At 54.0% G+C, this 112173-nt stretch carries 122 protein-coding genes, 2 tRNA genes and 1 riboswitch (1 of these 125 only partly in view); of the genes, 77 read left to right on the forward strand and 47 right to left on the reverse strand.

Annotation, left to right across the window (positions count from 1 at the left end; translation table 11 throughout):
* The first annotated feature begins 126 nt into the window (after positions 1-126).
* The 31 genes from rpsJ (at position 127) to rplQ (ending at position 15714) form a co-directional block, all read left to right on the forward strand.
* Positions 127-435, forward strand: coding sequence for a 30S ribosomal protein S10 (gene rpsJ, locus WHS46_06820; GenBank protein ID MEJ5348385.1), 309 nt, complete (start codon positions 127-129; stop codon positions 433-435).
* Positions 436-481: 46 nt separating this feature from the next.
* Positions 482-1111 (forward strand): 50S ribosomal protein L3, encoded by a 630-nt coding sequence (gene rplC, locus WHS46_06825; protein MEJ5348386.1) that lies wholly within the window; start codon positions 482-484, stop codon positions 1109-1111.
* 41 nt (positions 1112-1152) lie between these two features.
* Entirely contained in the window at positions 1153-1773 is a 621-nt protein-coding gene (rplD, locus tag WHS46_06830) for a 50S ribosomal protein L4 (protein MEJ5348387.1), read from the forward strand.
* The gene (locus WHS46_06835; protein MEJ5348388.1) at positions 1773-2066 is read left to right on the forward strand and encodes a 50S ribosomal protein L23; all 294 of its coding nucleotides are present in this window, start codon (positions 1773-1775) and stop codon (positions 2064-2066) included. The genes rplD and WHS46_06835 overlap by 1 nt, the downstream gene beginning before the upstream one ends.
* Before the next feature lie 78 nt (positions 2067-2144).
* Positions 2145-2966, forward strand: a complete 822-nt coding sequence (gene rplB / locus WHS46_06840; GenBank protein MEJ5348389.1) for a 50S ribosomal protein L2 — start codon at positions 2145-2147, stop codon at positions 2964-2966.
* Positions 2967-2985: 19 nt separating this feature from the next.
* Positions 2986-3273, forward strand: coding sequence for a 30S ribosomal protein S19 (gene rpsS, locus WHS46_06845; protein MEJ5348390.1), 288 nt, complete (start codon positions 2986-2988; stop codon positions 3271-3273).
* The gene (rplV, locus tag WHS46_06850) at positions 3273-3605 is read left to right on the forward strand and encodes a 50S ribosomal protein L22 (protein ID MEJ5348391.1); all 333 of its coding nucleotides are present in this window, start codon (positions 3273-3275) and stop codon (positions 3603-3605) included. The genes rpsS and rplV overlap by 1 nt, the downstream gene beginning before the upstream one ends.
* Positions 3606-3636: 31 nt before the next feature.
* Positions 3637-4263 carry a 30S ribosomal protein S3 gene (rpsC, locus tag WHS46_06855; protein ID MEJ5348392.1) on the forward strand — a complete coding sequence of 209 codons (627 nt, stop codon included), beginning with the start codon at positions 3637-3639 and terminating at the stop codon, positions 4261-4263.
* A gap of 87 nt (positions 4264-4350) precedes the next feature.
* A complete protein-coding gene (gene rplP / locus WHS46_06860) occupies positions 4351-4767 on the forward strand; it encodes a 50S ribosomal protein L16 (protein MEJ5348393.1) in 417 nt (138 codons plus the stop codon).
* Complete coding sequence (gene rpmC / locus WHS46_06865; protein ID MEJ5348394.1) at positions 4764-4964, forward strand: 50S ribosomal protein L29; 201 nt, start codon at positions 4764-4766, stop codon at positions 4962-4964. Before rplP ends, rpmC begins: the two co-directional genes overlap by 4 nt.
* An 11-nt stretch (positions 4965-4975) precedes the next feature.
* Positions 4976-5239: a 30S ribosomal protein S17 gene (gene rpsQ / locus WHS46_06870; protein ID MEJ5348395.1), complete on the forward strand. Its 264-nt coding sequence runs from the start codon at positions 4976-4978 to the stop codon at positions 5237-5239.
* 68 nt (positions 5240-5307) lie between these two features.
* Entirely contained in the window at positions 5308-5676 is a 369-nt protein-coding gene (gene rplN / locus WHS46_06875) for a 50S ribosomal protein L14 (protein MEJ5348396.1), read from the forward strand.
* A gap of 24 nt (positions 5677-5700) precedes the next feature.
* A complete protein-coding gene (gene rplX / locus WHS46_06880) occupies positions 5701-6033 on the forward strand; it encodes a 50S ribosomal protein L24 (GenBank protein MEJ5348397.1) in 333 nt (110 codons plus the stop codon).
* Between the two features lie 32 nt (positions 6034-6065).
* Entirely contained in the window at positions 6066-6605 is a 540-nt protein-coding gene (rplE, locus tag WHS46_06885; protein ID MEJ5348398.1) for a 50S ribosomal protein L5, read from the forward strand.
* Between the two features lie 27 nt (positions 6606-6632).
* Positions 6633-6818: a type Z 30S ribosomal protein S14 gene (locus tag WHS46_06890; protein ID MEJ5348399.1), complete on the forward strand. Its 186-nt coding sequence runs from the start codon at positions 6633-6635 to the stop codon at positions 6816-6818.
* Positions 6819-6846: 28 nt separating this feature from the next.
* Positions 6847-7245, forward strand: coding sequence for a 30S ribosomal protein S8 (rpsH, locus tag WHS46_06895; protein MEJ5348400.1), 399 nt, complete (start codon positions 6847-6849; stop codon positions 7243-7245).
* Positions 7246-7260: 15 nt separating this feature from the next.
* Positions 7261-7806 (forward strand): 50S ribosomal protein L6, encoded by a 546-nt coding sequence (rplF, locus tag WHS46_06900; protein MEJ5348401.1) that lies wholly within the window; start codon positions 7261-7263, stop codon positions 7804-7806.
* A gap of 14 nt (positions 7807-7820) precedes the next feature.
* Positions 7821-8192: a 50S ribosomal protein L18 gene (gene rplR, locus WHS46_06905; GenBank protein MEJ5348402.1), complete on the forward strand. Its 372-nt coding sequence runs from the start codon at positions 7821-7823 to the stop codon at positions 8190-8192.
* A gap of 28 nt (positions 8193-8220) precedes the next feature.
* Positions 8221-8736, forward strand: a complete 516-nt coding sequence (gene rpsE, locus WHS46_06910) for a 30S ribosomal protein S5 (GenBank protein ID MEJ5348403.1) — start codon at positions 8221-8223, stop codon at positions 8734-8736.
* A 3-nt stretch (positions 8737-8739) separates the two neighbouring features.
* Positions 8740-8922, forward strand: coding sequence for a 50S ribosomal protein L30 (gene rpmD / locus WHS46_06915; protein ID MEJ5348404.1), 183 nt, complete (start codon positions 8740-8742; stop codon positions 8920-8922).
* Between the two features lie 32 nt (positions 8923-8954).
* Positions 8955-9398, forward strand: a complete 444-nt coding sequence (gene rplO / locus WHS46_06920) for a 50S ribosomal protein L15 (protein ID MEJ5348405.1) — start codon at positions 8955-8957, stop codon at positions 9396-9398.
* 13 nt (positions 9399-9411) lie between these two features.
* Positions 9412-10719 carry a preprotein translocase subunit SecY gene (gene secY / locus WHS46_06925; GenBank protein ID MEJ5348406.1) on the forward strand — a complete coding sequence of 436 codons (1308 nt, stop codon included), beginning with the start codon at positions 9412-9414 and terminating at the stop codon, positions 10717-10719.
* Between the two features lie 104 nt (positions 10720-10823).
* A complete protein-coding gene (locus tag WHS46_06930) occupies positions 10824-11465 on the forward strand; it encodes an adenylate kinase (GenBank protein MEJ5348407.1) in 642 nt (213 codons plus the stop codon).
* A gap of 17 nt (positions 11466-11482) precedes the next feature.
* Positions 11483-12226 (forward strand): type I methionyl aminopeptidase, encoded by a 744-nt coding sequence (gene map, locus WHS46_06935; GenBank protein MEJ5348408.1) that lies wholly within the window; start codon positions 11483-11485, stop codon positions 12224-12226.
* Between the two features lie 84 nt (positions 12227-12310).
* Positions 12311-12532, forward strand: a complete 222-nt coding sequence (gene infA / locus WHS46_06940; protein MEJ5348409.1) for a translation initiation factor IF-1 — start codon at positions 12311-12313, stop codon at positions 12530-12532.
* 35 nt (positions 12533-12567) lie between these two features.
* Positions 12568-12681: a 50S ribosomal protein L36 gene (gene rpmJ, locus WHS46_06945; protein ID MEJ5348410.1), complete on the forward strand. Its 114-nt coding sequence runs from the start codon at positions 12568-12570 to the stop codon at positions 12679-12681.
* 15 nt (positions 12682-12696) lie between these two features.
* A complete protein-coding gene (rpsM, locus tag WHS46_06950; protein ID MEJ5348411.1) occupies positions 12697-13068 on the forward strand; it encodes a 30S ribosomal protein S13 in 372 nt (123 codons plus the stop codon).
* Positions 13069-13083: 15 nt separating this feature from the next.
* Complete coding sequence (gene rpsK / locus WHS46_06955; GenBank protein ID MEJ5348412.1) at positions 13084-13476, forward strand: 30S ribosomal protein S11; 393 nt, start codon at positions 13084-13086, stop codon at positions 13474-13476.
* A 56-nt stretch (positions 13477-13532) separates the two neighbouring features.
* Positions 13533-14159, forward strand: a complete 627-nt coding sequence (rpsD, locus tag WHS46_06960; protein ID MEJ5348413.1) for a 30S ribosomal protein S4 — start codon at positions 13533-13535, stop codon at positions 14157-14159.
* 125 nt (positions 14160-14284) lie between these two features.
* Positions 14285-15295: a DNA-directed RNA polymerase subunit alpha gene (locus tag WHS46_06965; protein MEJ5348414.1), complete on the forward strand. Its 1011-nt coding sequence runs from the start codon at positions 14285-14287 to the stop codon at positions 15293-15295.
* 2 nt (positions 15296-15297) lie between these two features.
* Positions 15298-15714 (forward strand): 50S ribosomal protein L17, encoded by a 417-nt coding sequence (gene rplQ / locus WHS46_06970; GenBank protein MEJ5348415.1) that lies wholly within the window; start codon positions 15298-15300, stop codon positions 15712-15714.
* A 179-nt stretch (positions 15715-15893) separates the two neighbouring features.
* Here rplQ and WHS46_06975 read toward each other — a convergent pair whose 3' ends face one another.
* Complete coding sequence (locus tag WHS46_06975) at positions 15894-16103, reverse strand: hypothetical protein (GenBank protein MEJ5348416.1); 210 nt, start codon at positions 16101-16103, stop codon at positions 15894-15896.
* Positions 16104-16213: 110 nt separating this feature from the next.
* Here WHS46_06975 and fusA point away from each other — a divergent pair, with 110 nt between their 5' ends.
* Positions 16214-18256: an elongation factor G gene (gene fusA, locus WHS46_06980; protein ID MEJ5348417.1), complete on the forward strand. Its 2043-nt coding sequence runs from the start codon at positions 16214-16216 to the stop codon at positions 18254-18256.
* A 167-nt stretch (positions 18257-18423) separates the two neighbouring features.
* On the forward strand, positions 18424-18615 hold the full coding sequence (locus WHS46_06985) for a hypothetical protein (protein ID MEJ5348418.1): 192 nt from the start codon (positions 18424-18426) through the stop codon (positions 18613-18615).
* A 205-nt stretch (positions 18616-18820) separates the two neighbouring features.
* Here WHS46_06985 and WHS46_06990 read toward each other — a convergent pair whose 3' ends face one another.
* The 5 genes from WHS46_06990 to WHS46_07010 form a co-directional block, all read right to left on the reverse strand.
* Positions 18821-19969 (reverse strand): acyl-CoA dehydrogenase, encoded by a 1149-nt coding sequence (locus tag WHS46_06990; protein ID MEJ5348419.1) that lies wholly within the window; start codon positions 19967-19969, stop codon positions 18821-18823.
* A 22-nt stretch (positions 19970-19991) separates the two neighbouring features.
* The gene (locus WHS46_06995; protein ID MEJ5348420.1) at positions 19992-20783 is read right to left on the reverse strand and encodes an enoyl-CoA hydratase-related protein; all 792 of its coding nucleotides are present in this window, start codon (positions 20781-20783) and stop codon (positions 19992-19994) included.
* A gap of 24 nt (positions 20784-20807) precedes the next feature.
* On the reverse strand, positions 20808-21986 hold the full coding sequence (locus WHS46_07000; protein ID MEJ5348421.1) for an acetyl-CoA C-acetyltransferase: 1179 nt from the start codon (positions 21984-21986) through the stop codon (positions 20808-20810).
* A 297-nt stretch (positions 21987-22283) separates the two neighbouring features.
* On the reverse strand, positions 22284-23375 hold the full coding sequence (locus WHS46_07005) for a potassium channel protein (GenBank protein ID MEJ5348422.1): 1092 nt from the start codon (positions 23373-23375) through the stop codon (positions 22284-22286).
* A gap of 134 nt (positions 23376-23509) precedes the next feature.
* Positions 23510-23586 (reverse strand) — tRNA-His (locus WHS46_07010).
* Between the two features lie 244 nt (positions 23587-23830).
* Between WHS46_07010 and WHS46_07015 the strand changes: the two genes are divergently transcribed.
* From WHS46_07015 to cbpB, 14 genes are all read left to right on the forward strand, one after another.
* Positions 23831-24337 (forward strand): chemotaxis protein CheW, encoded by a 507-nt coding sequence (locus WHS46_07015; GenBank protein MEJ5348423.1) that lies wholly within the window; start codon positions 23831-23833, stop codon positions 24335-24337.
* A 27-nt stretch (positions 24338-24364) separates the two neighbouring features.
* On the forward strand, positions 24365-24487 hold the full coding sequence (locus WHS46_07020; protein ID MEJ5348424.1) for a hypothetical protein: 123 nt from the start codon (positions 24365-24367) through the stop codon (positions 24485-24487).
* A 17-nt stretch (positions 24488-24504) separates the two neighbouring features.
* Positions 24505-26472, forward strand: a complete 1968-nt coding sequence (locus WHS46_07025; GenBank protein MEJ5348425.1) for a methyl-accepting chemotaxis protein — start codon at positions 24505-24507, stop codon at positions 26470-26472.
* A gap of 294 nt (positions 26473-26766) precedes the next feature.
* Positions 26767-27921 carry an ABC transporter substrate-binding protein gene (locus WHS46_07030; GenBank protein ID MEJ5348426.1) on the forward strand — a complete coding sequence of 385 codons (1155 nt, stop codon included), beginning with the start codon at positions 26767-26769 and terminating at the stop codon, positions 27919-27921.
* Positions 27918-30557, forward strand: coding sequence for an ATP-binding protein (locus WHS46_07035; protein MEJ5348427.1), 2640 nt, complete (start codon positions 27918-27920; stop codon positions 30555-30557). The genes WHS46_07030 and WHS46_07035 overlap by 4 nt, the downstream gene beginning before the upstream one ends.
* Before the next feature lie 744 nt (positions 30558-31301).
* Positions 31302-31622: a hypothetical protein gene (locus tag WHS46_07040; GenBank protein ID MEJ5348428.1), complete on the forward strand. Its 321-nt coding sequence runs from the start codon at positions 31302-31304 to the stop codon at positions 31620-31622.
* Positions 31623-32274: 652 nt separating this feature from the next.
* Positions 32275-32787, forward strand: a complete 513-nt coding sequence (locus WHS46_07045; protein MEJ5348429.1) for a hydrogenase maturation protease — start codon at positions 32275-32277, stop codon at positions 32785-32787.
* 35 nt (positions 32788-32822) lie between these two features.
* On the forward strand, positions 32823-34295 hold the full coding sequence (locus WHS46_07050) for a heterodisulfide reductase-related iron-sulfur binding cluster (GenBank protein ID MEJ5348430.1): 1473 nt from the start codon (positions 32823-32825) through the stop codon (positions 34293-34295).
* The gene (locus tag WHS46_07055; protein MEJ5348431.1) at positions 34292-34471 is read left to right on the forward strand and encodes an FAD-dependent oxidoreductase; all 180 of its coding nucleotides are present in this window, start codon (positions 34292-34294) and stop codon (positions 34469-34471) included. The genes WHS46_07050 and WHS46_07055 overlap by 4 nt, the downstream gene beginning before the upstream one ends.
* Before the next feature lie 18 nt (positions 34472-34489).
* Entirely contained in the window at positions 34490-37369 is a 2880-nt protein-coding gene (locus WHS46_07060) for an FAD-dependent oxidoreductase (protein ID MEJ5348432.1), read from the forward strand.
* A complete protein-coding gene (locus tag WHS46_07065; GenBank protein ID MEJ5348433.1) occupies positions 37369-37782 on the forward strand; it encodes a hydrogenase iron-sulfur subunit in 414 nt (137 codons plus the stop codon). The genes WHS46_07060 and WHS46_07065 overlap by 1 nt, the downstream gene beginning before the upstream one ends.
* A gap of 21 nt (positions 37783-37803) precedes the next feature.
* On the forward strand, positions 37804-38061 hold the full coding sequence (locus tag WHS46_07070; protein MEJ5348434.1) for a hypothetical protein: 258 nt from the start codon (positions 37804-37806) through the stop codon (positions 38059-38061).
* A gap of 282 nt (positions 38062-38343) precedes the next feature.
* A complete protein-coding gene (locus WHS46_07075; protein ID MEJ5348435.1) occupies positions 38344-38787 on the forward strand; it encodes an Hsp20/alpha crystallin family protein in 444 nt (147 codons plus the stop codon).
* Positions 38788-38986: 199 nt separating this feature from the next.
* Positions 38987-39131: riboswitch (cobalamin riboswitch) on the forward strand.
* 259 nt (positions 39132-39390) lie between these two features.
* Complete coding sequence (cbpB, locus tag WHS46_07080; protein MEJ5348436.1) at positions 39391-40782, forward strand: peptide-modifying radical SAM enzyme CbpB; 1392 nt, start codon at positions 39391-39393, stop codon at positions 40780-40782.
* A gap of 70 nt (positions 40783-40852) precedes the next feature.
* Here the strand turns inward: cbpB and gspG are convergent, their stop codons facing one another.
* From gspG to WHS46_07100, 4 genes are all read right to left on the reverse strand, one after another.
* Positions 40853-41308, reverse strand: coding sequence for a type II secretion system major pseudopilin GspG (gspG, locus tag WHS46_07085; GenBank protein ID MEJ5348437.1), 456 nt, complete (start codon positions 41306-41308; stop codon positions 40853-40855).
* A 251-nt stretch (positions 41309-41559) separates the two neighbouring features.
* Positions 41560-42057 (reverse strand): hypothetical protein, encoded by a 498-nt coding sequence (locus WHS46_07090; protein MEJ5348438.1) that lies wholly within the window; start codon positions 42055-42057, stop codon positions 41560-41562.
* 22 nt (positions 42058-42079) lie between these two features.
* Positions 42080-42511, reverse strand: a complete 432-nt coding sequence (locus WHS46_07095) for a DUF4870 domain-containing protein (GenBank protein ID MEJ5348439.1) — start codon at positions 42509-42511, stop codon at positions 42080-42082.
* Positions 42512-43023: 512 nt separating this feature from the next.
* A complete protein-coding gene (locus WHS46_07100; protein ID MEJ5348440.1) occupies positions 43024-43209 on the reverse strand; it encodes a hypothetical protein in 186 nt (61 codons plus the stop codon).
* A 619-nt stretch (positions 43210-43828) separates the two neighbouring features.
* Between WHS46_07100 and WHS46_07105 the strand changes: the two genes are divergently transcribed.
* The 4 genes from WHS46_07105 to WHS46_07120 all read left to right on the forward strand — a co-directional run bounded on the left by WHS46_07105 (position 43829) and on the right by WHS46_07120 (position 48906).
* Positions 43829-45079: a Glu/Leu/Phe/Val dehydrogenase gene (locus WHS46_07105; protein ID MEJ5348441.1), complete on the forward strand. Its 1251-nt coding sequence runs from the start codon at positions 43829-43831 to the stop codon at positions 45077-45079.
* Positions 45080-45105: 26 nt separating this feature from the next.
* Positions 45106-47409 carry a PEP/pyruvate-binding domain-containing protein gene (locus WHS46_07110; protein MEJ5348442.1) on the forward strand — a complete coding sequence of 768 codons (2304 nt, stop codon included), beginning with the start codon at positions 45106-45108 and terminating at the stop codon, positions 47407-47409.
* Between the two features lie 194 nt (positions 47410-47603).
* Entirely contained in the window at positions 47604-48239 is a 636-nt protein-coding gene (locus tag WHS46_07115) for a hypothetical protein (GenBank protein MEJ5348443.1), read from the forward strand.
* Positions 48202-48906: a hypothetical protein gene (locus tag WHS46_07120; GenBank protein ID MEJ5348444.1), complete on the forward strand. Its 705-nt coding sequence runs from the start codon at positions 48202-48204 to the stop codon at positions 48904-48906. The genes WHS46_07115 and WHS46_07120 overlap by 38 nt, the downstream gene beginning before the upstream one ends.
* Positions 48907-48930: 24 nt before the next feature.
* On the opposite strand, the gene WHS46_07125 is transcribed toward WHS46_07120, so the two are convergent.
* From WHS46_07125 to WHS46_07175, 11 genes are all read right to left on the reverse strand, one after another.
* Positions 48931-49791 carry an N-acetylmuramoyl-L-alanine amidase gene (locus WHS46_07125; protein MEJ5348445.1) on the reverse strand — a complete coding sequence of 287 codons (861 nt, stop codon included), beginning with the start codon at positions 49789-49791 and terminating at the stop codon, positions 48931-48933.
* Positions 49788-50264 (reverse strand): N-acetyltransferase, encoded by a 477-nt coding sequence (locus WHS46_07130; GenBank protein MEJ5348446.1) that lies wholly within the window; start codon positions 50262-50264, stop codon positions 49788-49790. The genes WHS46_07125 and WHS46_07130 overlap by 4 nt, the downstream gene beginning before the upstream one ends.
* Positions 50261-51463 (reverse strand): aminotransferase class V-fold PLP-dependent enzyme, encoded by a 1203-nt coding sequence (locus WHS46_07135; GenBank protein MEJ5348447.1) that lies wholly within the window; start codon positions 51461-51463, stop codon positions 50261-50263. The genes WHS46_07130 and WHS46_07135 overlap by 4 nt, the downstream gene beginning before the upstream one ends.
* A complete protein-coding gene (gene fdhD, locus WHS46_07140) occupies positions 51460-52278 on the reverse strand; it encodes a formate dehydrogenase accessory sulfurtransferase FdhD (protein MEJ5348448.1) in 819 nt (272 codons plus the stop codon). The genes WHS46_07135 and fdhD overlap by 4 nt, the downstream gene beginning before the upstream one ends.
* Entirely contained in the window at positions 52275-52742 is a 468-nt protein-coding gene (locus tag WHS46_07145) for an NUDIX hydrolase (GenBank protein MEJ5348449.1), read from the reverse strand. Before WHS46_07145 ends, fdhD begins: the two co-directional genes overlap by 4 nt.
* Positions 52739-54055, reverse strand: coding sequence for a solute carrier family 23 protein (locus WHS46_07150; GenBank protein ID MEJ5348450.1), 1317 nt, complete (start codon positions 54053-54055; stop codon positions 52739-52741). Before WHS46_07150 ends, WHS46_07145 begins: the two co-directional genes overlap by 4 nt.
* A 60-nt stretch (positions 54056-54115) precedes the next feature.
* Positions 54116-55069 carry a ribose-phosphate pyrophosphokinase gene (locus tag WHS46_07155; protein MEJ5348451.1) on the reverse strand — a complete coding sequence of 318 codons (954 nt, stop codon included), beginning with the start codon at positions 55067-55069 and terminating at the stop codon, positions 54116-54118.
* Positions 55070-55199: 130 nt separating this feature from the next.
* A complete protein-coding gene (locus WHS46_07160; protein ID MEJ5348452.1) occupies positions 55200-55946 on the reverse strand; it encodes a C4-type zinc ribbon domain-containing protein in 747 nt (248 codons plus the stop codon).
* Entirely contained in the window at positions 55903-56793 is an 891-nt protein-coding gene (locus tag WHS46_07165; GenBank protein MEJ5348453.1) for a Nif3-like dinuclear metal center hexameric protein, read from the reverse strand. Before WHS46_07165 ends, WHS46_07160 begins: the two co-directional genes overlap by 44 nt.
* A gap of 207 nt (positions 56794-57000) precedes the next feature.
* Positions 57001-57073: transfer RNA gene (locus tag WHS46_07170), tRNA-Ile, on the reverse strand.
* Positions 57074-57230: 157 nt separating this feature from the next.
* Entirely contained in the window at positions 57231-57431 is a 201-nt protein-coding gene (locus tag WHS46_07175) for a cold shock domain-containing protein (protein MEJ5348454.1), read from the reverse strand.
* 327 nt (positions 57432-57758) lie between these two features.
* Here WHS46_07175 and WHS46_07180 point away from each other — a divergent pair, with 327 nt between their 5' ends.
* Positions 57759-57896 (forward strand): NAD(P)-binding protein, encoded by a 138-nt coding sequence (locus tag WHS46_07180; GenBank protein MEJ5348455.1) that lies wholly within the window; start codon positions 57759-57761, stop codon positions 57894-57896.
* Positions 57897-57899: 3 nt separating this feature from the next.
* Positions 57900-59123, forward strand: coding sequence for an FAD-dependent oxidoreductase (locus WHS46_07185; protein MEJ5348456.1), 1224 nt, complete (start codon positions 57900-57902; stop codon positions 59121-59123).
* Positions 59124-59484: 361 nt separating this feature from the next.
* Here WHS46_07185 and rpoD read toward each other — a convergent pair whose 3' ends face one another.
* From rpoD to WHS46_07230, 9 genes are all read right to left on the reverse strand, one after another.
* Positions 59485-61275, reverse strand: coding sequence for an RNA polymerase sigma factor RpoD (gene rpoD, locus WHS46_07190; protein ID MEJ5348457.1), 1791 nt, complete (start codon positions 61273-61275; stop codon positions 59485-59487).
* Positions 61276-61310: 35 nt separating this feature from the next.
* A complete protein-coding gene (dnaG, locus tag WHS46_07195) occupies positions 61311-63095 on the reverse strand; it encodes a DNA primase (protein ID MEJ5348458.1) in 1785 nt (594 codons plus the stop codon).
* Positions 63096-63237: 142 nt separating this feature from the next.
* A complete protein-coding gene (locus tag WHS46_07200; protein ID MEJ5348459.1) occupies positions 63238-63687 on the reverse strand; it encodes a GatB/YqeY domain-containing protein in 450 nt (149 codons plus the stop codon).
* Positions 63688-63805: 118 nt separating this feature from the next.
* A complete protein-coding gene (gene hisA / locus WHS46_07205; protein ID MEJ5348460.1) occupies positions 63806-64546 on the reverse strand; it encodes a 1-(5-phosphoribosyl)-5-[(5-phosphoribosylamino)methylideneamino]imidazole-4-carboxamide isomerase in 741 nt (246 codons plus the stop codon).
* A 13-nt stretch (positions 64547-64559) separates the two neighbouring features.
* The gene (locus WHS46_07210) at positions 64560-65003 is read right to left on the reverse strand and encodes a thioesterase family protein (GenBank protein MEJ5348461.1); all 444 of its coding nucleotides are present in this window, start codon (positions 65001-65003) and stop codon (positions 64560-64562) included.
* 18 nt (positions 65004-65021) lie between these two features.
* Positions 65022-66251, reverse strand: coding sequence for a cofactor-independent phosphoglycerate mutase (locus WHS46_07215; protein MEJ5348462.1), 1230 nt, complete (start codon positions 66249-66251; stop codon positions 65022-65024).
* Positions 66252-66263: 12 nt separating this feature from the next.
* Positions 66264-67592 carry a homoserine dehydrogenase gene (locus WHS46_07220; protein MEJ5348463.1) on the reverse strand — a complete coding sequence of 443 codons (1329 nt, stop codon included), beginning with the start codon at positions 67590-67592 and terminating at the stop codon, positions 66264-66266.
* Between the two features lie 34 nt (positions 67593-67626).
* Positions 67627-68814: an alanine transaminase gene (gene alaC, locus WHS46_07225; GenBank protein MEJ5348464.1), complete on the reverse strand. Its 1188-nt coding sequence runs from the start codon at positions 68812-68814 to the stop codon at positions 67627-67629.
* A 57-nt stretch (positions 68815-68871) separates the two neighbouring features.
* Positions 68872-69897: a glycoside hydrolase family 3 N-terminal domain-containing protein gene (locus WHS46_07230; GenBank protein MEJ5348465.1), complete on the reverse strand. Its 1026-nt coding sequence runs from the start codon at positions 69895-69897 to the stop codon at positions 68872-68874.
* A gap of 244 nt (positions 69898-70141) precedes the next feature.
* Between WHS46_07230 and WHS46_07235 the strand changes: the two genes are divergently transcribed.
* On the forward strand, positions 70142-71191 hold the full coding sequence (locus WHS46_07235; protein MEJ5348466.1) for a sugar phosphate nucleotidyltransferase: 1050 nt from the start codon (positions 70142-70144) through the stop codon (positions 71189-71191).
* An 11-nt stretch (positions 71192-71202) separates the two neighbouring features.
* Positions 71203-72348, forward strand: coding sequence for a phosphotransferase (locus WHS46_07240; GenBank protein MEJ5348467.1), 1146 nt, complete (start codon positions 71203-71205; stop codon positions 72346-72348).
* A 232-nt stretch (positions 72349-72580) separates the two neighbouring features.
* Here the strand turns inward: WHS46_07240 and WHS46_07245 are convergent, their stop codons facing one another.
* On the reverse strand, positions 72581-73297 hold the full coding sequence (locus WHS46_07245) for a hypothetical protein (GenBank protein ID MEJ5348468.1): 717 nt from the start codon (positions 73295-73297) through the stop codon (positions 72581-72583).
* Between the two features lie 209 nt (positions 73298-73506).
* Between WHS46_07245 and WHS46_07250 the strand changes: the two genes are divergently transcribed.
* Positions 73507-74673, forward strand: a complete 1167-nt coding sequence (locus WHS46_07250; protein MEJ5348469.1) for an FAD:protein FMN transferase — start codon at positions 73507-73509, stop codon at positions 74671-74673.
* Between the two features lie 9 nt (positions 74674-74682).
* On the opposite strand, the gene WHS46_07255 is transcribed toward WHS46_07250, so the two are convergent.
* From WHS46_07255 to WHS46_07285, 7 genes are all read right to left on the reverse strand, one after another.
* Complete coding sequence (locus tag WHS46_07255; GenBank protein MEJ5348470.1) at positions 74683-75168, reverse strand: hypothetical protein; 486 nt, start codon at positions 75166-75168, stop codon at positions 74683-74685.
* A gap of 208 nt (positions 75169-75376) precedes the next feature.
* Positions 75377-76480 (reverse strand): 2Fe-2S iron-sulfur cluster binding domain-containing protein, encoded by a 1104-nt coding sequence (locus WHS46_07260; GenBank protein MEJ5348471.1) that lies wholly within the window; start codon positions 76478-76480, stop codon positions 75377-75379.
* A 9-nt stretch (positions 76481-76489) separates the two neighbouring features.
* On the reverse strand, positions 76490-77083 hold the full coding sequence (locus tag WHS46_07265; protein MEJ5348472.1) for an Rnf-Nqr domain containing protein: 594 nt from the start codon (positions 77081-77083) through the stop codon (positions 76490-76492).
* Between the two features lie 19 nt (positions 77084-77102).
* Positions 77103-77717, reverse strand: coding sequence for an NADH:ubiquinone reductase (Na(+)-transporting) subunit D (locus WHS46_07270; protein MEJ5348473.1), 615 nt, complete (start codon positions 77715-77717; stop codon positions 77103-77105).
* A gap of 25 nt (positions 77718-77742) precedes the next feature.
* Positions 77743-78384, reverse strand: a complete 642-nt coding sequence (locus WHS46_07275; GenBank protein MEJ5348474.1) for an FMN-binding protein — start codon at positions 78382-78384, stop codon at positions 77743-77745.
* Positions 78381-79358: an RnfABCDGE type electron transport complex subunit D gene (locus WHS46_07280; GenBank protein MEJ5348475.1), complete on the reverse strand. Its 978-nt coding sequence runs from the start codon at positions 79356-79358 to the stop codon at positions 78381-78383. The genes WHS46_07275 and WHS46_07280 overlap by 4 nt, the downstream gene beginning before the upstream one ends.
* Before the next feature lie 163 nt (positions 79359-79521).
* Positions 79522-80121: a VOC family protein gene (locus WHS46_07285; GenBank protein ID MEJ5348476.1), complete on the reverse strand. Its 600-nt coding sequence runs from the start codon at positions 80119-80121 to the stop codon at positions 79522-79524.
* 187 nt (positions 80122-80308) lie between these two features.
* Between WHS46_07285 and WHS46_07290 the strand changes: the two genes are divergently transcribed.
* Entirely contained in the window at positions 80309-80779 is a 471-nt protein-coding gene (locus WHS46_07290) for a peptidylprolyl isomerase (protein ID MEJ5348477.1), read from the forward strand.
* A gap of 90 nt (positions 80780-80869) precedes the next feature.
* Here the strand turns inward: WHS46_07290 and WHS46_07295 are convergent, their stop codons facing one another.
* The 3 genes from WHS46_07295 to WHS46_07305 form a co-directional block, all read right to left on the reverse strand.
* On the reverse strand, positions 80870-81064 hold the full coding sequence (locus WHS46_07295; protein MEJ5348478.1) for a hypothetical protein: 195 nt from the start codon (positions 81062-81064) through the stop codon (positions 80870-80872).
* A 629-nt stretch (positions 81065-81693) separates the two neighbouring features.
* Positions 81694-82698 (reverse strand): peptidylprolyl isomerase, encoded by a 1005-nt coding sequence (locus WHS46_07300; GenBank protein ID MEJ5348479.1) that lies wholly within the window; start codon positions 82696-82698, stop codon positions 81694-81696.
* A gap of 76 nt (positions 82699-82774) precedes the next feature.
* Positions 82775-82972 (reverse strand): cold shock domain-containing protein, encoded by a 198-nt coding sequence (locus WHS46_07305; protein MEJ5348480.1) that lies wholly within the window; start codon positions 82970-82972, stop codon positions 82775-82777.
* Positions 82973-83501: 529 nt separating this feature from the next.
* On the opposite strand from WHS46_07305, the gene nth reads away from it, so the two are divergent.
* The 4 genes from nth to WHS46_07325 all read left to right on the forward strand — a co-directional run bounded on the left by nth (position 83502) and on the right by WHS46_07325 (position 88857).
* Positions 83502-84158: an endonuclease III gene (nth, locus tag WHS46_07310; protein MEJ5348481.1), complete on the forward strand. Its 657-nt coding sequence runs from the start codon at positions 83502-83504 to the stop codon at positions 84156-84158.
* Positions 84155-84796 carry a 50S ribosomal protein L11 methyltransferase gene (locus WHS46_07315; protein MEJ5348482.1) on the forward strand — a complete coding sequence of 214 codons (642 nt, stop codon included), beginning with the start codon at positions 84155-84157 and terminating at the stop codon, positions 84794-84796. Before nth ends, WHS46_07315 begins: the two co-directional genes overlap by 4 nt.
* A 60-nt stretch (positions 84797-84856) precedes the next feature.
* On the forward strand, positions 84857-86065 hold the full coding sequence (gene ilvA / locus WHS46_07320; protein MEJ5348483.1) for a threonine ammonia-lyase: 1209 nt from the start codon (positions 84857-84859) through the stop codon (positions 86063-86065).
* Between the two features lie 395 nt (positions 86066-86460).
* The gene (locus tag WHS46_07325) at positions 86461-88857 is read left to right on the forward strand and encodes a hypothetical protein (GenBank protein ID MEJ5348484.1); all 2397 of its coding nucleotides are present in this window, start codon (positions 86461-86463) and stop codon (positions 88855-88857) included.
* On the opposite strand, the gene amrS is transcribed toward WHS46_07325, so the two are convergent.
* From amrS to WHS46_07340, 3 genes are all read right to left on the reverse strand, one after another.
* A complete protein-coding gene (gene amrS, locus WHS46_07330) occupies positions 88829-89998 on the reverse strand; it encodes an AmmeMemoRadiSam system radical SAM enzyme (GenBank protein MEJ5348485.1) in 1170 nt (389 codons plus the stop codon). The two genes, WHS46_07325 and amrS, sit on opposite strands and share 29 nt — an antisense overlap.
* Before the next feature lie 305 nt (positions 89999-90303).
* On the reverse strand, positions 90304-91854 hold the full coding sequence (gene amrB / locus WHS46_07335) for an AmmeMemoRadiSam system protein B (protein MEJ5348486.1): 1551 nt from the start codon (positions 91852-91854) through the stop codon (positions 90304-90306).
* Positions 91827-92447, reverse strand: coding sequence for a cytidylate kinase-like family protein (locus WHS46_07340; protein ID MEJ5348487.1), 621 nt, complete (start codon positions 92445-92447; stop codon positions 91827-91829). Before WHS46_07340 ends, amrB (WHS46_07335) begins: the two co-directional genes overlap by 28 nt.
* Positions 92448-92686: 239 nt before the next feature.
* Between WHS46_07340 and ffh the strand changes: the two genes are divergently transcribed.
* The 14 genes from ffh (at position 92687) to WHS46_07410 (ending at position 107249) form a co-directional block, all read left to right on the forward strand.
* Positions 92687-94036: a signal recognition particle protein gene (gene ffh, locus WHS46_07345; protein ID MEJ5348488.1), complete on the forward strand. Its 1350-nt coding sequence runs from the start codon at positions 92687-92689 to the stop codon at positions 94034-94036.
* A gap of 91 nt (positions 94037-94127) precedes the next feature.
* On the forward strand, positions 94128-94388 hold the full coding sequence (gene rpsP, locus WHS46_07350) for a 30S ribosomal protein S16 (GenBank protein MEJ5348489.1): 261 nt from the start codon (positions 94128-94130) through the stop codon (positions 94386-94388).
* Positions 94389-94432: 44 nt separating this feature from the next.
* Positions 94433-94666, forward strand: a complete 234-nt coding sequence (locus WHS46_07355) for a KH domain-containing protein (GenBank protein MEJ5348490.1) — start codon at positions 94433-94435, stop codon at positions 94664-94666.
* Between the two features lie 3 nt (positions 94667-94669).
* Positions 94670-95191: a ribosome maturation factor RimM gene (rimM, locus tag WHS46_07360; GenBank protein ID MEJ5348491.1), complete on the forward strand. Its 522-nt coding sequence runs from the start codon at positions 94670-94672 to the stop codon at positions 95189-95191.
* On the forward strand, positions 95188-95922 hold the full coding sequence (trmD, locus tag WHS46_07365) for a tRNA (guanosine(37)-N1)-methyltransferase TrmD (GenBank protein ID MEJ5348492.1): 735 nt from the start codon (positions 95188-95190) through the stop codon (positions 95920-95922). The genes rimM and trmD overlap by 4 nt, the downstream gene beginning before the upstream one ends.
* Positions 95919-96518, forward strand: a complete 600-nt coding sequence (locus WHS46_07370) for an RNA methyltransferase (GenBank protein MEJ5348493.1) — start codon at positions 95919-95921, stop codon at positions 96516-96518. Before trmD ends, WHS46_07370 begins: the two co-directional genes overlap by 4 nt.
* Before the next feature lie 129 nt (positions 96519-96647).
* Positions 96648-96995 carry a 50S ribosomal protein L19 gene (gene rplS / locus WHS46_07375; protein MEJ5348494.1) on the forward strand — a complete coding sequence of 116 codons (348 nt, stop codon included), beginning with the start codon at positions 96648-96650 and terminating at the stop codon, positions 96993-96995.
* Positions 96996-97158: 163 nt separating this feature from the next.
* Complete coding sequence (locus WHS46_07380) at positions 97159-97830, forward strand: ribonuclease HII (GenBank protein MEJ5348495.1); 672 nt, start codon at positions 97159-97161, stop codon at positions 97828-97830.
* Complete coding sequence (locus WHS46_07385; protein ID MEJ5348496.1) at positions 97799-98173, forward strand: YraN family protein; 375 nt, start codon at positions 97799-97801, stop codon at positions 98171-98173. Before WHS46_07380 ends, WHS46_07385 begins: the two co-directional genes overlap by 32 nt.
* Positions 98174-98178: 5 nt before the next feature.
* Positions 98179-99069 (forward strand): 16S rRNA (cytidine(1402)-2'-O)-methyltransferase, encoded by an 891-nt coding sequence (gene rsmI / locus WHS46_07390; protein ID MEJ5348497.1) that lies wholly within the window; start codon positions 98179-98181, stop codon positions 99067-99069.
* A 20-nt stretch (positions 99070-99089) separates the two neighbouring features.
* Positions 99090-101636 carry a DUF3536 domain-containing protein gene (locus tag WHS46_07395; protein MEJ5348498.1) on the forward strand — a complete coding sequence of 849 codons (2547 nt, stop codon included), beginning with the start codon at positions 99090-99092 and terminating at the stop codon, positions 101634-101636.
* A 364-nt stretch (positions 101637-102000) separates the two neighbouring features.
* Positions 102001-103140: an ABC transporter substrate-binding protein gene (locus tag WHS46_07400; protein ID MEJ5348499.1), complete on the forward strand. Its 1140-nt coding sequence runs from the start codon at positions 102001-102003 to the stop codon at positions 103138-103140.
* Positions 103137-106295, forward strand: a complete 3159-nt coding sequence (locus WHS46_07405; protein ID MEJ5348500.1) for a response regulator — start codon at positions 103137-103139, stop codon at positions 106293-106295. The genes WHS46_07400 and WHS46_07405 overlap by 4 nt, the downstream gene beginning before the upstream one ends.
* An 18-nt stretch (positions 106296-106313) precedes the next feature.
* Entirely contained in the window at positions 106314-107249 is a 936-nt protein-coding gene (locus WHS46_07410; GenBank protein MEJ5348501.1) for a diguanylate cyclase, read from the forward strand.
* A gap of 665 nt (positions 107250-107914) precedes the next feature.
* Here the strand turns inward: WHS46_07410 and WHS46_07415 are convergent.
* Both WHS46_07415 and WHS46_07420 read right to left on the reverse strand, forming a co-directional pair.
* Complete coding sequence (locus WHS46_07415; protein ID MEJ5348502.1) at positions 107915-108418, reverse strand: hypothetical protein; 504 nt, start codon at positions 108416-108418, stop codon at positions 107915-107917.
* A gap of 65 nt (positions 108419-108483) precedes the next feature.
* Positions 108484-109284 carry an RNA methyltransferase gene (locus tag WHS46_07420; GenBank protein ID MEJ5348503.1) on the reverse strand — a complete coding sequence of 267 codons (801 nt, stop codon included), beginning with the start codon at positions 109282-109284 and terminating at the stop codon, positions 108484-108486.
* 128 nt (positions 109285-109412) lie between these two features.
* Between WHS46_07420 and amrB (WHS46_07425) the strand changes: the two genes are divergently transcribed.
* Both amrB (WHS46_07425) and WHS46_07430 read left to right on the forward strand, forming a co-directional pair.
* The gene (gene amrB / locus WHS46_07425; protein MEJ5348504.1) at positions 109413-110834 is read left to right on the forward strand and encodes an AmmeMemoRadiSam system protein B; all 1422 of its coding nucleotides are present in this window, start codon (positions 109413-109415) and stop codon (positions 110832-110834) included.
* A gap of 149 nt (positions 110835-110983) precedes the next feature.
* The gene (locus WHS46_07430; GenBank protein MEJ5348505.1) at positions 110984-111520 is read left to right on the forward strand and encodes a hypothetical protein; all 537 of its coding nucleotides are present in this window, start codon (positions 110984-110986) and stop codon (positions 111518-111520) included.
* Here the strand turns inward: WHS46_07430 and WHS46_07435 are convergent.
* Positions 111517-112173, reverse strand: partial view of an MFS transporter gene (locus WHS46_07435; protein MEJ5348506.1) — the 3' portion only. It continues 633 nt past the right edge of the window; only the last 657 of its 1290 coding nucleotides appear in the window; its start codon lies off the right edge, out of view; its stop codon occupies positions 111517-111519. The genes WHS46_07430 and WHS46_07435 overlap by 4 nt on opposite strands.

Consider the following 112173-nt stretch of genomic DNA (forward strand, 5'->3'; position numbering starts at 1 on the left):
GAAGGTGGGCGCACCGTCGGAGCCGGCGTGGTCACCGACATCATCGAGTAAAGCCGACGTGACAAAAGCCATGGGGTCCCTGACCGGGAATGATCGGCAGGGACCCAAATTATGGGAACAGACGCCATGATGAATCAAAGAATACGCATCCGCTTGAAAGCCTACGACCATAAACTTCTTGACCAAGCGGCCGCAGAAATCGTCAATACGGCAAAGAAGACCGGAGCCCATGTGGCGGGTCCTATTCCGTTGCCGACGAAAATCCACCGTTACACGGTTCTGCGTTCCGTGCATATTGACAAGAAGTCTCGGGAGCAGTTTGAGATCCGGGTCCACAAGCGTTTGGTGGATATTTTGGAGCCGACTCAGCAGACGGTGGATTCGCTCATGAAGCTGGATCTGTCCGCTGGGGTTGATGTGGAAATCAAACTGTAAGGCCGCTTTGAGCGGAGAAGCCTAGCCCAAGAGAGCTGAGAAAATGGTGAAGGCATTACTAGGACGCAAGCTCGGGATGACGCAGGTTTTTGCCGAAGACGGCAGTGTGGTGCCCGTCACGGTGGTGCAGGCAGGCCCCTGTGTCGTCACGCAGGTCAAAGTTCCCGCACGGGATGGGTACAGCGCCGTGCAGATCGGCTTTGGGGAAAAGAAGGAAAAGAAGGTCACGCGCCCTCTGAAGGGTCACCTGGACAAGGTGGGCAAAGGGTACTTTGAGGTATTGAAAGAGGTGCGTGTGGAAAATCCCGAGGAATTTGAGCCGGGTCAGGTGTTGGAATCGGGCCTTTTTGCCATCGGAGACCGTGTCGATGTCACTGGAGTGAGTAAAGGCAAAGGCTTTGCCGGTACGGTCAAGCGATGGGGCTTCAGTCGAGGGCCTGTGACGCACGGATGCAAAAATATTCGAGAACCGGGGTCCACCGGATGCGCGACCTTCCCGGGGCGTGTCATCAAAGGCAAAAAGATGGCGGGCCAAAAGGGCCATAAGCGGGCAACGGTTTTGAACCTGAAGATTGTCGACGTGCGACCCGAAGAGAACCTTATCCTGATCAAGGGAGCTGTGCCTGGAGCCAGGAACGCTTTCCTGATGATCCGCAAGACCAATCGGGTCCGATAACGCTCGTGCCCCGCTGGGTGAAGGACGAGAGGAAACACATCATGCCAACGGTGGAAATTTTCGACATGAATCGGCAGGTCGTGGGCCAGATGGAGCTTCGCGACGACATCTTTGACGTTCCGGCCAACAAGCATGTGGTCCACGAGGTGGTGTTGTATCAGCTGGCGAAGCGTCGCCGAGGGACGGCCAAGACCAAGGGTCGAAGTGAGGTTTCGGGAGGCGGCAAAAAGCCTTGGCGTCAGAAGGGAACAGGTCGCGCTCGAGCCGGAACCATTCGATCTCCCTTATGGCGGGGTGGTGGCACCGTGCATGGGCCGCAACCGCGAACCTACGACATGAAGGTGCCTAAGAAGGTGCGTCGGTTGGCGCTGAAGATGGTGCTCAGCCAAAAGCTGCGGGATCAGGCCCTGGTGGTCGTGGATCAGCTGCAACTTCCGGAAATCAAAACCAAGCTTTTTCATGCCTGGATGCAGCGCTTTGAACTGCAAAAACCTTTGGTGGTCATTTCCGGCAAGGACGAAATTTTGGAAAAGTCGGCGCGCAACATTCCCAACGTCAAGGTGCTGCGTTGCGAAGGCCTGAACGTTTTTGACATGCTCAAGCATGGAAACCTGGTGCTCACCAAAGAGACGGTTTCCAAAATAGAGGAGTCCTTGGGGTGATGCGGGACAAAACCTATTCCATACTTAAGCGCCCTTTGATTACGGAAAAAAGCACCTCGGACAAGGAGGAGCACAATAAGCTGCACTTCGAAGTGGATCGTCGTGCCAACAAGATCGAGATCAAAGAGGCGGTGGAAAAGATCTTCAAGGTGGACGTCCTGGAGGTGCGCACCTTGACGGTGAAGGGCTACAACAAGCGTGTGGGGCGCCATGTGGTGCGCACCGGCGATTGGAAAAAGGCCGTTGTGACCATCAAGCCCGGCCAGAGGGTCGAGTTTTTTGAAGGGGTCTAAGTAGGGGAGAGGCGCATCGAGAAGGCCGGAGCTTGAAAATTCGGCCTGAATCGATGGAGCTTTCAACGAGGTTAAGCTATGGGGATCAGGAAAGTTAAACCGCGCAGCGCCGGAACCCGTTTCGTGACCTATTCCACGTTTGAGGAAATCACGAAAAAGGAGCCGGAAAGAAGCCTTGTGGAACCGCTCAAAAAAAAGGGCGGCCGAAACAATCATGGTCGAGTGACGGCGCGGCATCGTGGTGGAGGCCACAAAAGGCTGTATCGCATCATTGATTTTAAACGGGACAAGGAAAACGTGCCCGCCAAGGTTGCGGCCATTGAGTACGACCCGAACCGCTCGGCCCGGATTGCGCTTTTGCACTATGTGGACGGGGAGAAGCGTTACATTTTGGCGCCCTTGGGTTTGCAGGTGGGCGATACGGTGGTCACGGGCTCCGATGCGGATGTCAAGCCGGGAAACTGCTTGCCCTTAGAAAACATTCCCCTTGGCACCGTGGTACACAATGTGGAGATGATTACCGGAAAGGGCGGTCAATTGGTGCGTTCAGCCGGTGCCGGTGCGCAGCTCATGGCGAAGGAAGGCCGCTACGCCACCCTCAGGCTGCCTTCGGGCGAAATGCGCATGGTGCTGGCGAGATGCAAGGCCACCATCGGCCAGGTGGGCAACATTGATCATGAAAATATCAGCCTGGGCAAAGCAGGTCGCAGCCGTTGGCTGGGACGCCGACCTCATGTGCGGGGTGTGGCTATGAACCCGGTGGATCATCCCATGGGCGGTGGGGAAGGTCGCAGTTCCGGAGGTCGGCATCCGTGCACGCCATGGGGTAAGCCCACCAAGGGATACCGAACCCGTAAGGCCAAAAACAGCGATCGGCTCATTGTGCGACGCCGCAAATAGATGACGTAAGGAGGGTAAGGTGCCTCGCTCTTTAAGAAAGGGACCCTTTGTGGACGATCACCTGCTGAAGAAGGTGCTGACGGCCAAAGAGACAGGAGATCGCAAGGTGATCAAGACCTGGTCTCGCCGATCCACCATTCTTCCCGATTTCGTGGGGCTGACCATCGCCGTGCACAACGGCAAAAAGTTCATTCCCGTCTTTGTCACGGAAAACATGGTGGGCCATAAGCTGGGTGAGTTTTCGCCCACACGAACCTTCTACGGTCATGCCGGGGATAAGAAGTCCAAGGTCAAGGGGAAAAAGTGATGGAAGTGAGGGCGGTTTCCAAATACGTGCGCATTTCGCCGCGCAAGGCGCGCCTGGTGGCCGATCTTGTCCGCAGCAAGAACGTGGGGCAGGCTTTGACCATTCTGAAGTACACCCCTAAGAAAGGGGCGCGGCTGCTGAGCAAGACCCTGAGGTCGGCCATGGCCAACGCGGAAAACACCAAATCCATGGACATGGACGGGCTCTATATCAAAGAAATTTATGTGAACGAAGGGCCCCGGCTGAAGCGCTGGAGGCCTCGAGCCATGGGCCGGGCCACACGCATTCTGAAGCGCACCAGCCACATCACGGTGGTTCTCGGGGAAAAGTAATCGGTACGTTACAGGATCTCGGAGGTGGAGATTGGGACAGAAGGTCAATCCAAAAGGTTTTCGTCTCGGCGTTATCCGAACGTGGGATTCCAAGTGGTTTGCCGCCAAGGGATACGCCAAGCTGGCCTATGAAGACCGAAAGATTCGCGATTTCATCAAAAAGCGATTGTACCACGCCGGCATTGCCAAGATCGAGATCGAGAGGGCTGCCAATAAGGCCAAGATTCGTATCTTCACGGCGCGTCCTGGAATCGTCATCGGCAAAAAGGGCGTCGAAATCGAGGCCTTGCGCAAAGAGTTGGAAAACAAATTCAACCGCGAAATCCTTATCGATATTCAGGAAGTGCGGCGGCCCGAACTGGACGCCGTCCTCGTGGCGGAAAACATCGCTTTGCAGCTGGAACGCCGTGTGGCCTTTCGTCGAGCCATGAAGCGCGCGGTGACGTCGGCGCTCAAGTTCGGGGCCAAGGGGATTCGTGTCGCCTGCGCCGGACGCCTTGGGGGTGCGGAAATGGCACGCCGGGAATGGTATCGCGAAGGTCGAGTCCCTCTCCACACGCTACGAGCCGACATCGATTATGCCGTGGCCGTGGCCAAGACCACCTACGGAGTGATCGGAGTCAAGGTGTGGATCTTTAAAGGGGAAGTTCTCCCGTAGGATCGATGTCTTGTCTTGACGGATTTAGCCGAGAGGCGACAGGTCAAGAGACGAAAGGCCTACGGGTGAGATTCAAGGAGAGGATCCATGTTAGCGCCCAAAAGAGTCAAGTATCGAAAGCAGCAAAAAGGCCGCATGAAGGGGATCGCCTCCCGAGGAAACCAATTGAATTTTGGGGACTTCGGGCTTAAGGCTCTGGAACCCGGCCGGATCACATCCCGGCAGATCGAAGCGGCTCGTGTGGCCATCACGCGTTATGTCAAACGCGGTGGGAAGATCTGGATTCGCATCTTTCCGGACAAGCCGGTGACCAAAAAGCCGGCGGAAACCCGCATGGGCAAAGGCAAGGGAGCCCCCGAAGGGTGGGTTGCCGTGGTGAAGCCGGGACGAATCCTTTATGAACTCAAAGGCGTCACGGAAGAGATCGCCAAGGAAGCGTGTCGGCTGGCAGGTCACAAACTTCCCGTGGCGACTCGGTTTGTGTCAAGGCAGGATGTGTTATGAAAGCAGCGACCTTGCGGGACATGAGTGTCGAAGAATTGAGGCGGAAACTGGTGGAGTTGCGGGAATCCCTGTTTAATTTGAAGTTTCAGCATGCGACGGGGCAACTGGAAAATACGGCGCAACTGAAACGGCACAAGCGCGACATCGCCAGAGTGTTGACCATATTGCACGAAAAGCAGCGCGTCGGCGAAGCGTAAGGGGCATGCTCATGGAAGAACGCACAACCAACAAGAAAACCCGCATCGGCACCGTGGTCAGTGACCGTATGGACAAGACGGTCGTCGTCCGTGTGGAGCGGCTGGTCAAGCACCCCAAGTACGGCAAGTATGTGCGACGCCGTAACAAGTTCAAAGCCCACGACGAAGAAAACCAGTGCCGTCTGGGGGATCGTGTGTTGATTCAAGAAAGCCGACCTCTAAGCAAGACGAAACATTGGGTGGTCGTAAAGATTGTGGAGCGAGCCGCTCTCTAGGAGGCTCTCGAGCACGGCATGAGCCGGGTTTTGAAGATGCCCAGTGAAGGCGGCCAAGGGAGGCCATCATGATTCAGGCGGAAACACAGTTGAACGCCGCGGACAATTCAGGTGCCAAGCGGCTGTACTGTATCAAGGTCCTGGGCGGGACTCGAAAACGCTACGCCACGGTGGGCGATATCATCGTGGTTTCAGTCAAGGAAGCCATCCCCAACTCCAAAGTGAAGAAAGGGGATGTCATGCGGGCCGTGGTGGTCAGAACCAAGAAGGAAGTGCGTCGCCCGGACGGCTCCTACATCAAGTTCGATGACAATTCAGCCGTCTTGATCAACGCCGCCAAGGAACCCATCGGCACGCGTATTTTCGGGCCGGTGGCCCGTGAGCTGCGCGCCAAGCAGTTCATGAAGATTGTCTCGCTGGCTCCGGAAGTCCTTTAGCGGAAAGGGTGGGGAAGGTCGCCAATGGCTGTCAGTAAAAAATACCATATCAAGAAAAATGACACGGTGATGGTGATTGCCGGCAAGGAAAAGGGCAAGTCGGGCAAGGTTCTTCGTATTTTGACCAAGAAAGATCGAGCCGTCGTGGAAAAGCTCAATATGGTCAAAAGGCACATGCGCCCTGGAGCCCACAGTCGGCAAGGCGGAATTGTGGAAAAGGAAGCTCCCATTCACATTTCCAATCTGATGGTGATCTGCAGCAAGTGCACGGATCCGACCCGTGTGGGCTATAAGATCCTCGATGACGGCCGCAAGGCACGCTTCTGCAAGAAGTGCGGAGAACTCATCGACGGGTGACGTCCACGACCACGGGCGGAGTGGAGGCGTTCATGGCACGTTTGCGCGACTTGTATGTTCAAGCAGTGGCCCCGCAGCTGGCCGAAAGGTTTCAGTACAAAAGCCCGATGCAGATTCCGAGATTGAGCAAGATCGTGCTCAATATGGGCTTGGGAGAAGCCATTCAAAACGTGAAAATTTTGGAGACGGCCTCGGAAGAACTGGCTCAGATCAGCGGTCAAAAGCCGGTGATCACGCGGGCGCGTCAAAGCATCGCGGCCTTTAAGCTGCGCAAGGGGATGCCCATCGGGTGCATGGTGACCCTGCGAGGGAATCGCATGTACGAGTTTTTTGATAAACTCGTCAACATCGCGCTGCCGCGTGTCCGCGACTTTCGCGGAGTCTCTCCCAAATCCTTTGACGGACGCGGCAATTACACCCTTGGGGTGCGGGAACACATTATCTTTCCGGAAATCGACTACGACAAGATCGACAAAATTAAGGGACTCAACATCACCATCGTCACGACGGCCGAAACCGACGACGAAGCCCGGGAACTGTTGGCCCTGTTGGGAATGCCGTTTCGAAAGTAGGGGAAAAGGGTAGAGAAGGAGGCAGCCTTGGCCAAGAAATCCATGATTGCAAAAGCCCAAAGAAAGCCGAAATTCAAGGTGAGAGCCTACAATAGGTGCCCGCTGTGCGGACGGCCTCGCGCTTTCCTTCGCAAATTCGGCATGTGCCGTATTTGCTTTCGGAATATGGCCCTCAACGGCGAACTTCCCGGCGTGGTGAAATCCAGTTGGTAGGAGCCGGAACAAGAAGGAGTGACCTTGTATGGTGATGACGGATCCCATTGCCGACTTTTTGAATCGTATCAAGAACGCCCACAAGGCGCGTTTTGACAAGGTGGATGTGCCCGCCTCCCGTATGAAGCTGGAGCTGGCGCGCATCCTTAAAGAAGAAGGCTACATCAAGCATTACAAGCTGATCAAGGACGATAAGCAAGGTGTTCTGCGAATCCATCTTAAATATGGGCCGGACCGAGAAGCGGCCATTCGAGACATGCGTCGAATCAGTAAACCGAGTCGACGGATTTATGTAGGGGTTAAAGAGATTCCGAGAGTCCTTAACGGCTTGGGGATTGCGATCCTGTCCACGTCCCGAGGCATTCTGACCGACAAGAAGGCCAGGCAAGAGGGTGTGGGTGGCGAACTTATCTGCAGCGTGTGGTAACAAAGGAGTCATAAGATGTCTCGTATCGGCAAAAACCCCATCGCTATACCTAAAGGGGTCGAAGTCACCCTTCAGGGTGATGCCGTCATCGTGAAGGGCCCGAAAGGGCAGTTGGAAAGGCGTGTCCCATCGGAAGTCTCGGTGACCGTGGAAGACGGCCAGATATTGGTGCGCCGCAAAGACGATGAGCGACGATCCAGGTCGATGCATGGGCTTATGAGGGTTTTGCTGCACAATATGGTCACAGGAGTCAGCCAAGGCTTCACGAAGGTTTTGGAAATTCAGGGGGTGGGTTACCGGTGCGATCTGACCAATAATGTGTTGAACTTCAGCCTGGGCCATTCGCATCCGGTGAGTTTTCCGTTACCTCAAGGGGTGAGCGCCTCGGTGGAAAAGCAGACGGTGATTCGCCTGGAAGCCGTCGACAAGGAACTTCTGGGGCAAACCGCTGCCAATATCAAGGCCTTGCGCCCCGTGGAACCGTACAAGGGCAAAGGTATTCGCTACGCCGCTCAGTGGGTCAGGCGAAAGGCCGGAAAGACTGGCGGCAAGAAGAAATAGGAGAAGGACGAGTTATGGGCTCCAAAACGAATCCCAGCGTTGCGGCGCGCCTCAAGCGCAAGCGGCGCATTCGCACCAAGGTGCAGGGCACGCCCGAGCGACCTCGACTGACGGTCTACAAGAGCCTCAAACATATCTACGCTCAGATTATCGACGACACCACCGGCCGAACCCTGGTGGCGGCTTCGACCTTATCCCCCGAATTTAAGGCCTTGGGAGAGGTGGAAGGCAAGGTGGGTGCTGCGGAAAAAGTCGGCCAGCTTGTGGCGAAGAAGGCCTTGGAGAAGGGTGTGACCAAGGTGGTGTTCGACCGCAACGGGTTCATCTACCATGGCCGCATTCGGGCCGTGGCGGACGGAGCGCGGGCGGCGGGGCTGGAATTTTGACCTTTATCGGCGTGCAAGGAGGCGTATCTTGGCACCTCTCGAGACTCAAGACGTACAGTACATCGATAAAATCGTCCACATTAGCCGAGTGGCCAAAGTGGTCAAGGGTGGACGTCGTTTCTCTTTCAGCGCCATTGTCGTCGTTGGGGACGGCAATGGGCGAGTAGGCTTTGCCCTAGGCAAGGCCAACGAAGTGCCGGAAGCTATTCGAAAGGGGTTGGAAGGGGCGAAAAGAGACATGTTTGAGGTGCCCTTGCTGGAAGGGACTTTGCCTCATGAGGTTTTAGGCAAATTCGGAGCCTCCTCCGTGGTGCTCAAGCCGGCTTCGCCCGGAACAGGGGTCATCGCCGGTGGAGCTGTGCGGGCCATTATGGAAGCAGCCGGGGTGACGGACGTGCTCACCAAGGTCTTGGGATCTCGCAATCCTCATAACGTGGTGCGGGCGACCATTGCAGGACTGAAGGCCCTGCGAAGCCCGGAGCGTATCGCCAAAAGTCGAGGGCTGGATGTGATGGAGGTCAAGGCTCAAGGAGCCGGGAGGTGATCCATGGCGGGAATGATTCGCATCAAACTGGTGCGCAGTCCCATCGGAAGGCCTGAAAAGCACCGCAAAATCTTGAAGGCTCTGGGACTGACACGACTGCAAAAGGAAGTGACGCTGCCCGCGATCCCTCCGGTCGTGGGTGCTGTCAAGAAGGTCAACCACTTGGTTCAGGTCAGCGAAGCCTAATCTGGACCCAAGAGAAAATACGGGTGAATGCCATGCGATTGGATGATTTGCAACCTGCAGCGGGTTCTCGCAAGGACAAGAAACGCATCGGCCGAGGTTCAGGCTCCGGCTTGGGAAAGACCGCGGGAAAAGGCCATAAGGGCCAGAAGGCTCGTGCCGGAGGCGGTGTGGTACCTTGGTTTGAAGGCGGCCAGATGCCCCTGCAACGCCGGGTTCCCAAAAGAGGCTTTCACAACAAGTTTCGAAAAGTTTACACGGTGGTAAATGTGGGGGACCTGGATAGGTTTGAACAGGGCGCTACGGTAGGGCCCGAGGAACTAGCCCTAGCCGGGCTGGCTAAGAAAAAGGCCGACGGGATCAAGTTGCTTGCAGACGGGGAACTGACAAAGGCCCTGTCGATTCGCGTTCACAAGGCCAGCGCCGCAGCGGTGGCCAAGGTGGAGGCCGTCGGCGGTCGTGTGGAAATTCTAAGCTGAGAGGGTCAAGCGGGTGCTCACAGGCTTTCAAAATATCGGCAAAATCCCCGAACTGAAACGGCGCATTGGTATTACGCTTCTCTTTTTGGCCGTCTACCGTATCGGCGTGCATGTGCCGACACCGGGTATCAATCGAGAAGCTCTGGCCGCTTTTTTCGCAGCCGCCCAAGGCACGTTGCTTGGGCTTTTTAATATGTTTTCGGGCGGTGCTATGCAGCAATTGTCCGTCTTCTCCCTGGGGATCATGCCCTACATCAGCTCGTCGATCATTTTGCAGCTCCTGACCGTGGTCATCCCTCATCTGGAAAGACTCAGCAAGGAAGGTGAGGCCGGCCGAAAGAAGATTACCCAGTACACACGTTACGGGACGGTGGTTCTCAGTATCATTCAAGGCTTTGGGATCGCTTTTGGTCTTGAGGGCATGACCGGGCCTGGGGGAGAGCCTGTGGTGCTGGCTCCAGGATGGGGTTTTCGACTGATCACGGTGATTACCCTCACGGCAGGAACAGCTTTCATCATGTGGTTGGGAGAACAGATCACCGAGCGAGGGATCGGAAACGGTATCTCGTTGATCATTTTCGCAGGCATCGTGGCCGGTATGCCCGGAGCCATCGGAAACACGATGCGACTCATGCAGACGGGGGAAATGAGTGCTTTCAAGGCGCTCGTTCTTTTGATCATAATGGTGGCCGTGGTCGCCTTTATCGTCCATGTGGAAAGGGGGCAGCGGCGCATTCCGGTCCAGTACGCCAAGAGGGTTGTCGGGCGGCGAATGTACGGCGGACAGACAACCCATTTGCCGCTTAAAATAAACACTTCGGGCGTGATCCCGCCTATTTTTGCTTCCTCCATCATTATGTTTCCGGCCACGGTGGCGAACTTCATTCAGGTGCCTTGGATGCAAAAAATCGCCCAAATGCTCATGCCTGGGCACTGGCTGTATACGGTGCTTTATGTCGGTTTCATCATCTTTTTCTGCTACTTTTACACGGCCATCGTCTTCAATCCCATTGACGTGGCCGACAACATGAAAAAGTACGGAGGATTCATCCCTGGCATTCGTCCAGGACGTTCCACGGCGGAATACATCGACCGCGTCCTGAGTCGTATTACGCTGGGAGGAGCCGTCTACGTCTCCATCGTGTGTGTGCTTCCCACCATCTTTACCCAAAACTTCAATGTGCCGTTCTATTTCGGAGGCACGGCGCTGCTCATTGTGGTGGGCGTCGCCATGGATACCGTAGGGCAGATCGAAGCGCACATGCTCACGCGTCATTACGAGGGGTTTTTGAAATCGGGGCGCATTCGAGGTCGCCGATAAAGAGGAAGAACCGGGGGTTTCCTGGGCCGCGACCGCACGTCGCAGGGTCAGCGTGTGATGGATTGTGATAGGGATGAGAAGGCCGAAGGACAGGGAGGGAGACGATGAACATCATTTTGTTGGGACCGCCGGGTGCTGGAAAGGGAACACAAGCCAAGCGCATGATCGAACGGTACGGGATTCCTCAGATTTCTACGGGGGACATGCTCAGGGCCGCCTTAAAGGCCGGAACACCGCTGGGCCTTGAGGCCAAGAAGTACATGGATCAGGGGGCTCTGGTGCCCGATGCTGTGGTGGTCGGCCTGGTTAAGGAACGCATTCAACAAGAAGATTGCAAGAAAGGTTACATGCTTGACGGGTTTCCTCGAAACGTCAGCCAAGCCGAAACCCTCGATGGCATGCTCAAAGAGTTGGGCCAAAAGATCGATCATGTGGTGTGCATCGATGTTCCAGACCAGGAACTCATTCAGCGCCTTACGGGACGACGCACCTGTCGGGAATGCGGCGCCGGTTTTCACGTGATGTTCGATCCACCGAAAAAGGAAGGCATCTGCGACAAATGCGGCGGGCAGCTCTACCAGCGGGATGACGACAATGAAGCCACGGTCACGTCCCGGCTCAAGGTTTATGCGGATCAGACCAAGCCGCTTATCGAGTACTACGAAAAGCAAGGGAAACTGAGAAAGATTCACGGCTTGGGATCTATCGACGAAATCTTTGAGCGCATCAAGGCGGTTTTGGGTTAGAGGGCGCTTTGATCATTTTGAAGACTCGGGAAGAGGTTGAAAAAATAAGGAAATCCTGTCTCATTGTGGCGGAAGTATTGGCACGGCTTCAGGAAGTTGTGGCTCCTGGAGTGAGTACGTGGGATCTCAATGCCATCAGTGAGGAGGAGGCGGAAAAGCGGGGAGCCGTGCCGGCCTTTAAGGGCTATCACGGCTTCCCTTATGCGCTGTGCACTTCGATCAATGAAGAGGTGGTGCACGGCATTCCGAGCAAGAAACGAATCTTGCGCGAAGGCGACATTGTCAGCTTGGACTTCGGGGTGGTGGTGGACGGCTATTACGGAGATGCAGCCGTGACGCTTCCGGTTGGAAAGATTTCCGAGGAAGCGGATAGACTGTGTCGGGTAACGCGAGAAGCCCTCGATCAGGCTATTGGGCAAGCCGTGGTGGGGAACCGGCTTTCCGATATCTCCCACGCCGTGCAAAGCTACGTGGAAAAATTCGGCTACTCGGTGGTTCGAGAATTTGTCGGGCATGGGATCGGTCGAAACCTTCATGAGAGCCCGCAGATTCCGAATTTCGGGCCTCCAGGTCGCGGCGTTAAGCTGAAGCCCGGAATGGTTTTTGCCATTGAGCCCATGATCAACCAGGGGGCTCCGGACATACGCATACTGGAAGATCGTTGGACGGCCGTCACGGCGGACGGGAAACTGTCGGCACACTTTGAACACACGGTGGCTGTGACGGAAAACGGTCCGGATATCTTGTCCCTGGCCAAGTAAATCTTCTTTACACAGGAAAGTCGTGCTTCTATAATGCAATGCTTTCGCTAAGAATGAATCGAGACTTGAACAGAGGAAGGCTCCATGGTGAAGGAAGAAGCGATTGAGGTGGAAGGCACGGTCATCGAGCCTTTGCCCAACGCCATGTTTCGAGTCGAGTTAGAAAACGGCCATCGTGTCCTGGCGCATATCTCGGGAAAAATGCGCATGCATTTTATTCGCATTCTTCCGGGAGACAAGGTGACGGTGGAGCTATCCCCATACGACCTGACCCGGGGGCGTATCGTTTACAGAGCCAAAAGCTGACGGGTTCAGGGACGGATGGTGAAAGGGAGTGAGTCATGAAGGTGCGGGCGTCGGTGAAAGTTATCTGCCGCAAATGCAAGATCATTCGTCGGCACGGCCAGGTGCGCGTCATCTGCGAGAATCCGAAGCACAAACAGCGTCAAGGCTAAGTGGAGGAAACGGCATTGGCACGGATTGCAGGCATTGACCTACCGAAGAACAAGCGCATGGAAATCGCCCTGACGTACATTTATGGGATCGGACGGTCGACGGCCCTCAAGATCCTGGAAGAGGCGAAGGTGGATCCCGGAACCAAGTCGGACGATCTAACGGAGGAGCAAATCACTTCCATCCGTCGTGTCATCGACACCCATTACAAGGTGGAAGGGGATCTGCGCGGCGAAGTGTCCATGAACATCAAGCGCCTTATGGACTTGGGCTGCTATCGAGGGCTTAGGCACCGCCGAGGTCTTCCTGTCAGGGGACAGCGCACCCACACCAATGCTCGAACGCGCAAGGGTCCTCGTCGATCGGTGATCGGAAAACGCAAGAAATAGGAAAGTGGAGGCACAATGGCACGGGGTAGAGGTGGTCCGCGAAAGAAAAAAGAGCGGAAAAACATTCAGAACGGCATTGCGCACATCCGTTCCACATTCAATAACACCATCGTGACCATCACGGACATGAGCGGGAACACCATCTCATGGGCCAGCGGCGGCAATCAGGGGTTTAAGGGATCGCGTAAAAGCACCCCCTTTGCCGCTCAGACGGCGGCTCAGGCGGCTGCGAAGGCCGCCATGGAACACGGGCTGCAAAACGTGGAGGTTTACGTCAAGGGGCCGGGCTCAGGTCGTGAGGCCGCGTTGCGGGCTTTGCAGGCCGCTGGATTGAATGTGACGGTGATTCGGGACGTGACACCCATTCCCCACAATGGATGTCGGCCGCCCAAGAGGCGCCGCGTTTAAGGAGCATCTTGAGAAAGGGCCCTTTGGGCCTTCGGGAATTCAAGGAGGAATCGGTCTTGGCGCGATATACAGGTCCGCAATGCCGGCTGTGTCGGCGGGAAAACATGAAATTGTACCTCAAGGGGGATCGTTGCTATTCGGACAAGTGCGCCTTTGAGCGTCGCAGTTACGCTCCTGGTCAGCATGGGCAGCGCCGCGGCAAATTGTCCGACTACGGTGTGCAGCTTCGAGAGAAACAAAAGATCAAGAGAATGTACGGCCTTCAGGAAAAGCAGTTCAAGGCCTATTTCAAGGAAGCCGACCGCCAGAAAGGCGTCACGGGCACCAACTTCTTGATCTTGTTGGAGCGACGGCTGGACAACACAGTGTTTCGTCTAGGGTTTGCCAACTCGAGGTCTCAGGCCAGGCAGCTGGTTCGTCACAACCACTTTCTCGTCAACGGCCACAAGGTGAATATTCCATCCTACTTGTTGCGGCCCGGCGATGTGATCACGGTACGGGAAAAAAGCCGACAGTTGGAAGTGATCAACGAAGCTCTGGATGCGCTGCCTCGACGCGGGCTGGTCCCGTGGCTGGAACTGGACAAGGAAGCGTACCGAGGAACTTTCCGAAGCCTTCCGACACGTGAAGAAATGCCGCTGCCGGTGCAAGAACACTTGGTGGTGGAATTCTATTCGAAGTAATGCGGAGAAACATTTTGAATGTAGGGCAGAGGGTCTGCCGATGGGGCAGGGTCCTCTGTCCGTTTTCTGAGGCCGTGTCTTGAAGCCCCGAAGACTCATGGGCGGCCGAAGGTATGAGGGCGGGTATGGAGAAGAACTGGCGCGAATTGATTCGACCAAAACCCCTGGCGGTGGAACACGGGGAAGACCCGAAGCGATACGCGAAAATCACGTGCGAACCGCTGGAGCGAGGTTTCGGGACGACTCTTGGAAATGCGCTGCGGCGGGTGCTGCTGTCGTCCTTGAGAGGGGCCGCCATCACGTCCGTGAAAATCGACGGAGTTTTGCACGAGTTTTCGTCGGCACCAGGCGTGGTGGAAGATGTCACCGACATTGTCTTGAATCTCAAGGAAGTGCGCCTGCGTTTCAATGGGGATGCTCCCAAGGTGCTGGTTTTGGAAAAGGTCGGAGAAGGTCCCGTGACGGCGGGCGATATTCGCCCTGACTCGTCCGTGACCATTCTCAATCCGGACCAGCGCATCTGCACCCTGGCTCGCGACGGCAAGGTGCGCATGGAACTCACGGTGGAAGAAGGCAAGGGGTACGTCCCGGCCGAATGGAATTCCGAGAAGGTGGAAACCATTGGGACCATTCCTATTGACGCCATTTTTACACCGGTGCGTAAGGTCAGCTACAACGTGACTCAAGCGCGTGTGGGACAACGCACCGATTACGACAAGCTGACCATGGAAATCTGGACGGACGGCAGTGTGACCCCCGAGGATGCCTTGGCTTTGGCTGCCAAAATCTTAAAGGACCAGCTGAGCGTCTTCGTGAACTTTGAAGATTACGAGGCTCCGGTGGCTGCTGAGGAACAGGCTCAAGAGCCTACCTTCAATGAGAACCTCTTTCGCAGTGTGGATGAATTGGAACTTTCGGTGCGCAGCGCCAACTGTTTGAAAAACGCCGATATACGTTATATCGGCGAACTGGTTCAAAAGACGGAAGCTGAAATGCTCAGGACCAAGAATTTCGGCCGCAAATCTCTGAATGAAATCAAGGAGATTCTCGCGGAAATGGGTCTGTCCTTGGGCATGAAGTTGGAGAACTTTCCGAGCCGGGAAGAGATCGAACAGAGAAGAAAGGAAGAGGAATAGCCATGCGCCACAGGAAATCAGGTCGGAAGCTCAACCGAACTTCCAGCCACCGGTCGGCCATGTTTCGCAATATGGTGACGTCTCTGCTGGAACATGAACGCATTGTGACGACCATTCCCAAGGCCAAGGAAATTCGCCGTTGGGCGGATGCCATGATCACGCTGGGTAAGCGGGGCGATCTGCATGCCAGACGTCAGGCTTTGGCCGTCATTCGTAGCAAGGGCGTGGTGCATAAGCTGTTTGCCGAATTGGGACCGCGTTACCAGGCGCGCCAAGGCGGGTACACTCGCATTGTCAAAATGGGTTTTCGCAAAGGCGATGGGGCCCCCATGTGCCTCATTGAGCTGACGGGAGCGGAAATCAAGCCGCAGCCCAAAAAGAAGGCTCGAGCGCAAGAGCAGAGCGCGGCTGAGGGTTAAAAACTTTTTCCTTGCCAACGGCGTTTTCAAAGGGACGTGCTGAAGCGCGTTCTATCAGCGTTGTCGGACGGTGCTACCAACGTGCACGACAATGTTTTCCATCCTGCCGTCGCTTGGAAGACTTTCGGCGATGGGACGCTAAAGAGACAGCCCGGCGCCCAAGGCGACGGGCTGTTTTTTTATGATGGGCGCGGTTGATGCTGGTAAAAGAAGCAATAGGCGCAGGTGAAGCCTGTCCAGAGGGCTTTAGCGGCCTTGTCCAAGCAGACGTCGTAGTGAGGGCAATCAAAGTAGCGAACCCCTCGCCCTTCTCGGCAGACTACCGGATGAGGTATCCCCTGCGCGGCAAGGGTATCTTTGGATTGATGAATACCTTTGGTTCGCGGCATACAAGACCTCCTGTGCCTATCAGAATCAAATGCATCATATGACTAATCACGAGCGGGCGGAAAGCAAGAGGGGACTACCTTTCCGTGGGCTGCCGCAATGAGGTGATGCGATGAAGGCGGTGTCACAGCGTCTGAAGAAGATTCGAAACATTGGCATCATAGCTCATATAGACGCCGGAAAGACCACGGTGAGTGAGCGGATTCTTTACTACACCGGGCGATCTCACAAGATCGGAGAAGTCCACGAAGGCACCGCCGTCATGGATTGGATGGAGCAGGAGCAGGAACGGGGTATCACCATCACATCGGCTGTGACCACCTGTGAGTGGAGTGGGCACCAAATACAATTGATCGATACGCCAGGTCACGTGGACTTCACCATTGAAGTGGAAAGATCTCTGCGTGTTCTGGATGGAGCGGTGGCTGTTTTCTGCGCCGTGGGCGGCGTGGAGCCTCAGTCGGAGACGGTTTGGAGGCAGGCGGACAAATACAGAGTTCCCAAGATCGCCTTTGTGAACAAGATGGACCGTATCGGGGCCGACTTCCATCAGGTTCTTGACCAGATGCGGGAAAAGCTTCATGCCAATCCCATTCCCATTCAGATTCCCGTGGGCCGAGAATCGGATTTTCGCGGTGTGGTGGATCTCATTCACATGCGCCAGATTGTCTGGAAAGACGAAACCCTAGGGGCGGAATACACCTACGTGCCTCTGGACACGGCATTGATGAAAGAGGCGGCGGAAGCACGGGACGAGCTTCTGGCGAAGGTGGCCGAAGGGGATGAGGCCCTGATGGAGAAATACCTGGAGGGGCAGGAGATCGAACCGGAGGAAATTCAGAGTGTCTTAAGACGGCTGACCCTGAATTTGGATGCGGTGCCTGTCTTGTGCGGGGCGGCTTTGCGCAACAAAGGCATTCAGCCGCTTTTGGATGCTGTGGTTCATTATCTTCCGTGTCCTTTGGATGTGCCGCCCGTTCAGGGAATCAATCCCATCACACAGGAAACCGTGCAACGTTTAGCCGACGATAATGAACCTCTGGCAGCCTTGGTTTTCAAAATATTCATGGACCAAGGACGCAAGCTCACCTACACACGCATCTATTCCGGAAAACTGCGCGCCGGCGACACTGTGTATAACGCCAGACAAAAAAGTCGGGAAAAATTGTCTCGCATCTTTCGAATGCATGCCAACAAAAGGGAACGGCTGGAAGAAGCGGCTGCCGGAAGCATTGTGGCTTTGATGGGACTGAAGTCGGCGGGGACCGGGGATACTCTATGCGATGAAAAACACCCCATTTTGCTGGAGCCTATCGATATCTACGAGCCGGTTATGGCCGTGGCCGTGGAACCCAAGACACGAGCGGATCAGGAAAAGCTTCCCGATGCCTTGGCCAAACTGGCTGATGAGGATCCTACCTTTCGTTATAAAGAAGATCCGGACACAGGCCAGTTGGTCATTCGAGGCATGGGGGAGCTGCACTTGGAAATCCTCATCAGTCGGTTGCAGCGGGACTACGCGGTGGATGTCAATGCCGGAAAACCTCAGGTGGTGTATCGTGAAACCATTCAAAAGCCGGCCTTGGGTCGAGGAGTGTTTGAAAGGGAAATCGGAGGGACCAAACACTTTGCCGTCGTGGAACTGAATGTGGAACCCAGGGAGCGAGGTAAAGGGAACCGTGTGGAGCATCGAGTCCGGGATGCTTCCATTCCCGAAATATGGTGGCCGGCCGTGGAAGCCGGGATCATGGACGCTTTGACCAGCGGGGAAATCATGGGATACCCTGTGGTGGATGTAGGGGTCACGGTCATCGGGGGTGAACATCGAGAGGGAATGTCTACGGAATTAGCTTACCGCGTGGCCGCCGGCATGGCCTTTCGAGATGCCTTTACGAAAGGGGAACCGCTTTTGCTTGAACCATACATGCGCGTGGAAGTGCTCACTCCCGACGAGTTCCTCGGGGATGTGATCGGAGACCTCAATCTGCGCAAGGCTCGCATTGAAGGCATTACGGCCAAGAAAGGGATTCAGGTGGTGGAAGCCACGGTGGCTTTGTCCAGAATGTTCGGGTATTCTACGGCCTTGCGATCAGCCAGTCAGGGGCGCGCCACTTTTACCATGCAGTTTGAACGGTATGATGCGCTAAGTTCTTAAAAAACCGTTGCCTTTAGGGATATCCCGTGATAAAAACGGCTGTTCATAAGCAAGACGGCAGGCTCACGACATGATCCACCCCCACGACGTGCCGGACGTTGTCGGGGATGATTCCAACGAAAACCCCGCGAGGGTTTTTTTGTTGCTGAAAGGCAGGTGAAATCTGAATGACCGAACCGGAGGCCAGGGAGAGTTTTGAAAAAAAGATCCGCAAGCTGCGCAAGGACTTTCAAAAGAACGTGCAGCCCGTCTTGCGGCGACACAATTATTATCTCTCCAAAGGCGAACGCCGCCGTATCAAGCGGAAGAAAGCCATTAAAAGAATTCAGCGCCGAATGCGTCGTCTTCAGGGCATGTAAGCCCGGAAGCTTCCTTTTGGAGCTAAGACCGTCAAACGGGCCCTGTGGGCCCCGGTCGATGAGCCTGCAGTTTGCCATAAAAAAACCCCGGAATCGATCCGGGGTTTTTTTATGGCTGGACGGCTCCCTTGGCGTTGTGTCCCCGCAGCAGGTCTCAAGCCTGCAGCGGGGGGAGGCGAAAGGGCTCTCTTGCCTAGGGACACCTCTAGATTTTTCCGATGATGTTTCGCGAAATGACCAACCGCATGATTTCATTGGTCCCTTCGTAGATCTGGGTGATCTTGGCGTCACGCAGATGCCGTTCCATGGGGTATTCTTTGCAGTAGCCATACCCACCAAGGATCTGAACTCCTTCAATGGCGGCCCACATGGCCGTATCCGAGGCATACATTTTGGCCATAGCGGCTTCCTTTTCATAGCCCCGTTTGTTTTGTTCCAGCCATGCGGCTCTTAGAGTCAACAGTTCAGCGGCATCCAACTGTGTGGCCATGTCGGCCAATTTCCACTGTATGGCTTGGAAGGAGGCGATGGGTCTTCCGAATTGTTCTCGAGTCTTACTGTAAGCGATGGCCTCTTCCAAAACAGCTCGACCGATTCCGATCGCCTGGGACGCAATGCCGATACGACCGCCGTCCAGGGTGGTGAGCATTTGCTTGAAGCCTTCGCCTTCTTTGCCCAGAAGGTTTTCCTTGGGAATACGGGCGTCCTCAAAGATCAACTCCGCCGTGCCGGAAGCGTTGATCCCCAGTTTTTCTTCCACACGGCCTACACGAAATCCTGGAGTGTTATGGAGATCCACCAAAAAGGAACTGATCCCTTTATAGCCTTTCTCTTTGTCGGTGACCGCGGCCAGAACGCAATAGCGTGCCACGTTTCCATTGGTGATAAATTTCTTTTCGCCGTTAATGACCCATTCATTCCCATCCAAAACAGCGGTTGTGCGCATGCGTGCCGGATCCGAACCCGCGCCGGCCTCGGTGAGTCCGTAGCAGCCCAAGTATTGACCGCTGGCTACGGGTGTTAAAAACTGCTGCTTTTGTTCTTCTGTCCCGTACGTGTAGACGGGAAAATTGTACAAACTGTTGCAGACACTCATGATGACACCGCAAGACGCACAGGCCTTGGAGATTTCGATCATGGCCAGCACATAGCAGATATAGTCCATGCCGGCCCCCCCGTATTCGGGAGGAATGGTAATGCCCATGAGGCCTAATTCGCCCATTTTCTTGACGATTTCTTCGGGATGACGGTGGGTGCGGTCCAATTCGGCGGCCACCGGAGCGATTTCTCGTTCGGCGAACTTACGCGCCATGTCTTGAATCATCTTTTGTTCTTCGGTGAGCTCGAAATGCATCGTTTTGTTCCTCCCGGTCTTTTTAAGCAGTAAAGGAACCCTTGAAGTTGGGTTTTCTCTTTTCCAGGAAGGCTAGAGCGCCCTCTTTGGCGTCTTCGCTGGCAAAGCACAGACCAAAGGCTTCCACTTCCAAGGTGCATCCAGCCTTCAGATCCGCATCGATGCCTCGGTCGATGACGCATTTAACGGCCCTCAAGGCTAAAGCGCTCTTGGACGCCAGAATTTTAGCGGTTTTCATGGTCTCTTCCAAAAGGCTTTCGGGAGGAAACACCTTGGCCACGAGACCCCATTGTAAAGCGGTGGCCGCGTCGATCATTTCTCCCGTCATACACAGTTCCTTGGCTTTGGCTCGTCCCACAAGCCGCGCCAGGCGTTGGGTGCCTCCAAATCCAGGAATAATGCCCAAGTTGATTTCCGGCTGGCCGAACTTGGCTTTTTCCGAAGCGTAGATAAAGTCACAACTCATGGCCAGTTCCAAACCGCCGCCCAAAGCGAAACCGTTCACGCACGCGATCACGGGTTTAGGAAGATCTTCCAAGGAAAAAAACACTTCCTGACCTTTTTGAGCGAAAAGGCGCGCCTGAAGCGCATTCATTTTGGGGAATTCACTGATGTCGGCTCCCGCCACAAAGGCCTTTTCTCCGGCTCCCGTCAGGACCAAAACCCGCAGGGCGTCATCATCACGGACTTGTTCAATGGCGCGTTTGAGTTCCTCTAGGGTTTCGGGGTTGAGGGCGTTGAGGCTTTTGAGGCGGTTGATGGTGACAAGGGCTACCTGATCCTGCACGTCGAAAAGAATGTTCTGAAATGCCATGGCGGGACCTCTCCTTTACAGCGGTTAGCGTTCGATGGTCACGGCACAGCCTTGGCCGCCGCCGATACACAAGGTTGCCAGGCCCTTGCGTGCCTGACGTCTTTTCATCTCATAGAGAAGGGTGGTCAAAATGCGGGCTCCAGAAGCACCGATCGGGTGTCCTAAAGCGATGGCCCCTCCGTTCACATTGACAATGTCAGGGTTCCAACCCATTTCTTTGTTCACGGCCAAAGCTTGGGCGGCAAAGGCTTCATTGGCTTCCACCAGGTCCAGGTCCTGAACGGACCACCCGGCTTTTTCTAAGGCCTTGCGACTGGCAGGAATGGGACCCGTTCCCATGAGAGCCGGATCTACGCCGGCCGACGCGTAAGAGCGGATAACGCCCAGAGGCGTAAGGCCCATGGAGGCCGCCTTCTTTTCGGACATGACAAGGATGATGGCCGCACCGTCATTGATTCCGGAAGCGTTGCCTGCCGTGACCGTACCGTCTTTTTTGAATGCCGGAGGAAGTTTGGCCAGGGCTTCAAGGGTGGTGCCGAACCGAGGATGTTCGTCCGTATCAAACACAACGGGAGCGCCTTTGCGCTGCGGAACTTCTATGGGAACGATTTCTTCTTGGAACCGTCCTGCCTTGATGGCGGCTTCCGCTTTGGTTTGGCTGGCCAAAGCGAAGCGGTCTTGATCTTCTCGACTGAGGCCGTATGTGGCAGCCACGTTTTCCGCCGTGATGCCCATGTGGTACCCGTTGAAGATGTCCCACAAACCATCATGAATCATCAGGTCCAGGAGTTGTCCGTGGCCCATGCGTTGACCCCACCGGGCTTGAGTCAAAGCATAGGGAGCGGCGCTCATGTTTTCGATGCCACCGGCCACGACGACCTCGGCATCTCCTAAAGCCACAGCTTGGGCTGCCAAGATCACCGACTTGAGGCCGGAGGCGCACACTTTATTGATGGTAAAAGCGGGAACTTCCTTGGGAATGCCTGCATGAACGGCGACTTGGCGTGCAGGGTTTTGGCCTTGGGCGGCTTGAAGGACGTTACCCAAAATCACTTCATCCACTTGATTGGGAGAAAGCCCGACACGTGCCAAGGCTTCTTTGAGGGCGACGACGCCGAGCTGGACAGCGGAAATGTTGGCAAGCGATTTTCCAAAAGAACCAACCGGAGTTCGAACAGCACTGACAATAACAGCTTGGTTCATGGGCACCTCCCGAGCGTGGCTTCGCCGCGGCTGAAAGGCGGGATGCACCGCGGCGGGTCGATGATATGTAACCTTTACCTGCCGCCTACCATATACGGGATGCCTTTGAGGTTGTCAAACGCAAGAACATGAATCGGGAACATTCCGGCGCTGGTTGTTTTGCAGTCTAGGGTGTTGCTCATGCAGACGAAGGATTCAAACACCGGGTCCCGGCGGTGGTGCAAGCTCGCCGAGACATAGGCTGCTTCTTTGCGTGGCCGTACAAGTGGCCGTAAATAGGGAGATGGATGAACCCGATTACTTGTTGGATCTCGACGGCAGTTTCGTTTCGGAGTTGTGATACCAGGAGCTGCGAAAAGCAAAGCTGGGGGATCGTGTGCCGTAGAGTTTTTCGGCGAACTGATCCAGGTTATGACGCGGCCCGATGGCGATAAGGGTATCGCCCGCTTGCAAAACTTGCCGAGGCGATGGATTGTAGATCATGGTGCCTTCCGGGCGCTTGATGGCCACGATAATAAGGTTGAAATCGCTACGAATACCGGAATGCATCAAATCTTTTCCATCCATGTAGGCCCCTTCGGGAATGATGAGCTCTTCCATGGACAGTTCCATACCCTCGCTGGAAAGAGCCAGCTCCAGAAAGTCCGTCACTGTGGGACGCAAAATGTTTTGAGCGATGCGCATGGCCCCGGAGGCATAAGGCGAAACGACTCGATCGGCGCCGGCTTTGAGTAGCCTTTTTTCGGTGCCCGAGGAACCGGCTCGGGCACAGATGAAGAGATTTCGGTTGAGATCACGGGCGGTGAGGACGATGAACACATTGTCCGTATCGGTGTGCACCACGGCGACGAGCCCTTTGGCTTGGTGTATTCCGGCGGCGATAAGGTTTTCTTCTTCCTTGGCGTCCGCCACCAAGTAGGGAACCTCCAGGTCTTGCAGATGCTCCACGGCCCCCTCGTCCGTGTCGATAACCACAAGGGGGATGTGGTAGCGAAGCAGCTGATCCACGATGAATCTGCCCATCTGCCCATAACCGCAGATGATGTAATGATCTCTCATGCTTTGAAGTTTTTTCTTCACGCGCCGCCTCCGGTACACTTCCAAAATGTTTCCTTCCGCAAGCATCTGCCCAAAATAGGCGATGTGATAGGCCACCAGACTGACGCCTCCTCCGATAAGCACAATGGTAAAAAGACGGCCCACATTGTCCAGCGGTCGAACCTCGGTGTAGCCAACGGTGGTCAGGGTGATGATGGTCATGTAAAGGGCTTCGATAAAAGTGTAGCCGCAAAGCTCCATGTAACCCAGAGTCCCGAAAGCCACGACCCCAAACAACGAGGCCAGGATCACATAAATCCTTCGGCTTATGATCAAAGGCCCTTGAACCATAGACTTCTCCGGCCGGAGTGCGTTGTCCCGAAAGAATCTTTTGTAGCCTGGAAAAGATCAACCTGTGCCGGCCTATGAAGGGAGTTTCGGCACGACAAAAAAAGCCGCCTCGATCGGCGGCCGATTTTTTTGCATGGGGTGAGTGATCGGACTCGAACCGACAGCCTCTGGGGCCACAACCCAGTGCTCTGACCTGTTGAGCTACACCCACCACAAGGTTTTTTCCCTTTGGAAAGCGCTGGTTTCCTATCATGAACGCCGCCGCATGGGCAAGAAAAAATTTTTTGTTCACTTATTTGCTCAAGTCTTCATCTTCAGATGCCGATACACACTTTGGCAAGTTCCGATGGGGGATGGAGGCCGGCGACCATGGCTTTCACCTTGAGTCATGCCCGAGGAACCGGGTCATAGAATGAAAGGACTTCATGCAGCGTTCAGCCAAAAGGAGGAGGAAAATGAGCATGATGGCGGCAAAAGAGCAGGAGAATGGAAAGATTCGTGAAGGTAAGTACCTCACATTTTCCCTTGGGGGAGAAGAGTACGGCATCGGTATTCTAAAGGTTAAAGAAATTATCGGGATGATGCCCATCACGCCGGTGCCGCAGACCCCGGGTTTCGTCAAGGGGGTCGTCAACCTTCGAGGTAAGGTGATTCCGGTGATCGATTTAAGGCTTAAGTTCGGCATGGAATCCATTGCGTACAATGAACGCACCTGCATCATCGTGGTGGAGGCTTCGGGATTGGCTGCCGGCCGTGTCATGATGGGCCTCGTGGTGGATTCGGTCTCGGAGGTGGTCAATATCAAGGAAGAGGATATTGAAGACACACCCACCTTTGGGACGCGTCTATCCACCGAGTACATTCTTGGCATGGCCAAGGCCGGCGAGTCCGTCAAGATCCTTTTGGATATCGACCGGGTGTTGACGAGTCAAGAGATGACACTACTGGAAAAGGCGGCCTAAGCTCGTTGGTTAGTCAAGAAAGCAAGAGTGCCCGGAGTGAACCGTCCGTCCTCGGTGATCAAGGCGGAAGAATGTCGTTTGCCCGATGAACGGCTTAAGATTTTAAGACGCAGCGTCGGAAAGCTCAAAACAACCAAGCAGACGGAATGACAGGAGAGGAAAATCCCATGCGGACATGGACACTCAAAGGAAAGCTTCTGGTAATCGGCGGAACGTTGGTTTTCTTAAGCCTTACGGCGACGGGATTATTTTCCACATGGGAAGCGGCTTCGGCTTTGCGGGAAGCCGCCGAACAAGCGGCGGTTTCCCAAGCCCAGGGCTTGGCGCAGGTGGTGAACATCGTTCTCGAGGAGGAAATCTGGTCGGCTCGAGCTTTGGCCTCCATTGATACCCTTGGGGCGGCCATGGAAAAAGTCAGCGCCCAGGGACCGGAGGCGGCTCAAGCCGAAATTGCCGCCTTGAATCGGGTACTCCAATCACTTGTTTCAAACATCGGCGACAATTACGAAGGAGTCTTTGTTGCCGACGCCGCCGGGATGATCTATGCCGGAACAACCCCGGATGGAAAGACGGACATTTACAAGGGAGTCAAGATCGCCGAACGGCCCTATTTTCAAAAGGCTAAAGCGGCCGGCACACCGATCATCGGAGAACCGGTGATTTCCAAGGTCTCCAACCAACCTGTGGTGGTCGTAGCGGTGCCTCTCAAGGGCCAAGGGGGCTCCTTTCAGGGTATTCTCGGCCTGACCGCTCGCATTGATTTTCTCATTGAAACCCTCAGCAAAACCAAAGTGGGCAAAACCGGATACGCTTACATGGTAGATCGGCAGGGTATTATCATCTCGCATCCCAGCAAGGATCTCATTCTGAAGCTGGACCTGAACAAAACACCTGGTTTGGAAAACCTGGCCAAAGCCATGGCTGCCGAAACGGCCGGCGTGGTGGACTACGTTTTTAAAGGGGAAAAGAAAATCTCCGGTTATGCTCCCGTCGGCATCAATGGGTGGATGGTTGGAGCGACCCAGCCTGCCTCGGAATTTATTGAACCCGTTCGCCATCAGATCATGGGAATGCTCCCTATCGGTGCGGTGGCGCTTTTGATCACTCTCGGGGTCTTTTACCTGTTTTCGCAAAAGTTGACGGCGCCCATCATGGAATCCGTCGCTGGGATGAGAGAAGGGGCTGACCAGGTGGCGGCGGCCGCCTCGCAAGTTTCCGGAGCGGGCCAGCAGCTGGCGGAAGGTGCCAGTGAACAGGCGGCTTCTTTGGAAGAAACATCGTCGGCCTTGGAAGAAATGGCATCCATGACACGTCAAAATGCCGACAATGCCAACCAAGCCGATGCGATTGTCAAAGCGGCCTTGCGTGACATTCAGGATGCACAGAGGTCCATGGAAGCCTTGATCCAGTCCATGAAGCAGATTGCCTCGGCCAGTGAAGAAACCCAAAAGATCATCAAGACCATCGATGAAATCGCGTTTCAAACCAACTTGTTGGCGCTTAACGCCGCTGTGGAAGCGGCACGGGCCGGAGAAGCCGGAGCCGGGTTTGCCGTGGTGGCCGATGAGGTGCGGAACCTGGCCATGCGCGCCGCCGAGGCTGCTCGAACGACGGCACACCTGATCGAAGATACCGTGAATAAGGTGCACCATGGGGATCGTGCTCTTGGAGAAGCCAACGAAGCTTTCAGCAAAGTGGCCCAGGGATCCAGCCGAATCGGGGAACTGGTTGGAGAAATCGCCGCGGCGTCCGGAGAACAAGCGGAAGGTATCGACCAGGTCAATCGGGCTGTGGCTGAAATGGACAAGGTGGTGCAGAGGAACGCAGCCAATGCGGAGGAATCGGCTTCGGCGGCCGAAGAACTCAACGCCCAGGCTGAACAGATGCGCGAATACGTGACACGCCTGGCAGTTTTGGTGGCAGGTACCGGTGAGGAACAGAGAGTCAAGATCTTTCGAAAGAAAAAGGAAACCAAGGCCTTGGCTTCTACCGTTCATTCAAAGTCCGTGGCCATGGCGGCAAAGCCGACAAGAAAGGCGGGTAACGGCAAGGCTCATGACACCTTGGGAAAGGGTTCCAAAACACCGAAACCGGAAGAACTGATTCCTTTCGATGAAGACTTCAAGGACTTCTAGCCTACCAGGCATGAGCGGGCACCCTCAAGCCCGCATCGCGTCATGGACCGACACTATGTAACCGCGGACCTTCGTATCCGCCAAGCTCCAAGAATTTGTAAGGGCGGACCTTAGTGTTCGCCCAAGTCCCAAGAACCTGCAGGGGCGGACCCGCGTGTCCGCCCCACCTGAATGGAAGAGTCGTGCCCTTTTAAAAAAAGAGCATGTCTCCATTGTCGATTCAGCTTTCAATAAGTTAAGATTTGCAGCACTTTGGGCTTTCACCAACATCACCCAGAAAAAGAATATGTGTTTATGGGGGTTCATGCCTTGTTTCGTCTATCCAAACCCTTACGAATCCCCTTCGCACTCCTGGCCGGAATTTGTGGATTCCTACTGACAGGGTGCGAAAAGGAGCCTATTCGGTTTGGGCTGGCTGGTGTGCTTACGGGTCCCTATGCGGACTTGGGCATTCACGCCAGGAACGGGGCCAGGCTTGCCATAGAAGAGATCAACCGTCGTGGCGGGGTGGGCGGGCGCCACCTCATGCTTCTCGTGCAAAACGATGAAGGGACTCTGGAAGGAGCCAAAAGGGCCAGGGAAACTTTGATTCGGCAGGGAGCTTCGGTCATTATCGGCCATATGTTGAGTACCCAGTGCATGGATGCTCTTCTGACGTCAAACGAGGTGCCCATTCCTCTTGTTTCGCCGGTGGCTTCCAGTCCCCTTTTATCCGGAAAAAAAGACAACTTTTTTCGACTACGACCGGATACAGGATCACCGGCAAGGCTTTTGGCACGCCATTTGGTGTCTCGCGGGCTGAACCGTGCCGGTGTTTTCTTTGACGTCAAGAATCCGAGTTACACGGAACCGTGGGTGGGCGATTTTGCACGAGCTTTGGAAGCTCTGGGTGGAGAAATTGTGTTTACCGAAGGGTTTGATCAACTGGAAGCCGGTTCTGACCTTTCCCTGGCTCGCTCTGTTTTACAGAAAAGCCCCGATGCACTGCTTCTGGTGGCGTCAGCTGAAGAAACGGCTCGTCTGCTGGTGACTTTGCACCGAGTGGGAGTTCAAGCACCTGTTTTCGGCGTGGGATGGGCTCAAACCGATCGTTTGATCGCGCAAGCTGGGCAGGCGGCGGAAGCCATCGTTTTGGCCACAAACGATCCGCCGTTGGAGGAAAAGACCACGGCTCAGGACTTTGTTCGGTCTTACCAAAGGCGGTTTGGCGTATCGCCGGCTTTCGCTGCTGCTCGCAGTTACGATACGGTGCGTTTTCTTGTGCAGGCGTTAGAATCGGTAGGGGGACGTCCAGAAAAGCTTCGCGAGGCCTTGGCTCAGCCCAAAGAATTCGACGGCGTGTTCGGCCGAATGATAATGGATTCCTTCGGCGACGTGCATGCCGAAAGCTATTTGGTGACCGTTCGGGACAGCCGTTTCATCCTTGTCAATCCAGGTGAGACGCTATGAGAGATCGGCCTCTTTTTGTAGTCATTCGAACTTTTTTGCACCGACGGCTTTTGTTCCCTCTGGTGGTGCTGGCTGTGGTCATCACCTGTGCGCTGATTCCATGGCGCCTTGTTCAACTGGAAGAAGAACATAGGCTGGTCAGCTGGGGCGTGGATAGTTATGTGTCGAGCCTTCTTGAAAGTGCCGATGAAAACCTGCGTATGCTTGCCCAATCGGCGCTCGCTATGAACACTTCATACGAGAACAGGGTTTTCCAAGAAATCCCGCTATCCTATCATCGTGTTTTTTTTATTGAGCCGGATTCCTACACGGTCTATCGTCAGGGTCGGCAGGTGCCAACCAAGGAAAGTGTTCCCCCTCCACCTGTCTCTTATTTTCCGGAAATGCATGTATGGCCCATCTATTCAGTGCCCTATTACCGATTTGACCTGAAAGCGGTGACCGTCGCCACCATGATCCCGATCCGAGGGGGCACGGTGGTGGGAGAATTGGATTTGGGGCGTGTCCAAAGGTCGATTGACGCCTATCTTCGAAAGGTTCCTCATAGAATCATCTGGATTACCGACCGGTACGGCAACCTCATCGTGCATCCTGACGGCCGGATGGTGCAGGAACAGGAAAACGTCGGGCACGAACCCCTGGTCGCCCAGGCTCTGGCACACCCTGAAGGAGCCAGGCTTCTTGGAAGATTGGCCGGGACCTTTGTTTACGGCACCAGCTGGCGTATTGATCCCTGGGGATGGGTGGTCCTCGTGGCTTATCCCTTGTTCCCGGCGCTTTACCCCGTCGTGGGGGCCGCCACGATGGGATTTCTCACGTTTTTTGCCTTCTTAGGCCTGGCCCATTGGCGCCTTATGCGGCGGCTGCAGGCGGTCGTCGTGGAGCCTGTGGAGAGCCTCACTGGAGAAGTGCAACGCATGGCCGAGGGCCATATCGGCTTCCAAAGTTCATGGCCTGATTCTAAGGGCACTTTTGCGGAACTTCGGGTTTTTGCAGAACGTTTTCGAGAGATGAGCCGAGCTGTGCAGGAACGTGAAGAAGCTCTGCATCTGCGGCAAAAGGCTTTACTTCAGGTTCAGGAATCTCTGAAGCGCAGTGAAAAGCGATATCGAGAAATTTTGGAAAGTATCGATGAGGCTTATTTTGAGTTGGATGCGGACGGTATTGTCACGTTTCACAACAGTTCCTTTTCACGCTTGTTCGGTCTGGACCCCCCGCCGGCTCACCCCTTTGCCTTATCCGACATGATGCTCCCGGAAACAGCCAAGGCCATGAGGGATTTTTTTCAAGGTGTGGCGGAAGGGCGCCATGTGGGGCAACTTCGAACCTTTGAGTTTTATGACGTACACGGATCCTTAAAAATAGTGGAAATTTCGGCGCGCCCGATGCGTGCTGAAGAAGGATCGGTTTGCGGCGTTCGAGTCATGGCCCGGGATGTTACGGAAAAGATTAAAGCCGAAAAAAGGGCACAGGAACTAGAAAGGATTCTGTCCCATGCTCAAAAAATGGAATCCCTTGGGACGTTGGCCAGTGGTATCGCCCATGAATTCAACAACCTGCTCCAGGCCATGACAGGCTACCTGGAACTTCTGGCTCGACACACGGACCCGGAAGATCGAAAAAGCCGTTGGATCAAGCACGTCCAAGAAGCGGCGAATCGAGGTGCCGAATTGGTCCGGCGCATGCTCTCCTTTGCCCGCCAGGATGACGCCAAACCCGAAGTGGTGGACATCAACAGACTTGTTCACGAGACGCTGACTTTTCTGAGAAGGAACATTCCCCGCTTGATCCGCTTGGAAGAGGACCTTGCCGAGGACCTTCCCGCCATCTATGCCGACCGGCTGCAGTTGGAACAAATCCTCATCAACCTGGTGGTGAACGCGCGGGATGCCATTCCCGAAGGCACGGAAGGCTGTATCCGGGTGAGCACCAGGAGCAGGGAGCCCTCGATTTACGGTGAAGGAGGTGGCATCGTTTTAACGGTTTCCGATACAGGACAAGGAATTCCGGAATCCGTTCAGAGGAGAATTTTCGATCCCTTCTTCACCACCAAAGAACCCGGTAGAGGAACCGGATTGGGGCTGTCCACGGTGTATGGGATTGTGACACGACATGGCGGCTCCATCACCTGCCACAGCCGAGTCGGGCAAGGAACCACGTTTTCCATCACGTTGCCGGCCCATAGTTCTACCAAGGCGATGGAGCAAAAGAGCAAGAGTGATGCAGAGGAAATGAGCGTTTCCAAGAGATCACGGAGCAGGAGAAACGCACGACCCACGGTGCTGGTTGTGGACGATGAAGACGATGTTCGGGACTTGGTTTCAGAAACCCTTTTGGAGGAAGGTTTTCGTGTCTTGACGGCATCGTCTGGCGAAGAGGCTTTAGATGTTCTTGCGAGAAGTGCTGATCTTGTGGACGTCTTGATTCTTGATGAGAACATGCCCGGCATGGGAGGATCCGCATGTTTTTCGAAAGTTCGACATCTCTACCCTGAAGTCGCCGTCATCCTGGCCAGCGGATCCCTGGAAAGCCACTTTGTGGAAAGCCTGGGTATGGCGGAACACGTCGCCTTTCTTTCGAAACCCTACCGACTTGGCGAGTTGTTGGCGGCCATTCAACGTGTCATGGACCATTGACCACTCTATCTTGTGCTTTTCCCTTTTGCCTTATCAAACTCTGGAAATTTACCGATGTCGACAGGAATAATTGATGCTCGTGTGCCACGGAGGCGTTTTCCCTGCGTGACGTCGAGTCGTAAGAGCGAATTGGGATCTGCCTTTTTAAGGGGACGGGCGATGAAGGTAGCCGATTCCAACATCATGTTATCATGCCGTCAAAGTTACGAATCATGGTACGAAAAAACCGAATCCTCAGGGGTGTCCATCTCGTCCGGAAAGGCGGAGGTTCCTTTGGACGATGTTGGGGAGCGTCCGGTTGTTTCTTCTGAGGTCTCAAAGAGGGCAATATCGGCCAATCCAGGGTCCGCGGAGATGCCTTCCCCGGAAGAAAACGACCGGAGCTTTCACATTCGGCTTGTAGAAGCTCAAGTGAAGATACTGACAGGGAAAAAAAGATAAAGATCGTTCCTCTGTCCCTCAAAGAGATGACCTTTTCCGAAGACGGGTGCTGCGGGGAAGCTCGAAATAGGCAAGCATCCAGAATCCTTTTGCATTGGGAAGGGGAGGTGTGGGAGGGGGCTTACGACTCCACGGAGACGTTTTCAGAGTCAGAAAGAGTCGTTGTAGAGCGCAGAAGGAACCATTGAAACCACCGACGGCTTCATCTTTGCCTTTAAGCTTTCCTATTCCCTTTCAAGATCTTTCGCAATGCTCCACTCTTTTCGATTGAGTGGCGGGAATGGTCCCCTATTCGATCTTCTCGTGGTGAACTTTCAAAATGGAACCATTCAGTTCGGCGATAACGCGAGCCCCTTTGATTTAGACGGGCATGGCCTCGTAGAAAGCTTGCCCTTTGTGTCCAAAGGAAAAGACTTTCTTGCTTTGAACAAAAATGATGACGGTCCAACCAACGAAGGACTTGAGCTCTTTGGGCCAAAAACGGGGAATGATTTTTCTGAACTTGCGTTTTCCGACGTTGACGGAAATGGATGGATTGATGAAGCGTATGCCGTGTTTCGACGCTTGAGGCAATGGGTCAGGATCTATCTAGCAAAGATGCCCTTTTGGAGTTATCTGACGTAGATAGCGCTACCATTTTTCTTAGCCGCTTGACTGCAGCGTTTCATTTTATGGCGAAAACACCGAACTCAAAGGCCCCATGAGACGATCCTGCATTTTCATCAGGGATGATCAATACCCAGGACTTATAGAGAAAATGGATCTGGTGGTTTGGAGCAACTTGAAACCTCGTTCGCAATTCCACTTTTGCCAACAGAGTGACTTCTGACATGGCTATGAACCTGTAACCGATTGTTAGCGGTGCCCTCCCCCCCCTTTATGAATGGCATACGTAAACGCCGGCTTGGGCCGACGGGGTTCAAGCTCATTTTGGACAAAAAGGCCGGACCATCTTCGATGAAAATACGTTGTGGCGGCGCATTTCGGCTTCGCCTTCATGCGCCCTACGTTTTTTATCCGACAACAGGGGGCCCGTTTCGGGAGACAATCCCCAGACCCTTATCGTCAAAAGACGAAGAGGCGGCCCGACGTGTCCGTTCCCATGGTCCCGGTTCGGAAAAAAACGGGGCCGCACGCACCCCGATGGGCCCAAACAAGGATGCACCCCCTTCAGTTTTCGACCCCACCCTTTGCTTCTCGGTTGACAAGGCCGGCCCTTCACGATAGGAAGTCTTGCGATGCACAACATGCACAAATCATGTGAGGACTTTGTTTCATGAGTGAACGAAGCCGGTTGTGGACCGCCTCCTCGGTGGTCTTGGGATGTGGGAACACCCTTTTTGGTGATGACGGGTTCGGTCCTGCCGTGGCGGAGGCTCTTGCGGCCCACGGGGAGCTTCCGCGTCATGTGTGTGTGCTGGATGCAGGGACTGCCGCCAGTGATATTTTGTTTGACATGGTGCTTAATCCCCAAAAGCCTGAAACCCTCTATATCGTCGATGCGGTTCAATTGAGCGGTCGAGCGGCGGGAGAAATTTTTTGGCTTTCCCCTGAGGATCTGCCTACGGCCAAGCGCGCGGATTTTCTCATGCATCAGTTTCCGTCGGCGAATCTGTTGCGGGAGCTTGCCGAAGAGGGAGGGGTCAAGGTCATGATTTTGGCGGTGCAAGCCGAAACAATTCCGGATTGTGTGGCACCGGGACTTTCAAAGGCCGTGGCTGAGGCGGTGCCTCGAGCCGTCGAGAAACTTTTGCAAGCCCTGAGGTCGAAAGAACAGAAACTGTCCTAAAGAAAAACTAAGGCAAAGACTGTCGGAGAGATGTCGTGATTGTGGTTCAGATCGGGCGGCTTGCGGAGCAGTTGGGAGTGCATCGCAACACCATTCGCAATTGGATACGAAGCGGGCGACTTCCGGCGCGACGTGTTCCGGGCAAGCGTTATTTAGTAGACGAGGAGGAGTTCCTTAAGCTTTGTCATGCCTATGGTTTGGATGCTTCGGCTTTACAGGTTCGTCAGGTATCGTCGCCTTCGACCTTGCCTTTTGATCCCATGGAAGATGAGGAGGGTGCGGTCCAGTTGGGATCGTGTGCCGGCACACTTCGTTCTTGGATCCCAGGGATCGATGTGTGTCTAAGCTGCGGCAGTTGCGTAGGGGTCTGTCCCATTGCGGGCGTGGACGGCTCTGACCCTCGAAAGATGGTGCGCATGGCGGTTTTGGGTATGGAACGAGAGCTGGGGGAATCTCTCTGGCCCTGGAAGTGTACCCTGTGTGCCAAGTGTGAACAGGTATGCCCAGCGGGTGTCGATATAACGGGTTTCATGATGGCGGTGCGTCGAGCCTGGGATCGGGATCGTATCCCCGGGGCTTTACACAAGGGTGTATTGACTTCGCTGGAGACGGGAAACAACCTGGGAATTCCTCGGGAAGATTTTATCGCCTGTTGCGAAGCTGTGGCTCGTGAATTGGCTGAAACGGAATGTCCGGGGTTTCGGCTTCCTTTAGACCTGAAAGGGGCTCGGCTCCTGGTGACGGTCAATTCCAAGGAGCCCTTTGCGGAACCGTGGCAAATGAGGCATTGGTGGAAGATTTTTTATGCCGCTGAGGAATCCTGGACGCTTACCTCTGAGCACTGGGATGGAGTCCAATGGGGGATCTTTACGGGTGATGATGAAGCGGTGCGGGTATCCGTAGGGCGCGTCGTGGACAATATGCGTCGCCTGGGCTGTGAAGCTTTGCTTCTTCCCGAGTGCGGTCATGCCTATTATGCCTTTCGAATGGCTTTGCAGCGATGGTACGCGGATGAAACCAAACGTTTTCGAGTGCTCACCCTCTTTGATCTCTTGCTGGATTATCTCCAGACGGGACGCATTCATGTTCGATCCGATTGTTTTCCCGGCGTGGTCACCTACCATGATCCTTGCCATTTTACTCGAAAGTCCCTGAAGTTCTTTGGTCAAGCTTATGACGAACAGGCTCGAGACATTCTGCGTCGGTGCTGTGGCGAATTGGTGGAGATGATGCCTAACCGGGAAGATGCTTTCTGTTGTGGTGCCGGCGGGGGGCTTTCGGTTCTGCCGTTTCATGAAGAGCGAGTCTTTTTCGGTCGTTACAAAGCGCGCCAAATTCGAAGAACAGGGGCTCACCTGGTGGTGACCTCCTGCCATACCTGCAGGGATCAAATCCTTAAAAGCCTATGCAAGGAGTACGATTTGTCCGTCAATGTCAAACTCTTGTGGGAACTGGTGGCGGACGCTCTTGTGTTGTCTCAGTCCTCAAACGGTGAGGTGCGCTCATGATTCGCAACAAAGTGGGAGCTGTCTTGGTGCTTGGAGGCGGCATTTCCGGGCTTCAGGCGGCTTTGGATTTAGCCGAAGCCGGCTATTTCGTTTATCTTGCCGAAAAAAGTGGAGCCATCGGCGGCACCATGGCTCGCTTGAATAAGACCTTTCCAACCGACGAATGTGCCATGTGAATCCTGGCACCCAAATTGGTGGAGTGCGGTCGGCACTACAACATTGAATTGATGACCCACGCCCAACTGGAGCGATTGGAAGGCGAGGCCCCGCGGTTTCAAGCTACCTTAAGGCTTCAACCTCGGTACGTGGATTCCAGTCGATGCGTCGCCTGCGGGGAATGTGCTCAAGTGTGCCCTGTTGTCGTGGAGGATCCACGATGCGGTCCTCAAGCTCGACGTTCGGCCGTCTTCCTGAGTTACCCTCAGGCGGTGCCCATGACCTACCAAATCGATTCACGACGCTGCCTGTTTTTGACACAAGGCACCTGTGGAGCGTGTAAGCGGGTATGCCCGGCGGATGCGGTACGATTTGATGATCGAGAACGCTGGGTAACGGTGACGGTGGGATCGGTGATTGTGTCTGCAGGCTTTCAGCCTTATGAGCCAGGCGCTCGAAATCCCTGGGGTTATGGGGTCCATCCCAATGTGGTGACATCGGTGGCCTGGGAGCGAATGCTTTCGGAAGCCGCCTCCCATCGAGCTTCCCTGGTGCGGCCTTCGGATGGAGCCCCCATAAGCAAGGTGGCTTTTGTGCAATGCGTCGGCAGCCGTGACGAAACGGGAAAAGGGCATGCCTACTGTTCGTCCGTGTGTTGCATGACCGCGGTCAAGGAAGCTTCCATGGCCTTGGACTGGAATCCGTCCTTGAACGTTACGGTTTTTTATACGGACATGCGGACAGCCGGGAAAGATTTTGAACGTTATTACAAGGCGATCAATGATCGTGGGGTGCGTTTTATTCCCTACCGTGTGGCGGCCGTGGAACCCGCCGAAGACGGCCATGGCCTTAGAATTGAATTTCCTTCCGAGGACGGCCGGCGTACAAAGCAAGTGTTTGATCTGATCGTCCTTTCGGTTGGAATGCAGGTGCCTTCGGGCACTCAAGAGTTGTGTGCGACATTGGGGATCAAAACGGACCGGCACGGCTTTGTGGACACATCCTCCTTTGAACCTGTGAAAACATCAAGGCCCGGCATTTATGTGTGCGGGGCCCTGGCGGGTCCCAAGGATATCGCCCACGCGGTTCTGGAAGGATCAGCAGCGGCAGCCGCTGCGTCCGTTCCTTTGGCGGATGTGAGAAACAGTCTATCGAGGCTCAAGGATTTTCCTGAAGAACGCTCGGTGGCCGGTGAAGAACCTCGCGTAGGGGTTTTTATTTGCCATTGTGGGTCCAACATCGCAGGTGTGGTGGATGTGGAAGCCCTAGCCGAAATGGCTGCTCGGCTGCCTCACGTGGTCCATGTGGAAAGAAAGCTCTTTGCCTGCGCTCAGGACAGTCAGGATAGGATTCGGCGAAGCATTCGAGACTATCGCCTCAATCGCGTTGTGGTGGCGGCCTGTTCACCGGTGACCCACGAAAACCTCTTCAGAGAAACCCTCAAAAACGCCGGTTTGAACGAATATCTTTTTGAAATGGCCAACATTCGGAATCAAGCCGCGTGGGTTCACGGGCGAGATTCCAAGGCGGCCACCATCAAGGCCGGAGACCTGGTGCGCATGGCTGTGGCTAAAGTTGCTTTACAGGAGCCGTTACCTCCCGTGACGGTGAATGTGAACCCGACCGTCTTGGTGGTGGGCGGCGGCGTGGCCGGGATGACCACCGCGTTGGGTTTGGCGGAACAAGGCTTTCCTGTTCATCTGGTGGAAAAGGGTTCTGAGCTGGGTGGCAATGCACGCCATCTCAACCGCACCTGGAAAGGGGAGGATATTGCCGGCTTTGTGAAGAATCTGGCGGCCAAGGTGAAGTCCCATCCTTATATCAGTGTGTATCTCAAAAGTGAGGTGGTTGCTGCGGAAGGGTTTGTGGGCAATTTTCGGTCGACGATCAAGAAAGGAGGAGCGGCCATCAGCGTCGACCACGGGGTGACGGTCCTGGCTGTGGGCGGCGCGGCTTACAAGCCTAGTGAATACGGGTATTCCGAATCGCAAAGGGTGCTGACGGCCTTGGAATTCGACAAACTATGGGCCGTGGGTGATGAACGGATTACGGGAGCTAAAGGCTTTGTTTTTATTCAATGCGTTGGTTCTCGAGAACCCCAAAGACCTTATTGCTCTCGAGTCTGTTGCACCCATTCCATTCAGGCTGCTATGGAATTGAAGGAGGAGGATCCTTCCCGGGAAATTTACATCCTGTATCGGGACGTGCGTACCTACGGGTTGAGGGAATCGCTTTATCGGCAGGCTCGAGAAAAAGGGGTGATATTCATTAAATATTTCCTGGAGCACAAACCGGTGGTCCGCTTGGGTCCTAACGAGCTTTATGTTCGCATCATGGATCATGTGCTCAAAAGGCCTTTGACCCTCCGTACGGATGTGGTCATTTTAGCGACGGCCATTGTCCCTCATCCTTCCGTGGCTGAATTGGCCCGAATCTATAAGTTACCCTTGAATGCCGACGGCTTTTTTCAAGAAAGCCACGCTAAGCTGAAGCCGGTGGAGTTCTTGACCGAAGGCATTTTTCTGGCCGGTCTTGCCCATGCCCCGAAAGCTCTGGATGAAACCATTGCGCAGGCTCAGGCGGTGACGGCACGTGCCGCCGCCATTTTGGCAACACGCCGAAGATCTTTGGATGCTCTCAAGGCTCATGTGGTGGAGAAAAATTGCGACGGATGCGCTTTATGTCTGGATGTTTGCCCTTACGGGGCCATCCGTTGGCAGGGTCTAGCCCACAAAAGGCAGGAAACCGGAAAGGAGGAACTGCGGATTCCTGAAATCAACCTGGCCTTGTGTAAAGGCTGCGGCATCTGCCAAGCCACCTGCCCTAAAGACGGCATTCGTGTGGCAGGATTCACCGGAAGGCAGTTATCGCGGCAGCTTCAGGCCTTGTTGAGACCCGAAGAAAGCGGAGCAGCGTGATGGCTTTCGTCGCGCAAGGAATCAAAAGCGTCGTTGTTTTTGCCTGTCACTGGTGTGCTTACAGTGCCGCCGATTTGGCCGGTGTTCGTCGCATGGAATATCCGGAATGCGTGCATGTTGTGCGTGTCATGTGTTCCGGAATGGTGCATCCGCAACTGGTCATGGAAGCTTTCTCACTTGGCGCTTCCGGGGTTTTGGTCATGGGGTGTCGACCTGGGGAATGTCACTATAAGGACGGCAACATCAAGGCCGAAGCTCGACGCGTGGTGATTCAGGAAATGATGGAAGCCATGGGGTTGGAGCCGGAACGGTTTCGTGTGGTCTGGTGCGCCTCGTCGGAGGCGGAAAAGTTTGTGGAGGCTTGCCGGGACATGGTGCAAACCCTTCAGAGCCTGGAGGACGGTCAAGGATAGGGAATAGAGCAGGGCGAAGCCATGTGGAAGGATAAAAGTTTTCCCGTTCGTGTTCGTGCACGACGCGTGGACACCAAATGCGGCCTTTTTGGTCACATGACCGTGGATGAGATTCGGGAACGCATTGTTGGGGATCAGCTCAATGTCACCTGTCCCGAATGTGGGGAAATCCACTTAAGCGTGGAAGAAGCGGAAGCGGCTTCGGCAAGGCGAGTTCGTGACTCGACGCGTTTCAGAAGGCTTCTTGAAGAAACCGGCGAAAAAGATCTGGACATTTAAATTTTGAGCCTGCCTGAAAATGCGGCCTGCAGTCTTTACATCCGTTTTTTGAAAAGCCTTCCTACCGATCGCCTGTCCCCGGCGAGGACGCCGTCCTTCCCAAAACGGGGTCCCATGAATGCGGCTTTTCCGAGCTGCTGTCGTTTACGCGTTCGTTGATGAAGCATTGCCCGGTGCACTCCTAGGGGTTAAGGACTTGACAGCGGCGTGATGAGAATTATTTTAAAACCGCAAAGTGACGTTGTAGGTCACTGAAAACTTTAAACAAAGGAGGTATTGGACATGCTCGGATTGGTTCCTCGCACAAGAAGGGAGTCGCTCCTTGCATGGCCCAGAGCCTTCGACTGGATGGACAGGTTCTTTGAGGAAGCTGTGCCTGCCGTGTGGGGCGACGAAAAGGTCCTGATGCCCGCTTTTGACATTTCGGAAACGGAAGACAAGATTGTTGTCAAAGCGGATCTTCCCGGTGTGGATGTGAAAGATCTGGACATCAGCATCACGGACAATGTGCTGACCGTCAAAGGGGAGAAGCGTCAGGAAAAAGAAGAAAAGAGTGAATGCTATCACCGTGTGGAACGCCGCTACGGTTCTTTTGCCCGGTCTTTCACCTTGCCTTCGGAAGTGAAATCCGAGGGTGTGGAGGCGGTCTACAAAGACGGTGTTCTGCGCATCGAGATTCCCAAAGCTGAAGCTTCTCGGCCCAAGAGGATCGAAGTCAAACACTAAGAACTCTCAATGTCTGAGCCCGTCAAGGGTTTCAGGAAGGAAAGCGGGAGGGATTCCTCCCGCTTTTTTTGTCCCAACACTTATGGAAATCCCGAAACCGTTTCGCGGCCCCAGGACGAAAGCTCGAAGATGCAGGCTTGACATGGAATTTGAGTTGTGACAAAAGGTTCATTCGAGGCATTGAGTTTTCCAGCATCCCGGAACACGGTGCAAATCCGTGGCGGTCCCGCCGCTGTGATCGGGGATGAAGGGGCGCAGAGGTTCGAGGGATCGAACCGGTCACTTTCGGGGACCACCCCGAGGGGAAGGCCGCACCTCTTCAGAGGATCCGAGAGCCAGAAGACCTGCTGGAAAACATGAAGCCGGGTCACCGATGGTAAAGGAAGCCCGGAGCAAATCGGCAATCATGCGGATTGGCTCCGGGCTTTTTCTTTGGTCCGCGACCGAGATGCCGGAACGCCAGGAGAACAAAGGAGGAGAACCATGCAGAAAGTGAACCGTATTCTTTCGTACCGTCGACGTTGCCGAAAACTGGGTGAGTCCACCGGATTGTCTCATTACATTTTGCTTACTTCCACACCTGAAAAGAAACAGGAAAAATAGATGAAGGACGAGGTTTCCTTTGCGGGTCGTCCCCGTTATGCCAACAGTGGCTTCGGGCCGTCGTTTGCCGTTCTGGATATCGGTCTTCCCGATCGGGTTGCGGTGGTGGAACCGGAGAGCGCCTTTTGGGCCGTTGTGGATACAGAGGCCCTTCCGGAAGCTTTGTCAGGGGGACTGGTTCAGGACTTTCTGGCGCAAAGCGAGGCGTTTCAGGAAGAGATGCAACGTCTTCGCTTCGGGTTGATACCTTCGGCGGTCTATTTCAATCCGACGGAACGCTGCAACTTTAACTGCACCTATTGTTATCTTCCGGAGGACATGCGTCGAAACGGCAAGACCATGACCGTGGAAGAGGTGGCGGAAGCGTTAGAGCGCCTCGCGGGCTACTTTCAAACAACGTTGGAGCCTGGGACGAAACCGCAGCTCATTTTTCACGGCTCAGAACCCATGCTGGCCCGTGATGCCGTTTTTTCGGCCATTGACCGCTTTCACGACAGGTTCATCTTTGGTGTTCAGACCAATGCCACCCTCTTGGATGACGAGGCCATAGATTTTCTTACTTCTCGAGGGGTCGGCATCGGGATTTCCCTGGACGCCCATGACGCTTTGACGGCGGACAAGGTTCGAAAAAACTGGCATGGCCAAGGGGCTTTTTCAAAGGTGCGCCGGGTGATGGAACAGCTGGCTTCCTATGAGGCCTTTAATGTCATCACCACGGTGACTCGAGAAAACGTGACGCTGCTTCCGGACCTGGTGGATTTCTACCACGATGCCGGAGTGGGCGTGATCATGCTCAACCCTGTTCGGTGCACCCGTGAAGGAGGACGGAATCTCAAACCCGACGATACCGTTCTCGCTGAAGCTTTCTGCGCGGCTTTGGATAGAACCTACGTTTTGTTTGAAAAGACCGCGCGAAAGCTTGTGGTGGCCAACTTTGCCAACGTTTTGGCGGGAATCATCGGGCCGACGGGACGACGACTCATGTGCGACATTTCGCCGTGCGGTGGCGGAAGGTGTTTTTTTGCTGTGTCCGCCCACGGCGATCTTTTTCCGTGCAGTGAGTTCCTGGGGTTTCCCGAATATCGCGGTGGGAACCTCTTTCAGAACGATATTCAAGACGTCCTGAAGAGTCGACCGTTTCAGGCCGTGACGACTCGTGTGGTGGAACGAGTGGAACCCTGCCGCCGTTGTGCTGTGCGGCATTTCTGTGGAGCCCCCTGTCCTGCGGAAGTGCAAGCGGTCCGTGGGACTCTGGAAGCGCCGAGCCCGTACTGCCGGTTTTACGAAGAGCAGGTCCGTTATGCTTTTCGCGTGGTGGCTCAGGGTAGGGAAGCAGCCTATCTCTGGAACGGATGGGAATCGGAAACCGAAGAAACCTTTCGGTGTGCTTGACGTGATGATGGTCGCGGACTGAAACCGAGCGCCTGTGGATGCCGAAAACGGCAGCACAGGCGCTCCTTTTTTACTGCCAGCTCACCACGTCGGCGTTTTCTCCTTCTCCCCCTTCTTGTCCGTCGGCTCCCAAGGAATACAGGTCGTAGTCTCCATGCTGCCCAGGACTTCGATAAACATAATCGCGACCCCACGGATCCTTGGGAACATCCTTGGGCAAATAAGGTCCATCCCAGGTGTCATACCCGGGGTTGGCACGTAAAGCCCGCAGACCCTGTTCAGTGGTAGGGTAGCGTCCCACATCCAATCGATAAGCGTCTAGAGCCGTACCCAAAAGAGCGATCTGAGCCTTGGCGGCCTTGATCTTAGAGGTTCCCACCTTTTGGAACATTTTGGGGGCCACCAAAGCGGCCAAAAGCCCCAAGATGACCATGACGATCAACAATTCGATGAGCGTAAAGCCGAGGCGACTCCGCTTCGGATTCCATTTCCGTTCGTCTTTTGGTCGATTCCATCGTCTGTGCATACCGAGCCTTGCCTCCATGAAGGATTGTGTGCTGCTGCTCTAAAAGGCTTCCCCGGCCCTGAAAAGGCCGGTCACGGTCTTGAAGCCTAAAGGCTTTGAGGGTGTCTGTCAACTGGCTGTTCCTTAAATGATTCGAGCGTCGTTGTGATAAATCTAGGGATGCCGTTGGAGAACTCCACATAAGCCATGACGGGCGAGGCGATTTTACGAGGTGGAAGGGCGGTGCATCGTAGCTCTACGTTTGGTGCTTGTCATCTGTGGTTTAGTTTTTTTTCAGGGTATGGCGGCTTGGAGGCCTGAAGAAGGCCGCTGGCGATTCCCCAGCTGCGGACCAGACTCATAAAGGATGCCGGCAAGGGTACATCCCGCTCCAAAACAAGGATCCCCAGTTTCTGAGCCTGTTTCAGAATGTTCGTGGAATCCCTTCCTTCCAGACGATCACACAAGCATTGCATGCGAAGGGCGTCCGTGATGGGAGCCTTGAGGGGTGCAAGTTCTCTCGGTATTTCCCGAAGAAGCTCTTGAATCTGCTCGGCATGGCGGAGAGCAAAAGAAAGATGGGGCTCTTCGGATGGGGCATGCCCGAAAAGCTCATTGACGGCGGCACCCGTAAGACGTACGGCCTGATCGGAGTGAAGCATGGGGCGGCTTTTGCGAATATGCTCCTTCAGGTGCTTGAACAGCACCATTTTGATCACATCCACCCCTTCCCGTAAAATGGGCACAAGTTTTTCCGGCGTTGCCTCCATCGTTTTTCTCCAAACCTTTGTCCTACAAGGTTTCTTTTTCTCGCAGGCTTCGAATGGCTTCGGTTTCCCTTAGCAACCTCCAGAACACCAACGGATACGTAAAAAGACGGCCTTCACTGGCGGCGACTCCCGCACGCGCGATCCAGTAAAGATCCGTCAGGGCCACGGCCCAGAGCCAAAGCGTCGCCGCCATGCCGGGAAGCAGCATGGCTCCAAGAGCCCCGTAAACCGTCATGGTGATTTGAAAATTCAGGGATTCTCTTCCGGCCCAGTCGATCTTTGGTGATTTTTTCCGCTTCACCAGCCAGACACTCAGGGGACACAGGAGATGTCCTACGGGAAGCCACACGGTGCTGGTAGGAATCCACCAAATGACCCCGAGAAAGGCACTGAAGTGACACAGGGACGCCCAGGTGCCGATATCGTCTTCATCCTTCGGCTGGTTTGAGGTCATGGGGATGCCCTTTTTTTGTGAGTCTGCTTTTTCTGCTTTTTCGAGTTGTGACAGATAACTAGGTATTACTAGCACAAAAATTGTCGTGGGGCAAAAGGTTCCACGAAGGTTGTTTGATTAACAGGGCACACTCCAATGTCCTTGGACGTGCCTTGCGCTTTTGAAGGGTGGGCATCCTTATGGTTCGGCGTGACTCGAAAACAGTGTCTTCCTGTCGGGGGTCATCCTTTGGTGTGAGAGGAAGAGGCGGACGCACGAAAGCGCATCCGCCCAAAAAAGGCCTCGCGTTTCAGAACGATCGCTTACGTTTCTTTGGCAAAGGAAGCTGCGGATTTGCTTTGCAGAGCCTTGAAGCCAAAAACCACACAGGTGGTTTTGCAAGATCCGCATTCGATGCATTTTTTCGTGTTAGTGAGGGCGCTGTCATCCAGTTCGGTGGTGGCGTGCAGCACACAAACATGAGTAGCATAGCACGACGTACCCAGATGGGCACAAACGTTCTTAGGCGTGGCTTACTCCTTCTCCGGAGACTTCACGACAAGGCCGTTTTTGATGCCCGCCTGCGGGTCCATGCCGCAGATGTTTTCTCCAGCCACTACCAACACACCGGAAATGGCGGCCCCTACGGCCACGTCTTTCCAGTGGATGCGAGCGATCTCCGTCGGCCCCACGGCCCCGGTGAAAACAGGAAAATCCATCTTGATGGATTCATCGGCAGCAACTGCGTTGTGGGACGCCGTTTATTGTCCCGTTGACAAACCCTGGCATACATTTTAAAGAATCCTTCGTTTTTTTTTGTAGCGACAAAGTCCCTGTGCACAACGGCGTGCAAAAATCGGGGAGCTTTTCAAAGGACGATGGCGTCCAATCTTCTTCGCACGAGAAGAAGAGGGCGCCTTTTTGTTTTATAGGGACCAACATTATATAAGGAGGATTCCGGTATGTCTGACAGCTAGGCGAACCGAAGTGCAGCGATTCTAGCGACCACGCGGGTTGAACCGGCTCCCATATCAGGCATTTGTGTACCTGTCCGGAAGGCTGTGAGGGATCCTGTGAGATCGGTTGTTCCGCGCTCAAGGGCGGGGAAATGACTTACTCCGCAACCTTTCGGAAAGATCACGGCAGGGGCCGACAAAGACTATCCCGTGGAGTTTCCTTTCCTCGACATTCAAGCAATCTGTGTGGGCAACATGGGACTCGTCGGTTGATCTTGAGGTGGCCACGTTTCCGGCCGTGGACTGAACGACGGGGGCCGGCTGAGGAGGAAGGTGGGATTAAGGATCTGTGACGCGAACAGAGCTTAAAGGAGGCGGAATCATGAAGGAACAGTTGAACCCGTTTGCAATCGCACAAAGGCAGTTGGATAAAGCGGCTGAAAAGCTCGGGCTGGATGAGGCGACACATGAATTTTTACGCTGGCCCATGAGGGAATATGCTTTTACGATGCCGGTTCGCATGGATGACGGAAGTACAAGAATTTTTCGTGGCTTTCGAGTGCAATACAACATCGCCCGTGGTCCGGCTAAGGGAGGTTTGCGTTGGCATCCGGATGAAACTCTCGACACGGTGCGCGCTTTGGCGGCATGGATGACCTGGAAAACCTCGGTTGTGGATATTCCCCTTGGAGGAGGCAAGGGGGGAATAGTCTGCAATCCCAAAGAGCTTTCCGAAGGGGAAAAAGAGCGTTTAGCTCGAGCCTACATCCGGGCCGTAGCAGGTATTTTGGGCGTGACCAAGGACGTGCCGGCTCCTGATGTCTACACCACTCCTCAAATCATGGCCTGGATGATGGACGAATATGAAACCATCGTCGGCCAACATCATCCCGGAGTCATCACCGGGAAACCCGTGCCCCTGGGAGGTTCTCTCGGACGCCATGATGCGACGGCTCGTGGAGGCATCTATGTGACGCGGGAGGCAGCCAAGGTTTACGGGATCACTTTGGATGGAGCTTCCATGGCTATTCAGGGATTCGGCAATGCAGGCCAATATGCGGCTTTGCTGGGCTCCGAACTGCTAGGTCTCAAGTTGGTGGCGGCTTCCGATTCCCAAGGGGGTGTCTATAATCCCAAAGGCTTGGACCCTCACGAACTGGTTGAATTCAAGAAAAAGACCGGATCCGTGATAGGCTTTCCCGGTGCGGAGTCTATAACAAACGCTGAGCTTTTGGAATTGGATGTGACCGTTTTATTTCCCTCAGCCTTGGAGAATGTCATTACGGAGGAAAATGCCGCTCGTGTTCGTGCTCGCATGATATGCGAACTAGCCAATGGGCCGACGACTCCCGAAGCCGACGCCGTCCTGCAAGAAAAAGGCATTATCGCCCTGCCGGATTTTTTGGCCAATGCCGGAGGTGTGACGGTGTCTTACTTTGAACAAGTGCAGAATACGTATAATTTTTATTGGGAATTGAAAGAGGTGCATGCTCGACTGGATGAGAAGATGTGCCATGCTTTTCATGATGTACATGCCATGGCGGAGCGACATCGTGTTGGGCTTCGAGAAGCGGCCTACTTGGTGAGCGTGGCACGGGTCGCCGAAGCGTGTAAGCTGCGAGGTTGGGTCTAAAGGTCAAAGCCAAAGGCGGATGGCATATGATGGATATCACCTCGGCACAGTTGATCCAATGGCTGCGCATCGTTCGAGTGCAGCAGAGGATTCTTGTCCATTCGGCTTTGGCGGAATCCATTCGAAACCTTTTGATCCGTACCATGGTGGAACGAGGGATGGTGACTCCGTCCTGGTTCGAACACATGATCCTCGAGGCGTTACAGCATCTCGGCCTCACGGATGAACCGGAGCATCGCCGGGAGGTTTCCGCAGCGCTAACAGATCTCTTGGCGGCTCAAGTCTTTTCCGAAAAGGAAATTCAGGAGCACATTCACCTAGCCCAGAAGATGGAGAAGTTTCAGATTCTTGATCGGGTGGTCCATGCCGAGGGGACCACCTCCATACGGATCAAGAAGGCGCTCAAGGAATTCTGCGCCGTTGCTGAGGGGGATTTATTTATTCCCCCAAGCGAAGCAGAAGCAGTGCGAGTCGGCTTGATCAGCCACTTTATTTCCAACCATTTGCCATTTGTGGGTATTGCCAAAAAGCACATCACCATTCTCGACATCGATGAAATGGTGGACCATGACTATTGGAACCCACGACGATCCGGCAAAATAGGGGGCAAAGCGGCCGGAATGCTTCTGGCCTATAAGATCCTTTTGCCTCGGTTCGAACCCCAGGATCCGGAGCTGGCAAAATATTTACGCATTCCAGAGTCTTACTATTTTAATACTGGTATTTTCGCTGACTTTATCGATTACAACAACCTCCATTGGTTTCGCAGTCAAAAATACAAAACGCGTGAAGCCATTGAGGAAGAATACAAACATATCGCCGAATTTTTCGCTCGGGCGACTTTTCCACCGGACATGATGGCCATGTTCAAAAGGTTCTTGGAAAAGATCGGTGAATGTCCCATTATTTTGCGGTCCTCAAGCCTTTTGGAAGACAATTTCGGCCATGCTTTTTCCGGTAAATACGATTCCGTCTTTTTGGCCAACCAGGGCCCTTTGGAAAAGAGATTGCAAGAGTTTGTTTGGGGATTGAAACGGGTTCACATGAGCACCTATGCACCGGGGCCCATTCTGTATCGAAGGGACCATAATCTTTTGGATTTTGACGAAAAGATGAGTGTCCTCGTCCAGAAGGTTGTGGGAACACGCTACGGCAAGTACTTTTTTCCCCTGGCTTCCGGGGTTGCTTTTTCTCGAAACACTTATCGCTGGTCGCCCAAGATTCGAGAAGAAGACGGCATGGCTCGTGTGGTTTTCGGTCTTGGCACCAGAGCCGTGGAACGGGTCGGGCAGGATTATCCTCGACTGGTTGCGCTCAGCCATCCGGACATGCGACCGGAGGTTTCGGCGGGTCAGGTGGTGAAATATTCCCAACGTTTTGTGGATGGGATCAATATGGAAACCGGACGCGTGGAAACGGTGCCGTTTCGAGAGGTTTTGCCGCACATGCCGTCGGAAGCGGCCTTTTGGGTTCTTTCCGGGGTGGAGGATGGGGATCATATTTCAACGCCCAGTTTCAAAAGCCAAGCCATTCCGCAGGACTCGGCGGTCATCACCTTTGACAATCTGCTGCGCCGTTCCCCTTTCCCCAGGCTTCTACGTCGGATTCTTCAACGCCTGGAACGCGCCTACGACCATCCCGTTGACGTGGAATTTGCCTGGCACGACGATCAGCTCTATATCCTTCAGTGCCGGACCCTGGCGGTTCGACAAGAGTTGGCCCAGGTGGACATTCCCTCAAACATTCCTCAAGAACACATTCTTTTCACTAATTCTCGAGTACTTTTCAATGCCGTGGTTCCCGATGTGGAATATGTGGTGTATGTGGATCCCAAAGCCTATGACGGCCTGGAAGACATGACTCTGAAGGCGTCTGTCGGACGTGTGGTGGGAAGGATCAACCGAGCCCTGGAAGGAAAACGGTTCGCTTTGTTTGGACCCGGCCGTTGGGGTACCAGCGACCTGCACCTGGGGGTTCGAGTCGGCTATGAGGACATTAACCATGCCTTGGTCCTTGGAGAAATCGCCTTTGAATCGCAAGGGGTGGTTCCTGAAGTCTCTTTCGGTACGCATTTTTTCAGTGATCTGGTGGAAGCTCGAATCGTGCCCGTAGCCGTTTTTCCAGATGATTCTCAAGAGTTTTTTCGCGAGTCCTTTTTTTCGACTCCTTCGACCAATGTCCTGAGCCGCCTTTGTCCCGAAGAGGCCAAGTGGGAAAAGGTTATCAAAATTGTGCATGTACCTCAGGAAACCCAAGGGCTGTGGTTGCATGTGCATCAGGATGCACATCATCAAAGAGGGATCGGGTTCTTGGCTCCGGCGGTATCCTGACTCCCATGCCTTTTGCCCGAAGGCTTACGGAACATCAAAACGACGAACCTCTTCGCTCTTATAAATACTGGCATGGATCCACGGGGCCAAAAGGTCAGAGGTGTCCCAAGTTTTGGTTCCACGAGCGTTGTGCTCGGCCAAAAAGCTTATGCTTTGAGTCACAGGAAGATGATAGAGGGACTATGAGAGGTTTCTTGAGCTTCGTTATGTTGTGTCTGTGGACGATCGGGTATGCCTCGGCTTCCGAGGCTTCAAAGGTGCTTCCTCGAGAAATCGCCGGATATCGTCTAGGGACAAACGTCAGCGCTTACGGAAACCGTATCGGCGTCGACAGTGTCTACACGATGCGTTTGCGTCCGTATCTTCAAGAAGCGATCGCACATGTTCCCGAGGGATTTGACAGCGGGTATGTGGTTTACGGGACCTGTGAAGCACCCGGAACCATAGTCCGCATCAAGGTCAAGTATGAAAATGACAGCCGAACTTTTTTCGACAGTCTGCTGGAAGAGTTCAGGAAACAGTACGGTGCGCCGTCTCAATATGTGGGAGATCCCTTTCAAGCCTATGTGGCATGGAAATGGACCTTTGATGCTTCAAAGGATGAAGTGATCACCATGATCCTAAGTCATTACGATGGTGACGATGAAGAACATACTCAGGGCAATGCCCTCAAACTCACTCTGAAATCCTCGATGGACCGCGAAAGACGTTGCTATGAAGCCCGACAGGAAGGAGAACGAGTTCGAGAACGCCGTGAGGGTCGAAAAACTCGGCCGCTGGAACTTCCCAAAGGTGTCGAGGCGTGGCGTCGCTACGTGCCTAGTCCCTAAAGGGCGGAAAGAGCTCAGGGAAACCGTTCAAGACTATTTCACACGTCAAGACCGTCGGTATGGCGTATATGCGGTGACGGGAGCCGGTGAGTTTGTCCCGTCTTCACTGAGCCATGTGTATTTGGGGCTTTCAAGACTCATGGCCGAAGGGATGCTTCACGGTGACCATGTTTTTTTGGATGCAGGAAGCGGGGACGGCCGTGTGCTGGTGCTGGCGTCTTTGGTCCTGGGCCTGAAAACCTACGGCGTGGAATACGATGAGGCCTTATGGGAACGGTCGCTCAAAAACATCGCCTTTTTTGGTCCTTTGTACTCAGGCCCCGATGATTTTCCTACCGTTTTGTGCGGTGACTTTTGCGATGAAAAGACCTACATTCAGGCGAACACAAGTTTCGTAGATTTTGACGTTGTTTTCAACTACGCCAACAATCACGTCAAACTGGCGGAAAAAATCGCTCGGGACGGATCCGACCACGTGCTCTTTCTTTACTACGGCCCCAGTCCTTTACCCGAAACTTTTCCATCTCTGCATCCTCTGCGAACCCTGCCCCTTGGACCCCAAGGGTCGTCCGCAGGACCTTTTTTACACGTTTACGGAAAAGATCAGAAAGGCTTCGCGGGAATGGGCGTTTTCGGAGTTGGGAACCGTGTGCCCCGTGAAAAGTGACCTATTCATTTTTTTCAGAGGGGGCTATCGGGAGGACAAGAGCCGTTGAAGTTCTCCCCAAGGAAATCGTTTCCCCGGACAGTTTGTGGCAGCTCGCGGCACATCACCGTGCCCCAGAATATTTTTCGGCGGAATATTGTAATAGTGGGTCAGTTCTCGAATCAGACGAGCTAAGGATTCCATTTGTTTCGGAGTCGGCAGGTCTTCGTCGAAGTTTCCCACCAAGGCGACCCCAATGCCGGTTTCATTCATGCCCCCGACTTTACAGTGAGCTCCTTTTTGCTGTTTGATCCAGCGCGGAGACACTTCAATCTGACCGTCTCCTTTGCCTAGGCTCCCGTTATCGATAAGAAAATGATAACCTAGGCCGTTCCAAAAACCTCGGTTCTGGTGGCTCATGTGAATAAGCGTTGCCTTGCCGATGTCCGAGGCGGTGTGATGCACCACGATATAGCGCCAGCATCCGTTGGGATAGAGCGGAATGATGTTTTGAAACTGCTTGGCATTGGGAATCGTAAGCTTTTGACCGATTTGGATGGGATCTCCCGGCTTGAGCTTATTGGCTTTGTAAATGGAGTCCACAGAGACGCCGTACATCTTTGAAAGACGCCATACGGTTTCCATGGGGGCGACTTCGTGGATGACGGTACGAGGCTTATCTGAGGAGACCAAGGGTTGTTGAACCACTTGAATACGGTGAGGTCTTGAACCATTGGATGAGGTTGGCGAGGAGGCTGGAGGCTCGGGTGACGGCGCCGTCCAGGCAGGTGCCGACATCGAAGGGGGAGGAGATGGCTTGGAAGCACATCCCCAGGAGGTGAGAAGCGTCAGGATTAAGAGGCTCCTAAGAAGAAGGCTCGTTGGATGACAGGCCTTCGCATTCATGAGCTCGTGACTCCCTGATCCATGTCCAGGACCATGGCCGTTTCATCGCAGTCCGGAAACTTGGTGCAGTGCAGGCAATCCGCCCAAATCTTTTGAGGAAAACTTTGTTTCTCCGTAATTCGAAACCCAAGCTTTTCAAAAAATCTGATTTCATATGTGAGAGCGAAGACTCGGTGGATTCCCAGATCCTTAGCTTCCTGAAGACACTCACGAACCAGAGAAGTGCCGATACCACGTCCTTGAAACTGGGGCAAAACCGCCAGCGATCGTACTTCCGCCAGATCTTCCCAGACAATATGGAGGCAGCAGCAACCGAGAATCTCTCCGGTTTCCGGTGATTCCCAGACCACGAATTCGCGTATGTGCGTATAAAGGTCGCTCAGGGATCGAGGCAGCAGTTTGCCTTCAGCGGCAAAGGCGTTAAGGATTCGATGAAGACCCTTGGCATCCTGAATGCGCGCCTTTCGTATCATGAAGTCTCAGCCTTTCCTAGGTGTCTGCGACGTCTTCGGGAAAGCACGGCGTCAATGGTTTCAATCATCGTATCCAGCTCTTCGTGGGTGGTGCACCAGCCTGGAGAAAGACGCACGGACCCTTCAGGATAAGTTCCCAAGGTTTGATGGGCCCAGGGAGCGCAGTGCAGGCCGGCTCGAACCCCAATACCGGCTTCAGCCAGAATTGCGGCGACATCCTGCGGTGCCATTCCATCCACCGTAAACGAAACGGCATTGCCGCCTCGCACAGAAGGTCTATGCACATGAACACCCTTGACGGCTTCCAGTCGGTCGGCGGCTTGCTCCGCCAAGCCAAATTCATGCCGTTGCAGGTTTTCGAGACCCATAGCCATAACCTGTAGCATGCCTGCCTTCAGGCCGGCAATCCCGGGAATATTGGGAGTTCCGCTTTCCATGGCATCAGGCATGTGCCTCGGTTGAACCCATTGTTCGGAGCGACTTCCCGTGCCTCCTTCGATAAGCGGTGCCACCTGCAGATCCGATCGAATGTAAAGAAGTCCGATGCCTGAAGGTCCCAAAAGCCCTTTGTGACCGGAGCAGGCGAGCATGGCCAGGTCGTGTTCCTGCACGGAGATGGGAAGAAGTCCCGCTGTTTGGGCGGCATCGAGCACAACGGGAACCCCCGCTTTTCGGCACATGGAAAAGACTTCGGGTGTTGCCACAAGGGCCCCGTTCACATTGGAGGCATGGACAAAAACGGCAAGGGCCGGAGCTGGGTTCAGAGCACGTTCCAAAGCCTTCAGGTCCAAAGTTCCGTCGGAAAAGCAAGGGATTCGCTGGATCTCAATATCTCTTTCCATGGCCAGGCGGGACAAGGGCCGAGCCACCGCATTGTGCTCCATGCTGGAAGTCAGGACGCGGTCTCCTTTCTGAAGGAACCCCTTTATGGCCACATTGAGGCTTTCTGTCGCACTCTTGGTAAAAACGATTTGAGAAGGATCGGGCACATGGAAAAAACGAGCTGCAATCCTTCGTGTTTCCTCAACCATCGCCTCGGCAAGCACGGCCCGTCTGGATTGTCCGCGTCCTGGCGAAGCCAATTCGGCCAACGCTCGTGTCACCTCAATCACAACACTTTCCGGCTTGGGAAAGCTCGTGGCCGCATGATCCAGATAGATTTCGTTACCCACCGCGTCAGTCGCGTTCCACTCTTTCATGCGATGCGCTGCTCGCCTGTGTAAACGGTGAATTTGCCGGCCCTGGCGTAGCCGATGAGAGTCATATTGAGGGTTTGTGCCAAACGAATCGCCAATGTTGTTGCCGTATTACGGCTCACGAGACAGGGAAGTCCCACTTTTGCGGCCTTGATGACGATCTCCGATGTGAGCCGACCCGTGGTGAGGAGCATCTTATCGTCCAAGGCCAGATCGTTCAAGAAACTGTGGCCGACAAGCATATCGACGGCATTGTGGCGTCCGATATCGTCTCGGAACACAAGAATTTCGGCCGCATTCGCCAGCGCGCAGTTATGCACGCCATGGGTTCTTCTGTAGGTTCGACTTAAGGCATTAAGATCTTCCATGCGCTCCCAGATCGCGCGGGCTGAAAAGGTCGGGCCCGAGGCCACGGGACGTGCCAGCAAAGCATCAAGAGCATGGTAAAAGACCGTGCCCTTACCACAACCGGAAGCAATGGTGCGCTTGTTCCAGAGTTCAAAGGTTAGGCGCGTCTGCCCTTGCACCTGGAGGAAGATTCGACCGTTTTCAAGATCTATGCGCAGGTCCTGAAGATCGTCGCGGCTGTCCAAAAAACCTTCCGCATAAGCAAATCCCACGGCCAGTTCTTGCAAGTGGTGTCCGGCACAAAGAAGGGTCACCATTTCCTTGTTATTGATGTAGAGCGTGATAGGTGTTTCCTCGATGACCCATTGCTCTCTCTGTTCCTCAAGCCCCTCGGATCCATAGATCCATACGGGCACAGCCGCCACCTTTTCCTGGTCGTTCCTACCGGCACCGAAGGGTTTGAAAGTCATGACCGTATCACACCTTCAAGAGCGTGTCGAATATAGTCTTCAAGAATGCATCGATGATCAAAAGCCATAGCTTCGGGAAGGGCGCTTAGAGGAAAAACCTGGAGTCCTTTGGCGTCGTCCGCTGCTTGAGCATGCCCGACACCCATAGCTGAAAAAACGACACTCACCGTGTGTCGCCGCGGATCACGATTCGGATCGGAATAGGCTCGAAACTGTTTCAAGTTCAAAAGGTCAAGGCCCGTTTCTTCCTTGGCTTCCCGTTGCGCCGCCTGTTCCAGACTTTCCCCGTAGTCCACAAAACCACCGGGAAGCGCCCAACCCGTTGGAGGATACTTTCTTTGAATCAACACAACACTACCGGGGGCTTCTTGTGGATGAATGATGATATCCACGGTGAGAGCCGGTTGACGGAATGGAAGCACTTGAGCGCCGCATTGAGGACATGTAAGGACCTGTCGGCTCACGTGAATGGCTCCTTGGCTTTTTGAGCAAAAACGATATGTTCCAAAACAAGAACGAGCACGATGCCAAAGATGAGGCCGTTTCCCAAGAAGATTCCAACCATTCCGGACAAGGATACTATAAAGGACGAAGGCAGAAAGGCCAAGAGCGTGCCAAGTAGCACGGGAATACCGACAACAAAATAGTCTCTGGCCGCCAGAGTTCGTCCTGTAGTGATGACGGCCAAGCCGGCGCCTACCTGGCCTGCCATGGCCACGCACAAAGCCGAAGCCACCACGGCCGACGGGACAAGGGTCAAGGCCGCCACGAGCTTGGGAACGAAAGCCGCAACAGTCACCAAAATGCCACACCAGGCCAAGGGAAACCGACTGGCCACGCGGCTGGCCAGAACCACTCCAGGTCCGGTGCTGTAGGAGACGGTTCCTACCACCCCGAAAAAACTGCAGGCCATTCCACACAGACCGTTCAGCATGAGACCTCGACGCAATGCCGTGTCATGACGTTCAGGCTTGATGACCGCCTTCATGGACTGAAGACTTCCGATGCTATTGACGGCAATGGCCAGGTAAGTCAGCACGAAGGCTAAAAAAGCGTCTCCATGCCAGCGAGGGGAAAAGGCAGCCCAAGGTCGAGGCAGGGAAAGCCATGGAGTGTGCACCAGGGGGCTCCAGCTCACGCGATCCAGAAAAGCGAAAAGAATTGTTCCCAAAAGCAGCCCCAAAGCCAGGTTGCACGTTTTCCAGAGACCTTTGAGGTGTTGTCCCATGATGGCCACCAATAGAACGAGGCCAAGACAAAGGCCTAAGATAAGAGCCGAAGGTTCATGATGTTCGGCGTCTAGACCCAAGAGGGGAGGGATTAAATGAGGTAGCAGGGAAAAAGCGATGAGCATGAGAATGACGCCCACCACATTGGGCGTAAAGAGGCGCAGCAGAAACTTCGTGGCTCCCGTGACGGCCGCCAAGGCCAGACAGGCTGCCGAAGCGAGTGAAGCAGCCTGAATGGTTCCCAAACCTAGAGAACTTAAAGACACAAAAGTCAGAAGATGCGCCGTCGACGGCCCTTCCACGAGGGGATACCGATGGCCCCATAGAGTTTGCACCAAGGTGCCCAGTCCTGAACAGATAAGGGTGACCTGAAGAAAGCGGGCCTCCGCCCCACTGGAAAGATGCATGGCTTGGGCCGCGATCTTTGCGGTGACCACGAAAGCCGGAAAGATGATGACAGCCCACTGCAGGGCATACAAGAGAGTGAAACCAAGGGGTGGGTGGTCGTCGAGCCCGTAGAGGTATTGGTCGGAACCTGAGGATGGCATGGCGACGCTTTTTTCGGTCCCGTTCCTCCGAACGGCGAGAGCTTCTCTTTGACGATTTTCTTAATGTTGAATGTCAAAGAGGCTGCTGATGGAATCCTCGTTGTGGATGCTTCGAATGGCTTGACTGAACAACCGTGCCGCCGAAACCACCTTGATTTTGTTGCAATGGGCTGCTTGAGGCCGAAGCGGTAACGTGTCCGTCACCACAAGGCTCTTGAGATCACTTTTTTCGATGCGTTCCACCGCAGGGCCGGATAAGACAGGATGCGTCACACAGGCATGCACTTCGCGGGCACCCCGATCCAACAAGGCTCGAGTGGCTTCCACCAAGGTCCCGGCCGTGTCTGCCATGTCATCTAAAATGATGGCTGTTTTGCCCTCCACATCCCCGATGATGTTCATGACTTCGGCCTGGTTCACATCGACGCGTCTTTTGTCGATCAGGGCCAATCCGGCTGGAAGCCTCTGCGCATAAGCGCGGGCTCGAGGAACGCCTCCCGCATCCGGGCTTACCACTACCAAGTTATGATCAAAGTGTTCACGAATGTAAGGAAGCAGAATCGGTGAAGCATAGAGATTGTCTACGGGAATGTCGAAGAAGCCTTGAATCTGCCCAGCGTGAAGATCCATGGTGAGAATACGGTCCGTACCCACGCTGGTGATAAGGTCCGCCACAAGTCGGGCTGTGATGGGCACGCGGGGCTTGTTTTTTCGATCCTGACGGGAATAGCTGTAGTAAGGAATGACAGCCGTGATACGCCGTGCCGAAGCCCTTTTGAGGGCATCGATCATGACAAGCAGTTCCATGAGGTGATCGTTGACCGGGGGGGCTCCGGACTGCACCACAAAAACGTCCGCTCCACGAACGTTTTCTCCCACTTCCACACGAATTTCCCCGTCGCTGAAGGTGGTCACCAAGGCCCGTCCAAGGGGAATTTCCAAGGAATCACAGATCTTTTGAGCAAGTTCCAAATTGCTGTTGCCCGAAAAGATCTTTAAGCCATAGGTCGCCATGGGCGGCTCTCCTCCGTGTCACTCAATGTTCCAGACTTCACGATTTGAGCGGTCCCTAAATAGTCCAGGCAACCGGAAATGGCAAGCCTTTTGGGGGCCCGTCGAAAAAGGAATGAGGCATATTAAGTTGCTAGAAATCTTTAAAATTTTCATGTACGGCCCGATACGCTTCGTTTTCCGGGTGGTAGATGAACCGATGACAATGGGGGCAGGTGAGAATGTCCTGATCTCGAAGCAGTTCAATGAAGCGCTGAGGTGGAATGTTGAGGTGGCATATTTGGCAGACGCCTTGGGTTACGGGGGCTACAGCCACCCCTTTGTATCGCTGCGCTAAAGTGTTCCATTTGTTAAAGATCAGAGGTGAGAGTTTTGTGCGAATGTCGGCCTGCAACGCTTCCAGGCGGGCGATTTTTTCGTCCACCTGATCACATTCCTGCTGCAAGGCGGCTTTTTTATCTTCCACAGCCTTTCGACGTTTTTCCACTTCCTGGGCCAGGGTTTTCAATTCCTTGGATAGGTTTTCGATTTTTTCCATAAGCTCCAGAATATGGTCTTCACGAGCATTGATTTCGTCTTGAAGATCCTGAATTTCTTTGAGCAGCGCGTGGTATTCGCGATTGGTTTTCACCTCGTGTTCTTTTTGGCGGCTTCGTCGAATACGGGCTTCCAGGTCCGCAATTTCCTTTTCTTCCGCGCGTCGCAGTTGCACGGCGTTGTCATGTTCCGTCTTTTTGAGAAGATATTCGCTCTCAAAAGCGGCGAATTCTTTGTCCAAGGCTGCGATTCTCAGCGGCGTTTCCTCGCGTTTTCGAATCAGTTCCGCTTTCTTGTTTTCAAGAATCTGTAGTTCTACCAGGTACTTCAGCTGTTCCTGCAAGGCGTTCCCTCCTGTTGTCATGGAAAATCACCGTGAGAAAGGGCTCCTTTTCCACGGTGCATGTCCACACGTCCAAGGCCGCATCATGGCGCCATGCCGAAGCTTTCAGGGCTTCCGCCAATGGCCTTACCACCAGAGCCTCGGACGCGAAATGACCGATATCAATCACCACAATGCCTTGGTTCAAAGCCGACTGGGCATCATGGTATTTGACGTCCCCTGTAATGAAGGCGTCACAGCCGTTTTCTACGGCGCGTCCAAGAAGGCTCATGCCGCTTCCTGTGCATAGAGCCACCTTGTGAAGAAGCTTTTCTGGATCCCCTACCAGACGGATGGCTTGCAAATCTAAAAGGCCGGCCAGCTGTTCCATGAGTTCAAGGGCCGAGCATGGTTTGGGAAGTTGCCCGTAAAGGCCGAGGCCGAGATAACGCGGGTCTGGGGGTATTTCGGAAAGTTTTTCCAAAGATCCTTGGACGATGAGGCCCATGGTTTGAGCCAGCACACTGTTGGTGCCGCACGAGGCGGCGTCCAAGTTGGTGTGGGCCGCAATGATATGCACATTGTGACGAATAGCTTCCGCTACAACGGCTCCAGGAAAACGATTCAGGAAAAGATTTGTCTGAGCTTTGTTAAAGAGCGGGTGGTGCACGACCAGGGTTTGGCATCGCCTTTGGGCGGCTTCCCGAACCGTGAGGACCGACGGATCCAGAGCCACCAGCACGGCGGAGACTTCGGCTTGGGGATTCCCGACCTGTAGGCCGCAATTGTCCCAGTTTTCGGCGAATCGAAAGGGGGCAAGATCGTCGATCCACTGCAGGATGTCGGAAACGGTGACGCGCTTTTTCATGAGCCGTGCCTTTGTGCATGGGATAGATGGCATACAGGTGCGGCGTTCCACAAAAAGGAAAGGGGGTGTTCCTCGTGAGGAACACCCCCTTGGCGTATGGGCACCTTATGAGCGTGGGATTTGGCTTTGAAACCCTCGATGGAGCGCACTTTCCGCTTCGTCGTACTGACTCGTAGCATGCCTTGGTCGCTTTCACGAAAAATGGGGTGGGCCCACCTGGCCTCGAACCAGGGACCGACCGGTTATGAGCCGGTGGCTCTACCAACTGAGCTATGGGCCCGCATGCAAAGGTGAGCACGTATATAAAAATGACTTTCCCACAGTGTCAAGGAAAAGGTAATCACCGTTGCCTTTCACCCATGCCTTCATTGTTTGAAACGGCAACGCCCCGAAAGGGGTTGCCTTTCGGGGCGCTGAGGTTTCTTACCGGTTAGGTCTTAGGCGCGTCGAACATTGATGGCCTGGGGTCCCTTGGGTGTTTGCGAAATCTCAAACACGACCGCATCCCCTTCGCTCAGGGTCCGAAAACCGCGTCCTTCGATACCGGAATAATGAACGAATACATCCCCGGCACCTTGCGTCTCGATAAAACCGAAACCCTTCTTCTCGTTAAACCACTTCACTTGACCTTGCTTCATAAATCTGACTCCCTTGTGTTCTGTACTGCATGCCGGGTGATGCTTTGGAATGCGAGGCTGCTGAGGAAAAGCTGGACACTCGGTGAAACCAAAGAGCGGACCACAACGTGCGTACATGAATCTGAAATTTTGGAAACCCCCTCTGGGCTTCCATCAACGTGAGGGGACTTGTATCAGGTCTCACTGGAAAAACCAAGCACTTTTTTCGAATTTTGAAAAAAAATCTCTCTTGAATTCTCCTGCCTCTGTCAGGCAAGGTATCCTCTAAGAAAAACGCGGTTTGATTGAATCACCTTTGAGGTTTGGGCTTCGTGAGGAGATAAAGGGATGACGAAGAGAAGACGCATGGTGGTGGTGGGAGGGGATGCGGCGGGGATGAGTGCGGCATCGGTGGCCCGCCGGATGGCTCCGCATTTGGACATTATCGTCTTTGAAAAGGGGCCGCACACTTCTTACTCCGCTTGAGGCATTCCGTACTACGTCGGCGGGCTCGTCGACGACGATAAAAAACTCGTAACCCGATCCCCGGAAGAATTTCGAACAAAACAAAACATTCATGTCCATGTTGGGCATGAAGTGGTCGGTATCGATTCCAAGGCAAGGCGCATTCAGGTTCTCCATCGGGAATCGGGGCGGATCTTTTGGGAGCCTTACGATGATTTGCTGATTGCCACAGGGGCTCGCCCCCTTGTGCCCAAGGTGCCGGGCCATGAAGCCCAGGGGGTGATGGGGGTGCACACGCTGGAAAGCGGCCTTCGAGTGCGAAGAGCCGTTGAGGCCCTCAAGCCGCGTCAGGCCGTGGTGGTGGGAGGCGGATACATCGGGTTGGAAATGGCCGAAGCTTTTTTGCTGTTGGGTCTTGAAGTGCGTCTCATAGAAAAAGCGCCTCAGGTGATGGGTACCTTAGATCCCGATATGGCTGTGTGGGTCGCCGAGGCCCTGCGTTCCAAAGGAGTCAAGCTCCATCTGGAAGAATCTCTGGTGGGTTTTGAAACAAAAGACGGACTTTTGCAGGCTGTGGTCACGGACAAGGGGGTTTACCCTGCAGGGATCGCTTTGTTGGGGCTCGGAGTACAACCCAATACGGAAATAGCCGTTCAGGCAGGTGTCCCTGTGGGGATTCGAGGGGCTCTTCGAGTGGATGCCCGTATGGCCAGTGGCGTGGATGGTATTTGGGGAGCCGGTGATTGCGCCGAGTCCAGGCATTTTCTGACGGGGCAACCTTTTTATGTGGCCTTGGGAACGGTGGCCAACCGACATGGACGGGTGGCCGGCACCAATATCGCTGGAGGTCATGCGGTCATGGGAGGCGTTTTGGGAACGGCGGTCACCAAGATCTGTTCGGTGGAAATTGGACGAACGGGCCTTCAGGAGCGAGAATTGCAAGAGCTGGGTTGGGACTATGTTACAGAAACCATCGAAAGTCGAACCAAGGCGGGTTATTTTCCGGGAAGCGGTCCGATCCGCGTGAAGCTTCTGGCGGAAAAACGCACAGGAAAAATCCTTGGAGGACAAATTGTGGGAGAGACCGGATCGGCCAAAAGAATTGATGTGGTGGCGACGGCCATCATGGGAGGTTTGACGCTCGAGGCTATGAGTGAGCTGGACCTGGGCTATGCGCCACCTTTTTCGCCCCTATGGGATCCGGTGATCATTGCCGCCCGGGTTCTTTCTAAAAAGGTGCGCCCCTGAACCGAACCGAGAAATCAAACCTTGACAGGAACTTGCTTTTGGATTTCTGCTCATCGGCCTTTTCAAGACGTGTCCTGAAAACCAGACCACCCTTCGTAGGGGCGCAGCTTCATGTCTGTCCCCAAGAAACGGCAGTCCGGTTCCATATCCTTCCATGACCATTTCAAGACATATCCTGGAGACCACGTCACCGTATGGAGGGACGGCCCCGTGTGTCCGCCCCAAAACACGCGCCGGGGGGACGTTGTCGGGGCGCACACACCGGTGCGCCCCTCCAGACGGGGCAAAGGCAATGGGTCGGCATCTTTGGGTTGGGACGGCGGTGTGAATCCGATGGCCCGGGGTCTAGACGTTCAGCCTTTCATGTTTCGATAAAGCTTTTGAGTTCCTTTCGTCGGCTGGGATGGCGAAGCTTTCTTAAGGCCTTGGCTTCGATTTGACGGATTCTTTCTCGCGTGACGTGAAAATCCTGACCGACCTCTTCGAGGGTATGATCTGATTTTTCCCCGATACCAAAACGCATGCGAAGGACCTTTTCTTCTCGGGGTGTCAACGTAGCCAGAACCTTACGAGTTTGTTCACTCAAATTGAGGTTGATGACGGCATCGACGGGAGATGTGACACGTCGGTCTTCGATAAAATCCCCAAGATGACTGTCTTCTTCTTCACCGATAGGCGTTTCCAGGCTAATGGGTTCCTTGGCGATCTTAAGGACCTTACGCACCTTATCGACGGGAAAATCCATGCGTTCCGCAATTTCTTCCGGAGTAGGTTCTCTGCCCAGTTCCTGCACCAAGTATCGTGACGTGCGAATGAGCTTGTTAATGGTTTCGATCATATGTACGGGAATACGAATGGTTCGGGCTTGGTCGGCGATAGCTCGCGTAATGGCCTGACGAATCCACCAGGTGGCATAGGTGCTGAACTTGTAGCCCCGTTGATACTCGAACTTGTCCACAGCCTTCATCAGGCCGATGTTTCCCTCCTGAATCAAGTCCAGGAACTGCAGGCCTCGATTGGTGTATTTCTTGGCGATACTGACCACCAGACGAAGATTGGCTTCAATGAGCTCGCTTTTGGCCTGTTTGGCGCGAGCCATGCCGTCTTCCACCTTGCGTAAGATGACCCGAAGGCTCTTGGAATCCATCTTGGCCTTCATTTCAAAAGCAGTGATTTGTTCCCGGGCTTGCACGGCTCGGCGAATGAGGGCCACAAGGTCGTCGTGGGACATGTTGAGATGGGCGGCATGTCGGCGCATCTCGGCGTCACTACGGTCCATCTCTTCAAGCCATCGCTGTAATTCGGTCAAAGGTTTCCCCGTGACCAGCAAGCAGTGTTCCAAGTCTTTTTCGGCTTGCTCGATCGATTCCAAGTAAGAACGAAGTTTGGCGACAATACGTTCGATTTGATGCTTGTCCAACTGAAGGTTTTTCAAAAGGTTGACGATCTGCTCTTTTTGAGCCTGAACTTCCGCGCTCAACAGCTCCTTTTCTCCGGGCTCCAAGTCCTCGGAAAGAAGACGCACCTGTTTTTCTCGAATCTCCCCATCCAGTTGCTTGACCTGGTCCAAAATCTCAATGACTTTGAAGCGCAGGAGTTCTTTTTCTTCGTCGGGCATTTCCTCTTCTGTGGCGATGAGCACCTCATTGATTTTGATGCGCCCGCTTTCCAGATCTTCCTTGATGGATAGGATTTCTTCGACGCCCAAAGAGGACTCCATGAGGGCGTTAAAGACTTCCCGCTCCCCGGCTTCGATGCGTTTGGCGATTTCCACTTCGCCTTCTCGAGTGAGGAGCGAAACCTGGCCCATTTCTCTTAAATACATCTTGACGGGATCCGTGACACGTCCTTCCGCGTCCAGATCCACCACCCCTTCTTCGCTTTCCTCCTCTTCCACTTCGTCGTCACTCGAACGTTCTTTGACCACCTTGACCTGCTGGTCCGAATCGACGATCTCGATGTTCATCTCATCGAAAATCATCATCATGTCGTCCAGCTTTTCCGGTGTCACCAGATCCTCGGGAAGGACCTCGTTGAGTTCGTCGTAGGTCAGGTACCCTTTTTCTTTGCCGGCACTGATCAGTTTCTTGAGGTCCTCCAGGCCGGGACGTTTCTGGGTTTCTTCGCAGGTCTTCTTCAAATCTTCCGTCATAGGTCTTAGGCTCCTTCAGTGGGCTCTCTAAACCTTTAACCCCTTCTTTGCGCTGCGCAAAGGGCTCGATACTCTTCTAGGAGTTTTTTTCGAGCATGAGCATCGCCCGAACGCTCCGCATGCACCAATGCGGCTCGAATTTCCTCAAGTTTTTTTCTCCTATATCGAAGACGCAAGCTTTCAATCCTTTCTTCCAAAACAAGCTGCGCAGCGCTCTCTTCCAAGACGTTCTCATCTTTTTCCAGTATCAGACGTGCCCAAAGCTTTTGGCTTTCTTCATCCGGAAAAGTGACCGAGGCCAAGGAAAAAGAATCCCCCGTGTTCTGCATGGCATGCATGAGCAACGTCTTCAGGACGTTCGCCATGGGAGACGGCTCCAGCACCTCAAGCACCCCGAGCTCGTAAGCCTGTTCGGCAAGGCTCGGGTGCTGCACGATCAATCGAAGGATTGTTTCTTCCGCAGAGGGCACATGCAGTGCCGTGTTTCTTGCGTGCGCCGTTCTCACGGAATGAAAAGCCCGCTGCCTTTGGCTTTCTTGTGGCGAACTCGACAAATGACTCTGCACGGCGGCCTCGGAAAGCGACAATTTAGCCCCAAGAAGACGAGCCATTTCCTCCCGCAGTACGGGTTCAGACACGTCGGCCACAAGTGCTGCACATTCCTTGATCACCCGCACTTTGTCCTGAGAGGTCCCGTTCCATGTGGAAGCAAGGGCATCGATAGCAAAGTGCAGGAGTTCCCGGCGTGTTTCCAGTAAGGCGATGAAAGCTTCAAGCCCGTGGTTTGTGAGGTAGTCGTCGGGGTCCATCCCTGAGGGTAAGGTGAGGCAGCTGGCGGCCAGTCCTTGCCGAAGAAAGAGCGGCAAAGCTCGAAGCATGGCTTTTTGGCCGGAAGCATCTCCATCGTAGACTAAAACCACTTCGTCGGCCAACCTCTGCAAAAGCCTCACTTGATGTGGCGTAAGGGCGGTGCCCAAGGTGGCGACAACCCTGCGAAAACCTCGCTCGTGAAACGCCAAAAGGTCCATGTACCCTTCCACCAAAAGGACTTGACGCTTGGTCCGACACGCTTCCAACGCGGCAGGGTACTGATAGAGGGTGCGACCCTTGTGATAAAGTTCTGTTTCGGGACTGTTGAGATATTTAGGTTCTGATCCGTCCAGGCTGCGGCCTCCAAAGGCCACAAGGGTTCCATCCGAAGAAGTGATGGGAAAAATCAGGCGGTGGCGAAATCGATCGTAGAAACCGCCCTTGTCTGAACGGATCACGAGGCCGGAGCGCACCGCCGTTTCCGCGTCAATGCCCTTGGATTGCAGATGGCGCAACAGATGATCCCATCCGGCGGGGGCGTACCCGAGCCGCCGCTCCTGAACCAGTTTCGGCGAAAGCCCTCTCTTTTCAATGTATTCTCTGGCGATGCGTCCCTGCTCTGGATGTTGCAAACGACTGACGAAGAACTCACAGGCGATCTCCAGGGCTCGTGAAATGGCCGATAAAACCTCGGGTTTTCTTTTGGAGGATCCCAAAAACCCTTCGGGCAGGATCACATGATAGCGATCGGCCAGAGTCTGGACGGCTTCGGAAAAAGTGAGGTTCCAGTGGCGCATGGCAAAGGTGATGGCATCCCCGCCGGCTCCACAGCCGAAACAGTAAAAGAGTCCGTGGGAGACATCGACCTGAAAGGAAGGCGTTTTTTCTTGATGAAAAGGACACAAACCCACGTATCGGGTGCCGATGCGCTTCAAAGGGACCACGCTCCCGATGAGGTCCAAGATGTCCACAGCCTGCTTAATTCGAGTTGCCGCATCCGTTGTGGTCACCGGCCCTCGCCACCCCGCACAAAGGCTTGCTGTTTGCTGGGATTTAACCCAACCGGAAACCTTTGATCTTTATCCTATCCTGAAGGCAAAATCAATAAGAAAAAGAACTTCTTCAAGTCCAGACCGCGCCCTGTTCAATCGATCAGGACCCGCTCAGATGGGCTCGCACCATTTCCTGCACTGTTTTTCCGTCGGCACGACCTGTCACGCGGGGCATGAGCACTTTCATCACTTTGCCCATGTCTTTGGGCGAGCTCGCACCCGTTTCACGAATGACTTCCAGAATCATTGTCTTGAGGGCTTCCACATCAAGGGGTTTCGGCAGAAAAGATTCAAGGATTTTCATTTCCTTTTCTTCTTTTTCGGCCAGATCGTGTCTTCCGCCTTTCAGGAACTGTTCGATGGATTCTTTTCTTTGTTTGATAGCACTGGCAATCAGTTGATGCACTTCAGGTTCCGACGGTTGACGTCGAAGCTCTTTTTCTTTGTTCTTGACGGCCGTAAGCAGCATGCGAAGGGCGTTACGCCGGTCTTCATCCTTGCTTTTGATGGATTCCTTCAAAGCCTGTTCAATCTTTTCAAGCAGTTCCACCGATCCACCTCCTGTCGTCTTCCCATGGTATTTTTAGGCTTCTGCCATGGCCTTTTGAACGGGGGTTCCTTTTCCAATGAAAAAAGCCCGGCGGCCTATTGGATAAGGCTTGGCGATGCTATGAAGGAATCTGTAGAGACTGAAGTCGATCCAAGGCTTCTCGAAGATTCAAAGCCCCGGCGTAGAGTGCCTTGCCGGTGATGACGCCGTTGAGGCCCAAGGGAACCAAAGGCAGCAAGTCCTCGATGTCCTTCCAAGAAGCCACACCGCCGGAAGCGATCACGGGAGTGGACAGGGCTTGGCAGAGCCTTCGTATGGCTTCCACATTGACGCCGGACTGCATGCCGTCCCTTTGAATATCGGTGTAGATGACGGCGCTCAAACCCAGGTGATCAAAACGCTTCGCAAAGGTGACGGCTTCTAAAGCTGTTGTTTCCGTCCAGCCTTCCACGGCCACGTATCCGTTTCGAGCATCGATCCCCACGGCGATGGAGCCTGGGAATCGTCGGCAGGCTGTTTCCACCACTTTGGGGTCTCGAAGCGCCCAGGTACCCAAAATGAGGCGACGGGCTCCAAGGTCGATATACGCTTCAAGGGTTTCCATGCTTCTTAAGCCTCCCCCAAGCTGCACAGGAATGGAGACCGCCCTGATAATGGCACCGATGATTTCCCTGTTTTTGGGTGTTTTGGCGAAAGCCCCGTCCAAATCCACCACATGAAGCCATTGAGCTCCCTGGGCTTCCCAATGGAGAGCCACGGCCACAGGATCCGTTCCATAGACGGTGGCTTGGGCCATGTCTCCTTGTTTCAGCCGAACACATTGCCCCTCTTTGAGGTCGATGGCAGGGTAGATGATCATGGTATCCTTCCGGTTAAGCTTCCCTGGGGTGCACCGTGTTGGAAGAGAGCAAGTCACGAAGCCATGCCGGGGGTTTTAGAGGTTTTCTTTCACCATTCACGCACACATGGACCGTGTAGCCTTGGGCCAGAAGTTCGGGCGGATTCTGTCGATGCACGGCATAATCGAACCGAAGCCTGGCCGGGCGCGGAAAATGAAAGGAAGTTTCCACTTCCAAAACATCGTCGTAAAAGGCAGGCTTCAAATATCGACAGTGGGCTTCAATGACAGGCAGAAAAATCCCCTGTTCTTCCAGGCGACGGTACGTCGTGCCGAGGCACCGAAACCATTCGGCACGACCCGCTTCAAACCAACGCATGTACTGGCCGTAATAGGCTTGTCCCATGGCGTCTGTATCGCCGTAGAGGACTCGTACCACGGCCCGTGTCAATGTCCCTGTTGTGCGTTGTGAAACCACGGTTTTCTCCGGGTGTTTTCAGGAGTCCATGGGCTTTTTCATGAAACGATGGAAAAGAGCGGCCCCGCTTTCCATGTGCAGTCCGGATTCTCGAGCCGCCGCTTCGCAAAAGACGATCTTGTCATTCTTGACGACCCCTTTGGCCAGATGGCCTTGAAACAGGGTGAAAAGAGACGGTTCCGCCACATGGGTTCGAACACTCAAAGGTGTCAGGTGATCGGCGGCTACAAGCACATGGCAGGATTCATAATCCATCAGACCTTTCAATACAGGCCCCACAACTTTGGCGTCAAAATCTTCGATGGCTTGGACCTTTTTAGCCAGGCTTCCTTCATGGCCAGCTTCGTCCGGAGCTTCCACGTGCACAAAGGCCAGGTCCACTTCCCGAAGAGCTTTCAAGGCTGCTTCAACTTTGCCGGCGTAATTGGTGTCCAGATACCCTGTGGCTCCCGGCACATGGATCGGCTCCAAACCTGCATAAATGCCTAGGCCTTTGAGAAGATCCACTGCGGAAATCATCACGCCGCGAACCCCGAAGCGATCCTGGAGCGTAGGCATGGACGGCGCCTTTCCTTGTCCCCAGAGCCATACAGCGTTGGCTTCTTTGAGCCCGGCTTGCCGCCTTCTTTGATTGACGGGGTTTTCGGCAAGAATGTCTCGGCATCGTTGCGTGAAGACTCTGAGAACATCCGTTGTTTCATAAACTTTCTTATAGGTCGCCGTGGGTTCTCCGAGAATGTCGTGAGGAGGTGTGGTGTCGAGCGCCGTCAAGCCTCCTTCCCAAACCAGAAGATGACGGTAACTGACACCGGGGTAGAGCTTCACAGGAAGTCCTTCGCACGCCTTTTGTAAACCGCGAATGATTTCATGAGATTCAGCCGAAGAGATGTGTCCGGCCGAATAGTCTTCCATGCGCTCCGTTCCCGCATCGTCGTGGCTCAGGGTTACCAAGTTGCAGCGAAACGCCACGTCTGTTGGGCCGAGAACCACCCCCAGGCTGGCTGCTTCCAGGGGAGCTCGGCCCGTGTGGTATTGCACAGGATCGTAGCCCAAGAGGGCCATGTTGGCGATATCGCTTCCCGGTTCCATGCCGAAAGGGATGGTTTGCACGGTGCCGATTTCGCCCATTTGAGCGAGGCGTGTCATGGACGGCGTGTGGGACACTTCCAAAGGGGTACGACCTCCCAAGGAAGCCACGGGATAATCCCCCATGCCGTCACCTACCAGAATCACGTACTTGGTTTTCATGAGGCTTCGGCCTTATGCGTTGGATACGGCGTTATCGGTTCGATCTTCGATGCGAATCAATTTTGTCGGGCCGCGCACAATGTCCAAGCGGTCAATGGCTTCCAAGGATCGGCGGACATCCTTTTCCACCGCCTCGTGGGTCAGCATGACGATGGGAACGGCCCCTTCCACTTCCCGTCCTTTCTGAATCACGGCCGCGATGCTGATCTGATTGGTGCCGAGAATGCCAGAGATTTTCGATAGGACTCCGGGACGATCCACGGCGGAAAAACGGAAATAATACCGTGTGACCACGTCGTCCATGGATTTGACGGGAATCTCTGTAGTGTGTTCCGGAAGAAAACCCAAAGGAGGCACCCGATGGACGACGCCCATGGCCATGTCCCGAGCCAGATCGATGAGATCGGCGACCACGGCACTGCCCGTGGGCATCATGCCGGCACCAAGTCCGTAAAGCATGATGTTCCCGACGGCGTTTCCGTGAATATGGACAGCGTTGTAGGCACCCCGCACACTGGCCAGCACATGACGTTCCGGAATCAGTGTGGGATGCACACGAAGCTCCAGTTGCCCGTCCGCATGCCTGGCAATGGCCAGAAGTTTGAGGCGGTAACCGAATTCGGCGGCGAACTGCACATCCAACAAATCGATATGGCGGATTCCTTCCACATACACCTTGTCAAAACAAATGGATGTTCCGAAACTCATGGCTCCGGCAATGGCCAGCTTATGAGCCGTATCGATGCCATCCACATCCAAGGAAGGATCCGCTTCGGCGTAACCTTGGCGTTGGGCTTCCGCCAAAGCCTTGGCAAAAGGTAAACCCTCTTCGGTCATGCGCGTGAGAATGTAATTGGCCGTGCCGTTAAGAATACCGAAGAGGGTGTCCAATCGGTTGGCGCTGAGACCTTCTCGTAAGGCCTTAAGAAGGGGAATCCCGCCGGCCACGGACGCTTCAAATCCCACGGACCGACCACACCGGGCGGCGAAAGAAAAGATCTCATTGCCATGGTGCGCCAAGAGGGCCTTGTTGGCGGTTACCACATGTTTTCCGTTCTCTAACGCTCTCAAGATGAAACTTCGAGCAGGTTCCAGACCTCCGATCAGCTCCACCACAATGTGAATGGAGGGATCGTCCAAAATGTCCTGGGCTGAACGGGTCAGAATCCCGGGATCCACAGCCACCGGCCTGGGAGTTTCCAGATCCAGATCGGCCACGCGAACCACATGCAAGGGAACACCTACGCGTGCGTGGATTTCCTTGGCGTTTTCCTTCAGGGTGCGTAGCATGCCGCATCCGACGGTCCCCCAGCCGATGAGTCCGATGCGTATGGAGTCCATAATCTCCGAGTGCTCCTTCCAGATTCAGGGTGCTTCATGCCTCTTGAAAGGCTTTGCGAATTCCGCGAATGGCCTGCTTGATGCGCATCTCGTTTTCCACCAATGCGAACCGGACGTGATCGTCTCCGTATTCCCCAAAGCCCAGCCCGGGAGAGACAGCGACCTTAGCTTTTTCAATAAGGAATTTAGAAAATTCCACGGACCCCATGGATCGAAACCGTTCTGGAATAGGAGCCCACACAAACATGGTGCCTTTGGGTTTGGGCATACGCCACCCGATACGCCGCAATCCATCCACCAGCACGTCTCGGCGGGATCGATAGACATCGACGATTTCCTGAACACAGCTTTGGTCGCCGTTAAGGGCGATAATGGCGGCGATCTGAATCGGCTGAAAGATGCCGTAGTCCAGATAGCTTTTGAGTCGGGTTAACGCGCCCACCATTTCCCGGTTCCCGACACAAAAACCGACTCGCCATCCGGCCATGCTGTAGCTTTTGGACATGGAGAAAAACTCCACGGCCACATCTTTGGCGTCCGGCACCTGCAAAATGCTCGGAGCCTTATAGCCGTCAAAGACAAGATCCGCGTAGGCGAGATCGTGAATGACCATGAGGTGATGGTCCTTGGCAAAGGCCACAACCTTTTCAAAAAACGGCAGATCCACCACGGCCGTGGTGGGATTGTGGGGAAACGAGATAATGAGCATCTTCGGACGCGGCCACGTTTGTTTGGCGGCGATCTGAAGGTCTTCAAAAAAGTCTCTATCAGGAGCGATGGGAATGGAGCGGAGATCGCCTCCGGCGATCACCACCGAGTACGGGTGGATGGGATAGGTCGGGTTTGGTGAAAAGACCACATCCCCGGGATTGACCAGGGCCAGGACCAGATGGGAAAGGCCTTCCTTGGCGCCGATGGTGACCACCGCCTCCGTTTCGGGATCCAGATCCACATCGTAGCGGCGCTTATACCAATCCACAATGGCATGACGCAGCTTGGTGATGCCTCGAGATGCCGAGTAACGATGGTTATGGGGTTTTTGGGCTGCTTCCACCAATTTGTCCACAATGTGCTGAGGCGTGGGAAGATCGGGATTTCCCATGCCGAGATCGATAATGTCTTCACCGGCTCGCCGCCTTTCCATCTTCAAGGCGTTCACTTGGGCGAAGACGTAAGGCGGAAGGCGGCGCATGCGGGTAAATTGTTCGATGTTGAAATTCATGGGGATCACCTCTCTCTTTTTTGAAAGCTTTCAAGCTAAAATAGACCCATGCAGATGTCAAAAAAAAGATGACATCAACTCTTGAAACCGACGCAAGGACTCCCGATGGGCGGCCTGAAGATCCCCATGACGTCGAATGACGTCATGGAGGGCTCGGGCGAAAATTTCCGCGCTTTGTTCATCCTGGCAAACCAGCAATCCATCCACCGTAGCCAAAAGGCTCCGCCGTACCACGGTTTCAGGCTCATATCGATCGCCGATGGCCTTCATGTTCATATCATCGGAAAGAAGCACACCCTTAAAGTTCCATGCCTCCCTTAAAAGACCTCTGTTGATTTTCCAGGAAAGGGAGCCTGGCCACTCGGAATCCCAAAAGGTATAGACGGCATGCGAAGTCATGACAGCTCGAACCCCGCATCGCACGGCTTCGCGAAAAGGAAGCAGATCCTCTCGAGCCTTCGCTGCCTTCTCGGCCTTCACTACGGGAAGCTGCTCATGAGGGTCCAGCTCTGCTGTGCCAAGTCCCGGAAAATGCTTGGCGGTGGCGGCGACTCCGTTTTCTTGAAGACATCGAATCCAGAGGGACCCAAGGTGCGCCGTCTTTTGAGGACAGTCTCCAAGGGATCGGGATCCCAGGAAATGTTCCTGAGGATTCCTCACCACATCCAACACGGGGGCCAAGTTGATATGAATCCCCAGACGACGCAGTCCTTGGGCCGTTTTCGACACTTGATCACAAAGGGTCGTGGCACATTGTGCCGACCCCGCCGCGTCGGCTGCCTTGGCCAGTTCCAGAGCCGAAGGGCAAGGGCCCAAGACTTTGGCCAGCCGTTGCACCGAACCCCCTTCTTCGTCCACGGCCCACAGAAGAGGGCGCCCCAGTTCAGAGCGAGCCCAGGCGTTGGCTTCCTGAATCAGGGCCTTCACCTGAGAAGCCTCCACGATGTTACGACGAAAAAGGACCAAACCTCCAGGGCGCAAGGCACGTAACCAGGAACGCAAGGTGTCCTTCCATTCGGTTCCTTGAAATCCCAGAAACAAATGCCGACCGGTGGTGTCTTCGGATGATGTTGAAGGAATCATGAATTTTGTTCGAAGGATCGTTTTCGTATCCTTGCCATGCCAAAAGGCGGCCGACTGTACCGGATTCCGCGTCTTCAGTGACGAGAGTGTACTTTCGACCAAGAACGGAGCGCTGTCAAGATAGTGTCGAAAAGAAATCGAAGATTTGTCAGATGGATTTCCACGTTCTATAAAGAAAACTTTCAATCCTCTTGAAAGCGTCTGGAGCTGGATTTGAATACGAAAGGGGTATTGAGTGCATCTGATGATCCTTGCGGCCGGGTATGGAACACGCCTTCGCCCGTTGACCCACGTGAGGCCCAAAGCCTTGTGTCCCATATGGGGACGACCGCTGCTGGATCGTTGGATTCAGCAAGCAGCCCAGGAAGGTTTTCGGCAGGTTTTGGTCAACGCGCACCACATGCCTGAAATGATGTTAGACCATCTTCAATCGCAAACATGGCCGATTTCTGTGCGTGTTCTTGTGGAAAAAGAAATATTAGGCACAGGAGGCGGGATTCGTAACGCGTTAACCTTTGTGGAAAACGAGCCTTTGGTGGTTGTCAACGCCGATGTGGCATCGAGAGTGTCCTTACAAAGCCTTGTGGAACGCCATCGGGCGCAGGGGGCTTCGGTCACCATGCTTTTGTGCCGAACACACAGGTTCGATACGGTGCATGTCAGCGCCGATGGCACTCGAGTGACGGGCTTTGGTCACCAGCTGGACTCCATCCCCCCAAAGACTCTTTTCAAGGAAGGCTCAAAGCGCGCAGGTCTTTGGACCTTTTCGGGCATTCAGGTTCTTGACCCTTTTGCGTTTCGGTCCATTGAGCCCGGAAAGCCTTTTCACATCATCGATCTTTACCGCGATTGGATCGCCGAAGGAAGCCCTCCGGCGGCCGTTTGCCGTGAAGATCTGTGGTGGCTGGATGTGGGATCGCTGGAAATTTACTGGAAGCTGCACACAGAGTACTCATCCTTTGACGGGCACGATGGAGGTTTCTTGGATATACCGGCAGGTGGTGTGAGGATTCATCCATCGGCGAGTGTGTCTCCTTCTGCAAGGCTGGACTCGGCCGTTGTGGTGGGAGCTTTTAGTGTCGTCAAAGAATACTGCATGCTACGAAACACGATCCTCTGGAATGAATGTTGCGTGGAACCGGGATCGACCCTTGAAAATTGTGTGGTCACCGACGGAGTCGTTGTGCGAGGAACCCACCGAAACAAGATCTTATTACCTTTCTCGAACCCGATCGACATGGGCTGTCTTTTAAATGGATTGACGCCGCTTTCGAGCGGATCGAGGGGAAAGTGAAGGAAAGCCGCGTGACACGCGTCACAGCGCCGCTGGTTGCGGAAGGCAAAAAGATTTTTGAGGAGCGCACAGAGATTTTCAAAAACCGAGACGACCGCATGGCCTTAATCAAAAGGCGCCTCCTTGCGTGGGGCTTCGATGTTTCCGAGGACTGTCTGTCGCCTCTTGCCGGAGATGGATCGGATCGACGGTTTTACCGGCTTTTTCAACCCCATGGACGTTATGTCGTTCTGGTCAGTGCTCGAAAAAAGGAACCCGTCGACGAAAACGATGCGGTCTATCAGATCGCAAGGCACCTTCATGGAGTGGGCGTGCCGGTGCCCGCCTTGCTGCACGGGGATGTTCATGAAGGCGTGTTCGTTTTTCAAGACCTGGGATCCCTTCATCTTTACGATCTTGTTCATAAAGGCCCGTCCCGAAAACGTCTGAGAGCTTTGTATCATGAAGCCGTAAGGCTTTTGGTGCGGTGTCAACGCCGGGCATGGCAAGGTTTTTCCGCGTCTTGGTGCCATGACGGCAGCCGCTACGACCCGGATTTCGTTTACGAAAGGGAACTGCTGTATTTTCAAAAGGCTTTCCTGGAAGGACTGATGGCTCTCGATCCTCCGCCGTCGGTTGTGGACGACGATTTCCAAAGGCTTGCTTTTAAGGCGGGCGAAGACCGTTTTCATCTCGTTTTTCACAGGGATTATCAAAGTCGAAACCTCATGGTGAGCCAAGGGTCCCTTTGGATCATCGATTTTCAAGGCATGCGTTTCGGCCCGCCGGAATATGACCTGGCGGCGTTGCTCCTGGATCCCTACGTGATGCTGCCTTCTTGGCTCATGGAAGAGCTCGTAAAGGTCTATTGGCGTCTTATGAAGGATTTGTTGGGCGGATCCTATGATGTGTTTCGCGAGCGTTATACCACAGTGGCCCTATGCCGGAGTCTCCAGTTTCTTGCAGCTTTTGCTTTTTTAGGTATGGTGAAAAACAAGCGCCAATTTCTAAGGCACATTCCAGCTGGATGGCGGCGTCTCGTGGAGCTTCTTCAGGGAAAGGCGGGCACCTTATATCCGGGACTGCGAGACTATATACAAACTCTGGCTGCTTCGAAAAGTATTCAGCAAAAGATTCAAGCGGCAGGAAAAAACGTGCTCTTTCGCACGTTTGGCTGAATGAAAGACCGGGTGAATAGCCCGGTTTCCCGTTTGCAGGGGCGAAGCGTCGCCAGACCCCCACCTTGAAACAGAACTAGCCCACCGACAAATTTGTAGGGGCTAGGTATCGCCTTGCTCCTACCCTGAAGAACAAATAGCCCACTTTCAAACTTGCAGGGGCGAAGCGTCCCCTCGTCCCTACTTTCCCCAAGAATCGGTTGGGTCCGGCCGATTTGTGTGTCCCAGGTGTTCAATCTTCAACCATATCGACAAACGATTTGTTCTGCGCCTGAATCATATCCATAAGAGGCACGAAATTCTGTAGTTCTTCCGGCCGAACCCCTTCGGTGGCTTCAAAGAGATCTTTACGAAACCTCTTTCTCAGTCCGATGAAGACTAAAAGCTCGTCACTGTATCTTTCCAGGATGGCATTGATAACCATGGCGGTAAAGCGGTTGCGAAGAGGAATAGCCCGATCTATGACGGCATCGGAAGCTTCCACTTGGTAGGCATGGATGAGTTCGTATTCAAAATCATGGCCGGGATATCGAGGAATCCGCTGTTTGATGAGTTCCATGGGGGTTTGCATCATATCCGTTTCGACGGCAAAGTCCAGATCCCCCACATACGGATACGAACCGATCAGTTCTCCGGAAGAAGACAAAATGTCCCCTGAAACCCCGTCCGCGAAATGGACCGGCACATTTCCACGGCGGAAAGCATAAAGCAATCCGGCCAGCACTCCGACGTCCCCTTGACGTAAAAGGATTTGCTTTTTTTGATCCGAAATAAATGTTTCATTATTGAGTTCGGGAGCGGTGCGCATGTGGACCAGGGTACTGAAGGTAATAGGGTTTTCATCCAAAGCCAGCCGACTGGGAGAAGTTTTTTCCAAAAAGGCAAGCAGCTTTTCAAAGAGGTCCACGCCTCGTTCGGTTCCTACGGCCACAAAAGAGGTGATAGGCATTGGGGTTCCATTCCTTGTTGTGTAGGATAGATCCTTTGGCTTCATTCATGGTGCCTTGGCCAAAATCGGCTCGTCAGATCCAAATGGACGCATCGTCGAGCCATAATGACTGTGAGGTAAACGTACAAAATTTCCTCCTGTCATCCAAGAGAAAAGAGCCTACGAGTAGGCGCCGCTTATCCTTGTATAAAGAAAGAAATTCTTGTCTCATGAAACGTGGAAAGGTTGTGGAAAAGCTCATGGGCACAAAAGCATGCATCGAAGACGGCGGCCAGTTGGAAACAGTTATGGAATCAAGTTGTTTCTCTAAGCCTAAAAGAATCCGAGGAATGTGCATCGCTATACTGGTCGGTTTTTTCTGGGTCTGTCTCGGTGCATGCGGGCAAGGCCCTGAAGTTTTTCAGACAACCAAGCCCTTGATGGGCACAGTGGTGACCATCAGTGTGGTTTCCCAGGATGCACGGCGTGCTTATGAGGCCCTGGAGACCGCCTTTGACGAGATAGCCCGCCTGGAAGCCATGATGAGTGTCTTTCGTGAGGAGAGTGAAGTGAGCCGTGTGAATAGGGAAGCCTCGCAACATCCCGTGCCGGTTTCCGAGGAGCTTTTTCAAGTGATAGAAATGTCTCTCAGCCTTTCTGAGATCACCCATGGAGCCTTTGATATCACGGTTGGACCTCTCATGACCCTTTGGCCTTTTTACAAGAAAGATAAGATTCTTCCTTCCCCACACGCTCTTCAGGAAGCCCTTTCCAATGTGGGGTATCGCCGTTTGGTGGTGTCTCCAAGAGAGCGAAGTGTTTTTTTCTCCACTGCCGGAATGGCTTTGGATTTGGGAGGCATCGCCAAAGGTTTCGCCATCGATCGAGCTGTGGCGGTATTGAAAGACCATGGCATGGCGGCGGCTTTGGTCAACGCCGGTGGAGACATCTTTGCCTACGGTACAAAACCCGATGGTCAACCATGGCGTATCGGCCTACAACATCCCAGGGATCCTCAAACCTTGCTGGCCGTGCTATCGCTTACGGACAGGGCTGTGGTAACTTCGGGAGACTACCAACGTTATTTCCTGAAGGATGGAAAACGTTACAGCCACATTGTGGATCCTCGAAACGGCTTTACAGCCCAAGAAACGGCTAGTGTGACGGTGATTGCAGATAGGGCCGCCTATGCGGACGCTTTGGCTACCGGGATTCTCGTGCTAGGCGTCAAAGAGGGTATGGCCCTGGTGGAATCTCTTCCCGGAGTGCATGCTCTGATTGTCAAGGAAGGAGAGAACAGAGGCTTGGATCTCTATGTTTCTCGAGGGTTTCCTCAGACTTTGGACGAGGCTTTCCTGGCCTCTCAAGGTGTCAAACTGATCCCTGTGGATCGGTGAAAGCTTTTTTCATGGATTTTCTTCGGGTTCTACAGCGCAGACGGAAGCTACCTTCCGCGGATCCAATCGGTATGGACTTCCGGTCCCCTGGTAAAAACCATGGGCTTCAATAAGGTGAAGGGAAAGATCGGTCCATTGAAGGCTTTCCCCTGTATCTAAGCGTTCCAGATGAATGTGTGTCTTGGGGTAAAGGCCTGGATGACCCCAAGGGCAAGGCAGACGCCCACGAAAATCGTGCAGTTCCACACGCCATATTCCATCCACGACCACAGGACCGCCATATGCCTTTTTGGCGGCTTCCGTCAGAGCCCGCAAGCGATTGGCAATGGCCTGATGGGTGAGGCCCAGAGCCTTTACGGTGCGTTCATCTTCCGAGAGAATGGTCACCAGCGGACGTGGGTCATTGGCCAAAAAGCCATAGAAAGCTTCACCACCCCGCAGACGTGCTTCCACCGCATCCAGTTCCGGGCTTTGATAAACGGGATATTTTCCCATGGAATGCACTCTCCTGGATCATGTCTCTCAAGGGAAACATACGATCCTTTTCCTGGAAGAGTGGGACTTATCCCTGATCATGATACAGGCGAAATTCCAGGCTTCCAGGCAACAGTCGGGTTTCAGGCTTGAAGGGGCGTGGCGTTGCCCCGTCCGTTGTTTGAATCGGCATTCGATACCACGCTCTTTGTCTTTTTTGGACCGCTTCCTAACCGAACTTGTCAAAAAAGATACGATCTTCGGTGACTCCCTTAGCCGTGAGCAATTTCACGGCGGCGTTGATCATCAAGGGGTTTCCGCACAGATAGGCTTCCATTTGGGATCCGTCGGTGACATCTCGAGCCACTGCATCTGTGACATACCCGGTTTCTCCATCCCAATGATCTTCAGGAAGGGGATCCGATAACACCGGAACATAGCGCAGCCGAGGCAATTTTTGCAGGAGCTCCTGAATCTCGTCTTGATAAAAGAGATCCTTACGACTTTTTACTCCGAAATAAAGCGTGCACGGACGGTCAATGTGTTCGTCAGCCATTTGGTACAGGATGGACATGAGAGGAGCCAGGCCGGAACCTGTGCCGATCATGATCATATATCGATCAGAATGCCGCAGATAAAAATCCCCGTAAGGGCCGTTGATGAGAACCTCGTCTCCTTCCTTAAGAAAATTGTGAACGTAGGTGGTAGCGATTCCTCGTTCCACTCGAGTGATCACCAATTTGATTTCGGTTTTAAGCCGTGCCGGGGACGCAATGGAATAAGCGCGATAAACGGGTTCCGAGGATCCTGGATACTCTGGAACCTGGAATTGAATGAATTGGCCGGGCTTAAAGACGATTTCGGAGGGTTCAAGAAGTTTGAGATGGACTTCTTTGATGAAGGGGGTAAGCGGCTTTAAGCTGATGACCTGAGTCCGGTATTCCTTGATCAGGAAAAAGGCTTCGGGAATTTCAATGCGAATGTTCCTTCGAATACGAACCTGGCAGGACAACCGGATTCCGTTTCTTAATTCTTCCTCGCTCATGTAGGGCGTTTCCGTGGGCAAGATAGGGCCGGCGCCTTCAAGGACCTTCACCTTGCATAGTCCGCAACTTCCTCGGCCACCGCAGGCAGACGGGATGAAAAGCCCATGGTCCATGAGGGTGCTCAAAAGACGGCCACCGCCTTTGACCGTGAATTCCTTGGCTCCTTCATTGATAGAAACCTGGCATGGGCCGTAATCGGCAAAGACGGTGTTGGCTGCTTCCAAAAGCAAAGCCAGCAGGGCACATAGACCGCTGAGGGCAAGAAGTCCGAGCAGAAGGGTCATCATGAGGGCGCCTCATCCCATTTGAATCATGCCGCTAAAAGCCATAAAGGAGAGGGCCATGAGTCCGGCGACGATAAGGCTGATGCCGGGTCCTTCCAAGGCCTTAGGTATAGGGGCTTTCTTGAGCTTTTCTCGAATTCCTGCCAGAGCAGCGATGGCAAGCATCCAGCCGAGTCCCCCTCCGAACCCATAAGCGACCGACTGCACAAAGTTGTATTTCCGAATGACCATGAACAAACAGACCCCAAGAATGGCACAGTTGACCGTAATCAGGGGCAAAAAGACTCCCAGAACCACATAAAGGCGCGGTGAATATCGGTCGATGACCATTTCCACAAGCTGTACAAAGGCGGCGATGACGATAATAAAGGCGATAAACCGAAAATGGACCAGATGAAAAGGGACCAAAAGGTAATGATACACGAGGTAATTCAACGCTGTGGTGCAGGTCATGACAAAGGTGACGGCGAGTCCGAGGCCGACGGCCGAAGGAAGCTCTCTGGAAATGGCCAAAAAGGAACACATACCCAAAAAATTGGCTAAAAGAATGTTGTTGGTAAAGATAGAAGCAAAGAAAATGATCGGAGCGCTCAATGAACTTTCCATAACATCTTCCTACAAGATTCTAAGGCTTACCTTGAGTTTTCTTATGTTCCAGAGTATAGGCAATCCAGATGAAAACGGCGAGCATGAAAAAACCGGCCGGGGCCATAATCATGATTGTCCAGGGAACCCATGTCGAGGGCATCAGGGGCTTGCCGAAGAGGGTCCCAAAGCCCAAAAGCTCTCTGACGGTGGCGATAATGAGAAGTACAAGGGCGTATCCGACACCTGAAGCAATACCGTCGAGAAAAGCGGGCCAGACGGGATTGTTCCTGGCAAAACCTTCACATCGTCCCATGATGATACAGTTGGTGATGATCAGGCCCACATAAGGCCCAAGCGCTTCACTGATGTCGGGCAGATAGGCCTTGAGGAAGATGTCTACCATCATCACGTAGGAAGCGATAATCAACACCTGGACCATCATGCGAATGCGTTCAGGGGTGATCTTACGCAGTGCCGAGACCGTAGCGCTGGACATGGCGGTCACAAAAATAAGGCCCAGCCCCATAATCAAGGTATTGGTCATGAGGTTGGTGACGGCCAGGGCGGAACAGATTCCAAGAATTTGGCGAAAGACAGGATTTTCTTCCCATACGCCTTTACGAAATAGAGTCCGTACCTGGGTCTTGGCCATGACTTGTCCTCTTTTTTCGGTTCCGTTACACGCGCTGCATCTTTTTTTGTTCCAAAAGAAGCGGGATGGTTTGCTTCAGCTCATCATCGAGAAATTTTTCAAGACGCTTTGAAGTTTCGGTGGCTCCCGTGATGGCATCCAGTTCCGTTGGACCCGAAGCTGTTCCCGGTGTTTTGAGGTAAAAAAATCGAAGACCTGTCGAAGGCACCTGCAACGGGCGGCCTTGAAACTGCTTTTGAAACCAATCTTCCGTGATACGTCCTCCAAGCCCCGGTGTTTCACTATGTCGATAAAATGCAATTCCCAAGATACGTTCCACTTTGGGATCAACAGCCACCATGGCTTCGATGGCTCCCCAAAACCCGGGTCCTGAGACAGGAAAAGCATACCCGATAACGGTGGATGCATCTTTATCGAGACCCACGTAAAGTGGGCGGTCTCCCAGAGACGCCAGACGGATTCTCCGGGAAAAAGTGGTGGATACCTCTTGGTCCGTGGCCTGAGGTTCAAGATGAATGTTCAGCACATGCAGCACCAGCGCTTGCATTTTCCTGTCTTCATTAAGCTTGATGCGGTCTTGATGAAGCAGATTCAGCCCGCTGACCGCGGCCGTAAACACCAAAGACAAGAGGAACATGTAAAGGGTTGAGAAAAGGCGCCCTTTCATGAGGAAATCCCTTTTTCAGACCTTCTTTTTTGGACGTCTTGCACGGCTCGGTCCAAAAGTGGGACAAAAGTGTTCATAAACAACACGGAAAACATGATCCCTTCCGGAAAATTGGACCAGCGTCGCAGCACGATGGTGAGAGCTCCAATGGCCATGCCGTAAATCCACTGCGCAGGTTTGGTCTTGGGACCGCTGATGGGTTCCGTGACCACGAAGAAGGCTCCGAAAAGAAGGGATCCTGCCATCATGAAGGTGACGGGATCGGGGATCCCTGGAATTTTAAGGACATAAAAAATGGAGGCTGCCAGAAAGGCTCCAAGTAGGCATGAAAAAGCCAATCGCCATTGGGCCGCCTTTTTGTACAAAATGTAAGCTCCTCCCAAAGCGATAAGCACGGCGCTGGTTTCCCCCATGGAACCGGAGACATTGCCCCAGATGAGGGGTTTTAATGGCACTGTTTCACCTGCCTGGATCAGTTTTAAGGGAGTGGCTGCCGTGACGGCGTCCACCGAAGGAAGCCAGGAACTGAAACCTTGCCACAAGGAAGGGAAGGGGGAAACCCAGCCGGCGGTCAATGCCAAAGGAAAGCTGATGTAAACAAAACAACGTCCCACCATGGCGGGGTTGTAAATATTGTAGCCGAAACCTCCAAAAGCCATCTTTCCGAAAATAACACCGAAAACGATGCCGACCGCTGCAATCCATAGGGGAACGGTGGGGGGAAGGCTGAGCGCATAGATAAGGCAAGAGACGAAAACCGCGGAGGTCACCGGTTTGCCCTGACGCCATGTAAAGGCGGCCTCGGCGGCTATTCCGGCCGCCAGCACAACACCTGTGACCCAAAGAGCTCTTAGTCCGAAAAAGGCGACGGCGCCTAAAAGACACGGGATCAATCCGACAACAACCCGCATCATCACAGGCTGCATAAGAAAACGTTTCTTGGCGGAACCCGTGGTCGTTTGTGTTGAAAACATTCCTTGATCCCTTCGGTGTAACCGACTTCAGCCCTCGTATCTGCTTACAAGACGGAAAGGTCGCCGCCACACCCAAGCATTGCTAACGCATCCTCGGCGTGTTTTCAAGCCGTCAATACTCGTGTCGCAAGACTTTTCGCGGAATCAAGTGCAGTGTCAAAAGTTACGCTTTTTTCCAGATGCTTTTTGAATCCCGCAGTTTTTCACCTTCTCCCGGATAGATCTGTCTTTCTTCTTCTGGAATCGTTTCATAGGAAGGCCATACACCGGGTCTGGGATAAGGTCCTTCCAGGGTCACGGCGGATGGTGCCGGATCCACAAGGCGAGGTTCTTTCCTGACGTCCACCTCCTCTACGGCGTAGCTGAATTCAATGGCGATACCGTTGGGATCAAAGGAATAAAGGGAAAGAACGAAGCCGTGATCGATGATTTCCGAAGCCCAAAAACCAGCGGCTTCCAGACGGGCTTTAAGATCCCAAAGGCATGAACGTTCGGCGACTCCAAAGGACACATGGTCAAAGGAAATGGGTCCCTTCACGGGAACCCCGTGATCCTTTTCGGGCACCGGCTCCGACTGAGGCCATTCGAAAAAGGCGACCATGTCATTCTCAGAAAGCGCAAAAAAGTAATGTCGATATCCCGGACGCCCCATGGCTACCACAAGGGGCAATCCCAAAAGATCTCTCCAAAAGCGAATGGTTTGATCCATGTTCCGGGTCACCAAAGCCAGGTGATGAATCCCCGTGAATTTCACTTTTTTCATGGAAAACTCCTTGTTGAAATCTTCTGTCGAAGGGCTCCTTTGAGGACGACTTCAAGGCCGGCTGCCAGAATCCACAGCAAGCCGCAAGACAAAAATCACGAATTCCCTGCTTGACTTCACCCGGAAGGGTCACTAGGGTGGAACAAAAGAATGCATTGGATAGAATGAAAATTTCAAGGAGAGACGAATGAAGCGAGTGGAAAAGGGTGATTTTGTCAAGGTGCACTACACCGGGCGATTGGACGACGGTCAGGTTTTCGATTCCAGCGAGGGCAGCCAGCCGCTCCATTTCCAGGTGGGTTCCGGCCATGTAATTCCTGGATTTGAAAACGCCGTTTTGGGCATGGCCGTGCATGAAAAGAAATCGTTCCGCATTCCCGCCGAAGAAGCTTACGGCGAAAGGGACGAACGATTGACCAAGGTGTTTGAACGATCGGAGCTGCCCCCGGACTTTAATCCGCCCGTGGGTCAAGTGCTTTCGTTGACTACCAGTGACAATCAAACCGTGTATGCCACCGTGACGGATGTGACGGATCACACCGTGACGCTTGATCTCAATCATTTTCTTGCCGGAAAAGCGCTCAATTTCGACGTGGAGCTTGTGGAAATCTCTGATGCTCCGTGCCCATCCGACTGCAGCTGTGGGTGTTCCTGCTAGGCTTTCAAGGTCTGGATAAACCAAAAAAGTTCCCCCGTGAAGAGCCCGGCCTTCGCGGGGGATTTTTTTGTCAGGTTGTTGCACCGAAACCTATCCCGTTCTGTATCGGGGTTCCTCGTCGATGCGGCCCACCAGGAAAAGAACACCCCCGCACTGTGGGCAAAAGAGGTTGGTGATCAGGCGCTTTCCCGTAAAGCCTGGAGCATCTTCATAGCTGAGGTCCAGAGCGGAAAAGTAGGACGAAATACCGCATTCCTGACACATGCATTCCATTTCGTCGCTCATGGTCTTTCCCTCCGTAACATCTGCGAACTTCAGACAAGGCCACGGCGGCTTTTCACATTCCCAAGCCCGGATCCCAATTTTTTTCCGGAAAAGCTCTCGAGACTTGTCCGGAAAGAGACAGACGCAGACTTTTGCGGTGACACAACGTTATCCTCAACGACCCTTCACGGGGCGGGCCGACGGCTTCACCCCTTAATCACAGCGAAGGTGAAAACGCCCAGTATGTCCATGCTCTTTTGGCGCTAACCCATGTGTCCGCTCCAGACCCCATGAGGAATTGGGCGAACCCATGAGTCCGCACCCATTCCTGTGTGGTAGGCTGGGGTGCCGTCCATTTCATTTCTGTATGGGTTTCGGCCTTGGTTTGGGCCTCATGAGGACGGCCTGCGGATCCTATGGGTTGAATGACTCGTCCGCAGTGCCATAAAAGCGCGTTTTCAGACAACCATCTCATAGGCTGTTCGAAAACGGCGAAAACCGTTGGGTCGTCTAAAAGGAGGGGCGAGGCGCCGCCCTGCCCCTAAAAGCCCGAAATTGGGTCAACTCCTGGAAGAGCGAGTCCCTCGCCCGCCATTTGTGCGGAAAGGACGCCCGTTCTTCCAGGGAGATTGCCTTTGTCGAACAACCTTCTAGAGGTCATCCACGTTGGCGCGAGTGATTTTGGCGTCTTTCTTGGCCTGGGTCAAGAATTCCTCAACCTTTTGCTGAGTCTTTTGCTTTTGCAGATGTTCGGCGATGTTCGGTTGCACCTGCTCGTAGGGCACGGTCTCCTGAGGCTTCTTTTCAATGACCTGGATCAGGTGATAGCCGAAATCCGTTTCCACAACGTCGCTCACAGCCCCTGGATTGAGGGCAAAGGCGGCCTCTTCAAAAGGCTTCACCATCTGGCCGCGGGCAAAAAAGCCGAGATCCCCGCCACGTTCTTTGCTGGGACAATCGGATTGGGATTGAGCCAATGTGGCAAAGTCCTCGCCCTTGTTGAGGCGGGCCTTAAGGTCATCGATCTTTTTGCGGGCAGCCTTTTTATCCTCCGCCGAAGCGTCCGGCTTGACGCTTACCAAAATGTGTCGCGCATGCACCCGTTCCGGCTTTTCAAAGAGCTCATGTCTTTCTTTGTAAAAAGCCTTGGATTCCTCGTCGGAAACCGTAATACCCTTGCTGAACCGGTCCTGGACCAGTTGATCGATGGCGCTGTTTTTGAGCAACTCTTCGCGGATCGCATTTTCCGTTAGGTTCATGCTTTTCAAGGCCTGCTCATAGGCTTCCTGAGTTTCAAAACGCTGCTTGAACTGGACTATCTGATTGTCTACGGCCTTGGCGTCTCCTTTAAAGCCGCGTTTCTGGCTTTCCTGGTACAACAGCTCTCGATCGATGAGACTTTCCAAGACTCGGCTTTTTACATCCCGAAGTTCCACGTCACTCAAAAGATGTCCCGACTGCAACAGTCTTTGGCGCACCCCGTTCATTTGCCGATCAAATTGGGCCTTGGAAATGGCCTTACCGTTGACGGTAGCCGCCGGTTTCTTATCCGTATCCTTGGCACTTTCCGCGCCCAAGGCAATGCCAAAGCCTAGCAGGGCGATCAGGACGCTTGCCGTGACAACGATTCGCATGGTGCTTGATTTGTGTCTCATAAATCTCCTTTCAATAAAAAAAGCACCCCAGGGCATTCCCTTGGGGTGCGCCTCTAAGGCTCGTTCTTAGAGATCCTTAAATTCTTCGAACATTGATCGCCTGGGGCCCCTTGGGCGTTTCGGTGATGTCAAAACTCACGGCTTCTCCATCGGTCAGGGTACGAAACCCTTCCCCCTGAATCCCCGTGTAGTGGACGAAGACATCCCCCTGATTTTCGGTCTCGATGAAACCATAACCCTTCTTCTCGTTGAACCACTTGACTCGGCCTTCCATCTTTCCAAAACTCCTCTCTGCTCTGGTACGCCTCGTCGGGTCTCGTTCGGCGGCTCCCTGGAGGTGGTCCTATCCGAAAAGGGAAGACCGAACGTCCGTGGGCCCCGGAAACCGACCTCAACTGCACGTACGCACAACCATAAAACGCGGGAGAACACCTTGCATCCCGCAAACCACAAAATCCTTCTAGCCGAGACCGTGCTAAGACACAAGAAAATTATCGTCTTCTTCAGGAGAAAATCGATATAGACTTTGAAGTTGGTCCCATTTCTTTTGCCATGTTCCAAAGGAAGGCTCTGAAAACCTTGTTCGAGACACAACAAAGACGTTGATTTTTCTAGTAGTGCAGCCCTTCAGGCGAAAATGGATGCCCACAAGAATCCTTCGCTTCAGAAAAAGGACGACTTTCAAAAACACCCTTCAAGAACTTCCCGGAGGTTGAGCCGTGACTTCAGAAGACACCGAAAAATCAGCGCTCGCGCAGGAACACATGACGACTGTATTTGAAGCACTTGCAAAGGCATATGGTATGAATCCATGGAACTGGCACACCGACGGCGACCCTTTTCGTGTGCTGGTGGGAACCCTGCTTTCTCACCGCACGCGAGATGCCAAAACCGACGAAGCGGCCCGTGCGCTGTTGGAACAGTACCCGACTCCGAAGGATTTAGCTGAAGCCCCGCTGGAGAAAATTACATCACTGGTGCGTCCCGTAAATTTTTACAAAACGAAAGCACGGCGTCTTAAGGAAGTGGCCCGACACTTGGTGTCTCAATATGGAGGGAGGATTCCAGACAACACCTCTGATTTGATGACTCTTCCAGGGGTCGGCCCCAAGACGGCCGCATGCGTTTTGGTCTACGGATTTCACAAACCGGCCGTTCCCGTGGATGTGCATGTGCACCGCATCAGCAACAGGCTTGGAATGGTCACAACGCGAAAGCCCGAAGAAACGCAGGAAGTGCTTGAACGCCTTGTTCCTAAAGAATGGCTTTTGAAGGTTAATGAACTTCTGGTCAAGCATGGCCAAACCACGTGTCTTCCGAGGCATCCCAAGTGTGATCGCTGTGCGGTGCGCCCCTGGTGTGCAACGGGCCGGAACATCGCGTACGATGCAGGAAATTCGGGTTCTATTGGCCGTCAAATCAAGCCCGAAAAGAAATCGAGCCGAGGAAGCGTCTCATGAAACTGGATGTCAAGAATCTTCCTCCTCTTTGCGTAAGCCCGCTATGGCCTTGGGAACGCAAGAGCGGATGGCTGGTCGTGCGCACAGAGCATGCTTTTCATCCTTTTCATGTCACAACGCGTTTGTGTCTGGAAATTTTCGGAGCATGGAAAAGCCGGCTGTTTTCCCATGAAACCAGATTTTTGGACGTGGGATGCGGCACAGGGATTTTGGCCTTGACGGCGGCGAAACTCGGGGCCCGATGGTGTGTGGGAGTGGACATCGCCTGGAACGCCGTGGAGTGTTCTCGACAAAATGCCAGGGCCAATGGGCTGTCGAAGCGGGTGAACTGGGTTCATGGCTCCATCGAGGCTATCGGCGGAACCTTTCACACCGTAGCGGCCAATGTGCCCTGGTCATGCTGGGAAAGACTGTTTCGTCCTATCTTAGATCGAGTGGCCGAAAATGGTGCGCTGGTTGCCTCCGGCTTTCAGGACATTCACATGCCCACTTTTGAAACATGCCTTCAAGAAACAGGTTTTATTGTGATGGAACGTCGACAAGGAGATTTAACCTTTTTCGGGATTCCGCCGTCTGGAAGTTTCACCTGGGGCGCCCTGCTCGCCATCCGGGACTCTGCGGAAAGCTTTGCCCTTTAATTAAAAGGTAAGAGCAGGGCGTCAAAGGATCATCGCCATGTTCATGGAGGGAGGCCATTCATGGAGATCGGCTTAAAGGAGATTCAGCAAGCCGCTAAAATGTTGCACGGCCGGATTCTTAGGACTCCGTTGGTTTATTCTCCCACCTTCAGTCGCCTGTTTGGCGCCGAGGTGTATCTTAAGCTGGAAAATCTTCAAAAAACCGGATCCTTTAAAATCCGCGGCGCAAGCTACAAGATTTCTCTTCGCCGAGATTCTCTGGGTCCTCAAGGCGTGGTGGCCGCTTCGGCTGGAAACCATGCCCAAGGTGTCGCTCTGGCGGCACGCCATGCAGGGGTACCGGCGCTCATCGTCATGCCGGAATGGGCGTCTTTGACAAAACAGGAAGCCACGAGATCCTACGGCGGCCAGATCCTTCTTCACGGTCGAACCCTGGGAGAAAGCCTGGAAAAAGCCAAAGAACTCAGTGACCAGGGCTACACCTTCATTCACCCTTACGATGATGCCGACATCATTACAGGCCAAGGTACCATGGGCTTGGAAATCCTTGAAGATTGTCCCGATGTTCAGGCCGTGCTTGTGCCTATCGGTGGCGGAGGCCTCATTTCAGGCATCGCCTCGGCCGTCAAGGCTCTGCGGCCCGATACGGAAATCATAGGGGTTCAGGCGGCGGTGTGCCCTTCGGCATGGCAAGCGCTTCACCAAAACCGAGTGGTGCGTGTCGAAGGAAGCCAATCCATCGCGGACGGCATTACGGTGAAAGAATTAGGAAATCTGTGCTTTGAAATTCTCAGAAAGACTGTTTCTCAAGTGGTTTTGGTGGATGAGGAGCACATTGCTGAGGCCTTGTTGCTGCTTCTGGAAAGAAAAAAGGTGCTGGCTGAAGGAGCGGGAGCCGTCCCTTTGGCAGCCTTGCTCATGAGTGGTTTTCGATGGCCTTCCAAGGCAAAGGTCGTCCTTGTGGTGAGTGGAGGCAACGTGGATAGCCCGCTGCTGGGACGTATCTTGACAAAAGGTCTCGTCAAGGGAGGCCGATTGACTCGCCTCACCGTGGAATTGCCGGATGTTCCAGGATCCCTCGCCGGGCTTCTTAACGTGGTGGCGTCCCAAGGTGCCAACGTGCTGCATATTTCCCATAATCGCCATGTGCCCCATTTGCCCATTCACGTGACGGAAGTGACTTTGGAAGTGGAAACCAGAGGTTTTCCGCACGCGCAATCCCTTCTTAGAGCTGTGCATGCATCGGGACACAAGCTTGTCTCTTCCTAGGTTGGGTCGTAGGGGAAGGGAATCGTAGTCAAAGGTCGGAAGGTAGCAGGTAAAGCATTCAGGGTATGGGGTAGGAGCAGACCCATAGGTCCGCCCCTCCAGAGTTATGGGAATAAGTAAGGACGTTGGTGTGGCCGCAAAGATTGATGGGTAGGGGTAGACAGATCGGTCGGCCTGTATCAGGTCAATGGGTAAGGGGCAGACCCATAGGTCCACCCCTACAGAGTGATGGGAATGGGTGAAGACATTGGTGCGGCCGCAAAGATTGATGGAAATGGGTGAAGAGATCGGTTTGATGTGGCTGCTCCTTGTCCTGCAAGCTTTTAGGGATCTGGATATGGAATGGGGAGATCCATCTGTTCCCGCGACGACTTGAAGGTGTTCCTCAAACGGCTATGGGCCAAATCACGAGAGCGCAAACATCGCGAGAAAGACGCTTTGTGCTGGCGTCCGTAGCGGCTGGAGGCTGTGCCGCTACGGCGAACCAAGTGATTGTGGTGCGGGAATGCCTGGCGTTGTTTTATGGAAGTGAATTGACCATCGGTCTGGTGTTGTTTTTTTGGCTGGTCTGGACTGGGCTTGGAAGCCTTGTGGGTGGGCGTGTATCAAGCCGACTTGACAAGCGTGGTACCGTAAGCCGCCGTTTCTTATGCGCGCTGATTTCCTTGTACGGGGTGTTCGTGCCGGTGTCCGTCCTTTGGGTTCGAGCTTCCCGCCTCCTTTACGGTCTAAAACCTGGCGAATTGGTGCCCTTTGAACGCATGGTCCTGGTGACAGGGCTTGTTACAGCTCCCGTCTGTCTTCTTTTCGGAGTCTTTTTCGCAACAGCCTGGTCCCTCGATGTTTCTATCCAGCGGACTCCACACGGGAAGTCGTCTTTTCGTCTGTACGCTTTTGAATGCCTTGGAGCCACCATTGGAGGAGTCTGGCTGTATGCTTTCTTGCTGTTTGGAGGTCCCCTTCTGCTTGGTGCCGTCCTTTTGGGGGCTCTGGTCACAGCCTTAGGGGTCTGGGGTGTGGTTGATGATGCTTTACATGGTCACAAAGCATGGCGGTTTCTTTTGGTGGGGGCAGCCGCTTGCGTCGTGTGTGGTTTAGGACTTTTTGAAAATTCCAGCCGCCGATGGCAGTGGGGTCCACATCTGGTCAACGTTCAGGATACTCTTTACCGAAACGTAGCTCTTCTGCAAGATGCGTTTCAAGAATCGATCATGGCCGACGGATCCTGGCTTTTTTCTTATCCTGATCCTCAGAGCGCTGAAGAAGCCGTTCATTTGACCATGCTTCAGCATGAACGGCCGCATCTTGTTTTAGTCCTGGGAGCTGTAAGCCCTGAAAATCTTGAACACATGTGCCGCTATGATTCCGTGCGGCGCATCGATGTGGTGGATCCGGACATGACCGTCCACCTTTTCACCAGGCTAAGACAAAATCGTGTCCAAGAAGGGCCGGGAGCGAAGGAGGAGCGGTTTTCGGCGGATCTTTGGGGGGCCGGTGAAGGAAGGTCGAGTTGCTTTTCGGTTGGGAAGCCTGTTCGTGTGGCCTTTCTTTCGGCTGATGGACGTCGGTATGTGGAAACCACAGATTCTCGTTACGACGTGGTGTTTCTTCAGGTCGGGGATCCTTTGTGGTTGGGGGCGAACCGATTTTTCACTCACGAATTCTTTCGTTCTTTGACCCGAGTGTTGCGTCCCGGGGGTATGGTCAGTCTCCATTTCTCGGGGTCCGAAGACATGCTTGGAAAAGCTCAGGCCACCTATTTTCGCGTGATGCTTCAGACGTTTCATTCCGTTTTTCCGCACTTGGTTTTCTATCCGGGAGACCGCATCCATCTAGTGGGTTCCATGGATGGTCGTGCTCTGACGGAGGACCCCGGCCTCTTGAGCCAACGTGCCGAGGAACGCCGGCTGACGCTGGCGTATGTACGGCCGGACCGGTTGGAAAATCTTTTAGATCCCCTGCGTTTAGCCTACTTTCGGTCTCTAGCGACTCAAGAAAAAAGCCCACGCTGGAATCAGGATTTGGACCCTGTAGGTTTCTTTGCCGCATCTTCCATGTGGGTGACCCAGTTTCATCCCGGCGTGACCGCTTTTGTGGAGCCTTTGTTGCGCTCGACGCTCTCCTTGAAGGCAGGATTTTTTGGCCTATGTGGCATGGTGAGTCTTTTTGGCGTGGTGCTACTTTGGTGCCGTTCCCTTCTGACATGGAGCGTCGCTTTGACCGTGGGGAGTATGGGAGCCACCCAGATGGCTTTTCAGGTCCTGCTGCTTTTCCTTTATCAGATTGTGGCCGGAGCCCTTTACGCGCATGTGACTGTACTCATCACCACGTGTATGGCCGGGCTTGCTGCGGGGACTTTAGCGGTGGATCGAGTAGGAGCGGCCCGCATCCCTCCACTCTGGGCGGTTCGAGTTTTTCTTGGCGTTCAGGTACTGAGCGCCCTTTTTATGGGGGCCGTCTGCCCTTGGATGCTGGATGGCTTCCCGGGTTTCGTGACTCTCTGGCCCGTGTGGAGTGTTTTGCCCGTCTTTGCCGGTGTAGGATTTTTTTTCGGGGCTGCGGGAGGAGCTCATTTTGCTTTGGGTTGCCTGGTCATTGAAAAAACCGTCGCTGAAAAGGGTGCCGTGGGAGGGCTGCTCTATGGAGCCGACATGATCGGAGCCGCCGGTGCCGCCATGCTCACCCCGCTTGTTCTGGTGCCGGTATTTGGGGTTCGGAGTGTCTTTCAGCTTTACGGAATCTTGCTGATTCTTGTGCTTGGCATCAGCTGGATGAGCCTTCGCCGGGTTTAAGAGGATTCACCCAAATGCCTGGAATCGGCGTGCCGCAACGGCTGCAGTGTCCTGCATCAAAGGCCTTAAGGCGCACCGTGTAACCGGTCCTTTCGATAATCATAGAGCCACACTTGGAACAATAGGTATGCTCACCGGGATGACCGGCAACATTGCCCACATAGACGTAACGCAGCCCTTCCTGCATGGCGATGTTTCTTGCCTTCTCCAAGGTTTCCACAGGCGTGGGCGGAAGGCTTTGCAGCTTGTAGCGCGGGTAAAACCGACTGAAATGCAAAGGAGTCTCTTCCCCCAAAGCACTAAGCACCCAGCGACTGAGGTCTCGAATATCTTTTTCCGAATCGTTACGAGTTGGCACAAGAAGGGTCACCAGTTCCGTGTGAACCCTATGGTTTTTGAGTGCTTTCAATGTGTTTAAAACCGGCTCCAAGGAACCTTCCGTCATGTCCCGGTAGTAATCGTCTCGAATGGATTTAAGGTCGATGCAGGCGGCGTGCAGATAAGGGATCAAGTCGTTTAAGGGACCGTGATTGATGAAGCCGTTGGAATGCATGACATTAAGGATGCCGGCTTTGGAGGCTTCCATGCCGATATCTTTCATGTATTCGAAGAAAATGGTGGGTTCGACGTAAGTGGAAGCGATGGAGGCACACCCGTATTGGGAAGCCAGAGTCACAACGTTTTGAGGTGAAAGGGCAACGTTCAGGGTGTTTTCGGGGCGCGCCTGTGAAATTTCCCAGTTTTGACAAAACTTGCAATCGAAATTGCACCCGGCGGTAGCCAAAGAAAAGGATCGGCTTCCAGGCAGCACATGGAAGAAGGGCTTCTTTTCCACGGGATCCACATGGACGGCGCACGGGTTTGCGTAGACCAACGTGTAATAGACGCCATCGCGGTTTTCCCTCACTTCGCAATAGCCCCTTTCTCCTGGCTCCACTTCGCATTCTCTGGGGCATAACGTGCAGCGAATCCTTTTGTTTTCCAAGGCCGTGTAATAGGGAGACACCTTGGGTTGCATGAAACCTTTTTGAAAGGAAAGGGCCGAAGCTTTAGACGGCTTCCAAAGGCAGTCGACTCCCCATAAAAAGCTCGCCACGGTGCAGCCTCGAAGCATCGTGAGGCAAAAAGTTCGCCGATCCATGATCAGCCCCTTCGAGAAAAAGTCTTAATTTATCGTTTCAGGTTGGCCAACGACTGCCGCCTTGACGGTCGTCTAAATCGACCCGGACACATCGGTCCGTCTCTACTTAAGAGCTTGTCCGGGAACTCGCAAGACCAAGGTCTCTTGCCATTTCAAGGTAGAGGTGAAACGGCGCCGCGCTTCTCCCCTCGCACGGTATTCCGCACGCTGGTCATTGTGCGTTTTCGGGCGAGTTTTTAGGACCTGCGCCGGCGGGTTTCCTTAAGACCATTGAGCTGAGACATTGGTCCACCTCAGAATGGCGGTCAGAAGACTTCCGCTGTAAAAACAAAGATTTCTGTTTCCGGTTCTTTCCACGCCTCAGGGTTCAGGCCTGCTTTGAGGCATGTTTGCCGAAGAAAGGTTTCCTGGTTCCAGCCTTGTTCTACGGGTACCTGGGGAAGGAGAAGCCCGGCTTGGGATCCTCGGCGCATGTAAAGCCCATGAATCCCGACCTGCACCTGGGACGGATCTTTGAGTTTCACCAAGGGGGATAACACGGAAATTTCCAATTCTAGGTCGTTCCATTCTTTTGAGGAGAGCGGGGGAAAGCGCGGGTCATGAAAAGCTGCAGCCAGCACCATACGGGAGACGGTTTGGGCCAGCGGCCATCGAGCTTCGATGTGGCCGATGCATCCCCTGAGTTGTCCGTGACGTTTGAGTGTCACAAAAGCTCCGCGAGGTTCTTGCAATGCCTTTGGAAGTGTTGAAAGGTCAAGGTCCGGAACGGTCTTGCCGAAAAGAGCGGCTTCAAGGGTGTCCCGTGCCAGGGTCTTCAGCCGCGCTTTATGTTCATCACTTAGCGTCGGGGCCGAAGGACTCAGAGGGCCCTGCACCATAGAACTTCTTTTCTGGGAATCATCGTGGAACACGGCGGCGGCCGCATAGCCTACGACACGGCTTTTTTCGCCTGTCACATCGGCGGAAGTGGCGTAGTGCAAAACGCTCATGTTTTTAGCGCCCCTTTTTTGGGCGTAAAGGAGCAAGGTGACTAAAGGACCCGCTCCGCAGGCTTCACAAGCGCCTGAACTCAAGTCCTGCCAGAGCTCGCGGGATTCCAGACGCTTCAACCTATCCAGGACTCGAGCGTCCATGACGCGAGCCTCCACGTCCGCATGATAATGAGAAAGATCCGTGCTGGCCACCACAAGGAATCGAAAGGATGAGGAGAGAGCACTGAGTGCTTGGGCCACCCTTTCGCAGGTATCCCAGGAGACATTCCCGAAGACAAGGGGAACCAAGCGAAAGGAGGGAAGCACTGTCTGAAGGAAAGGAAGCTGAATCTCGACGGCGTGTTCCCTAGCGTGCGCCGGAGGATAATCCCGAACGTCCGGGCAACTCTTGAGAAGCGCCTCGATGAGATCCGCCTGTAAGGGGACCTGACCTAGAGGTGTGGCAAACGGGCCCTCCCGAAAAACGGAAACACCCGGAAAAGACACGCGATGGCTTGGAGCCAGGATCACCACAGCCTCCGCGGGGTGATCCTGAACCAGCCTGTAAGCATAGGCCGCGACGGGACCGCTGTAGACGATTCCTGCATGAGGGGCCACAATGCCCAGAAAATGTCCATCTCGAGGTAGATCTTTGGGAAGATCGGCCCGCTGCAAATACTTGTCAATGGTGGCACGTAGTTCCCCGGCATCCGCAGGATACCATGAACCAGCGAGGATAGGGGATCGAACCTTATCTTGTGTCCAAGCCGGCTCGGCGCTCCAGCCCTGAAAAAGGAAGGCCACCAGAAAGGTCAGCACCGGTCCAATGAACAATCGGTTTTGCCCGGGGAATAGGTTCATGAAGCGGCATTCTTTTCGATCCATTTGGCGATCAGCTCCACGGCATCGTCTAAAGGAATGCGGCTAAGGTTCAAAACCGCATGGTACAAATGGGCATCGTCCCACGCGCGGTTGAAGTAGTGTTCCACATACTCGGCGGATTCTTTTTCTTCACGCTCAATGAGGTCCCGAGCCGAGCGCTCGTCCATGTCCAGGTTTTCGCGAAGCCATAGAATACGGTCTTCCAGTGTTTTAACAATGCGAAGATGGACGGCTTTAGGGTGATCGGCCAGGATGCACTGGGCTCCCCACCCTAGAATAATCACATTGTCTTCGGCGGCCACTTTTTGAACGAGTTTCACGGTGACTTCATGATAGGTCTTATCATCCAAGCGGCCGTAAGAACGGTCCACCACTTTTTGCACCACACTGGAGGTGTATCGGTCGATGAGGCGAAGAAGCCTGGACTCCCGTTCCTTGTGAAAGCTTTGAGCTTCGCTGGGGGAAATGCGCAGTTCCTTGGCCGCTTCGGCCACGATCTGTCGGTCGAGAATGCTGTAGCCTAAGCGCTCTGCCAATCTTTTTGCAAATTCCTCACTTTGGGATGCATATTCCTTACTGATGGTAATCACCGCCATGACCGACCTCCTGTCACATGAGTCCGAACCCAAGCGCTTTCCATGCTTTAAGGAACAAACGAAATCCCACTGGGGGCGTTGGTTTGAGTCTCCCTTTTGTCCGCAAGGGGGCTCCGACGACCCTTAAATCTCCTAGATTTCTCGTTTCTTGACACGAACGTGCTCAAAATATAGCATGCTCAAGCGTCGAAAAAAAAGCGGAGAAATCCCGAGATCAATCCCCAGAAACGGAAGGGATTATGTTTGACAGCCTGAGCGCCAAATTACAAAAGGTTTTCCGCCACCTGAAGGGTTATGGAAAACTCACGGAACAAAACATTCAGGACGCCTTACGTGAGGTACGCCTTGCCCTTTTGGAAGCGGATGTGCACTACAAGGTGGCCAAGGATTTTATCGCCAAGGTGTCTGAAAGGGCCGTGGGCCAAGAGGTCATGCGCAGCCTCACCCCAGGTCAACAGGTCATCAAAATCGTCCATGAATCTTTGACCGAGCTCATGGGGGGCTCAGCGGTGCCTTTGGATTTGTCCGGCAAGCCTCCTCACGGGATTCTGCTTGTGGGGCTTCAAGGTTCCGGCAAGACCACAACTGCGGCAAAATTGGCGAGACACCTGGCTAAGACTGGACGAAAGCCCTGCCTTGTTCCCGCCGATGTCTACCGCCCTGCCGCCATCGATCAGCTGATCACTTTGGGACGGCAACTGAATCTTCCTGTCTACGCCGCCTCTTCTCGGGACAAACCCGAAGAGATCGTTTCTGCGGCTGTTCCCTTCGCCAAGGACAACCAATGTGACGTGATCCTTGTGGATACGGCGGGGCGCCTGCACATCGACACGGAACTGATGGATGAACTAAGGCGCCTGAAAGGAATTCTGAACCCGAAAGAAATCCTTTTGGTAGCCGATGCCATGACCGGCCAGGATGCCGTGCAAGTGGCCGGTTCCTTTCATGAAGCCTTGCAATTGACCGGAGTGATCCTCACAAAGCTGGACGGCGATGCTCGAGGGGGTGCGGCTCTTTCCATTAAAGCCGTCACGGAGTGCCCCATCAAGTTCGTCGGGGTTGGCGAAAAGCTGGACGCGCTGGAAGTCTTTCATCCGGATCGCATGAGTTCGCGTATCTTGGGGATGGGCGATGTTTTGAGCATCATTGAAAAGGCCCAGGAAGCCTTTGATGAGCAGGAAGCCCTGGACCTGGCGCGAAAGTTTCAGGACGATTCCTTTAGCCTGGAAGATTTTCGAAGGCAACTTCGCCAGATCAAAAAGCTGGGGTCCTTGGAGTCCATCCTCAAGATGCTTCCCGGCATGGGCATGCTCAAAGAACTCAAAAAGATGCAGATCGATGAAAAAGCCTTGGTGCGCACTGAAGCCATCATCAATTCCATGACCAAAGAAGAACGCCGTGATGTTTCCATCATCAACGCCAGCCGCAAACGCCGTATTGCCATGGGCAGCGGCACCAGTGTGCAGGAAGTGAACCAGCTACTGCGCAGCTACGAGGACGCTCGGCGCATGATGAAGCAGGTTATGGGGGGCGGCAAAGGAAGCAAGAAGCCGAAGAAAAAGAAAGTGAAGGCATTTTTCTCTTTTTAAGACGGCTCTTCTGGTGTATAGGGCAAGAATTTGTTTTGAGCCCGTGTGGGCTGTGAGGTAAAGTGACAAAAACAGGAGGTAGAATAAGATCATGCCGGTTCGTATCCGTTTGGCTCGTCGGGGCAGCAAGAAAAGACCCTTTTATTCCATCGTGGTGGCCCATTCGGAAGCCCCTCGTGACGGTCGGTTCATTGAACGCGTCGGCACCTACAATCCTTTGACCCAGCCGGAAACGGTCACCTTTAACACGGAGCGCCTGCAGTACTGGCTCGAACAGGGTGTGCAACCGACGAAGACGGTCATGAGCCTTATTCGCAAGCATGCGAATTTGGGTGTACCAAAGGCTTCCTGAGGGACCTGAGGGCAGGCGGCGCTGAGAAAACGGAGGGGTGAACCATGCTGAAGGAACTCATTGAGTACATGGCGCGGGCGTTGGTGGACAAGCCGGAACATGTGCGTGTTTCGGAAATTGAAGGGGAACAAACCTCCGTCATTGAATTGCGAGTGGCCAAAGAGGATTTGGGCAAAGTCATCGGCAAGCAAGGTCGCACAGCCCGCGCCATGCGGACGATCCTCAGTGCCGCATCCACCAAAATTCGAAAACGGGCGGTTCTGGAAATCATCGAATAGGTCATGAGCGGTCCGCGCTGGGTTGCCGTGGGAAAAATCATAAGGACTCATGGTATTCGCGGCGCCCTTCTTATCGCTCCCTATGGAGAAACCTTAAGTCGGCGTGAAAGCGGGCAGTGGCTTTTCGTGCAAGGGCTCACAGGCGGAATGCCTCGAGCTTTGCGCATTGCGGAAAAACGGCCTTTGGGCGCCGAATGGGTCGTCGGTTTTGAAGGTGTCAAAGACATTGAAGCCGCCCAACGTCTTGTGGGCCTGGAGGTAGGTGTTCCCGAAGAAGAACTGGCTCCGTTGGCGGAAGGCGAATATTACCATCACCAACTGGTGGGTTTGCAAGCGGTGACGGAAAACGGTGCCGTTTTGGGGCGTGTGGTCGGGGTGATGGAAACGCGAGCCCACGACATCTATGTGGTGAAAACGGATGCCGGGCGAGAAATCTTGCTTCCCGCCGTTGATGAGATCATCAAGGCGATCGATGTTCCCCGCGGGGTCATGGTGGTGGATCCCCCGGAAGGTTTGATCGAATGATCTTTGACATCCTGACCATTTTCCCGAACATGTTTCAGGGCGGGCCGCTTTGCGAAAGTATTCCGGGCAAAGCTCAAGCCAAAGGCCTGGTGACCATTCGCGTTCATAACTTGCGGGATTTCACCACGGATCGGCACCAGATGACCGACGACAGACCTTTCGGAGGCGGCGAAGGGATGGTCATGAAGCCGGAACCCATTGTGCGGGCTCTGGAAACCTTGGCCCCTTTAGGGCCGCCGGCGCATGTGGTGCTTTTAAGTCCCCAAGGTGTTTTGTTCGACCAGGACCTCGCTCGTCGTTACAGTCGTTTGGAACGGCTGGTGCTCGTGTGCGGCCGCTACGAAGGTGTTGATGAAAGGGTGGCCCGGTTTTTTGTGGATGAAGAGGTTTCTATCGGGGATTTTATTCTCTCCGGAGGCGAACTGGCCGCCATGGTGGTGATGGATGCGGTCATTCGATTGCTTCCCGGAGTGTTGGGAAACGAGGCCTCTGCGAGGGCCGAGTCGTTTCAAGAGCCCATTTTGGAATATCCTCACTACACCAGACCTCAAGAGTTTCGAGGGCTCAAGGTGCCCGAGGTGCTGCTTTCCGGGGATCATCAGCGGATCGCTCGATGGCGCCGCAAGCAGGCCCTCTTGCGAACCCGAGAGAGACGTCCGGATCTTTTTGCTCGATTGACCCTTTCCCAAGAGGACCTATCGTTGCTTAGGGAGGGGGATGAAGCTCCATGAGCGACACGGGCATGGTAAAGGAACCGATCCTTTACCTGGCGTTGGTCCATGCTCCGGTGCGGAACCGACGTGGGGAAGAAATCGCAGCTGCCGTGACCAATTTGGATTTGCACGACATGGCCCGGCTCGCCTGCACTTATGAACTTCCTGCATGCTACGTGGTGACCCCGCTTAAGGATCAGCAGGACCTGGTTCATCGTTTAATCCATCACTGGCTTTATGGGGTTGGAAGCCAATTACATCCCGATCGGGAACGGGCTCTACGGCGCCTTCGTGTAGTATCCACTTTGGAAGAAGCTATCGCTCACGTGGAAAAGGAACACGGTCGCCCGCCTTTTTTATGGGCCACTTCAGCACGAGCCAGTGGGACCGATGTGGAGCCGGCGGAGGCACGAATGATTCTTGAAACCACAGGTCGACCCGGCATGCTGGTGTTCGGTACCGGTTGGGGGTTGGCGGAAAAGGTCTGGAGGCTTTGCCACGGGACATTACGGCCGGTGGAGGGGCGAGGGGATTATAATCACCTTTCTGTTCGATGTGCGGCTGCCATTTTGGTGGACCGATTCTTCAGGGAAAAGGTCACTTCTCCATTTTGATATTTGCGCTAGGCTTTGTTTTGGAGTATGTAAGCGATCCGCGTTTCGCAACATGACCAGGAAACAGGGCGCTCGAGCGCCGGCTGCACGATCTGGATCGAGCTTAGGGAAGAAGACTGGAGGAGACTTATGGGCTTCAATGTGATTCAGAGTCTTGAACGCGACCTGATGCGCGTGGATATTCCGCAGTTTCGCGTTGGGGACACGGTGAAGGTGCATGTCAAGATTCGTGAAGGCGACAAGGAACGCATCCAGGTTTTTGAGGGTGTGGTGATTCGCCGGCATCGAGGGGGCGTGGGAGCCACCTTCACGGTGCGAAAGGTTTCTTATGGCATCGGCGTGGAGAGGATCTTTCCCCTTCATTCTCCGCAGATCGACAAAATCGAGGTGGTCCGTAAAGGTCGCGTGCGTCGTGCTCGCCTGTACTACCTGAGGGATCGCCTTGGCAAGGCGGCTCGAATCAAAGAACGACGATAGCCCTTTTAAAAGCGCACAATCCTTCGAAACGTGGAGTGTGTGACGACGGTGAAGCATGCTTGTTTCTCCTTAGAGGGCCTCGTTTTATGAGGCGTTGGGAACGGGGCGCGGCCCGTGGGTTCCCTCCCGACACTTTACGAAGATCCTAAAGGACCTTTCGTTCATGCAGAGGACTTTGTTTGAAACCCTCCCGGTGGATGGCTTCTGTTTTGATCAGGCGATCCGCCGGCGGGGTTTTCGTCTTTTGGCCGGTGTGGATGAAGCGGGTCGAGGTCCTTTGGCCGGCCCGGTGGTGGCGGCGGCCGTCATTCTTCCTGAAGGAATGAATCTTTCCGGCGTGACGGATTCCAAGAAAGTTTCACCGACCCGCCGTGAAGAATTGGTTGAAAAGATACATCAGGTGGCGGTGTCCGTCGGCGTAGGCTGGGTGGAAGCCCAAGAAATAGACCGAATCAACATTCTGCAGGCCTCTTTGACGGCCATGGTTCGAGCCATTCAACAACTGAAGGTTCCTCCCGACCTGGTGCTCATCGACGGTCCCTACAGTCTACCTCTCTCCATCCCGCAACGCAGTGTGGTTAAAGGAGACGTGCGAAGCCTCTCCATTGCAGCGGCTTCCATTGTGGCCAAAGTCCACCGCGACCACCTCATGCGTACCTACCATGAGCTCTACCCCCTTTATGGATTTGCCCGCCACAAAGGTTATCCCACTCAGGAACATCTCCAGGCGCTGCGGCGTTTCGGCCCTTGTCCTATTCATCGGCGATCATTTCACGGGGTCTGTTCCGTAAAGGATACGGCCTATGATGCAACATCGGGTGCAAACCGGCCGTGACAGTGAAACCCTGGCCTTGGAATACCTTCAAGATCAAGGCTTGAAAATACTTGAAAGAAACATGCGCTGTCCCTTGGGCGAAGTGGATCTGGTAGCTCTGGATGGAAAAACGTATGTGTTTGTAGAAATTCGATCCCTCCGAAGCACCCGATGGGGGTCGGCGGAAGAATCCATCAGTCGAACCAAGAAGCTGCGTGTGGTGCGGGTCGCTCTCTGGTATCTAAAAAGCCGCGGCCTGGCAGGTGTGCCTGTGCGTTTTGATGTGGTGGCCGTCCAGTGGCGTGGTGAAGATCTGCGGATTCGTTGGATTCCCGGAGCGTTTGATGCCCAAGGGTTGGGGTGATTGCTGTGAGGGAGAAAAGGAAGGGGAAAGGGGATACAGCAGAAAGTCATGATGTCGGAACCCTCTACGTGGTGGCGACTCCCATCGGAAATTTGGCGGATATCACCTTAAGAGCCTTGGATGTTTTGCGTTCCGTAGCCTATGTTGTGGCGGAAGATACTCGGCATACACGAAAACTTTTAAGCGCCCACCAGATTCGGGTGCCGATGCTCAGTTGTCATGCCCACACGTCCCCTGAAGGACTGACTAAAATCGTCGATATTTTAAGAAAGGGAGTGAATGTGGCCTTGGTGACGGATGCCGGCACTCCCGGTATTTCGGATCCCGGGGTGGCTCTCATTCAAGAGGCCCTGAAAGGCGGCCACAAAGTGGTACCTGTTCCGGGCCCCAGCGCCGTCATTACAGCCCTTAGTGTTTCGGGGCTTTCACCGCAGCCTTTCGTCTTTCTGGGATTTCCACCGCCGAAAGGCGCGGCTCGCACCAGGTTCTTTCATCAGTATGCAACCCTTTCCATGACAAGGGTTCTTTATGAATCACCACGGCGATTGCTGCGCACGCTTCAAGACATCTTGAACCATTGGGGAAATCTTCGTGTTGCGGTTGCTCGAGAACTTACCAAGGTACACGAAGAAGTGTTTCGAGGAACCATCTCGGAAGCCATGCATTTTTACAGCGAGGGCACTCGAGGTGAATTGACCCTGGTGGTGGAAGGGGCGCCTAAAGAGGCCGCTTTCGAGTCTTTAGAAGCCGCCTCGTGGCAAGACATTCTCAAAAACTACTTGGACCAGGGGAATTCCGTAAAGGATGCCGTGGAAAAGGTTCTCAAAACTTACAAAATCAGGCGGCGGGAAGTGTATCGGGCGGCTCTGAATCTTGGTCTACACAAAAATGAGTGACCTAGCGCGGGAGGATTTCCATGACGGCGAAGCCTCAAGGGGCCATGCGATGTGTGTGCTTACACGGGCATTTCTATCAGCCGCCTCGGGAAAACCCATGGCTTGACGTTGTGCCGCGGGAACCCAGTGCTGATCCCGACCACGACTGGAACCAGCGTATCACCAACGAATGCTATCGACCCAACACGGCCGCCCGCATCGTGGACCACGAAAATCGTATTCTGGCTTTGCGCAACAATTATGAATGGTTGAGCTTTGACTTCGGCCCCACTTTGACTGCCTGGTTGGAAAAACATGTTCCCTGGGTCATCCATCGATTGGTGGAAGCCGATCGGCGAAGTGCTCAGCGCTTGGCCGGCCGGGGTAACGCGGTGGCTCAGGCTTATCACCACATCATTTTACCTTTGGCCAATCGCCGAGATAAGGAGACTCAAATCGCCTGGGGGATTGCCGAGTTTCGTTATCGATACGGCCGAAATCCAGACGGACTTTGGCTTCCGGAAACCGCCGTGGACCATGAAACCTTGGCTCTCCTGGCGGATGCCGGCATTCGCTTCACGGTTCTAGCTCCGCACCAAGCGGCCAGGTGGCGTTTTCTTGAGGGGGAATCCACGATCTGGCGGGATGTTCGAGATGGATCTATTCCCTATGGACGTGCGTATCGATGTCGGTGCCTTAACGGAAAGTGGATACATCTTTTCTTTTATAATGCCGAGATTGCGCGAGGTATCGCCTTTGAAAGGCTTTTGGAACACAGTTCCCGGCTTCTGGGAGCTTTTCAAGAAGGTTTTGCGGACCCTGAGGTGCGCGCCGACGAACCCTGGCTTGTCCATGCGGCCACAGACGGGGAATCCTACGGGCACCATTTCAAGTTTGGGGATATGGCTTTGGCTGCGGCCTTTCAGGCTGTGGAAAAGGATTCCACCATCGAAGTGGTGAACTATGCCGCCTTTTTGGACCGATTTCCCGTACGGGCCGAAGTCGAAATCGTGCCCGAGACGGCCTGGAGTTGCGCTCATGGCGTGGGACGATGGCGCACTGACTGCGGCTGTCACAGTGGAGCTCACCCGGAATGGCATCAGAAATGGCGCGAACCCCTTAGGGAGGCTTTGGACACGGTTCGAGACGCTTTAGGACTCCATTTTGAAAAGGAAGGGTCCAAAAGGCTCCGTGATCCCTGGGCTGCTCGTAACGACTATATTCACGTGCTTCTCAAAGGTGCCGAAGAAAAAGAGGCTTTTTTTCAAAGACATCAGCGCAAACCTTTAGGGCCCGAAGACAGGCGATGTGTTCTCGAGTTGATGGAAATGCAAAAGGAAACCATGGCCATGTACACATCGTGCGGATGGTTTTTTGACGATGTGAGTGGCTTGGAAACCCAGATCATTCTCGCTCACGCCTGTCGAGCCATGGAGCTGGCTCTCAAGACCGGCGCAGCATCCGTCGAAGAATCGTTCTTGAAGATTTTGGAAAAGGCGCCAAGCAACCTTTCGGAAATGGGCAACGGGGCCCTCGTGTATCGGCGCTTGGTACTGCCGAAACGGGTGACGGCCCAAAGAGTCTGCGCCGGGGCCGCCATGGAGGCCCTGGCATTGAGAGTTCCACCCAGGGAGCGTATCCATATCTTTGCCGTGCGTGCCCTGCAGGAACGTTTTCTCTGTGAATACCCGGTGCCCTGCCAGATGGGAATCATGGAGGTGGAAGATCTTCGAACGGAAAGGTCAGAGCGCTTTGGGTATGCGGCCATTCACTTCGGAGGATTGGATTTACGTGTTTCGGTGAAACCTATGGAGAATCTCGCCTCTTTTGAGCCCTTGGTTCGAAACCTTCAGACCTGCGCCGTGGAAGGGACCGCTTCCATGCTGCGCTGTTTGGATGAATTGCCTGAGGCTGAAGCCTACTCTTTGAAGGATGTTCCCGAAGATGTGCGTATGGGAATTGCATCCAAGCTGGCGCAGGATCATCTCCGTTTCTATACGGAATTTCAAAAACGCTTCTTTAATGCTCACCAAGGGCTTTTATGGTCCTTGCGCGAATGGGGCATTACCCTGCCCTCAGACATTAAGGATTCGGTGCGGCGCGTTCTGGAGCGTCAGATCCTCGATGTTCTTGAACCGCTATTGCAAGAAGGAAACATGGAAGAAGGTCGTTTTCGCGAAAACGGAGGGGAGGGAACTTTTCGACGCCAAACCCTCTTGGCTCGCCTTGAATCTCTGCGCCTTTCTCTGGCCTCATGGGGTGTGTCTCAAGAGCTTCCTGAAGTGCACCGCGCTTTAACCCAAGCCGTGCGCAAGGAATTGCGTCGTCTTTTGGACTCCCAAACTCTTTACTTGGAAAGATTGTGTCTTCTCGTGGACGTCGCCCAAACACTTCAGGTGGCATTTCGCGATTGGTGGATTCCGACCCTGTGGTGGGAGCTGAGCAAGCATCTGCAAAGCGGCGACCTGAAGGGGGCTTACCGTTCCTGTTTACGCACTCTCGATGCACTGAGTGCCTGCACTTTTTCCCCGGATTCCTCCCCAGCCACGCCTAGGGCGGATTCCCATGGCCCTGACCAGTTGTCCTGAAAAGGGTTCCTCCGTTGCGCAAGAACCCTTTTCCCATATTTCAAAGCACACCACAGTCCCGATCATCTTTCCATGGGCCAAGAAACTTTAAAAGCAGAGGGGTTGTAAGGAGGTCGTCCCCTCAGTGGGCGGACACATAGGTCCGTCCCTAACGTTCTTTGGTCGTGGAAGGTTTCAGAGAATCCTGAAAGGACCCAAGTCTATGGAGTTTTGAGTAATCCGAGGGAAAAGGTCGACAAAAAAGTTTAAAGCTTTGGAAAGGATGTGCCGATAGCCGAAACAACACTGGAGAGAAACTGTTGGCAGCTCTGCAAAAAGACGGAGCTTTTCAGGGTCGAAGGCCTCTGGAAAGGAAAGGCGGTGCATGGAATTGGTAAAAAGACTGGGACTCCTTTTGAGTTTCCTGGTTTTGGGCTTTTCCATGCAGGGCTGTTCTTTTCGGGATCCTATTCACATCGGTTTTGTTGGTCCCATGACGGGGCGTTTTTCGGATCTGGGGGTACACGGACGCAACGGAGCCGTGCTTGCCGTGGAAGCCGTCAATGCTTCAGGAGGCGTGAACGGACACCCTTTTGAACTTCTCATAGAAGACGATGAAAGCACGGTTCCTGGGGCTTTAGCCGCCGTGGAACGACTGCTGTCTCAGGGCGTTCGTCTTGTTCTCGGTCCCATGACAACCACGCAAGTCTCGGCGGTGCTTCCCGCCGTGGATCAGGCCGACGGCGTGTGTCTTAGCCCGACGGCTTCTTCCCAAACCTTGGATGCTCGAAAAGATGCGCTGTTTCGCATGGCGCCTTCCGACCGTTTTCAAGTGGAACTGCTGGCAAAACGCATGTTGTTGGACCGACGGCTGCGCACTTTGGTCATCGTATGGGATGCCGACAATGAGGCTTATACCCGATCCTACGCTGAAGCCTCGGCGCAAGCCTATGTTCGCCGAGGAGGCATTGTTTTGGCACAGCATGCGTTTCGATCCTCCGTGCCGGGCTCGTGGAAACATCTGGCCATGCCCATTTTTCACGCCGGCTCCGATGCAGTGCTTGTGGTCGCTTCGGCCAAAGACACCGCTTACTTTTGTCAATGGCTTGCCAAGCAGGGGGTGACGGCCGCTTTGTTTACCTCCTTTTGGGCACGATCCCCGGAACTGCTTCTCTACGGGGGGCGCACGGTGGAAGGTCTGGAGCTGGTAAGCGCCGTGGATTTTGAGGACACCTCTTTGACCATGAAAGCCTTTGTGGACAAGTATCGACAGAGGTTTGGGAAAGCCCCAAACCAGGCCGCTGTCTTTAGTTTCGAAGCGGTGCGGCTCCTTGAACGTGCCATGGCACAATCCCTTTCCACGCATCTTCCTTTGCGAGAAACTCTTTTGGAAGATCATCATCTCGTCGGACTCACCGGACCTCTTCGCCTGAATTCCAGTGGAGACCGCCTTCTTCCATCCATCGTCGAAGCCTTGGTTCAGGGACGCTTTCAGGTAGTTTATCGCGCGGGAGAAACAGGATGAAAAGCGCACCCTTAGCTTCGGTGGTTCGAGCCCACATGGCACCTAAGATCTTTACCCTGGGCCTGGTTGTCGTGGCTTTGGGAACTCTGCTTGTGGGATACCACCAGTTCCAGGCAGTCCGAAACCATCATTTGCAGATCATGCGGCCTCTTAAGGCATCCCTTGAGGGTTATCTCGATCACGCGGCGTCGGTGCTAAAAATCTTAATGTACGCGGACCCGCGCGGAATCGCTGAAGGTTCCTCCATGTTGGCGGCTGCCCATCAGGCCCTTCCCTATTTTCATCGCCTGATTATCACCGATCCTGCGGGTGTCGTTGTCGCTGCGTACCCTGACGGTGGGGAAGGCTTGGACTTTTCCGGTTTTCTTGCCTCGATGCTTAGGGATCCTTCCCTTCTCGAAACAGTGTCCGATCCCTATGTGTCCCAAGAGACAGGAAAAGTGACGGTGTCTTTGACACTGAGGCTCGCCTCGCAGGGTTTTGTGATGGGCGAGCTGGATTTGTCTCACATTCAAGACTACGTGGAATCTTTGGTGGATGCCGAGGGAGCCGGGCATGTCGTTTTTGTCGTGGATGGATACGGAAACCTTTTGGCCCACCCGAATCGGCATCTGGTGGCTCAGCAGACCAACATGGGACATCTTCAGATGCTCCGTCATGTCATTTTTGACAAAAAAAGCCGGGTATCCTTGGTAAGGCTGGAATCCAAAAGGTATTTGGCCACGGCGGCGTTCATGGCAGAGCGCGGCTGGATTCTTTGTGTGGCGACACCTTTGTGGCGTCTTATGAGCCCGGTGATGCAGGCTTCCGGTCTTGCCGTGACTTTGCTGTGTCTTTCCACAGCGATCATCATGGCGGCGGCTAAAAGGCAGGTGGAAAGGGTTGTGGGAAGACCTCTGGAACGTTTTTCTCGAGCCTTGGAATATGTGGCGTGCGGCCATGCCGATGCCGTAGACCGGTTGGAGCCTTGTGGTGTCCTCGAGTTGGACCGCGTGGTGGGAGCCATGAAACAAATGGCGGGGACTGTGGCGTCTCGGGAACAGGAAGTGCGTCTCACACTGGAGGCTTTAGAAAAGAGCAACGAGCAACTCGAAGAAGCCATCGCTCGTGCCAACCGTCTTGCCGTGGAAGCCGAAATGGCCAACCAGGCCAAAAGCCTTTTTTTGGCTAACATGAGCCATGAAATTCGGACTCCCATGAACGGCATTCTTGGCATGAATCGTCTGCTTCAAGATACGCCTCTGGATTCCGTGCAAAGGGAATACGTTGACATTATTCATAAAAGTGGCGAAGCCTTGCTTGCCCTGCTTAATGACATTTTGGATTTTTCTAAAATTGAAGCGGGCAAGATGGAACTGGAGCATGTGGATTTCGATCTAAGAGCCACCGTGGAAGGGGTGGCTGAAACCCTGGCGGTCAAGGCCCATGAAAAAGGGTTGGAGCTGGCATGCTCCGTGGATGGGACTTTGCCTCGATACCTTCGAGGAGACCCGGCGAGGCTACGTCAGATTTTACTCAACCTAGTGGGGAACGCTTTGAAATTTACCGAAAAAGGTGAGGTGGTTCTCAGAGTGACTCCCACAGAGACTCAACCTGGGGTTGGAAAGGTTGGGCTGCGGTTTACCGTAAGAGACACCGGAATAGGTATCCCCAAGGATCGGCTGGATTCAATTTTTCAGTCCTTTTCCCAGGTCGATTCGTCCATCACGAGAAAATACGGCGGCACGGGCCTCGGTCTGACGATCTCAAAAAGGCTGGCGGAAATGATGGGCGGTACTATGGGTGTGGAAAGTGAAGTCGGGCAGGGTTCCACGTTCTGGTTCACGGCGATCCTGGAAGTAGGTGAGCAAAAAGCTGAGGAGAAACCCTATCTGATAGATGAATCGGTTTTGGAACAAATCCGAAGGACGCGTGTCCTGGTTGTGGACGACAATAGCACCAACCGGTTCGTGGTTACCGAAATGCTTCGTGTTTGGGGCTACACTTACGAAGAGGTGAAGGACGGCCCGACAGCTCTGAAGAAACTTCGAGAAGCTCAGAAAATGGGAACCCCTTTTGGTGTGGTGATTCTAGATATGCAGATGCCGGAAATGGACGGAGAAGCCGTTGCGCGCCGGATGCGAGACGATCCTGAACTTTGTCACACGCCCTGTGTGCTTCTCACCTCTGTCGTCTCTGCGCGAATGGTGCAAAGGCTGACGCAGGAAGGCCTGTTTCGGGCTGTTTTGACCAAACCTGTAGGCTATTCCAAGCTTTACAACGCACTTTTGGCCTGCCTTGATATCGCGCCGATTCCTCAGCTTGATGATTCGGCTTCCTCATCTTCCGATGCCCGTGCAAAGCCTCCAAAACTTAAGGTGCTTTTGGCGGAGGACAATCCTATAAACCAGAAAGTCGCCGTGGGATGCCTCGGCAAGTTGGGTTGTCAAGTGGATGTGGTCGGCAACGGCCAGGAAGCCCTGGAAGCGCTTCGAGATCACAGCTACGATCTGGTTTTCATGGATGTGCAGATGCCTGTTCTGGACGGTTTGGAAGCCACCCGCATGATCCGAAAAGGGCTTGTTCAGGTACGGAATCCTCAGGTGCCGATCGTTGCCATGACCGCTCACGCCCTTCAAGGAGACCGGGAGATGTGTCTAAAGGCAGGAATGGACGACTATGTGTCAAAGCCTATTCGCATAGAGGACCTTCAGGCGGTGATTGATCGGCAGAGGGAGCGGCGATCTCGTGGCGGCACCATGACCGAAAAGGAGACGGCACCTGTGGTAGCGGGTTTGGTTGGATCCTCTCAGAACGATCCGGACGTGTTCAATTGGGATGAATTGGTGGACCGCCTTGGAGGGGACATGGATCTTTCGTGGGAAGTTCTTTTGGACTTCGTGGCGGAGCTTCCCCAACGTCTCGAAGAAATCGAGAAGGCTGTAGATGACGGGGACATGGCCGTCACCAAACGACTGGCTCATAGCCTCAAAGGGGCTGCTGCCAATATCTCGGCCCATCGCCTCCGTGAAGCGGCGCTGGTGCTGGAACAGGCGGCAGCCCGAGAAAACCCCGGGGATCTCAAACCTCTGGTAGCCGTGCTCAAAGAACAGGCGGATCGATTGACCGTGGCGGTGCATGACGTGGGCGGTCCACCGGAGGCTGTAAGCTTTTAAATGGGGAAAGGGAAGGTCATGAGGATTTTGGTGGCTGACGACGATTCCACGACACGCAAAATGGTCGCCGCTATGTTGACCAAATGGGGCTATCATGTGGTGGCGGTCAACTCCGGAGATGCCGCATGGGATGTTCTTAAGAACGAGGATGCTCCTAGGCTGGCTGTTTTGGATTGGGTCATGCCCGGCATGGATGGAGTGGATATTTGCCGCAAAGTGCGTGAAACGGTGCCCAAGGACCGCTACCTCTACCTGATCCTTTTGACGGCCAAAACAAGCCGCCAGGAAATCATTTCCGGACTGGAAGCCGGCGCCGACGACTACATGATCAAGCCTTTTGATCCCAGTGAACTTCAAGTGCGTGTGGGTATCGGGCGACGCATCATTTCGCTCCAGGAAGAACTGGTTGCTGCTCGAGAGGCTTTACGCTTTCAAGCCACACGTGATCCCTTGACGGGAATTTACAACCGGCGAGCGGCCTATCAAAGACTGTTGGAAGAGCTGGAAAGAGCGGGTCGCGACAACAAACCCGTCAGTGTGCTCATGGTGGATCTGGACCACTTCAAAAAAATTAACGACACTTATGGACATCTTGTGGGAGATCAGGTCCTCAAGGAAACGGTGGCTCGAATTCAGAGTGTGATCCGGTCCTATGACGTGGTGGGAAGATTTGGAGGGGAAGAATTTATGGTGGTTCTTCCCAATGCCGATACGGACATTGCTGTGAGGGTGGGCGAAAGGATTCGCGCAGCGGTTTCTTCTCGACCCATCGTTGCAAACGATCAGATTTCCATCTCGGTGACCCTTAGCGCGGGGGTGGCTTCCCTTGGTGTTTCCGGTGCTTCCGCCGATGCCCTTATTCAATCCGCTGACGAAGCTCTCTACCTTGCCAAACGCACGGGACGAAACCGCGTCTGTAGCGCCGGCGACCCGTTCGCGGCCGTGTGTGCTTAGAGGCATGTCCTAGTCCGTGTTTTTATCCGGAAGGACAGGTGTCCCGCCCGCACTACGACCCGAGCGGAACAGAGAGCCCTGCCGCCGGGGGGACAATCGCCTTTCCTTGATTTGCCCCTATTTTAGGGGGTGTGTGCGTTGTTTACGAAAAATTGTGCAGCGGACACATCGGTGCGCCCCTACACTAATAGGCTGCATCGGTTCGCCCCCATGAGAGCCGGTGTCGGTAAGCCATGACTATAGGCCGTAAGACTTCGCCCCGTGGATCGGTAAGGGGATGTCGAGCGGCCCGTAAGGTTTGGTGAGATGCGTCGATACGCCCTTTTAAGGGGGTAAGGGAGCGTGTCCGAAAACAAGAAAGACTGCTGCATCCAGTGCCGTATTGTAGGAGCGAGACACCGCTTCGCCCCTACAAACCTGAGAATACCTCTTTTGCTGGGGGCCAACCTCCGAACCGGCCTTTATGAGGGCGGCCTCCGGCGCTCCTAGAAAAGGGCGCGCTGCGCCGTGACCCTACTCGGCATGGAATGGCTCCTATTTGACTGTCGGAGAAGCTTCGAGGATGGCGGCCATGGGGAAAGGGAGCCGGAAGTTCGTGACCCCTTTCCTTGCCGAGCGTCCTTCTACGAGATTGGGGGGCCATGGAAAGGCTGGCTTTTGAAGGCTCAATGACCCTGAAGTTTTTGGGACTGTCCTGTAACGACGGCCATCCATTTTTCCAGAGCTTCCACGCGAGCGTCGTAGCCTTGAACGCCTAAAAGCTTGGCTCCCTGCAAGTTGGGAAGCACTGCTTTGTACAGGGCGGCTAATTCCTTTTCCTGCGCAGCTACGGCTGCGACACCTTCACGAGCGGCCTTTTCCAAAATTGGCCGCAAAGTGTTCAAGGCTTCTTCCGGATTGGCGAAAGGTTTGCCGACCAAAGCTCGTGCTGCTTCGGCAGTGACGGGAATGAAGCCGTAGCCGGGAACAGCGGAACCTATCAGACCCCATAATCGTCCCTGACAAAGACCAAGGCCGCCTCGCTCCGCACGAAAATAATAATGAGATGGTGTAGCCAACAGGACGAGTGATCCCACGACGAGAATCACGGCAAGAATGGCGGATCCTTTGAAAAGGAGACTGCGGTTGATAGCGGATACCACGATGTGTTTGTCGCTTGAGCCCTGCATGGCCGTCCTCCGTGTTCTGAGTCTTACCACCGTGGAGAAAAGAAAAGCCGTAAACGGCAGCCAATCTAGTCAAGGGCGGGGGTCGAGTCAATCCCTTTGTCCCCCTGAAGGGCTCGGCGCACCGCCTCGGAGGCCATCTTTTCGCCATACCAGTCGATCTGCCGGCAGATACCTCGAATAATTTTCACTTCACGGGCCTGCAATCCAATACGGCTGAAAAATTGCCGAAGGCTTCGCATCCAGTAATCCGGGTTTTCCGGGTTCACGAAATGAATTTTGGCAAGGGTGTCTCGAAGGTGCGCATACATGGCTTCCAGCTCAAAACTTGTGGCTAACTTCGGCGTGAAGGTTTCCGGCGGATCTTCAGCCGCTCGAAAGATTTCATAGACCATGATCATGACGGCTTGAGCCAGATTTAAAGAAGCAAATTCCTTGGACGTGGGAATGGTCACCAAAGCGTGGCAGTATTTCAATTCCCGGTTGGCCAAGCCTCGGTTTTCCGGCCCGAAGAGCAAGGCTGTTTGATTCGTGCGACAGATGTCCACCACACGTCGGGCCATTTCCCGAGGATCCATGACGGTCCGCCTGTGGGAACCTGTTCTTGCCGTGGTGCCGATGATATATTGAAACGATGCTAAAGCTTCACCCAGATCGTCGTAGACTTCCATGTCGGCTACCACGTCTTCGGCGGCATGGGTGGCCATTTTAAGAATGCGTGAGAGGTCGCAATCGAGAGGATCGACGACGATCAAGCGGCGCAGTCCCATGTTTTTCGCCGCACGAGCCGCGGCTCCGATGTTTTCCGGAAAGTGAGGGCGATGAAGCACCACGGCGATGTTGTCTAAGGGAGTGCGGCTGGGCTTCATGGACGTGAAGCTGAGCTCCTTCAATAGGGTTTAAGGATCGAAAAAGGGTTTCATCAAACAGGGCGTCATTATAAGGTGTCGCGTCGAGGATGCAAGACAGTGTAGCTTGATCCAGCAGGGGGAAGCTCATGGGATCGGAAAAGGTTCGTGAATCCGTTATTGCGGGCACATGGTATCCCGGAAATCCGGAAAAGCTTCGCAAAAACATTGTGGAATATTTGTCGAAGGCATCGACGGCAAACATTTCCGGTCGACTGGTCGGGGTGGTGGCTCCGCACGCCGGTTATATGTATTCGGGGCCTGTGGCGGCTTACGCCTACAAACTCCTTGAAGGAAAACCGATCAAACGGGTTCTCATCATGGCGCCGAGCCATCGGGCCTACTTCAGCGGGGCCAGTGTGGACGATGCAGCGGGTTATCGCACCCCATTAGGCGTGGTCCCAGTGGATCGAGCCCTAGCCCAAAAGCTTACGGCCCATAAGGATCTCTTCTCCCATGTGCCGCAGGCTCACGCCCAGGAACATTCCCTGGAAATTCAACTACCTTTTTTACAAGTGGTCCTGCAAGACTTTCGCATGACCCCGGTTTTGATTGGTGACGTGACCCTGGAAGCATGCCGACGCTTGGCCCACGTTGTGGCCGAGGCGGTCGCCGACGATGATGTATTGTTGGTGGCGAGCACTGATCTCTCCCATTACTATCCGTACCAGGAAGCCAAGAAGCTGGATGCACGTGTCATCGAAAAAGTCGATCGCTTTGATCCGGAAGGGCTCTTTGAAGCGTTGCAAAAAAGGGAGTGTGAAGCCTGCGGGGGGGGGCCTCTGGTGACAACACTTCTTGCCGCTCGAGAACTAGGGGCCAACAAGGCACGCGTCCTCTACTATGCCAATTCCGGCGATGTGACGGGAGATGTTCGAGGGGTGGTGGGGTATATGGCAGCCGCCCTTTTCGATAACCCAGGAAAAGCGTTCAAGGAATTCCCTTCCGCTGATGCCTCTGAGAATGTCGACCAAGAGACGTTTTCCGAAGAAGAAAGAACTATTCTACGTCGTTTGGCATGGCAGGCGATAAATTGGAAACTGGGCCGGGATTCGGAACCTGTCTATAAAGGAACGGGCTCAAAGCTTTTAGAAAAACGAGGTGCTTTTGTCACTCTGCACAAGCACGGGACCCTTCGAGGATGTATCGGCTATGTGGAAGCTCATAAGCCATTGTGGCAAACGGTCAAAGAAGCGGCGGTGCAGGCGGCCTTTGCTGATCCTCGGTTTCCACCGGTGCGTGCCGATGAGCTGGAGGGTCTGGAATTGGAAATTTCTGCCCTAAGTCCCCTGGAACGCATCAAGGACCCTCTTGATTTTTCCGTGGGACGCCATGGTCTGGTGATTCGTAAAGGCTACCACAGCGGACTGCTGTTGCCTCAGGTTGCGGTGGAGCATGGCTGGACGAAAGAGCAGTTTCTGGACTGGACATGCAAAAAGGCCGGGCTTTCTCCAGGATGCTGGAAACATGGGGAGGCTGAGGTCTACCGGTTTTCGGCGGAAGTGTTTTAGAAAGGATTGAGCTCTCGCAGATGAGCTGTTGCAGTACGCCCGGATTGAACGGAGAGGGTAAGGCCTGAAAACAAGCCACCGTGACGAACACCACATGGTCGAAGAAACTTCGCGGGATCTAAGGATGGTGTCCTCAAAAGGAGTCGGGCGTGGGAGAAGTCATCGCTTTGGATGAAAAGCGCCGTCGCATGCGGGCTCGCCGCGCCTTTCATCTTTGGGAAAGGCGCTTTAACGCCGTCTTTCATGAAAGAACGTCGGTTCGGGATCTTTCCGATGCCGTCCTATCTGTTTTGATTCAGCCGGGTGAACAGGGTACCCGTTTGTTGCAGTCGGTCGTGGTGAGTCTTCTTACGGGCGAGGAGAATACGGATCTGGAGAGACTGACTCCTGCGCAGAAAATTTCGGTCATTGACCTGACTTTGTTCCTGGTGGATCAGATCCGGTTTGAATGCATGCGAAGGCTCGGGTGGGTGGAACCGGATCCTCGCTTGGAGATGCCTATTGTGGACCTGTTGGACCAGGTTGCCAAAGGGGATATATCCGGAACTCCGTCCACTCCCCCCATCTTGCCCTCCCACCCTCTTTATGCCGAATACCAAAAGACTTTCGCGGGGGACCAAGGTGCTTTCGTTCGAAAACTTATCCCTCGAGCCATTGAAGAATTCATTCGCCGCAGCCGGACCTAATCGTCCCATCGAACAGTTGTCAAAACGGCGGCGCCGACGACGAAAAACAGCAGAAGGGCAAGAATCGCGGGACGGGGAGTGCCGAAAAGATCCCGCAAAACCCCAAAAACAAAGGGCCCGAGGATCGCGGAAAATTTTCCTCCGATGGCAAAAAAACCAAAAAATTCAGCACTTTTTTCCTTTGGAATCAGGCGGCTGAAAAGGGAGCGGCTCAGCGATTGGCTGCCTCCCAAAATAAAGCCGACGACGGCGGCAAGAACCCAAAAATGCATGGCTGAGCGCATGCTGTAAGCGAAAAGCACAACGCCGCACCAGACGGTCAAACTGATGAGCAGTACTCGACGTGTGCCGAACTTTTCCGCAGCGCTCGCCAGCAAGGTGGCTCCTGGAAAAGCAATCCACTGCGTCATGAGGAAGGCTCCGGTCAGAGATGCCGTCGAAAGGCCTAGTTCCGTGGCTCCGTACACGGAGGCCATGGTGATGACGGTTTGGATTCCGTTGTTGTAGAAGAAATAGGCGATCACCATCGCCGCCGCGGGTCGGCGAGTCCACAAGTCTTTCCAGAGGGCTACCGCAGTGGAGATATTCGGCAGCAACATGGTCTCGGAAGACCCAGCCCCTTGCGCAGGGAGCCAGAAGGAACAGGGGAGGGT

The sequence above is a fragment of the Desulfosoma sp. genome (genome assembly GCA_037481875.1).
In the GTDB taxonomy this organism is placed as follows: domain Bacteria; phylum Desulfobacterota; class Syntrophobacteria; order Syntrophobacterales; family DSM-9756; genus Desulfosoma.

Excerpts from the sequence above, each read along its gene's own strand:
- WHS46_07075 (MEJ5348435.1), top strand. The coding sequence starts at position 38,344 with ATGCTCGGATTGGTTCCTCGCACAAGAAGGGAGTCGCTCCTTGCATGG.
- rpsK (MEJ5348412.1), top strand. The coding sequence starts at position 13,084 with ATGGCACGGGGTAGAGGTGGTCCGCGAAAGAAAAAAGAGCGGAAAAAC.
- WHS46_07295 (MEJ5348478.1), bottom strand. The coding sequence starts at position 81,064 with ATGAGCGACGAAATGGAATGCATGTGTCAGGAATGCGGTATTTCGTCC.
- rplF (MEJ5348401.1), top strand. The coding sequence starts at position 7,261 with ATGTCTCGTATCGGCAAAAACCCCATCGCTATACCTAAAGGGGTCGAA.
- amrS (MEJ5348485.1), bottom strand. The coding sequence starts at position 89,998 with ATGGATCGGCGAACTTTTTGCCTCACGATGCTTCGAGGCTGCACCGTG.
- WHS46_07175 (MEJ5348454.1), bottom strand. The coding sequence starts at position 57,431 with ATGAAGCAAGGTCAAGTGAAGTGGTTTAACGAGAAGAAGGGTTTCGGT.
- WHS46_07385 (MEJ5348496.1), top strand. The coding sequence starts at position 97,799 with ATGATGCAACATCGGGTGCAAACCGGCCGTGACAGTGAAACCCTGGCC.
- WHS46_07100 (MEJ5348440.1), bottom strand. The coding sequence starts at position 43,209 with ATGGATTTTCCTGTTTTCACCGGGGCCGTGGGGCCGACGGAGATCGCT.
- WHS46_07395 (MEJ5348498.1), top strand. The coding sequence starts at position 99,090 with ATGACGGCGAAGCCTCAAGGGGCCATGCGATGTGTGTGCTTACACGGG.
- WHS46_07405 (MEJ5348500.1), top strand. The coding sequence starts at position 103,137 with ATGAAAAGCGCACCCTTAGCTTCGGTGGTTCGAGCCCACATGGCACCT.
- WHS46_07420 (MEJ5348503.1), bottom strand. The coding sequence starts at position 109,284 with ATGAAGCCCAGCCGCACTCCCTTAGACAACATCGCCGTGGTGCTTCAT.
- rpsP (MEJ5348489.1), top strand. The coding sequence starts at position 94,128 with ATGCCGGTTCGTATCCGTTTGGCTCGTCGGGGCAGCAAGAAAAGACCC.
- WHS46_07380 (MEJ5348495.1), top strand. The coding sequence starts at position 97,159 with ATGCAGAGGACTTTGTTTGAAACCCTCCCGGTGGATGGCTTCTGTTTT.
- rimM (MEJ5348491.1), top strand. The coding sequence starts at position 94,670 with ATGAGCGGTCCGCGCTGGGTTGCCGTGGGAAAAATCATAAGGACTCAT.
- rpsH (MEJ5348400.1), top strand. The coding sequence starts at position 6,847 with ATGGTGATGACGGATCCCATTGCCGACTTTTTGAATCGTATCAAGAAC.
- WHS46_07415 (MEJ5348502.1), bottom strand. The coding sequence starts at position 108,418 with ATGCAGGGCTCAAGCGACAAACACATCGTGGTATCCGCTATCAACCGC.
- rpmD (MEJ5348404.1), top strand. The coding sequence starts at position 8,740 with ATGGCGGGAATGATTCGCATCAAACTGGTGCGCAGTCCCATCGGAAGG.
- WHS46_07000 (MEJ5348421.1), bottom strand. The coding sequence starts at position 21,986 with ATGAACCAAGCTGTTATTGTCAGTGCTGTTCGAACTCCGGTTGGTTCT.
- WHS46_07250 (MEJ5348469.1), top strand. The coding sequence starts at position 73,507 with ATGAAACGTGGAAAGGTTGTGGAAAAGCTCATGGGCACAAAAGCATGC.
- WHS46_07300 (MEJ5348479.1), bottom strand. The coding sequence starts at position 82,698 with ATGAGACACAAATCAAGCACCATGCGAATCGTTGTCACGGCAAGCGTC.
- WHS46_07265 (MEJ5348472.1), bottom strand. The coding sequence starts at position 77,083 with ATGGAAAGTTCATTGAGCGCTCCGATCATTTTCTTTGCTTCTATCTTT.
- rplO (MEJ5348405.1), top strand. The coding sequence starts at position 8,955 with ATGCGATTGGATGATTTGCAACCTGCAGCGGGTTCTCGCAAGGACAAG.
- WHS46_07245 (MEJ5348468.1), bottom strand. The coding sequence starts at position 73,297 with ATGCCTATCACCTCTTTTGTGGCCGTAGGAACCGAACGAGGCGTGGAC.
- ilvA (MEJ5348483.1), top strand. The coding sequence starts at position 84,857 with ATGGAGATCGGCTTAAAGGAGATTCAGCAAGCCGCTAAAATGTTGCAC.
- WHS46_07315 (MEJ5348482.1), top strand. The coding sequence starts at position 84,155 with ATGAAACTGGATGTCAAGAATCTTCCTCCTCTTTGCGTAAGCCCGCTA.
- WHS46_07280 (MEJ5348475.1), bottom strand. The coding sequence starts at position 79,358 with ATGTTTTCAACACAAACGACCACGGGTTCCGCCAAGAAACGTTTTCTT.
- WHS46_06985 (MEJ5348418.1), top strand. The coding sequence starts at position 18,424 with ATGACCGAACCGGAGGCCAGGGAGAGTTTTGAAAAAAAGATCCGCAAG.
- alaC (MEJ5348464.1), bottom strand. The coding sequence starts at position 68,814 with ATGAATTTCAACATCGAACAATTTACCCGCATGCGCCGCCTTCCGCCT.
- WHS46_07180 (MEJ5348455.1), top strand. The coding sequence starts at position 57,759 with ATGACGAAGAGAAGACGCATGGTGGTGGTGGGAGGGGATGCGGCGGGG.
- rpsQ (MEJ5348395.1), top strand. The coding sequence starts at position 4,976 with ATGGAAGAACGCACAACCAACAAGAAAACCCGCATCGGCACCGTGGTC.
- WHS46_07260 (MEJ5348471.1), bottom strand. The coding sequence starts at position 76,480 with ATGATGACCCTTCTGCTCGGACTTCTTGCCCTCAGCGGTCTATGTGCC.
- fdhD (MEJ5348448.1), bottom strand. The coding sequence starts at position 52,278 with ATGACTTTCAAACCCTTCGGTGCCGGTAGGAACGACCAGGAAAAGGTG.
- WHS46_07235 (MEJ5348466.1), top strand. The coding sequence starts at position 70,142 with ATGATCCTTGCGGCCGGGTATGGAACACGCCTTCGCCCGTTGACCCAC.
- WHS46_07155 (MEJ5348451.1), bottom strand. The coding sequence starts at position 55,069 with ATGGCGACCTATGGCTTAAAGATCTTTTCGGGCAACAGCAATTTGGAA.
- rplV (MEJ5348391.1), top strand. The coding sequence starts at position 3,273 with ATGGAAGTGAGGGCGGTTTCCAAATACGTGCGCATTTCGCCGCGCAAG.
- WHS46_07255 (MEJ5348470.1), bottom strand. The coding sequence starts at position 75,168 with ATGGGAAAATATCCCGTTTATCAAAGCCCGGAACTGGATGCGGTGGAA.
- WHS46_07290 (MEJ5348477.1), top strand. The coding sequence starts at position 80,309 with ATGAAGCGAGTGGAAAAGGGTGATTTTGTCAAGGTGCACTACACCGGG.
- fusA (MEJ5348417.1), top strand. The coding sequence starts at position 16,214 with ATGAAGGCGGTGTCACAGCGTCTGAAGAAGATTCGAAACATTGGCATC.
- WHS46_07015 (MEJ5348423.1), top strand. The coding sequence starts at position 23,831 with ATGAGCATGATGGCGGCAAAAGAGCAGGAGAATGGAAAGATTCGTGAA.
- nth (MEJ5348481.1), top strand. The coding sequence starts at position 83,502 with ATGAATCCATGGAACTGGCACACCGACGGCGACCCTTTTCGTGTGCTG.
- WHS46_06995 (MEJ5348420.1), bottom strand. The coding sequence starts at position 20,783 with ATGGCATTTCAGAACATTCTTTTCGACGTGCAGGATCAGGTAGCCCTT.
- WHS46_07110 (MEJ5348442.1), top strand. The coding sequence starts at position 45,106 with ATGATGGATATCACCTCGGCACAGTTGATCCAATGGCTGCGCATCGTT.
- WHS46_07105 (MEJ5348441.1), top strand. The coding sequence starts at position 43,829 with ATGAAGGAACAGTTGAACCCGTTTGCAATCGCACAAAGGCAGTTGGAT.
- rplN (MEJ5348396.1), top strand. The coding sequence starts at position 5,308 with ATGATTCAGGCGGAAACACAGTTGAACGCCGCGGACAATTCAGGTGCC.
- infA (MEJ5348409.1), top strand. The coding sequence starts at position 12,311 with ATGGTGAAGGAAGAAGCGATTGAGGTGGAAGGCACGGTCATCGAGCCT.
- WHS46_07305 (MEJ5348480.1), bottom strand. The coding sequence starts at position 82,972 with ATGGAAGGCCGAGTCAAGTGGTTCAACGAGAAGAAGGGTTATGGTTTC.
- WHS46_06975 (MEJ5348416.1), bottom strand. The coding sequence starts at position 16,103 with ATGCCGCGAACCAAAGGTATTCATCAATCCAAAGATACCCTTGCCGCG.
- rplR (MEJ5348402.1), top strand. The coding sequence starts at position 7,821 with ATGGGCTCCAAAACGAATCCCAGCGTTGCGGCGCGCCTCAAGCGCAAG.
- rpmJ (MEJ5348410.1), top strand. The coding sequence starts at position 12,568 with ATGAAGGTGCGGGCGTCGGTGAAAGTTATCTGCCGCAAATGCAAGATC.
- WHS46_07070 (MEJ5348434.1), top strand. The coding sequence starts at position 37,804 with ATGTGGAAGGATAAAAGTTTTCCCGTTCGTGTTCGTGCACGACGCGTG.
- WHS46_07025 (MEJ5348425.1), top strand. The coding sequence starts at position 24,505 with ATGCGGACATGGACACTCAAAGGAAAGCTTCTGGTAATCGGCGGAACG.
- WHS46_07090 (MEJ5348438.1), bottom strand. The coding sequence starts at position 42,057 with ATGGAGGCAACGCCGGAAAAACTTGTGCCCATTTTACGGGAAGGGGTG.
- rplS (MEJ5348494.1), top strand. The coding sequence starts at position 96,648 with ATGGGCTTCAATGTGATTCAGAGTCTTGAACGCGACCTGATGCGCGTG.
- rplP (MEJ5348393.1), top strand. The coding sequence starts at position 4,351 with ATGTTAGCGCCCAAAAGAGTCAAGTATCGAAAGCAGCAAAAAGGCCGC.
- ffh (MEJ5348488.1), top strand. The coding sequence starts at position 92,687 with ATGTTTGACAGCCTGAGCGCCAAATTACAAAAGGTTTTCCGCCACCTG.
- WHS46_07215 (MEJ5348462.1), bottom strand. The coding sequence starts at position 66,251 with ATGAAAACCAAGTACGTGATTCTGGTAGGTGACGGCATGGGGGATTAT.
- rpmC (MEJ5348394.1), top strand. The coding sequence starts at position 4,764 with ATGAAAGCAGCGACCTTGCGGGACATGAGTGTCGAAGAATTGAGGCGG.
- WHS46_07030 (MEJ5348426.1), top strand. The coding sequence starts at position 26,767 with ATGGGGGTTCATGCCTTGTTTCGTCTATCCAAACCCTTACGAATCCCC.
- WHS46_07035 (MEJ5348427.1), top strand. The coding sequence starts at position 27,918 with ATGAGAGATCGGCCTCTTTTTGTAGTCATTCGAACTTTTTTGCACCGA.
- rplD (MEJ5348387.1), top strand. The coding sequence starts at position 1,153 with ATGCCAACGGTGGAAATTTTCGACATGAATCGGCAGGTCGTGGGCCAG.
- amrB (MEJ5348504.1), top strand. The coding sequence starts at position 109,413 with ATGGGATCGGAAAAGGTTCGTGAATCCGTTATTGCGGGCACATGGTAT.
- hisA (MEJ5348460.1), bottom strand. The coding sequence starts at position 64,546 with ATGATCATCTACCCTGCCATCGACCTCAAAGAGGGGCAATGTGTTCGG.
- WHS46_07340 (MEJ5348487.1), bottom strand. The coding sequence starts at position 92,447 with ATGGCGGTGATTACCATCAGTAAGGAATATGCATCCCAAAGTGAGGAA.
- WHS46_07230 (MEJ5348465.1), bottom strand. The coding sequence starts at position 69,897 with ATGATTCCTTCAACATCATCCGAAGACACCACCGGTCGGCATTTGTTT.
- rpsJ (MEJ5348385.1), top strand. The coding sequence starts at position 127 with ATGATGAATCAAAGAATACGCATCCGCTTGAAAGCCTACGACCATAAA.
- WHS46_07150 (MEJ5348450.1), bottom strand. The coding sequence starts at position 54,055 with ATGCCATCCTCAGGTTCCGACCAATACCTCTACGGGCTCGACGACCAC.
- WHS46_07370 (MEJ5348493.1), top strand. The coding sequence starts at position 95,919 with ATGAGCGACACGGGCATGGTAAAGGAACCGATCCTTTACCTGGCGTTG.
- WHS46_07165 (MEJ5348453.1), bottom strand. The coding sequence starts at position 56,793 with ATGAAAAAGCGCGTCACCGTTTCCGACATCCTGCAGTGGATCGACGAT.
- WHS46_07095 (MEJ5348439.1), bottom strand. The coding sequence starts at position 42,511 with ATGACCTCAAACCAGCCGAAGGATGAAGACGATATCGGCACCTGGGCG.
- WHS46_07275 (MEJ5348474.1), bottom strand. The coding sequence starts at position 78,384 with ATGAAAGGGCGCCTTTTCTCAACCCTTTACATGTTCCTCTTGTCTTTG.
- WHS46_07065 (MEJ5348433.1), top strand. The coding sequence starts at position 37,369 with ATGGCTTTCGTCGCGCAAGGAATCAAAAGCGTCGTTGTTTTTGCCTGT.
- WHS46_07400 (MEJ5348499.1), top strand. The coding sequence starts at position 102,001 with ATGGAATTGGTAAAAAGACTGGGACTCCTTTTGAGTTTCCTGGTTTTG.
- WHS46_07125 (MEJ5348445.1), bottom strand. The coding sequence starts at position 49,791 with ATGAATGCGAAGGCCTGTCATCCAACGAGCCTTCTTCTTAGGAGCCTC.
- cbpB (MEJ5348436.1), top strand. The coding sequence starts at position 39,391 with ATGAAGGACGAGGTTTCCTTTGCGGGTCGTCCCCGTTATGCCAACAGT.
- WHS46_06930 (MEJ5348407.1), top strand. The coding sequence starts at position 10,824 with ATGAACATCATTTTGTTGGGACCGCCGGGTGCTGGAAAGGGAACACAA.
- rplQ (MEJ5348415.1), top strand. The coding sequence starts at position 15,298 with ATGCGCCACAGGAAATCAGGTCGGAAGCTCAACCGAACTTCCAGCCAC.
- WHS46_07130 (MEJ5348446.1), bottom strand. The coding sequence starts at position 50,264 with ATGATACGAAAGGCGCGCATTCAGGATGCCAAGGGTCTTCATCGAATC.
- gspG (MEJ5348437.1), bottom strand. The coding sequence starts at position 41,308 with ATGCACAGACGATGGAATCGACCAAAAGACGAACGGAAATGGAATCCG.
- WHS46_07055 (MEJ5348431.1), top strand. The coding sequence starts at position 34,292 with ATGATTCGCAACAAAGTGGGAGCTGTCTTGGTGCTTGGAGGCGGCATT.
- WHS46_07355 (MEJ5348490.1), top strand. The coding sequence starts at position 94,433 with ATGCTGAAGGAACTCATTGAGTACATGGCGCGGGCGTTGGTGGACAAG.
- WHS46_07005 (MEJ5348422.1), bottom strand. The coding sequence starts at position 23,375 with ATGGTTCAAGGGCCTTTGATCATAAGCCGAAGGATTTATGTGATCCTG.
- WHS46_07045 (MEJ5348429.1), top strand. The coding sequence starts at position 32,275 with ATGAGTGAACGAAGCCGGTTGTGGACCGCCTCCTCGGTGGTCTTGGGA.
- WHS46_07220 (MEJ5348463.1), bottom strand. The coding sequence starts at position 67,592 with ATGGACTCCATACGCATCGGACTCATCGGCTGGGGGACCGTCGGATGC.
- WHS46_07270 (MEJ5348473.1), bottom strand. The coding sequence starts at position 77,717 with ATGGCCAAGACCCAGGTACGGACTCTATTTCGTAAAGGCGTATGGGAA.
- WHS46_07285 (MEJ5348476.1), bottom strand. The coding sequence starts at position 80,121 with ATGAAAAAAGTGAAATTCACGGGGATTCATCACCTGGCTTTGGTGACC.
- WHS46_06990 (MEJ5348419.1), bottom strand. The coding sequence starts at position 19,969 with ATGCATTTCGAGCTCACCGAAGAACAAAAGATGATTCAAGACATGGCG.
- rpoD (MEJ5348457.1), bottom strand. The coding sequence starts at position 61,275 with ATGACGGAAGATTTGAAGAAGACCTGCGAAGAAACCCAGAAACGTCCC.
- rplB (MEJ5348389.1), top strand. The coding sequence starts at position 2,145 with ATGGGGATCAGGAAAGTTAAACCGCGCAGCGCCGGAACCCGTTTCGTG.
- WHS46_07135 (MEJ5348447.1), bottom strand. The coding sequence starts at position 51,463 with ATGAAAGAGTGGAACGCGACTGACGCGGTGGGTAACGAAATCTATCTG.
- amrB (MEJ5348486.1), bottom strand. The coding sequence starts at position 91,854 with ATGGATCGAAAAGAATGCCGCTTCATGAACCTATTCCCCGGGCAAAAC.
- WHS46_06965 (MEJ5348414.1), top strand. The coding sequence starts at position 14,285 with ATGGAGAAGAACTGGCGCGAATTGATTCGACCAAAACCCCTGGCGGTG.
- rplE (MEJ5348398.1), top strand. The coding sequence starts at position 6,066 with ATGGCACGTTTGCGCGACTTGTATGTTCAAGCAGTGGCCCCGCAGCTG.
- WHS46_06835 (MEJ5348388.1), top strand. The coding sequence starts at position 1,773 with ATGCGGGACAAAACCTATTCCATACTTAAGCGCCCTTTGATTACGGAA.
- trmD (MEJ5348492.1), top strand. The coding sequence starts at position 95,188 with ATGATCTTTGACATCCTGACCATTTTCCCGAACATGTTTCAGGGCGGG.
- WHS46_07325 (MEJ5348484.1), top strand. The coding sequence starts at position 86,461 with ATGGGCCAAATCACGAGAGCGCAAACATCGCGAGAAAGACGCTTTGTG.
- rplX (MEJ5348397.1), top strand. The coding sequence starts at position 5,701 with ATGGCTGTCAGTAAAAAATACCATATCAAGAAAAATGACACGGTGATG.
- WHS46_07410 (MEJ5348501.1), top strand. The coding sequence starts at position 106,314 with ATGAGGATTTTGGTGGCTGACGACGATTCCACGACACGCAAAATGGTC.